The sequence below is a fragment of the Lactobacillus amylovorus DSM 20531 genome (genome assembly GCF_002706375.1).
GTDB classification, from domain to species: Bacteria; Bacillota; Bacilli; order Lactobacillales; family Lactobacillaceae; genus Lactobacillus; species Lactobacillus amylovorus.
Window position 1 is genome coordinate 1,441,790 of the sequence record NZ_CP017706.1, and the last position, 115,343, is coordinate 1,557,132.

The following is a 115,343-nucleotide window of genomic DNA, read 5'->3' on the forward strand; positions in this document are numbered from 1 at the left end:
TAGATCTTCTGCTTAATGCCATGCTCAATGCGATAAAAATAATCTTCAAAAATTATGTTAGAGTCTTCAATATCAAGGGAAAATTTAATAGAATTGTTGTAAGAGGACATAGTAATACCTTTGTTTATACATAGAATATTTGGTGGAACGGATTTTTATTGTAGCAGGGGGACTATGTCCTCTTTTTTATGCAATAAAAAACCTGTTAACAGCTTATCATACAGATAAGTCATCAACAGGAAAAATTATAGAGCCATTTTTTCGACTAAGACCTAAAAGTGAGACTCTTTTAGGTCTATATTATTTTGTTCAGTTTGAGATTATGAATAAGAACAGAATATTTCTGAAAGAATACGTGAGTATGCCTGATTTAATATACTAAAAAGCGTGTACAATTAAATTAAAAATAAGTAATAAGGAGTCTAAATTATGGAAGCAAAACCAGATTTTAGAGTTTTAAAGATACCGGATACTACAAATTATTGGTTTGTAAGAGCTAATTCACGCGGTGAATATTATCAAGATTATTACTTAAATGATTTTATTGCTACTGATTCTAATGGTATTAGTATTGAAAATATTGTTGATATACTTGTGACCAATAATAATATTACTGATCCATTATCGATAAAAAATCGTCTTAAGCAATATTTTAATGATCATGATTTAAAATTACTTAATAACAAACTAAACGAGAGAAAAGATTTGACTAAAGATGAAAAAGAAGAACTAAAAACAAAGGAGCTTCGTAAAAGTACTACTCGCTCAACGAGGGTAAATAAATTTGTAAATGAGATAAAATTAGGAGATTTTGTTTTTGTTCCTGCAGATTCTTCAACGAAATTCTTAGTTGGAATTATAATTTCTGATTGCTTAGATAATAATATTGAACATAAAACTAAAGCAAATAAGAATTATCATAAATGTAATTTTTCACTTATCAGAAAAGTAAAATGGATTAAAGAATTGACTTTTGAAGAAATGCCTGATGCATTATCTTGGATCAGATCAGCTCATCAAAGCATATTTGATATTTCCTCATATGCTGATTTGATTAATTCTTGTATTTCCTCTCTATATGAATATAAGGGCCAAATTTTTTACAGATTAAACGTCCATACTAATAAACAAATTCCTATGACTGATTGGTTAGATTATCAACTGCTTATAAATGATATTGTCGGTGATGGCTTAGACGATATATATCAAAAGATAAAGGTACAATCTCCCGGAAATATTAATCTTAGTACTTTGAAAGCACATTGGCGTTGTTTAGCATTGATACCCTTGATACTTTTTGGAAGTACAAAGATACAAATAGGTGATATAACAACGCAAATTCAAAATCCACTTGATTATTTCACTCCAGAAGGAAAGCGTAGTAAAAAATTAGATAATGATTTAAAGCAAGCAAATATAGACGCTAAAATAGCTGAAGCTAAAAAAACAGAAGCTGAGGCTGACAAAATAAAAGCTGAGACTAAGGCAATTGAACAAAGCAATAAAGCAAAAGAACGTAGTCGAGAAATTGAAGATAAGAAAAAAGAAGCAGCTAGATTAAAGGCAAAATCTGACTACTATAAAAATAAGGGACAGGAAAATAGCAAATTAATAGAAAAGCAATTTGGTAGTAAGACAGAACGAACCAAGATAAATAGCTTGCCACATATAGATGAAAAAAAGAAAAAATCTGTAATATCTAAGTTCGATATGGACGATAAAAACATTGGAATAGAGGTTAAATAAAAATAACTAAAGTGGCATGAACTGAGATCTTAAAATTTAATATTTAAAAATGTAGGGTTATAAAGGCTTGATTCCGATATTCTTTTGGAGTTAGACCCTTTTTACGTAAATTTAAGTGTTATAAGGCAGTTGGTCTGTGTTTTTAGAAGTTTATTAATAATGGATGGAAATTACACAGTACTGCTTTACCCATTAAACAAGTAATTGAAACTCCCAGATCTGATCAAAGTAAGGTAAATACTGTTTTTGTATTAAATATAGATTCCTTTAAGGAGTTTAAGAAGGAATTTGCTAAAGCGAATATCGCTGATTCATACTGGGAAGATCCCAATAATTCATCATTCATGAAGTATGCTAATGCATACGTAGCACAGCTCATTGCTCTTTATCAATTGGCTTTGGCCGAATATATCAAGGCTAATAAGGATACTCTTGATGAAATACAAGCGAAAATGAAAGATACGATATTACATAACGCTATTGTGTGGGGTAACACTTCGAATGGGGCGGTGGGGCAAGAAAAATTGAGCGGCGGTGATTGAAACTAAGAAAATAGAAGAGAAGATGAAGGAAGCATCCCTTGGAGGATGCTTTTTTGTTACTTTCATATTGCTGCTACATTTGTGCATATTGGTATAATTTAGATGTTGTGTTTCTAGAACTATTGATTGACTCAGATGTAGATGTATAAGGATAAATAATAAAATGGATAATTCTATGGTGAATTCAATTTGGAAAACTTTAAATACTAAATTAATTAAAATGAATTTTGCTAGTATAGTTTTTTCAATAGATATTATTCTTTGGCTTTTGAATATTAAATCATTAAAGTATTTAATCGATGGAAAAGCTTGGAGTGCTTTGTTAAAGCTAACACCAGAGATAATGATCAAGTTATATAGCTTACCTTTTTTGATAATCGCTTCTGTAATATGGTTAGTTCTAAAATATCTTTCTGAAGACAAAAATGCTGATAAGACTAAGGTAATAACGCCAGGACTAGTTTCTGTAGATGAAGGTCCAAAGATAATATTTAGAAATTACAATAAGGCTTATTTGTTTTTATATAGAAACGTTTGGACAGTCCTAATTTTTTTACTAATCATGGGTAATAATTTCAATGAACTTACTATAAATAGAAATATAATTACCGCTAGTCTAATCATATTAGTTATAAATATAAATAATCTAATTGATAATCTAAAAAAATATACATATGAAATGAAAGCTGATCCTTATCCTGTTAGCTTGGAAGAAGTTTCAGAAATGGGTGAAATAGATGGTACTGAAGTTTTCAAGACTTTAGCACAGAAAAAAGTAGGAGAAAAAGAATATAGAATTTTAAAAAATGTTTTTTATCATAGTAAATATTTTGGCAAGCCGAATGTAATTGAAAACAGATATTTTGTTGTACGTGTAGAACACTCACTAATAAATGTTGTTAATCGATCTAATAATTGGGACGAGATTAGGTTTAGCTATGAGCAATTAATTTCTGACAAAGGAAAATAAAAGTATATTTAAGGGCTGGTATAGTTTATAGGAATAATTAGTTAAAGGAAAATAATGATGAGTGATTATAAAAATATATTCGCCGATTGTAAAATCAAATTGAACACTTTAGAAAAATAAAAAGTCCATTTGGACCTGTTTGATAGAATGTTAATAATCACAAAAACATCTATTGGAGGTCACAAATGGACTCTTTACATTCTATCATGCCTAAGCACCAAAAGGGAAAGCATTTATCATTTGAGCAACGGGTTGTTATTCAAACCCGTATTAAAGACGGTTTCTCTCTTAGGGCTATTGCTCGTGAGCTTGATTGCTCTCCTTCTACTATCAGTTATGAGGTTAAACGTGGTACTGTTTTGCTTTATCATGGTAAGAAAAAACGCTATAAGGCACAACAAGGTGATAAAGCTTACCAAATACATCGTAAGAATTGCGGTCGTAAATCAGATTTCTTAAAGAAATTTGACTTTATCAAATACGTTAATAAGCATTTCTGCGAAGATGGCTGGTCTCTTGATGTATGTGCCAATCGCTGCTTAGCTTTAGGAGAATTTTCTCGTGATCAGGTAGTTTGCACTAGAACCTTGTACAACTATGTAGATCAATGCTTAATGGGTATGAGAAATTCTGATTTGCCAGAAAAGTTAAAGCGCAATACTAAAATACATCGCATTCGTAAAAATAAGAAAAAGCTTGGCCGAAGTATTGAAGAACGTCCCAAGGAGATCAATGATCGTAAGGAATTTGGCCACTGGGAATGCGATTTAGTCTTAGGACATAAAACTAAGGATGATCAAGTACTGCTAACTTTGTCTGAACGAATGAGCCGTGAATTTTTAATCTTGCGTATTCCTGATAAGACAGCCGCCAGTGTGATGACTGCTTTTCAGGCTCTGCGCAAACAGTATAGTGAACATTGGAATGACATCTTTAAGACAATTACAACTGATAATGGATCAGAGTTTGCGGATTTATCCAATCTGGAGACAGTTTCAAAAACCCTGGTTTACTATGCTCATCCATATACTTCTTGTGATAAAGGCACTGTTGAAAGACACAATGGCCTTATTCGCAGATTTATTCCCAAAGGTGATTACATCAATAACTATTCTCTTCAAGATATCATTAATATTGAAACCTGGTGCAATTCACTACCAAGAAAGATCTTGGCATATCATACTCCAGATGAAATCTTTGAGAAAGAATTAGATCATATCTATCAAGCAGTATAAATGTTCAATTTATTATTGCAATTTACGATAAAAATATATTGTTCTTTAATAAGAATAAGCGTTATTTAGAATTAACAGAAAAAGATGAGATAAAGGATTTTTTAAATACTCATATAGCAGAGTATGATTCAGAAATAGATTTGGACAAAACTAGTGTTGAAGACTTACGTAGAGTCTATTCTAATTTCGTTAAAAGCAATGTTACTAATTTTATACCAAATAGAATTGACAATATTGTACTATTTTTAGGTGCGGGAGCATCGGTTGTAAGTGGTAATCCTTCTTACGGAAAGACGATGAAAGATCTAAATAAAAAATGTTTCTCTGCAATAAAAGATAAGAGCTATTGGAAAGGCTGGGATGTAAAAAAGTTAGAAAATATATTACATTTACCACTAAAAGCAGCTCAGGATATTGATCTAGAGAAATTAATATCTTATATGAATTTATATATTAAGTTAAATTTTAAAGAAAAACCAAATCATAATTCTACGTTTTATAGAATTAAAGAGATAAGAGATCAAATTTATGAGACCATCAAAGTTAATGTTAGTTATAACTATGATAATACTAAGATGAATCATATAGCTGTGATTAATGATCTTAATGATAGACTATCACATGAATCCAAATTAAATATTATAACTACTAATTATGATTTAATGGTTGAAGAGGCTGCTGCACTAGATGGATATACAATCTTTGATGGATTTACTTTTGAACGTAATCCTATTTTTGATGCAGATATGTTTAATTGGAATTTAGTAAAATCAGTGCCTAACTTAAATACCAAAGAAAACATTTATAGAAAAAAAGTTATGAATTTGTTGAAAATACATGGCTCAATTGATTGGTTTAGAGGTGATGATCAAAAGATTCATAGAGGGATGGCTAGTGACAAAAAGCCGATAATGATTTTTCCAAGTTCTGATAAATATATGCAAAGTTACGAAGATCCATACTTTGAATTATTTACAGAATTTCAGTCTTTACTTAGACGTTCTAATACTTTATTAATTACTTCTGGTTTTAGTTTTTCAGATAATCACATTGCTCAAATGATAATGGATGCTCTTAGAAATAATGAGTCTCTAAGATGTTTGGTAACGGATTATGATATTGGAAAAATAAAGGATAGGGAGACATATTATAAAGAGAAAGAAAATGATAATTGGAAGAAATTGAGAGAAATGGCAAGTAATACTAAATCTATAGTCTTCTTAAAAGCAACAATGAATGATAAGGAACATGGATTAGATTATTATTTAGGGTAACAATATGAGTCTTATAGATAACTTTTTTCACAATAAATTGAACGATAAAGCTGAAGAAAAAAATAATTTTTATTTAGGTAAGGTTTCTTCTGTATATGGTTCAACTTTTACTTTTCAAACTGAGAATATGGATCTAATTAAGTACAGATTTAATGAGGAAAGTGTATTTATTCCAGGTACTATAAATTATTTTGTATTAGTTGAAAGTGACCAAGGAGTATTTATTGGACAAGTTTATAAATCAGAAATAAAAAATAATGGTTCTGTACATTCGGCGTTACTTAATGAGGCTGTTAATGATATATATCCACAAATTTATGTGAAAATTTTGGGAATATATAATAAGCAGAATTTTAAATTACCTGGATTAAAAAATGTAGATATTGAAGATAAGGTATATATAGCACCTAAACAAGCTACCAAGTTGTTGGTAAAATCTTTGGAATTAGTTAAAGAGGGTAATGGAAACGCTAGAAAAATAATAAAAAATTTTGCTAAAGTCAGACTTAATAATTCTTCAAGCAGTATGTTAAGTATGCAAGCTGATAATCTATTTGATCATCATTTAATGATTGTGGGGGCAACTAATTCTGGAAAATCTACCACGTCGTTGTCGATTTTAGATAGATTGCATTCAGAAAAAGGGAAGATATTGATTATAGATCCTACTGGTGAATATGAAGATTCCTTCGATAAAAATAAAGATAAATTTATTAAAGTTACGTTAGGCAAAGATGTTGCTTTTAATAGTGGAAGTATACATAACAATGAGTGGAAAATGATATTTAAACCTAATCATAATACTCAAGAAGCAACATTATTTGAAGCAATTAAAGAATTAAAATATCAAAGAAATCATACTGGAAAAGACGAATGCTTTGATCCACAAGGAAAAACGATAGAAGAAATAGCAAATATCTTAGATGATATTGATAGTGATAATGTGGATTTTGATGTTTCATTATTGTCAAAGCAGATAGTGAATAGTTCTGTGCAAATAGATAAGTATAAAAAGACGTATGTAAAAAATGGCTTTTCTCTAAGTAGCAATGAATGGTTAATAAAAAGGGTACGTAATGTTTTGAATAATACCAGTTTTAGTGACTTTTTTGATATAAATAAGAATAGGAAAAATATATTTGATGTAATTGATAAAAAGTTTATATCTAGCGATAAAAGCCTATATATAAATGCAAAGTCAGTAGATGTTGCTGATGATTTTGGAAAAATGATGATAAATATAATATGTGGTCATCTTTTGGATGTAGACAAAGATGATATAAAAAATAGACCGTTTGTTTTATTTATTGATGAAGTACATAGATATACTTTCAGTAGTGATGAAAATCAGGATAATTCAAGCTTAGTTAATATAGCTCGTGAGGGAAGAAAACTAGGTATTTTCTTATTTTTAACAACTCAAAGTCCTAAAGACGTTCCAGAAATATTGTTAAATCAAATAGGAACCTTAATAATTCATAGATTAACAGGTTACAAAGATATTGAGACAGTTAAAAATTACCTGAATTTTGATATGATTAATTATCTTCCTAATTTAAATAGAGGTGAAGCAATTATAACTAGTTTGAACTTACTACAAAATTTATATATTAAGTCGATTCCTTCAAATAGAATACAAAAAAACGATACTCCTATTTTGTAAATGAATTAAATAAAAAACATCCTTTTAGGGATGTCGCTTTTATAAATGAAAATGAATATATATTATCTTAGGATCAAAATGTAGAGAAGAAAAAATGCTATGTTATAATGACATTACAATATAGCATAAAATAAGCACAATATAAAAGAGAGACATACTGCCATATATCTCTCAATGTAGTGTAAAAAATGGAGTGCTGTTATTACTGAAAGCTTACTATCTTATTTTGTGATTGAGAGTAAGCTTTTATTTTTTTGACCTGAATAATTTCTTCAGTCGCTTTTTCAATTTGATTACTAACTCAATAAGGGCTGACAATGAACTGATTACCTTTTTCAATGCTCTGATGACCTGATTTAATTGATACAGCAGACAAGTTAAAGCTGCCATAACGATGATTAGCAAGTAAACTAATTCAAGCATCTGTGGAGGCTCCTTTCGTTGGATTTCTCTCATAAAAAGGTCCTTCTTTCTATTGAAAAAAGTACTCCATTTCTTTGCAGGAAAATATTTTAGCAAATGTATATTAAAAGTAAAAATTTAAGCTAATAATGTATCTTGTTATTTAAAATAGACCTTACTTTGAATTTAAATCCTTGATATTATGCAATTGATAGTAAATGTATTTATTATAGCAGCCTATTTCTATCTGAATATAGATTTAGTGTGTTATTTAAAAACGGCGCCTGTTTTAAGCTCATGACATATTTTTAATTCTCCGTACCAACTCAATCAGGTTTATACTAAAAAATGAGTAGTAATAAGGAGAAAAACATGAAGATCAAAAGAATTTTAGCTTTTTTGGCAGGGATGTTAATTGCTATTTCAGCAGTTTGGATAACTAATCAACCTGAGCAAGTAAGTGCATCTGTTTTTCAAAAGACCGCAGTGCCTAAGAAGTTCTGCGGCACTTGGTATAGATATTGGGGTAATGGAAAAGTTAAGCCATTCAAGATTACACGTACCGAAATCAATTTAGACGGCTGTGCTGACGGCAAGGGAGGAGTCTACAAATATACTAAACGGGCATATAATGCCAAAAGCGGTAGTTCGCACCTATTAATTAAGACTAAGGGCAATAGAATGTGGATATGTAGCCCACACGGCCAGACGTCAGCTGCGTATGTCACCGGCGACCGTAAAAAGCTCTATGTGGTTGTCGATACTTGGGTAGATACGTATTTTAAGAGCAAATCCGCAGCCAGAAAAAACTATAAAGCCGATAGAAGCATGAGCAGGAGAAATCAGCTTTCTAAGTTGGTGTGGGGTAATTAGTTGAGGAAGCTGCACCGCCTGTTAAACAATTGAGGCAACAACTCAGCTGTGACATAATATAAGCAATGGGAGAAAAGCTCCTTTATAAAATTTACGCGGGACAATGGTCTCTTGGCACTCATTTTTTGGATGAGTGTCTTTTTTGTTTGGGATGTATTTTATTTAAATTTATTTTCGAACATATATTCCCTTAATTAAAATTAGGGTAATACTTATATTATTAATTTTTAGATATAAATTGGATGTATGAATTGGATATTATAATTTAAGGATATGAGTAGAATCGATAAATTAAAAGTAAAAATAAATGATCCAACTAAGGATTTTACATTTGATGAAGCAAAAATATTAATGAATCATTTTAATTTCAAGTTGACAAATAAAGGACGAAGTAGTGGCTCTCGTGTGCAATTCAACGTGGCGATGTTAAAACTGATTTACACAAACCACACCCTCGAAATACTCTTAAAGCATATCAAATAAGAGACTTGAAAGAGGGGCTAAAGAAAGCAGAGATCAGATTATGAGTTTACTCGAATACAAAGGATATAGAGGGACAATTGAAACAGAAGACGATATTTTATTTGGTCATGTTTTAGGTTTGAAAAATACAATTATTTCTTATGAAGGAAATAATATTGAGAAATTAAAAGCTGACTTTAAAAATGGAATAGATGACTATTTAGAAAATTGTAGTATAAATGGTGAAAAGCCAGAAAAAGTAAATAATAAATTAGCTAAATCTGAATGGAATGATATTTTTTCTGTAGGTTCAGCGTAATATATTTTGATATATGATAATGTAGCTGTTCTTTCAAATAGATTGGAACACCAATTCTCAAATTATATTAGTATTAAGGGTATAGTTACTGACCCAAGTCAAATTAAAACTTTTAGATCAAAAATTGATATTATTGTTGCTGTGAATTCCAATTATATAGATCATAGTATAGGTGCAGTTAGTATTTCTCAATTTCTTTTACCTGATGATGTTCAGAAATTACATGTTGCCATAACTACTAAACAGCATCAAGTAAAAAAGGATAAATTTCAAGAACGCTTATTAACTTTTTTTGATAGTGATAATTTCGTCAGAAGTACTAATTTAAATGATATTAATCAAATATTTGACACTGTTTCATATAATTTTGAAAGGCAAGGTGTAGTACAATCTGATTTTAAGAAACGTTTGTATCAACGTGAGAAAATGTCGAGTACTGCCTTTGGTAGAATTGCAATTCCGCATTCATTGGATATGTCTGCTCAAAAAAGCAAGGGTTTTATCATTATTAATTCACATGGAATTAAGTGGAGTGATAATAATGAAGTGTATCTAGTAATTGCTTAGCAATTGATCCAAATAATAAGCAACTATTTAGGGAAGTGTTTGATGAGTTATCAGATGTTGTAACTGATATAAATAATGTTACAGAATTAATTAAGTGTAAAAACTATAGTGAATTTATTGTTAAGTTAGTAGAATTACTTTAATAGTTTATATAAGGTAAAACGTTGTTGGATATTAATAAAAAATAATGATTGCTTTTCTAATTAGAAAGCGGTATCATAACTGTAACAAGTGAAAATGAGTGAAATTGTTAGCCAATAATTGGTGCAGGCTCACTTATCCCTTTAAAGGGATGAGTGAGCCTTTTTGTATGAAAAAGGGAGGTATGAATATTGTGCGTATTAAACAGATTCTTAACAATGGTGCAATAGTCACTACTAAAAAGGATGGCGAAGAAGTTGTAGTTCTTGGAAAAGGAATAGCTTTTGCCAAAAAAGTTGGTGACGAAGTTGATAAAACGAAGATCTATAAGATATTCACCCCTTTTGATGATAATCAGCGTAACAACTTGTTAAAAACAATTCATGAAACAGATCCAATATTCTTTCAGATTTCGGAGAAAATCGTTGATCGATTAAAGAAAGAGGAAAATATTGATCTGGCAGATAGTGTGTATATTACATTAACTGATCACTTGGCAACAAGTGTAGAACGTGGAAAGAAGGGATTGTATCTCAGTAATAGCTTTCTCTGGGAAATACAAAATTACTATCCTAAAGAATATCAATATGGTTTATGGGCACTTCAACTGTTAAATAATCAATTCAAATTGCAGTTTCCTGAAGATGAAGCTGGTTTTATTGCGATTCATATTATTAGTGGTGAATTAGGAAATGATATTGATGATTTTAAGAAATCAATAGATTTTATCAAAGAGATTACTAAAATAGTTCGGTATTATTTCAAGATAGACATAGATTATCAATCAGCTGCTTATAACCGTTTTGCGCTGCATCTAAAATTCTTCTGGAAGTACATGATGTACAAGAAAGGAGAACGAGGCTTAGGTGATTTAAGCGATGAAATTTTAAAAGTAATAAAATCTAGTGATATTGATGCATATAAATGTTCATTAAAGATAAAACAGTTTATTGCTGAGAAATATAATTACGACTTGACTAATGAAGAAATAATGTATTTAGCGATCCATATTAATAAGATCACTTCTGATTTGAGGAGAAAATAATGAAATATGAAAAAATGAACCAGGAAATTCTGGAAGCAATAGGTGGAGAAGAAAACATCCAATCGGTTGTTCACTGTTCAACTAGATTAAGGTTTGTCTTAAAGGATGAAAGTAAAGCAGATGATAAAAAGGCTGAAGCAATTGATGGAGTTTTACAAGTTGTTAAGAAAGGTGGGCAATATCAATTAGTTATTGGTAATACTGTTGAAGATGTATATGATGATTTGATCAAGATGATTCATATCAATAATAACGATAGTGATAATAAGCCAAAAAAGAAGCAAAACTTATTTGACACTATCATTGGAGCTATTACTGGTTCTATTGCACCTGCAATTCCTTTGCTTGCCGGTGCCGGTATGGGCAAAGTTTTGCTCCTAATCTTAACTATTTGTCATGTTTTATCAGATAAGAGTCAAACATACCAATTACTGAATTTAATCTTTGATACTGGATATTACTTCATGCCAGCTTATGTTGGCTTTTCAGCTGCTAAGATTTTCAATACTGATAGAATGCTAGGTGCTTTTATTGGTTTAATGACGGTACATCCAAGTTGGGTACAAATTGTAACTGCCAATAAGCCCTTCCATTTTTTAGGATTGCCAGTTCCTTTAGTTCAATATTCATCTACTTTAATCACCGCGATTCTTTCTGTATGGATTATGTCTTATATTTACAGATTCGTTAGAAAAATCACACCTGGAATGGTTAAAGTCTTTATGGAACCGATGCTTACTATGTTGATCACGGGTCCATTAGTATTCTTGGTCATCGGGCCTATTTCAAATTGGATTTCGCAAGGTATTGGTTTTATTGCTATGTGGCTTTATCACAATGCAGGAGTTATTGCTATTCCACTCTTGGCAGCTTTGTATCCTTGGCTTGTTTCTATTGGTATTCACAAAGCTTTGTCACCAATCAGTATTCAATTAGTCGCTACTCAAGGTTTTGATCCAATTATTCGTGTTGTTGCTTTATGTTCAAACATGTCTCAAGCAGCTGCTTCACTTGCAGTTGGTTTGAAAACTAAGAATAAAAAACTAAAATCCTTGGCTCTTTCATCAAGTGCAACTGCATATCTTGGTGGTATTACTGAACCAGCCTTATTTGGTGTTAACTTGAGATTAAAGAAACCTATGTATGGTGCAATGATCGGTGGTGCAATTGCTGGTGTTGTTGCTAGTTTTATGAAATTAAAGGCATTCATTTATGTAACACCCGCTTTCTTAAGTTTGCCAATGTGGGTATCTAAGAGTGAAAACTTTGTTGTTCAAGCTATTATAGTTATTATTGTCGCAAGTATAGCTACTTTTATTGCAACTTGGATGATTGGATTTGATGATCCTGTAGATAAAAGTCAAATTAAAGAAGCCAAAAAGGAAGAAAAGAAGAAATTTGATAAAGATCATGAAAAACATGAGTTACATGCACCTGCTAAAGGTGATTTAGAAGATGTTTCTAAGGTTGATGATCCAACTTTTGCTAGTGGTGTCATGGGTAAAGGCATTGCAGTAATTCCAAGTGAAGGTAAAATTTTTGCACCAGATGACGGAGTTGTTACAGCAACGTTTGATACTCATCACGCTATTGGTTTGCATCTAAATAATGATGCTGATGTTTTGATCCACGTTGGTATTGATACAGTTGAAATGAAGGGTAAGGGTTTTAACCAATTAGTTAAAAAAGGCGATAAGGTTAAAGCTGGTCAAGAGTTACTTGACTTTAATATTGATGAAATTAAGAAGGCAGGTTATGATCCAACAGTTATTATGATCGTAACTAACCCTAAAGATTTCTTGGAAGTACTTACTGTATTAAAAGATAAAGATGATACTAAAAAAGTTACTAATCAAGATAATGTAATAATTTTAGCTTAGAGGTTGCTTAATATGACTGTATATAATGTTCCACATGATTTTTTATGGGGAGTTGCTACTTCAGCTAATCAGGTAGAAGGAGCATGGAATAAAGATGGCAAAGGAATGTCAATCGCTGATTGTGAGCGCTTTAATCCTTATCAAGATCTAAACGATTATCAAAAAGTGAATGACATGACAACTGCTGAGATAGAAAGTGCAATACAGGATAAAAGCAGTAAATCATGGGGTAAACGCCACGGTGTAGATTTTTATCATTATTATCAATCTGATCTGAAATTATTGGCAAAAACAGGAATTAATTCTATGAGAATATCAATTGCTTGGAGTCGAATTTTTCCAAATGGAGATGACATAAAGCCTAATCCAAAAGGCTTAGAATTTTATGATCATCTTTTTAATAAGATGAACGAGCTAGGTATTCAACCGGTTGTAACCCTTTCACATTATGAAATGCCTTTAAATTTAGTCCTTAATTATAATTCATGGTATGATCCTAAGATAATTGATTATTTTGATCGATTTTCAAAAGTGGTAATAGAACGCTACCATGATAAAGTGAAATATTGGATTCCAATTAATGAAATTGATAGTATCATTAGGCATCCTTATTCTTCAGCCGGATTGATAAAAGATCGTTTTCCAAATAAAGATTTTAAGGAAGTTATATACCAGTCAATGCATCATCAATTTGTTGCTGCTGCAAAAGTAACGAAATATATTCATGAAAATTATCCTGATCTTAAAGTTGGAAGCATGATCACAAGTACTATGGTATACCCATATAATAGTGACCCTCGTAATATGCTTAAAGCAACCCAGGTTATGAGACAAAGCTATAATTTTAGTGATGTACAATTACGTGGAAAATATCCTCAAGTGCTTTTAAAGCAAATGAAGGATATGGGAATCCATGTAAAAATGAGTAATGAGGACTTACAACTAATTAAAGATAATACCGCTGATTTTGTTGCTTTTTCTTATTATTCCTCAGTATGTACAGCATATGATACTGAAGGGTTAAAAATTACCAAAGCCAATAGAACTACTGGTGTTTATAATAAGTATCTTCCAACAAGTGAATGGGGTTGGCAAATTGATCCGATTGGATTACGCATTACTTTGATTAATTTGTATGATCGCTATCAAAAACCTGTTTTTATTGTTGAAAATGGCCTTGGCGCTAAAGATAAATTAACTCCCGATTTTAGAATTCATGATCAATATCGAATAGATTATCTACGTGCTCACATTAATGAAGTACTAAAATCTCTATCTGAAGATGGTATTGAATTAATGGGCTATATGATTTGGGGCGCAACTGATATGGTATCTGCATCAACTACCCAAATGTCTAAGAGATATGGCTTGATCTATGTTGATTTAGATGATGAAGGCAATGGTACTTATAAACGATATTTAAAAGATTCCTACTATTGGTATCAGAAATTGCTTTCGTTTAAAGATGAAATTCCAGTCAGTTATCTGACCAAATAACAAAATACTTCTTTCCCCTAAGAAGTGTTTATCAAAATAAAAGGACACATGATTTTAAACTGAACTGAGACCTAAAAATTAGACAGTTTAAAATACAGGATTAATAGCGGCTTGATTCCGATATTCTTTCAGAGTTAAGCTTTTTAATCCGCTCTTTATCCTTTCTTCGTTATAGTATTTGATATATTCTTCGATTGCTTGAGCTAAAGGAAAGAATAGTTCTATCTCGAATGCTGATATTGTAAAATTTCATCATTTAGAAGTTTTACAATAGGCATGAACCAAGTTGTAGTTAATCACTACAGCTTTTTATTTTAATAAAGTAGAAAAAGGCATCTCTAAAACAGGGATGCCTATTTTTATGTGTTAAACACATATTATTCACGGTATCTGATATGATAAAGGAAATGAAAACGTTAAAAAGGAGGCTAGATTATGCCATTAATTCAATACGGTCAAGATCTTTATGAAGAACTTGGCGACAATACTTCTACTGCCCAAGCTACGCCTTTTAGTAATTGGCAGTTGACGAAGTTTACTTTTAATAGTAAAAAGTATTATTTGTTTGTAGAAATCGATACCGGTTTGGTTGTTGTTACACAAAAGATCGATAAAAGCGAATTTGATGATGTGTTAATTGGGCTAAGTCATGCCTGGGATTACATTGTTCAAAATCAAAGAATAGATATTGCAAATGCTAATCTTGAGACTGAATTTACTTTTGCCCATAATGACTTGGTTAATAGTGAAGTGACGGCCAAGATACAAAATTACATTGAAGAGGGCTCACAGTTAAAGCAAAAATTGACTCTTTATCATGATGATGAATTAAACTATGCAGAAAAATTAACTGTGATGTCATTAATTTTGATGACTTTTTCTGATCCTTCAAATGATGTTGTTGAGAAAATTGCTGAAAAGGCTAATGAAGTTTTCCCAGTTAAAACTCAACGTCCGAAAAGCAATACCAAGTATTGGGATTTAAGAATGCAGTTTGAAGATCCCGACCACTGGAAACAATATGAATACCAGGATATATCTGACAACGCAAAAATAAGTAATGAAATTAAGCAAAATAATGAAAAGCTAGTTGATCAGTATTTTAAATATGCGCAGGTAGACTATCGTAGATATTTGATTGATCATAAGAGACAATTGCTGGATTTCGTCAATAGCTATTTGCTTAATAATGAACTTCGGTTTGTGAACAGTAATTTAGGGGATGTCGCTTATTATATCTGGTGGGGAGTTAACCGTGTATATCAAGTAGATGATAAAATTCCTAAGAAGAAAAAAGACTTGATGGTCGACCAGCTACTTGACATGTTTAGTGATTTCTATTTGTTTTTGAGTAGAGTAGGCCTAATCAGACAGGCAGATGCCAAAAAAATTAAGCAATTTTGTGAGGAACAGCATGAGTGGTATTTTTATTCTGAGCTAGAAAATGACGAATATTTTGGCGATGATATTGGCTTTGAAGAATTTGCTCATGATATTATGGATAATCCTGATAAGTTTCGTAAAATAGCTCAGGCTAAAGAAACTCCACCTGAAGTTGTGAAAATTATTACCGACATGTTAGATTTGGTTGATATGATGCCGAAAAGATCTATATGTTTAATGTGGATTGGGGTCACATGTATGATCTTTACAATCCTGAAACAGGCGTCCGGTATGAAAATCAACGGAATATTGACGCAATGAGTGAATGGGGACCGCGTGACTCTATTAATTCTGAGAAAGTAAAGGTTTCTGCTTTTAATGAGGGTGAAAAGCTGTTGCTATCATATGATTATGGAGATGGCTGGGAGTTTGAAGTTAATATCAAGAAAATTGATGACACTAAGGAACCACCTAAATATCCATATATTATTTCAGGTAAGGGCTTAGGAATCATTGATGATATTGGCGGTGTTTGGAGTTTGGAAGATTATTACAATACCCCGGAAGACGAGATGGATCCAGAGTTACTTGATTGGATAGGTGGAGAGAAGATAGATCTTGATAAATTTGATAAAGAAGAATTAAATGAAGGCTTACAGCATCCGCCATATTGGGAATAATACAAAAAATGCATCCCTAAATTAGATGGATGAACAGGATGCAGGAAAAAGAACAATTAGAAGAAATCAGTAAAATGATTAAATCTATTAAGCGAATAATAGAGCAAAATCAGTATATTCATATTCCTCCATTTGGACAATCAAAGCAATTGAATCTGAAGAGTAATAATTATGCTTTTTTCTTAGATCTTAATAGAAAAGGACATAAAAGACCAAAATGTACTTTTTAACTGAGAGAAAAGAGAAATAAAGAATTGCCTTTGGTTAGGATTGATATTATTGGTAGACCACATCAAAACCCAGATGGTGATTTTAAGTGGGCAAATCAGGTGGTAAAATGTCCGCATTTGCATAGAGCTGACTTTCCTAAATATGGTACTCACGTTGCTGTACCACTTTTAAAAGATAACGGTAACTTTAAGTTAAGTGAACAAGATTTAAATAATTTAATTTTGTGCTTAAAGAAAGCATTAAAATTCTTGAATGTAGAAGTAGCGTTGTTGTAGCCGCATTGTTGGCAGAGTCGGATCAATTCCGGCTCTTTTTTTTGCAATAAAAAAGCGAGGACTGCAAACATTGCAATCCTCGCCTTTAATATCCAGAACACAGATCAAGCGCCTGTCTATGCTAGAGGCTCCAGGCCTGATGGGTGTCTTGATATGTGGTATTTTTTATATTTCGATTGAAAGAATAATGGCCTTCTTCAAAATTCAATATCACAACAGCACCTCATTTCTACAAATCTGGGTTATGAATTTTTATCATAAAGTAAGCGCTTACCTTATTTACCCTTAATATATCATAAAATCGCCGAATTTTGTAGCATTTTAATTCTAGAAAGGGCAAAAAGAGTTAAAACATGTTACATTAGATATAGACAATATAGTAATTATTATTTTTAGAGGTAGAAATGATTAGACAAGCAAGAAAAACAGATTTTCCATTTGTATATCCTATTCTTAAGCAGATTTTTGACGAAATGCAGATGAAGTCGATCGAATCATTGCCAGAAGACCAATTCTATAGTTTGATGAAGCTCGGCTTTATTTCTGAAGACTATCGTTATTCTTACCGCCGTGTTTGGGTAGACGAAAGAGAGGGCAGAGTCGTTGGTATTCTCGACATGTATCCATACAAGGACCAAAAGATCATTGATGTTGTTTTGCGTCACAATTATGCTAAAACTGGCTTGCCAATTTCAACTGTGATTTTTGATGATCAAGAAGCTTGGCCACATGAGTGGTATATCGATTCCTTAGCTGTTCATCCCGACCACTGGGGTGAAGGAATCGCCAGCAGCTTGATGGATGAAGCTGAAAAGATTGCCAAGGATCATGGCTATAACATCATCAGTTTAAATGTGGATAAAGAAAATCCACGTGCACAAAAGCTCTATGTTCATAAAGGTTACGAAGTAGAGAAGTCAATGACCATTGGCGATCGTACTTACGACCACATGATCAAACATATTTAACGGCAAAAGGGATGCGAGAGGCATCCCTTTTTTTACGCATTTGATGGCAACATAAATCTTACTTCATTGTAGATATCCAATGCATTCTTCTTATGTCCATGAGCCAGCCAATCAGTAACGTGCGAGAACAGCACAGAAGTGAAGCCTTTGATGTGGTTATTTGAATAATCGCTGTTAAACAAGTGTGTTTGCATTTCTTTGAAAAAGGCGTTGCTGATGTCTTGGCAGATGTGACGGGATGCATTTTTTGATGCCAAATGATAAACATTAATGTAGAACAGGCGAGTGCGATCGATTTGTTTGAGATAAGCATAAATAATCTGTTCGGTGTCGTAGTCGCGGTAATCTAAAAAGTGCTGATGAATCTCATGTTGAATCGCATCAGAAAACAAGTCCGGCATGCTTGAGTATCTACTGTAGAAAACGCTACGCGTGATACCGAGTGCATCACAAAATTGCGTTACAGAATATGTCTTTAATAATGTAGTAGCTAATTCCTCTTTTAAAATTCTAATTGCTATATTTCTATTCATACATAATTCCCCTTTATATAATACTTAATTAAATTACACCTATCTCTAACTTTCTCACTCACTTCATGGTTATAAAATATATCAGGAGTGGAATAATATAGCAATAGTCTTTTTTTATAATAATTTGTTTATAGCTTGATGTAAGCATAATCCACGCGCTTAATGTGCTTACAGGTAATGCAAAAAATTTTTTGTAGAATAAAAAAACATAACTACTGTAAATGAACAATAATCATGCGTAATCGCTGAAAACGTTGATTTAACAACATTCTTACTCAAGAATGCTTTAGTACCGGGATTTGTAGCTATATAGTTAATCATTAATCTTATCTAATGGAAGATACAAAAAGGAGCAGGCTGTATGAAAATCGTGGGGCAAATTAAAACTATAACGTCAAATTAGTGGTTAAACTTCTTGTAGTTTTGGATGTAACGTTTTGCAACGCCCATCATGTGAACACTGATCTTGCTTGGGTCATCCTTCAAACCACTGAAGCTAACACCAAAGTACTTAGTCTTAGTATCGTAGTTCTTGGTACGGCAACCAAGCAAGTCGCCTGCGTGTTCCCATTCAGTGTATCTTGAAGAATCATTCATTTGGCTGTCTGAACCAGAGAAGCCACCGAAAAGCATTTGCTTAACGTTAAAGTAAATTTGGTTCTTCAAAGCTGACATGGTACGCATGTTAGCTTTGTCGATACCTGGAACATAGTGATCAGCATCCCAGCAAGATTTGTCGTGATTGTAGTATTGGTCAGCTACACGATCAGCAAAGTGTAAAGCACCAGTCTTGTAAGTCCAAGATTGCTTGCCTTACCAGTTTGGTTCCATTTAATAACGCCTTTTGAGATAACAAAACATATAGTTTTGCGTCAAAAATGCTGTTATTTTAAGATTTAAGCGCTAAAAAAAGCAATTCTATACGGCTAATAAATGATTTTATGTTTTTTTATCGAAAATCAGAATATTTAAATAGTTAATAGATATAACACAAATTATTTGAAATAAGTAAAATCAAAAAGCTAAGAAATACCGTTATATCGGCGATTTTTAGCACCTAATCCATATTAACTATATGAATACATAAATAAAAAATAGCAATAATTGCGTGCTCATAAAAAACACAATATATGGCTAAAAAGGGCATCTCAGGCTAAATCTAGCAATTAAAGCTATGTATAACTAACAAAATATCCAATACGTCAAATTAATCCTATACGTTATACAATATAGGCTCTATTTGAAATAACAGATTGGCTAAGTTTTTTCTCTTCTTTAATAATTTCTCTCGGTTAAAGTAACAGGATAGCTATTCCGTATATGGTATAAAAAATATTTCATGGGTCGAAACGAGTTCCAAGCCGCGAAACAAAGTCTGAAGGCAATGAAAACGAATACATTTTCAAAAAATGATGATATAAATATAACCGTAAGGTAAATGAAACGGAACAAAAGAAGAGATAAAAACTTATTCAAAGGAGAGAAATAAGATGAACGGTAAGAAATATTCAGTAGTTATTGCCGGTGGTGGTAGTACTTTTACACCAGGATTTGTCCTCGACTTAATCAAGAGCCAAGACAAGTTCCCAATGAGACAATTGAAGTTCTACGATAACGATGCAGAACGTCAAAAGAAGATTGGTGAAGCTGTTAAGATCATCATGAAGGAAAGAGCTCCACAAATTAAGTTCTCATACACCACTGATCCAAAGGAAGCTTTCACCGACGTTGACTTCGTAATGGGTTCAATTCGTGTTGGTAAATACCACATGAGAAGCTTGGATGAAAAGATCCCATTGAAATACGGCGTAAATGGTCAAGAAACTACCGGACCCGGAGGAATGGCTTACGGTCTTCGTTCAATTCCTGCCATCATTCAAATCATTGACTGGATGCAAGAATACTCACCAAATGCTTGGATGATCAACTACTCCAACACCATTGCGATCGTTGCTGAAGCTTGCCGTCGTCTTCGTCCAAACGCAAAAGTTATCAACATCTGTGACATGCCTATTGATGACATGGACAGAATGGCAGCTATCTGCGGTCTTAACAGCTGGCATGACATTGACTTCAACTACTACGGCTTGAACCACTTCGGCTGGTGGAAAGAAGTTAGAAACAAGAAGACCGGCGAAGACTTGATGCCTAAACTTAAGGAATACGTTAAGGACCATGGCTATTGGGTAGGCGGTGAATACGACAAGAATACTGAAGCTTCATGGGAAGCAACATTCAAGAAGGTCGCCGACGACTACAAGATGGATCCAGAAACCTTGCCAAACAATTACATGCAATACTACTACTTCCCACAATATGAAGTAGCAAACGCTGATCCAAAGCACACTCGTACCGATGAAATTCGTGAACACCGTCAAAAGATTGTCTTCGGTGAATGTGAACGTATCGTTAAGGCTGGTACCGCTAAGGACAACATTTGGGACATCTCAGGTTTGCACTCAGAATATATAGTTGATATTATTCACGCTATTGCTTTTAACACTCACGAAAAGTTCTTGGCTAACTGCCCTAATAATGGTGCCATTTCTAACATGGATCCAGATTCAATCGTTGAAGTTCCTGCATTATTCGGTGCTGATGGTATTCAACCTATGGCAACTGGTAAGGCCGGCCGCTTCCAAAGAGGTTTGATGATGGAACAACAAACTTGTGAAAAGTTGGTTGTTGATGCCTACGTTGAACATTCTTACCAAAAGATGCTTCAAGCCTTCGCTTTGAACAAAACTGTACCAGACGCTTCAGTTGCTAAGAAGATTTTAGATGACATGATTCCAGTTAACGCTCCATACTGGCCAGAATTGAAATAATCCAGTTAAACTGCACACCTTTAAAACAAAAAATGAAAGGATAACCGTCTATGTGGCGGCTATCCTTTTTGCGTCTAACATGATATTCTTTTGGTAAAGACAAAATATAGGAAAGAAAGGAAAAAAAGATGGATTTAGAAGCAGCAGTCATGAAGAACAAAGAAGCTTTTAACGAGACTGATAAGGCGATTGTGAGCTACTTGTTGCAGTATCCTGAAGCTGCCAGCAAGTTGAGTCTGATGGAACTTGCACAGAAGCTGTATGTTTCTAAGTCCGCTATTTTTCGTTTAAGTAAAAAGCTGGGGTTGAGTGGTTTTAGCGAGTTGAAGTTTGAATTGTCTGAATTAACGGCTAAAAAGGCGCAGCGCGAAAAGTATGCGCAAGGTTTGAATTTTGACGCTAATTTGCAAAAGATTCTGGAAGAGACCGTTAAGTATTTTAAGGGTTTGAATCTGACTGATTTGTTCAATGATTTGGATCGCGCTGAAACAATTTATATTTATTCAACCGGTTGGCAGCAGCAAATCATTGCGGAATATTTGGCCCATTCCTTTTTCTTGATTGGTAAAAAAGCGATTATTCTGCCGAGTGCGCGCGACGAAGTTTCGATGCTAGGGCGGTCGGTGAAAACCAACGACATGCTGTTTGTGATTTCGTTTGGCGGCTTTAACAAGACGATTCTGGAAGAGCTAAAGAAAATCGATGCGGTCAATAACCAATTGAAGCTGGTTTCTTTGACTAGTTGGCAGCCAGGAAAGATTGCCTCACTGAGTAATTACAGCTTTTTCTTTAAAACGACGCCATTTCAGTTTAGCAATCAGAATGCGGTCACGTTCAGCTCAGCCTATGTTTTGATCGATTTGTTGATGAATGAGTACGGCAAGCATTGCGGTTTGTAAAAAATAGAGGATATAGATTATGAAGAAATTATTATTGCTATCAACAGGGGGCACGATTGCTTCTGTAGCATCTAACGCTGGTTTGGTACCTAAGGAAACTGGCGAAGAGTTAATCAAGATGCTGGGTAAATTGCCTTATGACATTCACGTCGAGGATATCTTGCAGCTGGATTCATCCAACATTCAGCCGGAAGAATGGAAGTTTATCGCACAAAATATCTATAAATACCGCAATGATTATGATGGCATCGTCGTTTCACACGGTACGGATACGATGGCATATACCGCTTCAATGCTGTCTTTTATGTTGAAGAATATTAATATCCCGGTCGTTTTAACGGGGAGTCAGGTGCCAATTAACATCGTCTTAAGTGACGCCCACGACAATTTGCGTTTGGCCTTTGCGGCTGCCGCTACTTGTCCGCCTGATATTTATTTGGCCTTCCACAACAAGGTAATGTTGGGTTGTCGCTCAGTGAAGGTGCGGACAACCAACTTCGATGCCTTCGAAAGTGTGAATGTGCCACCTGTAGCCACTGTTTCTTCTGATGGTTTGGTCTTCAATACTGACGACCATTTTCAAAAGAAGCACGATGGCGAGCCGGTTTTGAATACCAAGATCAATTCACACGTTTCTTTGGTCAAATTGTTCCCTGGTTTTGATCCGAATTTACTGTTTGCGATGGTAGATAGCGGCTGTCGCGGGATCGTTATTGAGGCCTATGGTTTGGGCGGGATGAACTTTATTCGCCGCAATATGGTAGCCGCAATCGGTAAGTTAATCCGTCGCGGCATCCCCGTCATCGCCAGCAGCCAATGTTTATATGAACGTAGCGATTTAACCAAGTACGAAGTAGGACGTGAAGCCTTGCTTGAAGGTGCGATCAGCGCCTGCGATATGACGTCTGAGAGTGCGATCACTAAGTTGATGTGGGCTTTAGGCCAAGGCATGGATGTCCACGAAATCGATGATTTTTTCAATACTAATGTCGCTGGCGAAGTAACTCTTAAGTAAGTTTAAAAATTGTTACAATTTGGTTAAATGTAAGCGTACTCATTCCCGCGATGGCAAGCTCCGTGTATAATATAGAGGCAGAAGGAGCGTTTCCCGGATGAAGAGTAAAGTTTTAGAAAAAATATGGATTATTCTGGCAGCATTAGGTATTGGCGCTTCCCTTTTTGTCAATAATTCCAACAAGCTAATCGAGTCTAATACATCACACTTTTCCAACGCAATAATTAGTAAAAAGTAAATTAATTCAGTCACGCAAGTGGCTGTTTTTTTATATAATAAAGAAAAACATGAAATGGACGTGAATGAATTGGATAATTTTGAAGAAGTTAGAAACAATTTGCAAATGATTGAAGAAATGCTTAACCGCATGCCACTTGAACACGGTGGTGAGAATGATGTTTTTGCAGTGACTGCTAAGGATATGGACGATTTGCTCAGCAATGTAACCCCAGACATGAACGGCAAAGATGTTGTAGAAAAGGCTAAGCCAATTTTGCACACTTGCCACAAGGTTTTGGAATTGCGCAAGAAGGAAAATCGTTTGACTCCAGAACAAGAATCTTTGCTTGAAGACATCGAAAAGCTTGACTAAGAGTTTAATTGGAAAAAAATTATAAAACGGCCTGAAACAGGTACTGCGTGAGCTTCTGTGTTAAAATGTAAGTATAGAAATCGCTTACATTTAATACAAAAAAGAGGTAAAAATTATGGAACTTTTAATTGCAACTCATGAGGGCCTTGCTTCAGGCCTTGTTTCTGCACATGACATGCTGGTAGGCAAAAACGACCAAATTATGACAATTGAACTTAACGACAGCGGCATCAGAGACTTCCGCAGACGTTTTGCTGAATTGATGGACAGACATCAATCAGGTCAAGTTTTGATTTTGACTGATTTAAGAAATGGTACGCCACACTTGGTAGCTAAGGAATATGAAGAAGCTCACCCAGACAGCGTAAGAGTGGTTAGTGGTGCTAACTTGCCAATGGTTTTGGAATTAGGCCACAATTTAATTAGCGCTAATTTAGATGATGTCGCAAGAAGAGCCATCCAAGTTGGTCGCGGCGACATCGAAGTTGATAAAATGCAATTGGCATAAAGAAAAGACGGTATTTCTACCGTCTATTTTTTTGCAAAAAAGTGTTTGATTTTAGTGAAGATATTTTCTGGTTTTTGATTAGAATCATCAATGTTAGTAGGTTGAGTATTATTCTCCTTATTTTCTTGTTTAGTAGAAGAATAATATTTAGCCTTTTTTAGATTCTTATTTTGATGATGATTAGTCTTTTTCTTAGTACTTTTATGATCAGATAAGCGAATATGCTGGGTGGTTATGCTCTTTGATTTTCGATTGAAATAATGCTTTTCATCGGTCTGAGCTTCCATCGCAATATCAGGTCTGATGTAGTAAAGATCCCTACTTTCATAGCTGTTGATCAAGAAGACCAAAATATCATGCAGGTCGCAAATGCAGTGCCAGGCCTGCTTTTTATCAGGTTCTAACTTGCTATCATGAATGGCGGCGTTACCCATACGGCGGACTTCGTCGAATAAATCCATGATGCTAAGCGGATAATTAACCTCTGAGCGTAAGTAATGTGTATCGTTTCGCAAATTGCGGTATTCGCCATCGCGGATCGGATAATACTGGTTTAAATTTTCTAGCTTAAAAATCTTCTTCACGATCGTTTCAAGCAGCAGGCGTGCATTACTGATAACATCGCGATAGTCATCGAGCGCATATAACTTATAAATTTTTTCTGCAGCAGGATATTGTTCATTGAAGTACTTGCTGTCTTTTAAAAAATCAAAATTAATTTCCATTATGTTTCCCTTTGATTAATTCAAAAAAGATATTTGCTATTTTAGCTCAACTTGGTACCCTAGTAAAAAAAGGCATTTTCAAATAGGGTGTAAACATGAAAAAACATAAAAAACTTTGGGCAACAGGGATCATTATTGTCTTAATCGGTATTCTCGTTGCCGCTGGTAATTTTTATTATACAAAAGATCGGCAAATTAACCGTATTGTGACGAATTTACGCAATCCAAAAACTGGAATGGCAAAATACGTAACAGCTTCAACGCCAGATATGAACGTCACCGATAGCAGTTTAAAACCGCTCCAAAGCTATTTTAAAGAGCATAAGCAAGCTGCTAACCGTTTAGCTTATAACTTGCGTCACAACCGTGATAGCGGCGAAATTCAGTTGGTAGAATCCGGCAGATACTTCCTGCTCTTTCCAAAATACACGCTGCGTGTGCAAGTCTATCGTCCGCAGATTAAGACCAACCACGCTGGTTCAACTTTGATGATTAACCACAAAAATTATGGTCAAATGGAAGGTGGCAACCAGAACTACTACCAAGATTTAGGCATGGTTTTCCCAGGACGCTACCACATTTCAGTTAAATCAACGGTTAACGGCCGCAAGCTTGATGCCGATTCAATCGTCAATATTTGGTCCAACAAGACCGTCGATATGAATATCAAGACGGCTACGTTCCAAATCCGCAGCGTGCCTAACGGCGTTATCTACGTCAACGACCGTAAGGTAGGTAAGCTCAACAAGTACGGTAATTATACTTTTAAAGACTATCCAATTGCTAAGCGCATGGAAATCTACATCCAAAGCACCGTTAACGGCAAGAAGATTAAGTCCGAAACGGTTAGAGACTTGTCACAATCAATCAGCTCAGAATTTAGCGATAGTGAAGATGATGTGACCGACTACGACAATACCGCCGATACTTACCAAGGCAACAGCGAAAAAGACGTCTACCAAGATGAGGAAGGCGACTACATTGTCAATCCGATTTGGCCTGGTTTGATTCAGGCGGGGGATGCCGCTAGAATGCTCTACAACAACTTCAAGGAGCCAGACGCCGAAGCCTTTGAAAATGGTGAAGATAATGCCGACTACAAGAAGATTGCTAAGCAAGTTAAGGCTTGGAAGAAGAAAAAGAATCTTAAGAAGTACAGCGTGAAGGTGAAGGTAATCTCAGTCTTGCCAGGCGAACGCAATTACAGCAATGTGAACTATGAAGTAACCTTTATCAGAAAGTTTAAGGACAAGAGCAAAAAGAAAGAGAAGTTGTCATACCAGAACGCTATTTTCCATCGAGTCGATGGTCAACAAGAGATTCAAACTTTAGGAAAGTGCAGATTAATCAAAACAAAAACTAGCAATTAAAGCTTGATGTTATAGGCTTTTCCACTTGTTAAAAAGTGGGAAAGCTTTTTTTGTGCCAAAAACAGATTGACAAAATTGTAATATCATATTACTGTATTAATTGAATAATACAGTAAAACAAAAAGCAGAGAAATGAGGTTTTTAAAATGAATGAAATTCTTGTGGTGAACAATATCACCAAGACTTACGGGAAAAAAAGCGAAAAACAATACCAAGCTTTGAAAGGCATCAACTTCAAGGTCGCTTCAGGCGAATTCGTCGCAATCATGGGTGCTTCAGGCTCTGGTAAGACTACCTTGTTAAACATTCTTTCAACGCTTGATAAGCCAACTACCGGCCAAGTTTTTATCAACGGTAAAGACATCAGCAATTTAAATGCCAACCAAATGGCTGACTTCCGTAGTAAGGAAATTGGATTTATCTTCCAAGACTTCAACTTATTGGAAAATTTGACCAACCGTGAAAATATTGCGTTGCCACTCAGCTTGCGCGGTATTTCAACTAATCGCATTAATCCACTTGTGGATAAAATTGCAGCTAAGTTGGGGATTAAAGAAATTTTGGACAAATATCCAGCTGAAATTTCTGGTGGTCAAAAGCAGCGTGTTGCTTCAGCTCGCGCACTTGTTCACGAACCAGCCATGCTGTTAGCCGATGAACCAACCGGTGCGCTGGACTCTAAGAGTGCCCGTGAACTTTTAAATACAATGGAAAACTTAAACAAAAACGATGGCGTAACTACTTTGATGGTTACCCACGATCCATTTTCCGCCAGCTTTGCCAACCGCATTTTATTTATCAAAGACGGTAAGATCGGTGAGCAAATGGTAAAGGGTAACAAGAGCAGAACTGATTTCTACCATGAATTAATTGCTCACTTAGGAACCGAAGAATAGGAGGTGAGAAGCATGATTTGGAAGCTATCCTTAACTGGGATTAAAAGCCGGTTAAAAGACTACACGGTGCTGTTTTCAGGGCTAGTTGTAGCCAGCATGATTTTCTACATGTTCTTGTCTTTGGCCATTAATCCCGGTTTTATGAGTCACGACGTTAACGCACCGGGAAATTACTTAAGCTTTATTTTCGGCTTTGGTATTGTCCTGCTCGCAATTATCACATTTGTTTATCTGGTTTACGCCAATTCGTTTTTGCTGAGCATGCGTCAGCACGACTACGGCATGTTTATGATGCTGGGGGCAAAGAGTTCCAGGATCGGTTTATTGATCTTCTGTGAAACTTTGCTTACAGGAATTATTGCAGCCGTACTTGGTATTTTTATTGGGTTTGGCTTAACCGCACTTATTTCTAAATTATTAATTGCTAACCTTGGTCTTAAAATTACACACTTCCAAGTAATTTTGCCTAGTGCGATTATTTGGACCTTGATCTTCTTTGTTGCAATTTTCTTCCTTGCTGCTTTAAGAAACGCGCATAAACTCGTTAGAAGTAAAGTCATTGACTTGCTTCACGAAAGTCAAAAGCCAATTAAACTTAGCCGTAAAAATGGTTTAAGAGTTTTTGAGGCAATTTTAGGTATTGTACTTTTAGCAGCTGGTTACTACATCATGAGGATGCCAGCTAGCGCAATTTTCTTCATCATTCCAGCTGCTTTAATCACTATTGTTGCTGGTACCTACTTCACTTTCGACTCTCTCTTCACTCTCATTATTAATTTCCTACTTAAAAGAAAGAACTTCGCTTACCGCGGTATTCGTATTTTCACTCTAGGTCAATTAAAATTCAGAATTCGCGATTACACCCGTATTCTTTCAGTTATCTCACTACTTTTCGCATTAGCACTTGGTGCCATTACTGTTGGTCTTAACTTCAACTCTTTGAATGACCAAGCTGTAAAAAGCACATACTATGACGCCACAATCATTGAAAACAGTCCGGCTGTTCAAAAGAATGTGGATAAATTAGACATCAAAACCAGATCGACATATCACTATGTTGAAACTAAAAAAGACGTTTACTTCGATAAAAGTGAATTTGAAAAGACACCATTAAGAGACGTTAAGTTTAAACAAAACGGTAATAACTTCCCGATTTATAAACCAGTTACGCTTAAAACTAGCGAACTCACTATGAAAGACAGTTACGCTGGCAATGTTTTGAGAATTCAAACTAATACTTTAGGTAAGACAGTCAAATTAGTTTCATCCAATCAGTTAAAGAATATCCAAGGACAAAAGAAGTTTATTACTTTAATTACAGTAAAAAACTTTGTTAAGGATTACCCAACTTTGATGAAATTGGAGAAGGTGCAACTGGCATCTAATCCAGCCATGGCTCAAGCTTTGTCACAAACCAAACCATTCTCATACCAAATGATTTTGGGTTTTACCAGTGGTTTCGAATTCATGGGGTTCTTCCTGGGAATCGCATTCCTCACCATGCTCGCATCCACATTGATGTTCAAAGTTTTGAGCGGCGCCGCCAGCGACAAGATGCGCTACGAAATGCTTTATAAGATTGGTACTAGAAGAAAGGTGCTCAAGCAATCCATTAGACACGAAATTGGCGTGTTATTCCTTCTTCCTGGGATCCTCGGTGTGATCGACGTCTTGTTTGGACTCAGATTATTTACAGCACTTTTGCCACATCCATACATGGGCTTCTGGGTACCATTCTCAATCTTCATTGTTCTCTACTTCATCTACTATGCCGTTACAGTTAAACTGTATGAAAACCTTGTTTTGCAAAAATAGATAAAAATAAAGAAAGCAGTTTTCCAATTGGAAAGCTGCTTTCTTTTTGGCTATAAATGCATCTTGTTCCAGCTAGGGATCTTAATCTCGCCCTTGTCACTCATTGTCATAATGGTGATTGAAGCGTTTCTAGGACCCGGTACAAGAGGGATGTTATCACCGTAGCGGTACCACAAACTTCTAATAGTAAAGCCGTGTGTTACAAGCAAAATATTTTCGGCACCATCAAGTTGGCTGATCAACTTAAAACCTTTATCAAGACGTGCCCAATATTCTTCAGCGTTTTCTGCATCGTGGTATGGGTCGGCATCCTTAATCCAGTCCTTGATCGTATCGATACTTTCGTGGGCAAATAGTTCTTGTCTAGTTGCGTAGCCGTGGCTGCCACCGATCATGCGCCAGGCCATTTCAGAATCGAGTCCTTCGAAGTAGCCATAGAATTGTTCTCTAAAGAATGGGCTAGCAAGGTGTTGCAATTCATCCTTGTTGACGTTGTGCTTCATGATGATTTCACAGGTATCGCTAGCTCTCTTTAAGTCACTAGACAAAGCAATATCGAATGGGACGTCCTTTAAAGCTTCACCGGCCTTTTCAGCACCTTCAATGCCTGGTTCAGTTAATGGAGTATCGCACCAACCTTGCATCTTGTTGTAACGGTTAATATAAGTTTGACCATGTCGAACGACATAAATTCTCTTCATTTCTGTCTCCTTATAAAAATAAAAAACTCACCTTTTATTTTATTTAAAAAAGGTGAGCAGATAAAGCTAATTATTTTTCATGATAAATTTTTCTGACGTTCTGAATATCTTGTGGTTGAATCGTGTAGATCGAACCTTTAGGATACATGACTGACACGGAATTGGTGTGGTTTAAACCGATTGCGTGGCCCAATTCGTGTTCAGCCGTGTTGACGATGCGGTTGTTGCTGTAGCCGTACCACTCGTTTTGCAAGTAGTAGCGGTTCAAGTGTACGTCGGCTTTTAACAAATGACCCGTTGATGGGTTATAAGTCGTTGCCGTTTCACCGGCTGCATTGGTATCGCTGTCGTCAACCGTGCTGATCACGATCTGGGCGCGACTTTTATCATCAGTTTGGTGGAAAGTGAAAGCACCCGTTCTGTTCCAGGCGTTCATCGCATCGATTGCGGCCGAACGCAACTGGAGGTTGTTTTTAATATCAACATAGACATTGGCTTCAGGCTTTGGCCAAACACGAGTCTCAGAAGAATTATCATTTTCAGTTTTATCAGTATTGGTTTTTGTATTTGAATTAATGCCATTTTTGGGCGCTGTTGCCGTTCCCGTCGCGAGCAACTGGTTGATGCGATAGCTGAGTGTCGCTAAGGAATCATTGGTTGCTATTTGGAAGTCAGGATTATTTTTATAAGTCCAAACACCAAAGGCGAGAAGAGCAAGCAAGAAAATATTTCGAATAAATCTAAAAAATGTTCTCATACTTTATTTTCAACTCCAATGCTGAAATTATAATCTTTAGAACTTAAATTTTCACCGATTTTTACTTATATTTTGGTTACGAGCATGAAAACTATTATGAAAGCGCTATTTATGGTAGAATAGATAGCAAGTTTTTTATGGAAAAGGTGATTAAATGGCTACAGCCAAAACTGAAAATAATGAAAAAGAACTTGAACAAAAGCACCTTGATAACATCATGGAACAAATCAAGGAACGCGAAAAGTCCTTAAAGAAATCTATCAAATCAGCTGAAGGCGAAGCAAGAGAGCTTAATTCACACTTTTTTGACGATGTGAAATTGGACTACGATGGCTATTCCACTTCAATGGAAACCGCCTTGTCAATTCACCAACAGCAACAATTATTAAGTGAACGTGAACATGCCTGGCAACATTCAGCTAAGCAGCTCGACACGGTAGAACGCCTTGAGAAGCGGCCATACTTTGCACGTGTAGATTTCAAGGAAAACGGCGAAGAAAAGCCTGAAACCATCTATATTGGCTTAGGTTCCTTTGCAGATAAAGATGATCATTTCTTAATTTACGATTGGCGTGCACCTATTTCTTCAATTTATTATGATGGAAAACTAGGCAAGGTTACTTATAATTCGCCAGAAGGCGAAATCACCGTTGATATGACCAAGAAACGTCAATTCATGATTGAAGACGGCAAGATCATCAACATGTTTGACACCAACGAATCAATCGGCGACCAAATGCTTTTGTCTGTTTTATCTGAAAAATCCAGTACGCAGATGAAGTCGATTGTAACGACGATTCAACGTGAACAAAACAAGATCATTAGAAATACGAGTGCTGACTTGTTGTTTGTTCAAGGTGCAGCTGGTTCTGGTAAGACTAGTGCTATTTTGCAAAGAATTGCCTTTCTTTTGTACCGTTACCGTGGCAAACTGACTTCAAGCGACGTCATCATGTTTAGTCCAAACCAATTGTTTAACGACTACATCAAGAACGTTTTGCCTGAAATGGGTGAACAAAACATGGTTCAAATGACCTACTGGCAATTTGTGGCTCGTCGTTTGCCAGGGATGAACGTTGAGAGCTTGTTCAAGCAATTCGAAGATCAAACTGCCGATACCAACATCAGCAAGTTCAAGGATTCAGTTAACTTCTTTAACTTGCTTACCCGTTATGCCAAACGACTTAATAAGCGCGGCGTGATCTTTAAAAATATCTACTTCCGCGACAAGAAGAAGCCATACTTTGATAAAGACAAGATCAAAGAAATCTACTACTCATTCAATGAAAATTATAATTTGGCTAACCGTATCGATGCTACGCGTGAAGAATTGATCAAGATACTTAACCGCAAGATTACGCCTGAAACTAAGAAGGCTTGGGTAGCTCACACCATTGAAGGGATGAGCCAACAAGAATTGAACGACTTGTACGATCGTCCTGACCAAGAATTCGAATCTGAAGCTAAAGAAGAGGCCTTCTTGGGCAGAAAGATCGTTTTAGCCGCTTTAAAGGGCGTACACAAGCGTATTTTGCACAACCACTTCCTTAACATGCGTGCGCAATACCTGAGCTTTTTGCGTGCTGTGCCTAAGATGGTCGATTTAAGCAAGTGGGACATCGACGAAGACGAATGGATGAAGCACGTTGAAGAGGTAAAGAACAACTTCAAGAGTCATTATATTGCTATGAGCGACGTTTCCGCATACTTGTACCTCTACGACTTAGTTACTGGCCGCAGAACCGACTACGAGATGCGTTATGCCTTTATCGATGAAATTCAAGACTACACGCCATTCCAATTGGCTTACCTGAAGTACAACTTCCCACGGGCTAAGTTCACCATGTTGGGTGACTTGAACCAGGCTATTTTTACCAAGGACGAAAGCCGCAGCTTGCTTAAGCAGATTTCTGGTTTGTTTGATCCAGAAAAGACCGACGTAGTGCAGCTTACTAAGTCATACCGTTCAACTAAGGAATTGACCAACTTCACCAAGCAAATTTTGCGTCAAGGTGAGAAGATCGAAGCCTTTAACAGAAAGGGACCTAAGCCAGTTATCTGGGGCAGAAAGACTGACGAAGAAGCCGTCGCTGTTTTGAGCAATGTTTTGCGTGATAATGAAAAGCATAAGATGACAACTGCAGTCATCACCAAGGATTTAGCTAGTGCTAAATTTGTTCACAAGATGTTAGCTGACCGCGGTGAAAAGGCTACTTTAATTGCGACCGCTAACCAGCGTTTGGTTGATGGGACTTTGATTATTCCATCATACTTGGCTAAGGGGCTAGAATTCGACGCTGTCATCATGTGGGGCGCTTCAAAAGAAAACTACCACCGCGTCGATGAAACGCAATTGGTTTACACAATTACTTCACGTGCTATGTACAAGCTGGACATTATTTACACCGGTGAAAAGAGTCCATTACTCGATGCAGACAAGAGTACCTACGAAGAAAAATAATTGACAAATCAATTTTTGTCGTTTATTATCTTAATCAACATTAAAAACAACTTAGAACAGAAGCAGTAGTACCTATCGCAGTAATAGAGAGTTTCTGATGGTGGAAATGAAACATACGCTGGTATGAAGTCACATCTGCGAGTTGATTTTCTGAAACAAGTAGGAGAACCCGGGGTTAGCCCGTTACAGCTAAAGGTTGATTATCGAACTTATTGAGGCAGACTGCGTGAGCAGTTTGCAAACATGAGGTGGAACCGCGATTTCATTCGCCCTCGTAGCCAATTAGGCTATGGGGGCTTTTTCTTTTCGATCATCAACCTAGTGAGGCATTTTGCGTGAGCAAGTGCAAACATGAGGTGGAACCACGATACAGTCGTCCTCTTAGGCTAGTCCTAAGAGGGCTTTTTTTATTAGGAAAATGGGTGAGAGTATGTCGCTGAAATACATTACAGAAATATTGCCAGCTTTATTTAGTGGAGTGGGAATGACGTTAAGCATCTTCTTTTGGACTTTAATTTTGGCTACGCCGCTGGGAATTTTAGTTTCATTGGGAGAAATGAGCAAGATCAAGCCGCTGAAGTGGATCGTTAACTTTTATGTCTGGATCATGAGAGGGACGCCGTTGCTTTTACAATTAATTTTTGTCTTTTATGGTTTGCCAATCATTCATATTGTCTTTCCACGTTACCAAGCTGCCTTATTTGCCTTCGTCTTAAACTATGCTGCTTATTTTGCTGAAATTTTCCGGGGCGGTTTTCAATCGATTGATCAAGGTCAATTTGAGGCGGCACGAGTTTTGCGCTTGAATCGCTGGCAGACAATGACCAAGATCGTTATTCCCCAGGTGATCAAAATCGTGTTGCCATCAATCGGTAACGAAGTCATCAATTTGGTTAAGGATTCATCATTGGTTTACGTAATTGGTTTGGGCGACTTGCTTAGAGCAGGTAACGTTGCGATGGCAAGGGATGTAACCTTAGTGCCACTAGTACTAGTCGGCGTCATCTACTTGTTCTTGATCAGTATTTGCGCCTTTATTCTTAAGCGGCTTGAAAAGCACTTTTCTTATTACAAGTAGGGTCAGGTGAAAAAATGTTAGAAGTAAAGAACTTATGCAAGGAATTTAACAACCGTCCGATTTTGAAGGATATTTCTTTCACTTTAAAAGATGGCGAGATTATGACGATCGTGGGCCCATCTGGCGCCGGTAAAACCACTTTGCTTAGAATCATCGCGGGCCTTGAAACTAAGGATAGCGGCGAAATTTTAATCGATGGCAAGCCATATGATCCCGGCAATGTCGGCATCGTTTTTCAGGATTTCAACCTTTTCCCTAATTTAAACGTACTGCAAAACATTACGCTAGCACCAACGATGGTGCTTAAGGAATCCAAGGCTGAAGCGGAACAAAACGCCCAAACGCTGCTGGACCAATTGCAGATGAATGGTCGAGAAAAACAGTACCCGTACCAATTATCAGGTGGGCAAAAGCAGCGGGTGGCAATTGCTAGAGCTTTGGCCATGAATCCAAGAATTTTGTGCTACGACGAACCAACTTCCGCCCTTGATCCTAATTTGCGTAAAGAAGTGGAAAAGATGATCTTGGATTTGAAGAAATCAGGCTTAACGCAATTGATCATCACGCACGATTTGACCTTCGCTAAGAACGTGGCCGATCAGATGCTTAAGGTCCAGCCATTAAGTGAGGCGTAGCCTATGAAGAAAAGATGGATTTTCGTTTTATTAGCTACTTTAATGCTAGTGCTAACTGGTTGTGAAAGCGTGCAGGAACGCGCAAATACGCAAGACACTTGGAGTAAGATTGCACAGAAAAATCAGGTTGTGGTGGGTCTTGATGACAGTTTCGTGCCCATGGGTTTTGAGAAAAAGAATGGGCAGCTAACTGGTTATGACATTGATTTAGCTAAGGCTGTGTTTAAACAATATGGCGTCCACGCTAGTTTTCAAACGATCGACTGGTCGATGAACGTCACAGAATTGCGTAACGGCACAATCGACTTGTTATGGAACGGCTACAGTATTACGCCTGAACGTAAGAAAAAAGTGGCCTTTAGTCGACCATATTTGCGCAACAGACAGGTACTGGTCGTTAAGAAGGACAGCGGCATTAATTCGTTTAAGCAGATGAAAAAGTATGAATTAGGGATGCAAACCGGTTCAACTGCCGAGCAGTGGTATGAAACTAAGCAAAATGTTTTGCACGCAAAAAAGACCGTGCTCTATGACACGATCTCTAATTCGTTCTTAGATTTGAATGCCGGTCGGATTCAGGGTATTTTATTAGATGAAGTTTATGCCAACTACTACATTGCCCACATGACTAAGAGCAAGGACTACAAGGTGATTCAAAATGATAATGTGCCAAAGGATTTGTTTGCGGTCGGAATGCGTAAGGGTGACAAGACTTTGCGTAAAAAGGTCAATGCCGGCTTAGTTCGCTTGCAAAAAAATGGTACACTAGCTAAGTTGAATAAAAAGTGGTTTGGCAAGGAAAGCAATTATTTAGGTAGATAGCAATGAAGCAGATAAATGATTTTACCCTGAAAAAGATTGATGAAATGAGCGGCCGTGAGCTGTTTTGCACGGAAAGATTGCGTGAAGAAACGTTTGTGACCGAGCAAAAGATTACTTTGCCTGAACTTGATGACCAAGATTTGATCGCAATTCAAGCGTACCGTTTGAACGATGATCAAACGAATGCGCTGGCTACTTGCCGGATTTTTGAAGAAGATGGCAAGTGGATGTTGGGTCGCGTTGCGGTGTCAAAGGCGGCTAGAGGGATGCACCTCGGCAGCAAGATGGTTGAAGCGGTACAAGAATACTTACGCGAAAAGGGCGTAGCGGCGTTATACTGCCATGCCCAAATGCGGGTTGAACCGTTTTATGCCAAATTAGGCTATCAAGAAATCGGCGAGCCATTTGAAGAAGCTGGCATTCAGCACATCATGATGAAAAAGGACTTGAACTAATCGAGTTCTTTTTTAATTGTGGGCACAATCTGGTTAACCAGAAATCCGTTGCCTTTATCAGTTAAATGCTGGCCATCTGCTTGGTAATATGTCGATATGTGTTTGAGCTTTCTCATGGCCGGAAGAATATCCACAAATGGTGATTTGTGCTCAAAAGCAACTTTTTTGGCAATCGAGTTAAACAAATCGAGGCGCTCATCACCATAAAATTGATTGATTTCGCTATTTGTGGGATCGGGATAACAAAGTCCCACAACGACGCTTTTACCTACAGCATCAAGGATTTGACCTAGATTTCTTTCATAGTTTTCAGGACTAATGCCCCATGCCGTTGCGGCGTCGTTATTACCGTATTCAACAACAGTTAAATCTTTTTCTGCAGGAATCTGCACTAAATAATCAACGCCTTCGACGGTAGTTGCACCACTTTTAGAGATGTTTTCCACCTGTGCATAATTTTTAAGCTGTTTTTTAAACAAATTAGTTACAAGATTGGTGTCACAGCCGTCACGATAACCGTTGAAAATTGAATCGCCAAATAAAATTATTTTTTTCATAGTTTCAGCCTTTCCGTTATAATTAAGTAAGTTAGAGGAACAGGATATGAAGAATTATACAAGCTTTGAAAGAAATGAATGGGCAAAACTTGCGCCCAAAAATAAAGTAAACATCACTAAAGAAGAACTAGCTAACATTAAGTCTTTAGGCGACGTAGTTGATTTAACCGACGTCCACGAAATTTACACTAGTTTGATTAGCTACTTACACTTAGTTTACCAACAAAAAAAGAATGCACAAAAGGCTCAGATTGAATTTTTACATAAGGATTTTAAGCCGGCTCCATTTATTATCGGTATTTCTGGCTCCGTTGCGGTAGGAAAATCGACGACGGCTCGTTTATTGCAGTTACTTCTTAAAAGAACGTACCCGGACTTAAAAGTGCATTTGATGACCACTGATGGCTTTCTATATCCCAATGAGGAATTGAAACGTCGTGACCTCATGCCACGCAAGGGATTCCCTGAGAGTTACAACATGACGATGCTCAGCGATTTCTTGAGCGATGTGTTAAGCGGGAAAGAAGACATCGTGTATCCACTGTATTCACAGGAATTGAGCGACATTGTCCCTGGAAAATATGGTCATGTGAAGAATCCCGATGTTTTGATTATCGAAGGCATCAACACTTTGCAGCTGCCGGAAAGCGGCCAAGTCGTAACGAGCGACTTCTTCGATTTCTCTATTTACATCGACGCTGACGAAGATTTGATTGAAAAATGGTACATGCAACGCTTCAAGAAGGTCTTGAAATTAAACAAAGATAAGCCAAATAATTTCTACTATGAAATGGCTAACGGTCCGCTAGATGCTGCTTTAAAGCTAGCTGAAGAGACCTGGCAAATGGTCAACTTGGTCAACCTGCGTGAATATATTGCGCCAACAAAGGAACGAGCTAGTTTGATTTTGCATAAAACAAATGGACATTTAATCGATCGAATTTACCTAAGACATATTTAATTTGGTATACTGTAAATTATGAATACGATTTATTTATTATTAATTAAAAAATTTGCTTTGCCCCCAGCGTGTTAAAAAAGAGAAAAACGCAAAAATTAAAAAAACGAGATTGAAGAAAATTAAGGGAGAAAAAGTAAATGGTACAAGCAATTAATTTGAAAAAAGGCATGATTTTTAGTCAAGATGGCAAGTTGATCAAGGTTTTGAAGGCTAACCACCACAAGCCAGGTAAGGGTAACACCGTTATGCAAATGGACTTACGTGATGTTAAGAGTGGTGCCGTTGTTCATAAGACTATGCGTCCAACTGAAAAGGTAGACTTAGTTGAAGTAACTAAGAAGAACGCACAATACTTGTACAGCGAAGGCGACACTTACACCTTTATGGATACTGAAACTTACGACCAATACGAAGTTTCAGCTGATCAATTAGGTGACGACGTTAAGTTCTTGATTCCTAACACTGTCGTTGACATGGACTTCACTGATGACAACAAGATAATCGGTATTGAATTACCAGCAACTGTTGAATTGACTGTTAAGGAAACTCAACCAGGTATCAAGGGTGCCACTGTTGCAGGTGGTGGTAAGCCAGCTACTATGGAAACTGGTTTGGTTGTTCAAGTTCCTGACTTCATCAACGAAAGCGAAAAGCTTGTGATCGGTACTGAAAACGGTGATTACAAGTCACGTGCCAACAGCCAAGCAAGATAATTAAAAATTGCGAAAAAATAAGCATTACCTCAGGGTAATGCTTATTTTTCACATCACATGTTTAGTGACGGCATTAATTTTTACGACACGTTTTTGACTGTTTTCGACCAGATTGATCTTCCAAATAGCTTGATCATTGTCGTCTTTTAGTTCCCATGATAATGGCGTAGCACCAGGAACTTCGCGCAAGGCAATGGAAGTAGCTTCTTTACGAGAAATAGTTTTCTTTAAGTTCAGTGAAGATTCTTTATCATAGTTGTAGTCGAGTACCTGGGTTGATTGCCCGATGATTTGATTATTGGTAGCGTCGACTTGAATCATGCAGTCCTTGTAGTTATCGTAGCCGATAATGTTGTAGACATAGATGCCGTTGTCTGGCACTAAGGAAATGGATTTAATTTCGGCACTAGAATAAAGTGATTTGAATTTACGGATGGCGGCGGCTTGACTGGTTTGGATTGCAGGCAATTTATCGCTAGAATAGCTGACCTTTTGTGTCTTGTTTAAAAAGTCACCTACGCTAACAGTTACGTTGTTTGTTTTTGGCTCAAGTTGCGTCATGTAATTCTTTGCAATAAAGATACCTAAGCCTATACCAATGCCAATATTTAATATGGCCAAAAAGATTTTTTTCATTAGTCACCTACCTGTAAAAATATAGTTGTGTTTTAGTTTATACTTAATTATAAACTATATTTTAGATAGTGACATATTGTCAATAAATTATTATTGAATTTGTCTTATTTCTGTAATGTTACGAAAATCAAGGCAAGTAGAGCTGGTAACATTTGCACCAAGAAGATCTTTTTAGTTGCGGTAAAACCACCAAAAATTGCGACTACGACGATCAAAGTAAGCAATAATTGCCAAACAGTGAAAGCAATTGAAGCCTTAAAAACGAAGTAGACCAATATCAATAATAGGCCGAGCATCCCGTTGTAGATGCCCTGATTTGCCATAGAAATTCTGGCAGCAGGCTGCTTTACAAAATCAAGGTCCATGTCGAAAGCCTTAGCTTGCATTTCTGGTTTACCAAAAATTTCTAGAAAACAAATTCCGATATGTTCAATCCCTACGAGAAACGTTAATACAGTACCAATTATATTCATTTTTTCTCCTCCTTTTTTCGTTAATAATTGTACCTGAAAAAAGGATTTTGCAAAATAAAATGTTGACAGCTGTAAACTCTCAAGTTAAGATAGACTTATCAAAAGTAAGAAGGAGATGAATCACATGTTATTAGCACGTCAAATGCAATGTCAAAACTGCCAATGTTGTTGTATTAACAACATCTATTTGTCGTGCTCTAATGTGTGATCATCAAAGACTATTACTGAATAACTAGTTATCAAGTTGTGGTTCTTTTTGGGATGTATTCCGCGTTGGAGTACATCCCATTTTTTGTTGCAAAAGAAAGGAAAAATTATGTCGAAATTAAAGGGAGTTTTAGCAGGTATTGTCACAGTTTCAGTAGGATTGCTTCTTGCTGCTTGTGGCAATAACAATGCTTCGACAGCAGAAAAGAACACATTGAATTTAAGCACTACAGCACCACTGGACACCATTGACATCAGCAAGTCTACCGGTTTTGGTCAAACGGGCAATGTCTTTGAAAGCTTTTATCGTTTGGGCAAAAACGGTAAGCCTACTGCGGGTCTTGCTAAGAGCGGTAGTGTATCAAAAGATGGCAAAACTTGGACTTTTAAGTTGAGGGATGCCAAGTGGTCAAACGGTGATTCAATTACCGCGCAAGATTTTGTTTACTCATGGCGCAGAAGCTTGAATCCTAAGACCGCTTCACCATATTCATATCTTTTTAGCGGCGTAAAGAATGCGGATGCGGTTGCAAAAGGCAAGATGAAGCCAAGTGCAGTTGGTATTTCTGCACCAAATAAGCGAACTGTAGTCGTTAAGCTGAACAGACCGATCGCTTACTTCAAGGTTCTGATGGCTTACCCATTGTTTGGACCACAAAACGAAAAGGTCGTTAACAAGTACGGCAAGAAATATGCGACTAAGGCACAATACCAGGTTTACTCAGGTCCATTCAAGATTAAGGGCTGGAACGGTACCAATGATACTTGGTCCTTTGTTAAAAATAATGATTATTGGGATAAAAAGGTGGTTAAGTTAGACAAGATTAACTACCAAGTAGTGAAGTCTAACAACACCGGCTACCAGATGTACCAACAAGGCAAGCTGGATTTAACCCCACTTTCAAGCGAGCAAGTGAAGAATTTGAAGAGCAATAAGGACTTTACTCAATACCCATACTCATTGGTTAGATTCTTGCTTTATAACTTCAAGGACAAGAACGCAGTTAACCGTAAGGCTTTGAATAATAAAAATATTCGCTTGGCCTTGTCACTTTCAATTGACCGCGACATTGTGACTAAGAAGGTTTTAGGCAATGGCTCAACCTTGCCAACAGGTTTTGTCGCAACTGATTTAGCTAAGAATCCAACAAATGGCCAGGACTTTGCTAAGGAACAAGCGGTAAAGAATACCGTTGATTACAATCCTGCTTTGGCTAAGAAGTACTGGAAACAAGGCTTGAAAGAAATCGGTGAAAGCAGCTTAACCTTTAACATTTTGGCTTCAAACGATGAGTCTGATAGTGATCAATTAACGCAATACTTGCAATCACAATGGACCAAGGAATTACGTGGCATCAAGGTTAATATTACAAATGTGCCAGAAAAATCTTCGGATAGTCGTGCACAAGAAGGTAACTTCGATATTTACTTGTCACACTGGGGCGGTGACTTCAACGATCCAATGACCTTCATGCAAATTACGATGACTGGCACTTCATACAACTATGGTAAGTGGTCAGATGCTAACTACGATAACTTGGTCAGAAAAGCTGGCAATCAGGATGCTAACGATCCTGCAACGCGCTGGAACGATTTGGTTTCTGCCGCTAAGATCGTGAACAAGAACCAAGCAATTACGCCAATTTACCAACAAACTACGGCATATTTGCAAAAGCCACGCGTTCATGGTTTGATTCATAATACTGCTGGTACGCAATGGTCATACAAGTATGCTTATGTGAAGTAGAAAATAAAGCCATGATTGTAATGATCGTGGTTTTTATTTTTAATAAAATTATTGTTGCATTTGCAGCAATAATCAATATAATAATTTTAGGTGAAAAACATGAAAGAAGGTATTTTAAGACAAATTAGCACGATTGCGCGGGCACTCGATTCAATTGCTAACATTGAATTCAAAGAGATGCAGCTGAATCGCGGTCAGTATTTATATTTGGTTAGAATCAAAGAAAATCCTGGTATTATCTCTGATCATTTGGCAGGGATGCTCAATGTAGATCGCACGACGACGGCACGGAGTATTAAAAAGCTAGAAGATAATGGCTTGATCGAAAGAAAAAATGATCAACAAAATAAGAAGATTAAGCACCTGTTTGTAACTAAAAAAGGTGACGAATTAGCTGAAAAAATTGAAAAAGAAAATACTTATTCAAATGAGCTAGTTCTAACCGGTTTGAATGAGAAACAAAGACAAGAATTGGCCAAACTTTTGCAACAAGTAGAAGATAATGCGAGTGAGAATTGGCACTTTGTTAAAAATGGCGGGAAGAGGGAGTATTAATGGATTACACAATTAGACCAGTCACCACTGACGACGTAGCAGAATTACAAAAGATTTCACGTGAAACATTTAAAGCAACTTTTGATCCTTTTACGGCTCCAGATGACATGGCACACTTTTTGGACGAAGATTATGCGACCGATGTCTTGATTAGCGAGATTGAAAATCCAAATAGCCGTTTCTTCTTTTTACTGGTGGGAGATAAAATCGCTGGCTATTTGAAAGTCAATGTGGGGGATGCACAAAAAGAGCATCTGAAGGAAAATGCTCTTGAATTGCAAAGAATTTATTTGCGTTCTAACTTCCAGCATAAGGGACTAGGCAACGTCTTGTTTGATTATGCGGAAAAGATTGCTAGAGATGAAAAGAAGGACTACATGTGGCTTGGCGTGTATGAAAAGAACATCAACGCGCAGCACTTTTACAAGCGTCATGGTTTTAAACAGGTAGGTCAACACGTCTTCCAAGTTGGTGATGATCTGCAAATTGACTGGCTTTTACTTAAAAAATTGTAAACAAAAAAATGGTGAGGAGAATTTCTCTTCACCATTTTTGTTTGCATTTAGTTATTAATCATCGTGTTCAGTTTCAAGAATTTTCTTACTGTGAGCGTCAATCTTCACCTCAGTAGATTGGTGACCATTGACTACTTCAACTTCCCAGTAAGTCTTACCGTGTTCTTGGTCCAGCTTCCATTCTTGGCTAGTGCCTTTAGCATGTTCTTCTGCGATTACGCTAGCTTCATCGCGGCTGACAATGCCGTCAAGGTTCAAAGCTTCATTGCGGTCATCGTGATCTAAGCGCTCTGAGTGAACGCTGCTGGCATGACCAGTTTCTGCGTTGATTTCGGCAGAGTATTCATGGGTACTATCGAAGCCTTCGATTTCGTAAACGTATTGCTTGCCTTCAAGAGATAAATCGATGCTCTTAATTTGCTTGCCAGAAAATTGGCTATGGAATTTATCAATGGCTTCTTGTTGGCTTAATTTGATCTTGCTAATTTCGGTCTTAACACTGTTAGTAGTCTCTGTGGAGGAATCGCTTGTTTGACTACTTTGACTGTTGTCGCTGCTTTTAGCTGCAGTAGACTTGTGTGATGTGGTTTGGCTAGTTTGAGCAGTGCTGTTATCCTGCTTTGAACAAGCCACGGTTCCAGTTAATAATGTTGCACCTAATAAAATTACACTAGTTAATTTAGTGAGTTTCATATCTTATACCTCTTTCAAAAATTAGTCGCGTTCTACGCTGATTACTTTTTTAGTTAAAGCGTTGATCTTTACTTCGCTCTTTTTGCCGCTCTTTGAGACAGTTACTTCCCAAACAGTTCTTGAACCGTCACGGTCTAAGCTCCATTCGATAGCCTTGCTGTCAGGAACTTTCTTTTGAGCAATCTTAGTGGCAGTTGAGCGTGAAATTACTTTTGACAAGTTGATTGCCTTCTTGTTGCGTTTTTTTCAGCTTCTGAATGAGCGGAAATCATTTTACCAGTCGAAGCGTTAATCCTCATGTCGTATTCTCTGGTTGAAGTAAAACCTTCAATTTCGTAAACGTAGCGACCATTTTCTTTTTCTAAGTTGATGGAGTCAATCTTAGCACTTGGATATTTGGCTCTGAATTTCTTAACTGCTGTACTTTGTGAAACCTTAATTTTGCTGGAAGCTGCTTGAACAGTAGTAGATTCCGTATTTTGGTTAACAGTAGTGATAGCTGCAGTGCCTAAGCCGATTAAAGCTGCACCTGCGATGGCGAATTTCTTTAAGTTGATAGTCTTCATAATAGTTCCCCTTTGGTTTTCTTAATTCCTAATTGCTTGACTTGATATATTTATCTTACTAAGAAAGGACGTTAGAAAAACCAAAATTAGATGGAGTTTAAATGAAGATTTCTTCATTTTTCTTTGGGCAGATAAACGGAAAAGATCGTCCCTTGAGGAGTGTTGTCCTCCACCGTGATTTGGCCGTGATACTTGTCGACTTCGGCTTTGACGATGGCCAAGCCTAGGCCAGAACCACCGACTTTGCTGGAGTGCGACTTATCTTCGCGGTAAAAACGTTCGAAGATCTTTTCACGGTTTTCCTGGGAAATGCCAATACCGTGGTCTGCGACTTGGAAGAGTAATTTGTCAGCTTGTTTTTTCAAAACGACGTTAATTTCGCTATCTGCAGGTGAATATTTAGCCGCATTTTCTACCAAGTTGTGGGCGATATTGCGAAAATCGGTTGGCTTGATCGGGAAGAGCAGTTGTTCAGGTAAGTTAGAAATAATTTTTTGCGGATAAACAGTCTGCACTTCATTTGCTACATCAGAAACAATTTTAACCAAATCAATTGGCGTTACGTTGTCATTATTCTGATCGATTCTACCCAAAGTAAGCAGCTCGTTAACCATCAACTGCATCTTCTTCGATTCTGAATCAATATAGTCTAATGAAGTAGAAATAATCTCTGGGTTGCTTTGCCCGCGACGTTTGATCAAATTAACGTGGCCGCGAATGGCCGCAATTGGCGTCTTTAATTCGTGTGAAGCATCGCTGACGAATTGTTGCTCGCGCTTTAACGCATTATTTTGAAAACTCAGCAGATTGTTAAATGACTGCGCCAGGTTCCTGATTTCAAGTGGATTATCAGGAATAGTGACCTTTCTCTCAGGCGTTTTATTCTTGCGAATATCCTGGATTTCCGCGTTCATCGTTTGAATCGGCCTGCTCCATTTATGAGCAAAACGGCGAATGAGCAGGATGCTGATCAAGATAGCTACTAGGTTGATGCCTAGCATCGTAAGTAGAAGCCAGGTGACTAGATTGAAGAGTTCGTCGACATTTAAGGCAACGTGAATGCGATAGCCATGGTGTCCTTCACGTGCTAAAAAATAGATATGCTTGTGTGAAACAACAAAGTTTTGATAATGGCGTTTATGGTTAATATCCTTAAAAGTCTCGTGTGCATCTTCAGAATAATAGGTTCGGCCCTGCGGCGTAGTTAAAATAATTGCATCGTCGTCTTGTTTTGCTAAATAGGCATCAAGTAGTGCCGACCAGTCGTATTGCGGTTCCAGATTTTCTTCTACGGCGCTAATAACCTGTTCACTCTGGCTTTTGGCATTGTAATAAATGTAGCCAGAAGAAATAACTAAAAAGGCGATATTGACGAGAACCAAAATAGCCACGAATAGACTGACGAATAATTTGGTTAATTGGCTAGTGGTAGTTTTAGCTTTATTTTGCATGTTAATCGTCTTCTCTTAAACAATAGCCGAGGCCGCGCACCGTTTTGATGAGCTTCTTATATGGTTCGCCCAACTTGTTGCGGATGGTTCTAATGTAGACATCAACCGTGTTGGTTTGGCCCACGAAGTCATAGCCCCAGACGACGTCGAGCAGTTCATCACGGCTTTTTACTTTTTCGGGATCCTGCATCAGTTCGGTCATTAAGGCGAATTCTTTTGGTGTTAAATAAATCTTTTCGTCATTGCAGTAGAATTCGTGCTTTACCAAGTCGATTTTTAATGGGCCAAAAGTAAAGGTGGAAGTAGGGGCTGCATTTTGTTCTTGGGTCTTTTTTAAGCGACGCAAAATAACCCGAATTCTGGCAAAAAGTTCCTCAATTTCAAAAGGTTTGATAATGTAGTCATCTAAGCCTTGATCAAGAGCAGAACTAATGTCAGAAGCGGAATTTTTCGCCGTTAACATAATGATTGGCACATCGCTTTGTTTGCGGATTCTACGCAATACAGTGATGCCGTCATAAACTGGCAGCATCCAATCAAGCAGGATTAAGGTAGGATCTTCTTTTTGAAAAAGCTCGAGTGCCTCCTTACCATCTTGTGCCCAAATTACCTGGTAGCCTTCAAATCCCAGCTCTGTTTTCACAAAGCTAGCCACTGCTTCTTCATCTTCAACTAGCAGAATTTTGACATCTTTTTCATCCATATCATTTACCTCTAGAAAAAAACGGCTGGAAAATTCCAACCGTTTTGTTAATTAATTTTGACCTTTGAAGGTGCCGTTTTCTACTTCACGAATGAAGTCAGCCAAGTGTTTGTAGTAAACTGCAGGATTATCAACCATGTGGTGGTGTCCACCATCTGGAGTAGTAACTAAACGTGAGTTAGGAATTTCCTTTTGCATAATCTTAGCAGTTGAAATAGGCATAGTTTCGTTTTCACCAAAAGTAAGCAAAGTTGGAACATTGATCTTGTGTAATTGATCTCTGAAGTGCCAGTCCTTTAACTTACCGGTGATAACAAACTCATTATCACCTTGGAAGGCGTTGTAAACAGCAGAACCACCAAGGTCCTTTAGATGGTAAAGCTTAGAAGGTTGCTTACGATCAACAAAGTTAATGTTCAAGATTTGAACGTCATCTTGGTAACGCTTGTTGTCGTAATCATTGTTCCTTTCACATTCATGCATAAAGTCAATTTCAGTCTGTGGTAGAACTTCTTGTCTTCTTCTATTAACTGAAGCAACGTATTCATCGATTTCATCAACCATGGATGAAATGATCGCACCCTTTAAGTGCTGACCATATTTAACGGCGTATTCTTGAACTAATAACCCACCCCAACTTTGACCGATTAAGTAAATATTATCTAAACCAAGCTTTTCACGCACTTCATCAACTTCATCTAAGAAGTATTCATAAGTTAAATACTTTTTAGCGATTTCAGGATCAGAATAGTCAGGTTGATCTGAATAAAGAGAACCCAATTGATCGTACATGGTAACTTGAACGTTAAGACCTTGCTTCTTCAATTGTTCAGCAGTGTCTTCCCAGTATTCGTGGTTGCCGCCAGGACCACCGTGAAGAGCTAATAAGTGAATGTCGCCTTCACCTTGAGTATTAGTCCATAAGTGGTAACCGTTGTCTAAAGTGATAATTTTAGTACCAGTTTTCATAGAATTTCCTTTCAGTCTTTATTAAAAATAGAATGTATTACATTAATTATCGTATCAGATTGAGAAAAAGACAAGTATGCGAGTATAATGAATGGTTCAAGTATATAAAAAAGGAGAGTTTATGAGTCTTAAATATGCTAAAAAAAGCCAATTAATCTGTTTTACGATCTTGGCAGCAATTAAAGCCTGCAACATCGTCTTTGTAGCTTATATGATTCAAGTCATGTTGAACGTTGCTTCTTCTGGCTCTCATGACTACATGCACTTAATTAGATTGGCTTTATTAACTGCATTAGGTCAATTGTGCTTTATGGCCAGCAACTTTGTTTACGAAACGGTTAAGATGGGAATTATTCGTGACGTAAACATGACATTAAAAAAGGCCAATCTTCGGTATCTAGTTGATCAAGGCGATCCGGATATAAAAAGCGGTTTGTCGCTGATGACTAATGATTTAAAACAAATTGAAACTAATCGTGTGACCGCTCAACTAGATATGATTTTCCAGGGGTTGTCATTTATTGGTGCCATTAGCTTTGCTTTTTATAGTTCTTGGCAAATGACTTTAGTATTTGTAATAGCAACGATTGCACCTGCTGTAGTGCAGATGATCACTAGTCCAATTATTACTAAAAAGTCAAAGATTTGGGCAAAAACTAATGCTAATTATACGCAGCATGTTTCAGATTCATTAAATGGTGCTCAGGCTACCAAGCTTTATAACGTGCGAACAAATATTGTAACGCGTGCGTCAAATGCTGCCCAGCAAATGGAAAACGCGTTAAGAAATATGACTTTGACGCAGGCATGGGCACTAGAATTAATTTATTCTGCAGCTGAGCTTTTCTGTTTCATCATTCCATGTACCGTAGGTGGGATCTTGATGATGCAAGGCAACTTAAAAGTAGGTACTTTGGTAATGATGGTTGATTTGGCAATGAATTTTATCACGCCAGTTGTTACATTGTTTAACGAATTTAACCAAGTTAAGTCAACCGTACCGATGTGGGAAAAGACTCAAGAAGCTTTGAAACATGTGATGAAAGATGACAAGCAAAAGATCGATCATTTTGAAGGAATGAAAATTGATGATTTGTCTTATGTAACAAGTTCTGATCATAAGCGAATTTTTGATGGAGTTAATATAGAAGTTAAACCTGGTGAAAAAGTATTGCTTATGGCGCCAAGTGGCTGGGGGAAAACAACGTTGTTGCGCCTTCTTTTGGGATCAAAAAGACCTAAAGATGGGAAGATTTTGCTTAATGGCAAAGATGTAACTGGTAATTGGGATGCAGCGCATAATTATTTCTCCTATGTTAATCAAAAGCCGTTCATGTTTGACGATACGTTGTGTTTTAACATTACGCTTGGCCGAAAGGTGAGCGATGAAAAGCTGAAGCAAGTAATCCATGAAGCTGGACTTGATGATTTGGTTAAGAGCCAAGGCCTAGATAAGCAAGTGGGTGAAAATGGTAGTGAATTGTCTGGTGGGCAGATTCAAAGAGTAGAAATTGCTCGTGCTTTATTATCGGGCAGACCAATCTTGTTGGCTGATGAAGCAACGAGTGCGCTTGATCCTAAATTGTCACTAGATATTCATAAAACATTACTTGAGAATCCTAATGTTGCGGTAATAGAAGTAGCCCACAAAATCTCACCTGAGGAAAAAGCAATGTTTGATGTGATTATTCATTTGGATAAGCATACCGTTGAAACAAAGATGTAGTGAAATTAACAGGAAAAGTACTACTTTGTAAGTGGTACTTTTAAAAAATAAAATATATAAAATTTTATATAATAGAGTTTGAAGAATTATTGCTAAATTTATATCAATCCAATTTAATTGAAATCGTTTACAAATTATAATTAGAATTAAGAAGATTCTTTATTAGTAGGAGGAAAAAATTATGGCAGAACCTAAATGGCTTAAGGATATGAATCCTGATGAATACTTAAAAGAAGATTTTTAAGCTAAGGGTAAATCTAAATATACAGTTGAAGGAATCGATAAAAATGATCCTGAATGGCTGGATAAGGCAGCTAAGAAGGTCCATGCTGCAGAAGGTGACGATTATGTGAAGCTGGATGCGGGGTTACTTACTGTTAACCAACTTAATTGGATGCTTAGAAATACAATTGGGGAAATGACTTTTGTTGACGATAATAATGAATTTCTATGGTACAATCGTCCAACTGATCCAAATTATAAGATGCTTGCTAAACGTACACCAGATCAAGTCGGTGATACTATGAAGGCAATTCACCCTGATGTGCGTGATGTTATTCCTAATGCTAAAAAAGTAGTTCATGCTTTACGTACTAAGCAAGATGGACATGATGATGTCTATATGCCTGTTCCAACTGGTAATTTGAAGAAACTTGTTTTGCACTACTATAAGCGTGTTGAAGATGATAATGGAGATTACGCAGGTATTTACGAATGGGTTCAAGATTTGTATCCACTCGTTAAGTATTTCTGTGAAACTACTGGTCAAAAGTTGGTAGTAGATGATGATACCACAACTGGTGCAACTTATCGTAGAAATTCAGATCCTGATGCTGTAAGTGGTGTTTCAACTAAGGCTGAAAAGGTAGAAAAAACTAAAAAAAAACAGAAGAACCAGATACTACAACAGGTGCTTCACAACATTAATATTTATCAATAGAAAAACTCATCAATTGACTCAATTTTAGAATCATTGATGAGTTTTTTGTTAATTAATAGGATTGATTTCTTTACTGCAATCATTATTTCTTCAGTAGTGTTATCGCTAGTGATGTCGTGCTGTGGATATGCAAAGTAAGGAACTATTTGATGATTTTCAGGAATATTTGAATCGATAATTTCTTTTAATCTTTTGTTGCTAATAAATATTGCAGCATTAGCTGGTGCAGAATAATATGCACCAACTTTATTACCATAGGGATCGTAATAATTAATCTCTAAACAGTTAGCTGAATTAATATTTTTAGTAATAGAAGAATTTTGTTCGCTTTTTAGCATATTAAAGCCTCCGCTTTATTAATGCGGTTACATTTAAATCTATAGTAACAGTAATTTTTAGTTAATTTTTCTTGTTGATGAATGAACCTAATGCCGTGATTGTTGCAGCAATACTTGCTAAAACAATGCCTGTAGTAATGAGGTTAGTCTTATCTTCACCGGTTTCTGGAAGTCCAACTTCTTTTGAGGTTTCAGTTACATTTTCATTTTCTACTTCTGCTTTCGGTTTAGTTGTTTTTTCACTAGATTTCTCGGTTACAGCAGTAGAAGTTACTTCTTTTTGATTTTTTTCGATTACATTTTTAGGAAGTGGAGCAATAGCTTCTTCTGTTGATTCTTCTCCAGCTGGTGTTTCATTTTCATCTGTACCATCTAGATCCAATACATCTTCATTTAATGGAGGAGTAAAATCTTCTGTATTGTCAGGAGTTTCCTCTGGTTTAGGTTGTGGAGCAGGAGTATCTGGAGTTGGATTTTCAGGCTCAGGTTCAGGTTTAGGATCAGGCTTTTCAGGTTCTTCAATTTCTACGAATGGTGGTGTTAAGTCCCAACGGTGTGTTTCACCACTAACAGTAACTTTGTTACCAATAATATTACCGTCAATGTTAACAGCATTTGTAATATGAGCGTTGGTTGCTAGAACACTTCCCAAATGGTAGTCTCCAGCAAAATGTAATTTATTAACATCTGTACCGAAGTTCCAGAGCAATTTATTAAATTGATTTGGAGTTTCAGAAGAACCGCCAATATTATTACCATCAGCATATTCCAGTACAAGGTGAGTTTGAACTGTTAAATCTCCACCTTGAATATTAATTACATTTAAAATAATCATTGGAGCTTCAGCACCAGCAGGAATACCTTTGATCGTAATATTACGTTTGTCGCCTGAAAGGTGTGCGGCATCAATTGTTACATAAATAGGTTCCTTACTGTCGCCAGCATTCTTTATAGCCTCAGAAACATCGATCCAACTATTGTTGAGATCATTAAAATCGGCTTTAACTCCTTCAATCTGTGCTTGACTATCCCAGTTATCTGACTTTTGACTTAATTTATCTAGTTCGCCTTGAATATCAATTTTTTGATCGGCTTGAACAATGTGGTTATAAGGAATATCTACTTTTCTCCAGTCAGGTTTTTCTGCAGTTCCATAGTTAACTTCAATTGCTCCATCATTTTCAAATGAACGGTATTCAATGTCTGGTCCAAAGATGACTACTTTGTTGTCACCATCGATTTTGTTAAGTCCATTGAGATTGCCAACATAGTGGATATCACCGTTGGTTAAATTATTGGTTGCATTTGAATTGGTACCAAAATTTGTACCAGAAAGTTTATCTGCAGCAATATTACCTGCAATATGACCATTTTGGGTCACTTCATTACCGAAAATATGGAAGATACCAGCGATACCTAAAGGATGTTTATCTGCCAAATCTTTAATATGATCTGCCAATTCTTCCTTGGTCATTTCATTGATATTTGGTTTATCTTTTTTATTTGTACCTTCTTTAGAAGTATTAATATTATTATTTTGAGATACATTTTCTTCAGATTTTGAATTTATATCTTCAACTGGAGTAGTACTTTCAGCTTCTTCTGTTTGAATTGGTTGCTCAGTATTAACAGATGTTTCTGGATCTGTTTTTTCTTGAGTAGATACATCTGTATCAGTTTGCACAGTAGTTGTAGTACTATCATCAGTATTTTCAGAGTAATTAGCTGAAACTTCAGTATTATCAGTAGTTAAAGTGTCTGCTGTATTATTTTCTACAGGAACACTTTCTTCTACTACTGAAGTTGTATCACTTATTACTTCATTTGAAGTTGTATCATCAGTCATTTCATTTTGAATTGCTTCAGAGGCTGCTGAGACAATTGGCGCACTAGGACCAGCTAGTATGCCGAAACTTAATAACACTGCAACAGCACCCTTAGCCAATTTGCGAATAGCAAATTGCGTTTTCTTTGTCTTGAACATTTTTGGTACCTCCGTAACACATAATTAATATATTCTTTTTCCTTTCTTGGATACATTATATGACATAATGTCACTTGCAAAAATAAAAATGAAAGCGCTTTTAAAAACTTAACAAATAAAAAATTATGGTACTAACGTAAATCAAAAAAATGTCAATACTTGTATTTAATTTTGAGTCCACTATACTAGATAACGATGCTTTTTAAATAAAAGAGCGGATAAGGCACAATATATAGTATATTGTGAACCTAAAATAAAAAGGGAGTAGTTTGTATATATGGAAAGACATGAGAATTATTTTGTTTGGCTGTTTAATCAATTAAAGGGGTGGCCAGTACAAAACTATTGTTTATGGTTTTTCGCATTTGGTTTTCAATTAGCGTTACTTATTCAAGCAAAGGTTACTAGCGTAACTTTGATCACTTTCATTGGTACTCTTTTGGGTACGCTTTGTGTATTGGCAATTAATGCCACTAAGGCAATTAATGGATGGTTAGGATTGATCTCAGCAGCATGTTTCATCTATGCTGGTTGGTCAGCCAAGAATTATCTTTCTATTTTTGAACAAATTGCTTATATCGCAACTTTGGATTTGCCAGTTATCTTGTCAGTAAGATCATGGAATGATGATACTAAGAACCACTTGAGAAAGTTTGGTGGTAGAGAATGGGTCATCGCCATCGTTGGTACATTGGCCGTTTACTTGGTATCAGGCTTCTTAATTGGTAAGTTCACTAATGACCCACGTCCTTGGGTTGACGCTATCAGTTTTGCTATTTCACTTACTGCTGGTATCATGTGCTTCATGCGTTACAACAACCAATACTTCTGGTGGACTGCAAGTGGTATTTTCCAATTGATTCTTTGGGGTATCACTTATGCGCAAGGGGATGCCAACTTGGCAATGGCGATTAACTCATTGATTTACGTCATTAACGATGTTTTGGCATTTACTGTTTCACCATGGTTCAACATGGGCCGTCGTAAATCTGGACTTAAGGAAATTAGAAACTAGTAATCAGCTAAGAATCAATTCAATATAAAAAGGAAACGTTATCGAATTTCGGTGGCGTTTTTTTCGTACATAAGTGTTTTCTGAAAATCTTTAAGAAATTTAAAAAGAGACGATGTGTCACTATTCATGAAAATGGTTTCATGATAATGTATAAGTATCAAAAGTATAATTAATTTGATACGTATACATAATAGGAGGCCATGAAAATGACATCTAAGAAAAATTTTAAAAAGAAGATGAAGAGATATCACAAGAATCACGAAGATCATAAGGAAATGAGCCCTAGAGCTAAGAAGGCTGCGGCTGGTGCGGCTTCTGCACTTTTGGGTGTTGGAATTATGACAGGCGCAAACACTCATGTTGTTAAGGCTTCAGGATATCGTGAAGATGAGATTGCTGAAGTAGAAAGCGCAAATGTTCTTAGTTCTGAAAAGACTAAGGTAAGAATTAGCGTGCAACCAAGAACTAATAGTACTGAAGATCAAAATGGTGAAGTGATTTCAGATGAAAGTACTGAAACTTCAAATGATGTAGTAACAGATACATCAACTGAAACTGCATCTACCAATTCTGAATCTGTAGCAACTAATGACACAACTGTTGATACAACTTCAACTGAAGGCACAAGTCAGCTCGAAACTCAAAGTACTGAGACGACTACTGAGCAAGTATCAACAACTGGTAATACTTCAAATGAGGAAATTCCTAAGGAAGAGACTAAAACTCCAACTTATGATGATGCTAAAAATGATGTTGAAAACATCAACAATACAAATAATGGCAAGTTAGATGAGGCTATTGAAAATGCCAAAGGCGAAGGCGTAGAAGTTGATGTTGCAAATGGAGAAGACATCACAACCAATGTTAGTGGTATTAAGGATGCTGAAGGAAAACTTGAGGAACATATTCAAAAGCAACTTGATAAGATTAATAAAGCTTTAGAACAATATAGGACTGAACTTAAAAAATACAATAAGGAATCTGTAGAATATAAGAAAAAATTGGCTGAATATAACCAAAAGAAAGCAGACTATATTGAAGAACTAAAAAAATATGGGCTTTGGGATGAAAATGACGTTGATATTGATAAAGTATCGCAAGATTTAATTTTGGATCCAAATGAAAGTTCAAAAGTTACTGTAGTGTATAAAGGCGATAATGTAACAGTAGGAACTGGTAATAAAACTATAGGAACTAATCCGGATACTCAAGTAGTACTAGATCAATTTTATAAAATTAATAAAGAAACACTTGGTGAATTTCTTAGACTTGAATATACAGGTTTTCAAAATTCAAAATATGGCAATGTTGATATTGAAAAAATTTTAGTTTCATTTAGTGGTTGGAAGCCAAACTATGAAAGAGATAAATATGATCCATCAGGTATTTATTTCAACAATAAATTAACGGATGGTTTCTGGTATGTTCATAGTGATGGTGTAACCGTAGATATTACTTTGTACGATAAAGAAGGTAATCCGATTGATTTGAAGGATGGCACCGCATATATTACGGCAGGCTCTTTGAACAGTGAGGGTACAGGTAGTAAGTACATTGAAAAAGCCGAAATTATTAATGACAAAGAACATAATGAGTATGGCGGAAGCGGTCTTGCTTTACCTGAATCTACGGTAAAAGTACATGAGGGTGCCGGAATTTATGGTGGCGATGTTCTTTATTCAGAGAAGAACAATGAAGTGTTGGTAATCTATGGAGACGTTAACGATAAGACCATAAGAAAACAAACTCAAGCAGCAATAAATGCTTGGGGAGACACTGAAACTAATAGAGCCATTATTAATAAGTATATTAATTGGGATAACTCTAACGATAATAAAAAAGCAATCTTTGGTGCCGGCTTATTCAAAGTTCACGGTAAGAAAATTAAGATTAGATTCAGTACAGGTATAGGTGCAGCTTGGGCAACTTATTCAACTTCTATTCCTAAAATGACTTTGGATGCAGTGCATCCAGGTAAGGCCCCTGAAAGACCAACGTTAAAAATCGAAGTTGAAAAGAAGCAAATAGTATTAAATAAAAATTCTAGTGTACATATTCACTACGTTGATGTATATAATGATATTCAAAATGGTGTAACAAGTGGCTTTGATCATGTAAGTCTAGGACATGGTACTGAGTTGGGTGAGCATGTTCAACATATTGAATATTTGGCTATTGGTGATGAATACCAAAACACATTGTGGGATTGGGCGAGTGCTGGTTATGTTTTGGCTGAAATGTATGTACCTGAAGCTTTGAAGGGTACTATTAAGGATGACCCACAACACCACTATGTTTACTTGACTCATAACACTGAGACAGAGCATCGTCATATGGATGTTAACCAAGTAATTCACTACAATTATGAAGACGGTACTACTGCTCACGAAGATTATAATGAAACATTGCACTTTGTTCAAACAGGTACTAAAGATTTAGTAACTGGAGAGATTACTTGGGACGGTGAATGGACAAAGACACAGACATTTGTAACAGTTGTAAGTCCTGTAATTGAGGGCTACACAGCTGATCATCTAGAAGTAGGTCCATACTACATTACAGTAACCAATGACAACTATGGAAATAATCTGGATGAAGAAGATACTGTGGTCTACAGACCAAATACTACAACTCCAGACCCAGACCCAACACCTACTCCTGATCCAGAACCTGAACCAACTCCAGATCCTCTTCCAGAAGAAGATGAATACCCACACCAACCTGAATTCGATGAAGAAGATGAAATTTTAACACCACATGCTTCTACAGAACCAGGTAAGGAAAACAAGGGTACAGGTACGGCTAAGGTAGCTCCAGTCAAAGCTGCAACGGTTTCTGATGAAGCTAAAACTCCAGAAACAGTTTCAACCACAGAGGGCATTTCAGACGAATCAACCGAAGTAGCTGAAAAGAGTCAAAATGAAGAGACTTTACCTGAAACAGGTGATAAGAAGGCTGAAGCTGCAGGAGTTCTTGGAGCATTGGCAGCCACAATGGGTATCACAGGCTTGGGCGCTTCAAGAAGACGTAAGGCTAGCGCAAAAGTTAACAGAAAAGATAAGAAGAACGGTAAGTAGATTTGAAAAGTAGTGCGAAAGCACTGCTTTTTTTGCGTATGTTAGAATGGACCAAATTAGAAAGGAGTCTTAATCAGAATACGGATCGGGCCATTTTCTAAATTCTGATGTTAGTCGCCTTCATCCTGAAATTCAGCCGCGACCACAACAGCTGGATTCGTGGCATTATTGACGGCAAGCCCGTTCAAGTGATCAAAAATGGCAAAGTCTTAGTCGGCAACTGTATGAAGGCAGGAATTTCCGCTAATGAATTGATGTTTAAACTCAGAAGCCGCGGAATTTATTCTGTTGAAAAAGTGAAGAACTGTATTTTTGAACAAAACGGGCAATTAACTATTATTGAAAATGATGAGGCTAATATCCGTTTTCCAATTATTAGCGATGGGCAGTCCAACGTCGATGTGCTGGAGTTGATTCACAAAGACGAGTCTTGGCTCGAGCATGAAGTAGAAAAAGCAGGTTATAATAATGTTAATGATGTCTTTTTAGGCGAATACATTGATGGAAAACTGCATTTTACAGGTTATACAAAATAATTAGGAAAAGAGAATCATAATGACAGATTTAACTAAGGTAAAAGAATGGCTGAAAGATGCTGATGCCGTGATCGTCACTGCTGGTAATGGCATGGCTAAAGAGGAAGGCCTCGACATTTTAAGCGAGGAAAACTTTGATGATGAATATGGCAAGGTTGCTGACAAGTACGATGTGCATACAATCGGGGATGCCCTCGACAAGAAGTTTGACACTTGGGATGAACAATGGGCTTTCTGGAGTCAACTGGTCAACGAATATTCGCTTGAATATGAGCCAAGTGAAACTATGTTGGCTTTAAAGGAGCTGCTCAAAGATAAGCAATACTTCATCGCTACTAGCACTTTCGGTCACTTCTTTGAAAATGCTGGTTTTAACGAAAAACGCATCTTCAATGCCTTCGGTGACTGGACCAGAATGCAATGTTCTAGCGGCGTGAACCATGGTCAAAAGGATGATCGTGAAGTCGTTAAGAAGTATTTAGAAGGAAAAGGTGAAGTGCCAAAGTGTGAGGATTGTAATTCTCCAATGGAATTGCACATGCCACTTAACGCCAATTTCTTCCCAGACACCGATGCCAATACGCGCTTCCGTTGGTTCTTAACCGGTAACGAAGACAAGAAGGTCGTTGTCTTAGAACTCGGCGTTGATGAAACCAGTCCACAACTGCTTGATCCAATGGTTAAGCTAGTTGAACAGTTCCCTAATTGGCATTACGTTGCTGCAGATTTAGCCGATAATGATTTACCAGACGATATTCAAAAGAGATCAGCTGGTTTTGCCACAGATTCACACGATATGATGATGAAATTAACTAAATAGGTGAGAAATGAGTATTTACGTAAAAAACGGGATTCTGCATGTTCCCGGTGCCCAAGATAAGTTGCGGCAAAAAGGGCAAGAAATACCTGACTTTTTGTCTAATTACACCATGCTGGATATTGAAACGACTGGCCTGAGTCCATACAGAGACCGCATTACAGAACTTGGTGCAGTGAAGGTCAGAAACGGCCAAATCGTTGACCAATATACTAATTTGATCAAGTTCCCTAAGAACAATAAGGTGCCTGCTTTTATTACCAAATTGAATGGCATTACTGAAGAACAAATCGTTAATGAGGGGATTCCTGCTGAACAAGCGATTAAGGAATTCCGTGAGTTCATCGATGACGACATTATCATTGGTTATAACGTCAACTTTGATCTGAACTTTTTATATGATTTAAGTCAAAAGTACAAGTTGCCAATCTTAAATAATGATTACGTCGATGTGTTACGCTTAGCCAGAGCGTACTATCCACGCGAACGCCACAATCGTTTGATTGACTGCATGCAGCGTGCTGGTATCGCGCAAGTAGAGGAGCACCACGGTTTAGCCGACTCGCTTGATACGATCAAGGTCTATAACGACTTTAGTGCGCACTTCACCGATGATTTGCTTGAAGCGACACGTAACAAGATCAAGAACGTTGATTTAACTGGCGACGATGTCGATTACATTGATCTCGGTTTTAGAAATCCGGTCCAAAATAAAAACATCGTTTTATCAGGTCACATTCATATGGATGAACAAGACGCCGACAAGATGATTGGCAACATGGGTGGTAAGGTCGAAGATAAGGTTAACCCAATGACCAATTATCTGATTATGGGTGACCATGATTTCTTTAGAAAAGACAACGAAGATTTGAATACGGCACGTGATTTGATTAAAGATGGTGCCAAGATTAAGCGTTTGTCAGAAAGCTTCTTTTTAGGGATGCTTGATGACTGGGCACGAAGTTAGAGGATTTTTATGGCAAGAAGAAGACGACGCAGAAAACAGAGTACTGTTTTTTCATCGATTATTGTAATTATCGCTATTGCCTGGGGAGTATTTACTAAAGCTGGCAGCGATCCTAATGGTAGCCAATTTATTAAAAATGTAACTGGCAATAGCAATGACCAAGTAACCAATACTATCAAGAGTGCTTCAAAAAGCAATAAGGTCTATGGCGGGCTATCGCAAAGCGATTATAAAAAGCTAGCTGATTTGAATTTCAAGAGTGGCTCTAGGGCATATACCGAAGTGAACCATAATCGTTCGACCTTAGTTAAAAGCTCTTGGAAGATCAACCGAGTAATTTATTCAAACCTTGATTCGCTGAATAGAACTTCACGTTCCAATACTGCCTTTTTGGAGCGGCGCAACGTGGCTAATGATAGTTTGCGTGTGCGGCAGTTCGTAGAACCGACTGGTTGGCATTACAACCACAGAAACGGCACGCAGATTTATAACCGTGGTCACCTGATCGCTTATTCGGTTTCCGCTGGTATCGACCAAAGCGGTAACTACGATCCAAGCAACCAATCCGGGGACCAGAACAACCCTAAGAACCTGTTTACCCAATCGGCTTTTTCTAACCAACGAATTCAAACCATTTTTGAAGCTAAAGTTAGAAAAGCTCTGAGAGAAAATAAACGCGTGATTTATCAAGCCACTGCTGTATTCAGAGGCAATGAACTAATGGCGCGCGGAGTTAACCTGCAGGCCGTTTCAACTGATGGCACGCTGGACTTCAATGTTTATCTGTATAATATTCAACCTGGCTATCAATTTAACTATAATAATGGTAGAGCTAAAGTTGATCGCCAAATGCAGGTCAATGAAGAGTAAAATGTAGATATAAATTTTTAAAAGGGAGTACATATTAATGAAAAAAGATAACTGTACCGCAATGCTTGTCGGTAAAGATGCTTCAATCGATGGCTCAACTATGATCGCTCGTGACGAAGACGGTTACGGCGGCATTAACGAAAAGCTGTTTGTCGTAAACAAGGCTCGCCACTACGATGAAGATTATGTTTCAAAATACAACGGCTTCAAGATGCACCTTGAAGGTGATGGCTGCAAGTGGACTGCTGCTCCAACTGCTGATGATTCAGAAGGTCGTTGGGACGAACAAGGTATCAACGAATATAACGTCGCTATGTCAGCTACCGAAACTGAAGCAACCAACGCTCGCTGCCTAGGTCACGACCCACTCGTTGAAGACGGTATTAACGAAGATTCAATGGTTTACATCACTTTGCCATTCGTTAAGACTGCACGTGAAGGTGTTAAGCGTTTAGGTCGTTTGATTGAAAAATATGGTACTGGTGAAAGCAACGGTATCGCATTTTCAGACAACAAGGAAGTTTGGTACCTTGAAACTGGCGCTGGTCACCAATGGGTAGCTGCTCGTGTTCCTGACGATTCATACGCAATTTGTCCTAACATTATGGTTATCCAAAACGTTGACTTTAATGATCCAGACAACTTTATGTACAGCAAAGGCCTCCAAGAATTCGTTGAAAAGAACCACTTGAACAATAGTACCGATGGTAGTTTCAACTTCCGTGATATCTTTGGTACTAAGGATGAAGCTGATGCTTTCTACAACACCCCAAGAACTTGGTACGGTCAAAAGTTGTTTAACCCAAGTATTGAACAAGATCCAACTAGCCAAGAAATGCCATTTACTCGCGTTCCTGAAAAGAAGATTGGCGTTGAAGACGTGCAAAGATTTTTGACTAGTCACTACAACGGCACCCCATATGATCCAATGGATACTTTCTCATCCGGCACTGAAAAAGAACAAAAGATGTTCCGTTCAATCGCATTAGACAGAAACCAAGAATCAAGCATCTTGCAAATCAGAAACGATGTTCCAACTAAGATGGCTGCTATTCAATGGATCAACATGGGCTTTTACGCATACTCACCATACGTTCCTTTCTATACCAACATCGAAGATACGCCACTTAACTACAAGGTTGCTGAGCACATGGTTGATCCAGACAGCAGTGCTTACTGGCTTTACAAGACTTTGCAAGTAATCGTTGAACCACGTTACCACCAATACATTTATGAAGTAAATGCTTACCGTGACGATTGCCAAAGCTACGGTATCGGTCGTATCGATGCCATTGATGAAAAAGCCAAGGAGCTTGACGGTACTGAATTAATCAAGTATTTGACTAACGCCAACGATGTTACTGCCGGCGTAATTACCAAGAAGACCAAGGAATTAATGAGCAAATTGGTAAGACAAGCTTTGAACAGTTCTAAGTACCAATTTGAACGCGGCGACAATTTATAAAAAAATAAATAATTTAGAAAAAATAGGTCATGAAAATTAATTTCATGACCTATTTTTTGGGTACGTACCACAATATTTAGCAAACCCGAACAAAAAAGCAAAATACAACTATGCAAAGGCTTGAATACAAATAAAACGCGAATACTGAGAGAGGTTTATTTCACCAACACTGAGAAACCACGAATTTTTTTACTGAATTATTTGTTTTTTGTGTCTTTTTAGCTTAAAATTAATAGATAAATTTATAAACTTAAATCAATATATAGTGGTGTGTGAAACTTATGAATGATGATAAATTTGTTGAAGTAAAGAACCTTAAAAAGGTTTACGACAATGGTCACGAAGCAATCAAGGACGTTAGCTTCTCAGTTAAGAAAGGCGACCTTGTTTGTTTACTTGGACCTTCAGGTTGTGGTAAGACAACCATTTTGAACATGCTTGCTGGTTTACTTAACCCAACCAGTGGCGATATTCTTTTTGATGGCAAGTCTGTCGTTAACGTAGCACCTAAAGATCGTCAAATTGGCTACGTTTTCCAGAACTATGCTTTATACCCACACATGACAGTCCTTCAAAATGTTATGTTTCCTTTAACTGTGGGCAAGCAAAAAATGCCTAAAGATAAGGCTAAGGAGATTGCGGAAAAGTACATGGAAACAACTCAAATCACCGAACTTGCCGACCAAAAGCCAGGTAACTTGTCAGGTGGTCAACAACAGCGTGTCGCAATCGCTCGTGCCTTGGTGCAACAACCTAAGATCTTGCTCATGGACGAACCTTTGAGTAACCTTGATGCACGTCTTCGTTTGAAGATTCGTGAAGAAATCCGTAACTTGGTTAAAAAAGTGGGCATCACTACTTTATTCGTTACCCACGACCAAGAAGAAGCTTTATCCATTGGTGATAAAATCATCCTCTTCAACAATGGTGTGATCCAACAAGACGATATGGGTCAAAACTTCTATCTTGAACCAAATAACTACTTCGTTGCTAACTTCGTTGGTAACCCTGTAATTGATAATTTCAAAGTTACTGTTAAAGACGCCAAGATTACCGGCTCGGACTTTGAAATCAACGTAGATGACTTAGAACAAAGTCGTTTCAAACATGATTTAACTGATGGCGAATACACATTATCTGTTCGCCCTGAAAATATTTTGCCAGCTGATAGTGGTCACGTTTCAGCTAAGATCGACGATGTTGAATTAATCGGCCGTGAATGTATTTTAAAATTTACTCATGATGGCGTTCAAGCTCGTTCACTTGTTGATCTTGAAACCCCAATTAAGAGGGGAAGCACCGTTAACTTAAAGATGCGCCTAGATCGCGTATTCCTCTTTACTAAGGAAGGAGAGCGTGTCTACTAATGAAGAGCAATCAAAAGAAAGCTTGGCTCTTTTTAGCGCCAACAATTATCTTTGTTACTTTCTTTAGTATTTACCCAATTTTACGGGCATTTGTGATGAGTTTCCAAAGCGGTCCATTAATCAATTTGAACTGGACTGGCTTTAGCAACTATCAATACATCTTTAGTGATCCCGAATTTTGGCGCGCAATTAGAAACACCATTCTTTATGCGCTAATTTCGGTGCCTGTAGCATTAGCTATTTCAATCATGCTCGCATGGTTTATTTTCAGTAAGGTAAAGCACAAGTCATTCTTTGAAACGACTTTCTTTATGCCTTACGTTACTTCAACCATTGCGATTGGTATCGTGTTCCGTTACATCTTTAATGGTGAATACGGGATGCTTAACTTCCTATTAAGAGCACTTCATTTGCCAGCTCCTAACTGGATTGATGATCCATCAATGTCACTGACAACCATCATTATCTTTGGTGTTTGGACATCACTTGCCTTTAACATCGTTATCTTGATGGGTGCTCTTCGTAACATTGATCCAAACTACTACACTATTGCCGATATGTACGGCGCAACCGGTACTGAAAAGTTCTGGCGTATTACTATGCCACAACTTGTACCAACGATCGCCTTCTTATTGACGATGAACATTATTGCGGCATTCAAGATTTATACTTCCGTATATGCATTGTTCAACGGACAAGCAGGTGTCGGAAACTCAGCTACAACGGCAGTGTTCTACATTTATAACAAATTTCAAATTGTAGGTACGCCAGGTGTAGCGATGGCTGCAACGGTAATTTTATTCCTCATCATTATGTTCGTAACCTTCTTACAACGTAAGATGATGAAAAAGATTGGGGGACGGTAAAAAATGAAGAAGATTCGTTGGGGTGCTTTGGTTGCTTACATCGTTTTAGCAATCTTTGCGATTATTACTGTCTTTCCATTCGTTTACATGATTTTGGGCGGACTAATGAGTTTTAGAGAAACGACAACGATTCCGCCAACATTAATTCCTAAGCACTTTGAATGGTCAAACTATGCTAAGGTCTTTGCCCAAGCACCATTTGCTCGTTACTTCTTAAACACCTTTATTACGGCTAGTGTAACGACTATCGTAAGTTTGTTTAACGCACTTCTTGGTGCTTTTGCCATGGTTAACTTGAAGTTCAAGGGTAAGGGCGTTGTACAAGTCGTTCTTTTGTCACTCTTGATGGTGCCAGGTGAAGCAATCATCTTCACTAACTACAACACCATTGCCAGAATGGGCTTACTTAACACCTACATCGGTTTGGTATTACCATTCTTGACTTCAATTTTCTACATGTACTACTTACAAAGCTACTTCGGCTCAATCTCACAAACCATCTACAAGGCTGCGATGATTGACGGGGCTAGCGACTGGGAATACATCTGGAGAATTTTGGTACCAATGTCTAAAGGTGGTTTGTTCACTGTGGCGCTTTTGAGCTTCATTTCAGGTTGGAATTCATTCCTATGGCCATTATTGGTAACCAATGAAGACAGCATGAGACTGTTGAACAACGGTTTAACTTCATTTGCCTCAGATGCAGGTAGTGAAACGCAATTGCAATTAGCAGCTGCTACATTAACCGTTTTGCCAATCTTGATCTTATACTTCATCTTTAGAAAGCAAATTATTCGAGGAGTAGTACGTAATGACCTTAAAGGATAAAACAACCGTTACCTTTTATAACGGTTTAACCACAATTGGTGGACCAATGATCGAAGTGGCTTATAACAAGTCACACGTTCTGTTTGACTTAGGCGAAGTATATCGTCCTGAGTTAAAGCTGCCAGATGAAAGTTACCAAACTTTGATTAAAAATCAGTTGATTGGGGATGTGCCTAATTTTTACGATCCAAAAATTACGGGCAAGCCAATCGATACTGAACGCTGGGAACACTCTGCAGCTTACATTTCACACTTACACTTGGACCACAGCAAGGTCCTAAACTTGCTTGCACCTGAAATCCCACTTTATGCAGGTCCAATTACTGCTCATTTACTTCCTGCTTTGAATGAAAATGGTGACTTTCTTTTACCAGCCGCTGGACACGAGAAGAACTACACTCGTCCAATCATTGCGGCTGAGTATAAGAAGCCGATCAAGGTGGGAGATATTACCCTGGAAATATACCCTAGTGACCACGATGCTTACGGTGCAACCGGCTTACTAGTTAAGACACCGGACAAGCAAATCGCCTACACTGGTGATATTCGTTTGCATGGCTACCACCCAGATTGGGTTCGTGCCTTCATGCAAGCGGCCAAAGGTAGCGATATGTTGATCATTGAGGGTACTGGCGTTTCTTGGCCAGAAGAAAAGCACGATGAAAACAGCGAAGAATTCACTGGTCCTAAGAACGAAGTGGAGTTAACTGAAGAAATCATGCGCTTGCAAAACGCCAACCCTGATCGCCAAATCACCTTTAACACTTACCCAACTAACGTGGAGCGTTTGCTTAGAATTATTTCTGATTCTCCACGTAAGGTGGTTTTGCATGCTAAGCGTGCGCATTTGATTAAGGACAGTCTTAACGAAGATTATCCATATTACTACTTGCCAGAAGACAAGAAGTATTCTGATTTGAATCCAGAGTTTGAAGTCAGCTACGACGAGCTTTTGGCGGATAATCATAAATACTTATGGCAAACTGTAAGCGATTATGATAAGCTTCAAGTGGGCGGCCTTTACATCCACTCAAATGCCGAGCCATTGGGTGACTTTGACCCTGCCTACAAGCCATTTGTAGAGCAATTCGCTAAAAATAAAATTGAGTTCATTGCATTGCGTTGCTCAGGCCACGCCGATGAAAAAGAACTCAAAGAAATAATTGGTGGGATTCAGCCAGTTATTTTGGTACCGGTGCACACATTGCATCCGGAGCTGGAAGAGAATCCATTTGGAGAACGTATTTTACCTAAACGTGGTCAAACAGCCACGCTTTAGTAAAATTAAAGATTATTGTTGTTTAGTTTTATTTTTTTAGGAGGATTTATCCAAATGAAGTTTAGTAAGAAACTTGCTATGGCTGCCGTTGCTGCTTTAGCCTTAGTAGGAACTGCTGCTTGTTCAAATGGCGGTAGCAACACTTCATCAAGTTCATCAGAAAAGATTCCATCAAAGATTACTAAGAAGACTACAGTTGTCTTTTGGAACGCTATGCTTGGTGTACAAGGTTCTACTTTGAAGCAATTGACTAACGAATTCGAAAAGAAGAACCCTAAGATTAACGTTAAGTTGGAAAACCAAGGTGCTTACGATGATTTGCAAGCTAAGATCAACTCAACTTTGCAATCACCAAACAACTTGCCAACTATTACCCAAGCATATCCAGGCTGGCTTTGGAATGCTGCACAAAACAAGATGCTTGTAAACATAACTCCATACATCAACAACAAGAATGTTGGTTGGGGTAGCGCTAAGGCATCTGGTATTAGAACCGAACTTCTTGACGGTGCTAAGATCAAGGGTACCCAATATGGTATTCCATTTAACAAGTCAATCGAAACTTTGACTTACAACGCTGACATGTTCAAGAAGTATGGCATTAAGAAAGTTCCAACCACTATGGAAGAACTTAAGCAAGTGTCAGAAACTATTTACAAGAAGAGTAACCACAAGGTTGTAGGTGCTGGTTTTGACTCACTTTCGAACTACTACACTCTTGGCTTAAAGAACGAAGGCATTAACTTCTCAGACAAGGTTAACTTCAGTGGTGCTGCTTCAAAGAAAGTTATTAACTACTACGCAGATGGTATCAAGAAGGGTTACTTCAGAGTGGCTGGTTCAGAACACTACCTTTCAGGTCCATTTGCTAACGAAAAGGTTGCTATGTTCATCGGTACTTCAGCAGGTGAAGGTTTCGTTAAGCAAGGTGTAGGCAACAAGTTCACTTACGACGTTGCTCCACGTCCTGGCAAGTACACTATGCAACAAGGTACTGACATTTACATGTTCAACCACGCAACTGCTGATCAAAAGGCAGCCGCATTTAAGTACATTAAGTTCTTGGTATCTAAGTCAAGTCAACTTAAGTGGGCTAATGCTACTGGTTACATTCCAGTTAACGAAAGCGTTGTAACTTCAAGCGAATACAAGAACAACAAGAGCACCAAGCTTCCTGCTAAACTTGAAGACTCAATGAAGCACTTGTACAGTGTTCCTGTTTCAAAGAACTCAAACGCTGCATACCAACAATTGAACAGCATTATGCAAAACATTTTGTCCGCAGCACAAAAGGGTCAAAATGTTAACAGCCAAATTAACGCTGGTAAGCAAAAGTTTGATGCTGCTTGGAAGCAATAAAACTAAATAGCAATTAATGTTAAAAGCAGACCGTGGTGGGTCTGCTTTTTTTATGGAAAAATGGTAACATTTATAGGTAAATAAAAATGCAGAGGTGAGCCAGTTGATAAGACAACAAAATTTCCCGGTGGAAACAAAATATAAATGGTACGACATCAACAATTTAAGCGAGGAAGACAGCGATAAGTTGCAAAGTGAGTTCAATTTTACGCCGGATATTATTTCATATATTTCCGACCGTCATGAACGTCCTCACTACGACTATGACTTGCATACCAAGAGTCACTTGCTAGTTTATGATGTACCAATCTGGCCCACCAATACGATTAAGCACTTCATTTCCCACCCAATTACATTCTTGGTTGTCGGTGAAAATGTCTTCACTTTCCATACCGAATCAACCAGTTATGTTTTTGACGAATTCAACGACGAACATATGCGGGAAAGATTATCTGAAGCAAAGGATGTAACAGAACTGTTGATGCTGTTCTTCCTTTACTCTTCACAATATTTCCAGCGTGCCGTTACGCAGCTTGATGTTGAGCGTAACAGCTTGGATCAAAGATTGTCTGATGACATTAACAACAAGGATTTGGTCGAGCTTTCTAATATTGAAAAAAGTTTGGTTTATTTGTCCAGTTCTATTCAAACTGATCTGATCATGTTGCACAGCTTGGACCACAGTAAATTGAACTTCACTAAAGAAGCTAAAGAACGACTCGATGACGTGTTAATTGAATCAAGCCAGTCAGCAGAAATGGTTAGGATTTCACAACAAGTTACGAAGACTTTGTCAGCAACATCCAACAACATGATGAACAATAACCTGAACGACACGATGCGGTTCTTAACTGTGTGGTCATTGGTTTTGACGATTCCAACTATTTTGACTGGGTTCTATGGGATGAACGTTTCTTTGCCAATCTTGAAAAACTCGTTTGACTGGATTTTGATTATCCTGTTGATGGTGGTTTTGATGATCTGGCTAGTAATTCTGATGAAGCGACACCATTTCTTCTAAGATTGAGGCAAATAAATGAAACATAAAGTATTAATAGGTGCAATTATTACGACCTTGGTGGCATTTCTTTTGTACACGACTAACTTAAAACGCGTGGATAACGCCAAATTAAAGGTTGTGGGACCAACAACCAGCAAGGTTAATAAGAAGAAAAAAGCCAAGGAACCAAAGGTCAAGACGCTGAAGGAACCTAAGGTTAACTCAATTGAATATACCAACCACGTTAAGGCTAAAAGCGGTAGCAACAAGAAGCTGGTTAAGATCATTAAGAAGACGATGGGCGTTGATGACAGCTACCAAGTTGCTGTCCAAGATTTGACCAATTCTAGCCGTTATGCCGTGGTCGCTAATACGCAAAAAGCACATGATGCTAAAAAGGCGATGAAGCTGTTCTTGCTTATTGCGCTATATGAACAAGAACAAAACGGTAAGATTAATTCTAGAACCGCGATTAAGATTAAGAAGTCAGACAAGACCAAGGGCGATAAGATGTTCCAGGTTAATATGGCTTATGGCATTGCTTACTTGCGTGAAGGGATGCTTAAAGGAAATAAGACTGCATCAAACGCTTTGCTTAGAAAAGTTGGCGTAAATAATGTTGACTCTGTAGCTAAGAGAATGGGTGCAACGCAAACGTCGATCGCCAAGAACTTTAACGGTGATTCATATGGTAAGACGACTGCTAACGATTTGACTAAGACGATGGTCGGTCTTTACCAAGGTAGAGTGCTTAACCGGCAACATGCTAGTCGTGTGCTTAGCACAATTGCTAGCTCACGTCCTTTGCCAAGCATGGTGAACGGCATCAGTGGCGGCGTTTATGCGATCGGTGATGATGATTTTGCGACAGCAATCGTCCAAGGCAACGGTCATGCTTACAGCATGTCTGTTTGGGGCAGCAATAATAAGAACTTTAATAAGCTAGGCAAACAAGTTAATAATTGGTTTAGTAAAAGAAAATAAATAGGCATAAATAATAAGGCGAAACGCCTTATTATTTTTTACATTATTTACACTATGTAGATTGTATTCTTCACTTTGTAGTGATATATTATTATTATGCTAGGAGAAGGAGGGATGAGAATGGCACAAAAAAGAAATCTTGATCTGGACAAGATCATCGATCAGGCAACTGAGCTGATTTGTGAGAAGGGCTTAGATAAGATGACGATGCCAGCTTTGGCTAAGTCATTAGATATTCGTTCGCAATCACTTTATCACTATGTTTCAGGCCGAAAGCAGTTATTATCCTTAATTGGTGCAAGACAAGTGAAGATCTTACGGCACAAGTTAATGGATGATTTGATCGGGATCTCCGGTAAGGAGGCCTTGCTTAAGTTTGCGGACACGGTGCGTGACTTTTTGTTGAGTGATCGGGCTTTGTCCAGTATTGTGTATCATTTGAACGAATATCCCAAGGATGCTGAGATTAGTCAGGAGATTTTTAATCTGATAAAATTAGGTGAAAAGCTTAATTTTAGAAAAGAGAGTGTCATTTCATTCCATGCTTTAATTGGTGCTGTATTGGGTTATGTGTTTTTAGACAATTCATCTTCTTTTGTTGATGAAACTAAGGATGAATCTAATCGTAATTATCACGAAATGATTCTGCGTCTCGTAGAACCAGAGCCTGATTTACAAAAACTAGGGAGGAAATAGGAAAGTGCAGAAATTTCTGAAAAATCATGTTTTTTCTTTAATTGCATGGGTTTTGATATTGATTATTTCCGTTGTTGCTTTGCCTAATATCACTGAGCTAACTAACGCTCATTCAGATATTACATTGCCAAGCAATGTTGAAAGCAACGTCGCACAATCAATTGAAAACAACTGGGGTGCAAAGAAGAAAAACACCTATGCGATAGCACTTGTTTTTAACAAGGAACATGGCAAGCTGACAGATGCTGATAAACAAGCTATCAACAATACGCTCGATAAGTTTACTAATGATAAAAGCAAGTACGGAATTAAGGACACGCTGCTTCCTGATTCCAATATTGCTACTAGAAAGAAGCTTCAATCAAAGGACGGTACGACTTGGGTAGCACAATTCAACGTATCTAAGAAGGGCCGTACGGTTGAACAAGTTTATAACCAAATGAATAGGGATGTTAAGACGCAAGGCCTTCGCACTTACGTAACTGGTGCCGACGTTTTGCAACATGACTTCTCTGCTTCAATTCAGGAAGGAATTAAGAAGACTGAAGCAATCACTATTGTCTTCATCTTTATTGTCTTAATCATTGTATTTAGATCACCAATTGTGCCATTAATTTCATTATTGACTGTTGGTGTATCATTCCTTACTTCCTTCTCAATTGTTACGAACTTAGTAGAACATGCTAATTTCCCATTCTCAAACTTTACTCAGGTGTTCATGGTTATCGTGCTATTTGGTATCGGTACCGACTACAACATCCTGCTGTATGACAAGTTTAAAGAGGATCTGGGGAAAGGGATGGACAAGTACAAGGCGATGCACGATGCACTTCGTAACGCTGGTAAGACCATCCTTTACTCAGGTTCATCTATCTTAATCGGTTTTACAGCTTTAAGTTTGGCTAAATTCTCTATTTACAGATCAGCTGTTGGTGTTGCCGTTGGTGTTGCCGTACTTTTGGTAGTACTTTTAACACTCAACCCATTCTTTATGGCTGTTCTTGGTAAGAAGATGTTCTGGCCAGTTAAGAAGTTCACTGGCGAAAGTGATGATAAGCTTTGGCATGGAATTTCAGCTTCAACTTTGAAACAACCAATTATTTACTTGGTTGTTTTAGCTGTTGTTACTGTTCCATTCATGTTGATGTACTCAGGTCACTTGAATTACGACGATACTGATGAAATTGCTGATTCAGTTCCATCAAAGCAAGGTTTGTTGGTAGTTCAAAAGCACTTCTCAAAGGGTATGGCTGAGCCATCATACTTGTACATCCAAAGTAAACATAGATTAGATAACGAAGAAAACTTGAAGTTGATTGATCAATTGACCAGACAACTTCAACAATCAAAAGACGTTTCATTTGCAACATCTGTAACCCAACCTTACGGTCAACCAATTGATATGCTTTACGTAAATAATCAATTGAACACTGTTAACGATGGGGTAGATCAAGCTCGTTCCGGTTTAGGTAAGTTAAGCAAAGGTGCTAATAAAGTAGCAAACGGTGCTAACAGATTAAGAGACGGTGCTGATCAACTTCAAGATGGTACGGGTCGTCTTCAAAGTGGTGCCCAACAATTAGTTGGTGGTACTAGTCGTTTGCAAAGCGGTGCCCAACAATTGCAAAGTGGTGCCGTTCGTTTACAAAACGGTTCAAATCAATTAGTTAGTGGTGCTACTCGTCTTGAAACTGGTGCAGGTCGTTTGGCTAGTGGTACTCACGCACTTCAAAGTGGTGCAAGCAGCTTACAAAGCGGTGCTAACAAGTTGCAAAATGGTGCCAACAGTTTGCAAGCTGGTACCAAGACTTTGCAAAATGGTACCCAACAAATGGCCAACCAATTGCAACAATTGAGTTCACAACTTTCAAATCAATTAAGTGGTTCAAACAAGCAACAACTTGCTGCATTGCAAACCGCTTTGCCACAAATTAACAGTGGTATTCAACAATTGAATCAAGCTGTTAGTGGATTGGATACTGCTAAATTGACTGAACAATTGAATGCTTTATCTAAACAAATTGATGCTATGGCTGGTCAACAAGGACAACAAAATTCTGATCCGGCAGCTGCAATGAAGCAAAAAATTGTAAATGCAATTCAAAGTAGCCAAGACTTTAAAGATGAAAGTGATAAACAAGCTGCAATGAAGGCTATAGCAGGTGCAATGCCTAGTGAATCTACAAATGGTGCTTCAAGCTCAGTAGCTTCAAATATTGCAGGTCTTAAGTCGCAATTAGGTTCATTGCAATCATCACTTCAACAATTATCAACTCTTCAAGCTCAAGTAGCTAAGTTAGCTCAAGCTTCAAACCAAGCACTTCCGGGTGCCGCAACTGCTTTGAACCAATTAAGCTCAGGCTTAAGTCAAGTTCAATCAGCTGCTAGTGCAGGTGTTGCCGGTGCAAACAAGCTTAACTCAGGTGCTGCTGCTCTTAACAGTGGTGCAGGTCGCTTGAGTACTGGTCTTGGCAGTCTTGCAAGTGGTGCAGGTCGTCTTAACGCTGGAGTTGGCCAACTTAACAGTGGTGCAGGTCAACTTCAATCAGGCTTAGGTACTCTTGCCAACGGTGCAGGTACTCTTAACACTGGTCTTGGTACTCTTGCTAATGGTGCAGGTCAACTTAACTCAGGTGTTGGTCAATTAGCAAGCCAAGCTCCAGCTCTTATCTCAGGTATCGGTCAACTTAACAGTGGTGCCGGCCAACTCAGCATGGGTGCTGGCAAGTTAGCTGCTAAGGCTCCAGAACTTACTACAGGTATCGATACTGTAAACAGTGGTTTGGGTCAAGGTGAAGCTTACCTTAGAGGCTTAGGTTTATCTGCTGCCGCAGATACCTTCTACATTCCAAAGGAATTCTTGAAGAATGAAATGTTCAAGAAGTCAATGGATGTATACCTCAGCCCTGACAAGAAGTCAGCTCAAATTATCGTTGTCTTCAACTCAAACCCAAGTGCAACTGAAGCTACTGACGAATCACAAGAATTGAGCGCAATGGCTAAGAAGACCTTCCAAGGTACTCCATTGAAGAATGCTAAGGTTGCCATGGGTGGTCAAAGTTCAAAGATCAAGGATACTAAGTCAGTTGCTAGTGGCGACTTCATCAGAACTGCCGCAATCATGTTAATTGGTATCGGTATTGCTTTGATGTTCGTAACTCGTTCACTTCTTCAACCTGTTTACATTCTTGGTACTTTGCTTATTGCTTACCTCTGCTCACTTTCAATCAACCAATGGATTGTTAAGGCAGTTCTTGGCAGAAGCATGCTTACTTGGAATACACCATTCTTCAGCTTTATCATGTTGATTGCCTTAGGTGTTGACTACAGTATCTTCCTCATGACTCGTTACAACGAGCTTAAAGAAGAGGGCTTTACTACTCCAAGCTCAAGAATCTTGAAGGCATGTGCCATCATTGGTACGGTTGTTATCTCAGCCGCAATCATCTTGGGTGGTACTTTCGCAGCCCTCATTCCATCAGGCATTCCAACCTTGATCGAAGTTGCCTTGACTGTGGACGTTGGTTTGTTAATCTTGGTATTCATTTTGCCAATTACCTTATCAGCTGCAGTTAAGTTAACTTATGAAGGTATTGATTTCGGTAAGTACTTTAAGAGAAATAGAACTAACAATAATTAGTTAAAAAGATAAAGAGCAGTCCTATGATGTCGTAGGACCGCTCTTTTTTTGCTCTCGTCTTTTTCTACTCTAAGTCAAGTATTATCAACGATTTTAGGTAATTTTATTTTGAAATAAGAGCCTAATTTGAATGGAGCCTCCGGAGAATCAAGTCAAATATCTGACTTTAGGGCATGAAAAATACAGCCTGCCTTCTGTAATTTCAAAAAAGAGGCTGTTATAATATCTATTGGATCAATTTTTATGACAAAAGTCTTTGGTTATGTTTGGCTACGTCATAGCTATATAATTGATCATTCTTAATTAAAGCGAAGATCGTCCGTAATAATTTATGGATCGATGCGATAGCGGCCTTCTTGTGACTTGCAGTCTCAGAAGACCGTTTTCGTTTCTCGTAATAATCCGCAATATGGCAAGGGTTGCCTGCTTTCTTGGCCGATTGAATTTGGTTGATTGCCAAGTATAGCACCTTTCTGCCGATAGCTGTCCCACGCTTTGAAATTGACAGGTGGGCCGTGAGGTTGCCAGATTCATAAACTTGAGGGTCAACGCCAACGAAGGCATTTAATTGGTTAGGGTTTTTAAAGCGTTTGATATCTCCGAGCTCACTAATAATTCTCAAGGCAGTGTTTTCGCCGATGCCTGGAATGCTTGTGAGGATCTCCAGATCCCGCTTAGGAGCCAGCTTAGCCATCTCCTGTAAAGCAGTCTGGCACTCTTCTTCAGCGCTTAGGATGTTGTTAATAGCTATTTTGAGGCCATGAACATAAGCACTGTCTTTTTTGACAGCTGGGCATGCGACTTTAGCTAAACGAATAAGCTTTTGCATTATATCGTTAGCACGTTTCTTACCAATACCAGATAAGCTCTTTAAGAAGTCGATGATATCGGCTTCTTTTGTTTCTAATACGATATCAGGGTGCGGGAATCTGAGAACAATACTCCAGTAGTTTTTTCCTTTTGGAGTAGCCATTAGGTGCTCAATCTCTGGGAAAGTGAGCTGAATGGCTTTGTGCAGTCTATTCTTGTTGGTTATCAGATCGTGCGAAGCCTGCTCGTAGATGCGGTTGTTGGCCATCAATTCTTGATATTCTTCGCTTTGAACATAGGCCAGCCGTTGCGGGTGCTCAGATTGCAGCTTGGCGAGATACATTGCATCAAGCTTATCGGTCTTGTTCTGGTGCAGGTCATCCTTTGTCTTTCTTTTGGCTTCCAGTGGGTTCATCATGACATAGCGTAATTCGTGCATGTTCAAAAACGCCTGGAGTCTTCTGGAGTAGACGCCAGTTGCTTCAAAGATAATTTGCGGGTTGGTAACCTGTTTAAGGTCATCTAGCAGCTGATTGAAGCCTACCATATCGTTGGAGATGGCATAGTCATTAACTTTTTGGCCATTGACCATAATGCATACGTTAGACTTCCGGCTGCTAACATCAATACCGAAAACAGTTTTCAATAAATCCATAAGAATAAACCTCCGCTTTACTTGGAGATGAGCTACCTTCACCCAATTCAATCAGATCTAATTTTCTCAACCGGACTTTAACAGCCAACATACTTAGACGAGATTCTAAATTGAATGGTGAAGCTGCCAGTTTTGCTTACGACATCATGTGTCCAAAAGACGCACGGCATTGGCTTCATCTCCACTTTACATAGTAAAAGAAAAAGTGTTGAACGACTACTCCGTCGAGTAATCATCCAACACTAGATTAGTATGTTTTGCTTGTATAAGCATGGTATAATAATACAAAAAAGAAGGGACTTTTGAATATGACTACATGCCCAAACTGCGGACACGAGATTAGTGATACAGATGACATCTGTCCAAACTGCGGCTTTAACCTGAAAAAGTATCGTGATGACTTTTTCACGGATCAACACAAGCAGGCTAAGTATGAACAACCCGATGAAGGAAAGAAGATAGCTAGCCGTGCCGCATACCGCGAAGAATTTTATCCAGAAAAGCAAAATTCCACTGTACAAAGAATGATTGCCTGGGTTAGACAGAATGCAACCATCGTCTTTTTGCTTGGCGTCTTTTTACTGATTCTGATGAGTTTTTCTAGAGCAGCTGGTTGGATTTGCTTCCTAGCTTTGATGGTCTGGCTCTTCATCGTCTGCGATCGGAAAGATAAAGTTGAGCAATATACTGCTGATAAGCGATTAACGGAAAAGATTAATCAGGTAGGTTCGAATATATTTAACCGCGTTGATGAACGTGAAGATAAGGTGAGAACACGCAGTAAGGAATTTGCGGAGAAGCACCCTAAGGTAGAAAGCCAAGTTAGAGAGATTAAAAAGCAACGCAGTCACCGTTACAGCTATGTTCAACTATCTGTAATCTTGACGGCTTTGATCAGTTTGATCGTTTTATTCACCGACTCTGGTGCTTCCGTTTCGGCTGTAAGTTATACACAAAAGATGTCCATTTCGAATGTGATCTTTAGTTTGGCTGGTCGACTTTTATCAACCAATTCACTTCAAGCGCTTATTTTGTACATTGTATGGCTACTTCTGTTGTTGTTCCCAATCTTCATCATTTACAACGTTTTGAAGAATACGAAAAGTAGTCAGATTTTGGCATTTATTTTGTCACTAATTGAAACGATCTTCTTGATTTACATCGTTTATATGATGTCTAGTTCAGTCCATGCATCAAATGGTGTTTTGGCACAGATTACTAGTCAGTTGATTTCATATGCTGTTTCAATTGGAACTTCTGCATACTTCTTATTGTTGGCCAGTGTTTTAACCACAGGTCTTTCAGGATTCAACATTTTTAAGCACAAAGATAATCAATAATACTTTTTGAAGCACAGTTTGACACACGTCAGGCTGTGTTTTTGTTTTGCAATAAAAAAGCACCTAAAAACTACGGTGCTCTTTTTTAAGACTTTGATATCTTATTTATCGAACCATTACATAGATTTTAGGGATGTTACAATAGCAAATTGCCAGATTTTAAAAAAATAAAATTATTTCAATTTTTTAAAATGACACTAAAAAAACTTTGAATATAAAAATAGCTGAAACCTCTACAGGAATAGCACTTTTTGCAAAATATGCGTTATTTTAACGTCTACAAAGCCCTCTACACCGCATATACTGACAATTGTTAGGACTAATAGGGAGGATAGGAAGATGTTATCCAAAAATAATTTCAAAGAAAGATTAAGAAAAATGGAGCCTCGTAAAGAGCGCTTCTCAATTCGTAAGTTTTCTGTAGGGCAGCATCCGTTTTAATTGGCTTTTTCTTTATGGGAATGGATCAAGGCCAAACTGTTAGAGCTGCTGATACTACACAAAATGATGTGAATGTAGAGCAATCAAGTTCAACTCAGAAAGAGGATGCTAATAAATATCAACCGGAATATGGTGAAAAGACTGTTACTCAAGGTTCTAGTGTAGATGATCCAGCAACTTGGTCAACTGCAGATGGTAACCAAGGTAACCCAGTGGACCATGGTAGCAGTGCAAAATTTAAGTCGATGACTGGCACACCTGAATGGGCAACTGGTGCCACTGATGGTACGATTACTTTAGCACCAACTACCTCTGTTGAAGCAGGTACTTATGTCATCCCAGTACTAGTAACTTATGGAGATGGTACTTCAGAAAAGGCTTATGCTCCTGTAACCATTACTGGTGTTAAGCACGATGACGACAATAATATCTGGGTTTATGGTCAAAATACTCAGAGTTCATTCAGAATAGGTACGTTTGACACTCACAAGACTAATGATGGTAGTGCCAACGCTATGGAGATTGTTGCAGCACCAAAGCTTGATCTGATTAAGTTTACAAATCAAGCTTATAATAAGGACACTCATCAATATAAAGATGTTTCATCAGTCACATACACTTTAAATCCTGATAAGACACAGTATGTTGCAACCTTAGTAACTATCAATGGTCAAACTTTCACTGGTAATGCCATAACACGTGATCTACTTTGTCAAGTTAAGAGTAGTGCAGTATTATCCTTTGATGTTGATCAAGTACAAACTTCTTGGATGCCGGCTTCAGATCAATGGGCACAAGGCAAGGATCGTCGTGCCAACACTGATGCTTCTAACTTTGCTTCTGGTACTGGTACATCACTTGCTAACTCACAATATGGTGATCCTAACGGTGATCAACGCTCTAAATCACCAGAACAATTAGCTGGTAACTCACGTGCACGTGCAAATATTAACTTGAGTGGTGATGCTGCTGGCTGACGATCAACTTAACCGAATTAGTTCGCAATAGTTTGCTTTGATAGTGGTTATTGTTGATCGGGCTCAGCGAATTGAGCAGCGCAATATCGATTTCACCATTTTTCAATTTGGCACTCAAATCATTAGAACCTGCCTCAGTAATTTCAATATTGTGGTTCAAGTTTTCTTGATCAAGTTCAGTCAATATTTTGGCTAAATAAACTTTACCTACAATCGGCGACACCCCCCACGCAACTGTGGATAATTTGCCTCAGCTACCTCATTTTTCGTCATTTCAAATAGATTCAAGATTTCACTGCTGCGGTCGTAGAGAATCTTCCTCGCGGCGTTTTCTGAGTAATTAGTGTAGTTCTGAACTCTTTAGATAATCGCTTAACAGCCGCTGAAATAGAAGGCTGGCTCAACTTGAAGAATTCTGCTGTTTTAGTATAGCTGTGCGTTGCAACTAATTTTTGATAATATTCTAGATCCTTGATGTTCATTTTTATCCCTCGTTTTACTTAGTATAGTTAAATACGCGTGGTGCTAGTTAAATCGTTCTAGACAATAAGCCAAATTATAAGCTAAAATTGCAATTTCCAACCGGCTTTGAAAGCCTATCAGACTACGTGCTCGATTGTTCTCGGCATTGTAATAGGTCAGAAGCGAAAAGTCGCTTTCAATTGTTCTGCGAATAGCCATCAATTGATGATCATTGTGCTTTTTAGCTCCTGTCATATTTTTACGATATGGTGTCCAAAGTTCATAACCCATTTGTTTTAGCTGTTGATGCAGTTCTTTGCCTAAATAGCCTTCGTCGCCAAGAAGATAGTAATTAGATGGATGGGTATTTTCTATCAGTTCAACTGTCTCCCTGGCATCATGAACTGATGCCTTTGTTACGACATAATCAAGAATGTAACCGTCATCGCTAACAATAGCATGAACTTTGAAACCATAGAAGTAAATTTTCTTGGTGGCCTTATAACCAATGTTGGCATAACCGCGAAAAATTTTAGCACGATAGTTGCGAATTGGTTGGCAAACAGGTACCGGAAAGCTGTCAATGATCAAGAACTGTCCATTCAGGTCAACCTTTTTATTCATTTCTTGCCGTATCTGATAAATCAATTGCAATAGCTGACGTGAACGCCGATTAAAACGTGAGTGTGATAAACAATTGAAACATTCACAGAATCTTCTTTGTGATTCAATTCCTGTCTTAGCTTGCCAGATAAGTAAAGCCAAAATCAGACTGTCCGTAGTTTTAATTTGATCAATATTTCGCCGATGAGTAAACTCAGCCGGTGCATACAAACGATACCAGTGCCGACAAATTATCACTAAATCTTTAAAACTAACTTGTAAATGGTGGCTAAAACGCTTAAGCTTAAGGCAGTTCAATCAGATCAGACTCTTTTCTTTTTGATACTACAACTTGAGTCTAGTCCGATTGGACTTTTTTATTAACTAAAACGATTTAACTAGCACCACGCGTAGTTAAATTTTCTCCTTTTATAAAAATAACTTATAAAAAATATTTTTATCTGTGGAAAAACAGTGAATTTGTTGCCCTTAATCATTAATTTTATTAATCAAAAGGCCGTTCACAAAATTGTCTGCTGTGAAAACTAGCGTTTTAATTAAGATAGTTAGTAGACAAATGAAGGGAAAAACAATGGGCATCATCTTTAATTGATTCGGAATTATTCAAAGATCAATACAGTACAAAAGAAATGCGCGCCGTATTTAGCGAACGCGCTCAAATTCAAAGTTGGCTCGATTGCTGGGTAGCTTTAGCCAAGGCCGAAGCAAAGAACGGCGTTATCCCAGAAAGTGCCGCTGAAGAAATCGCACAAAAAGCACACGCCGAAGACATCGATATGGATTATGTGCGTGAAGGTTTTAAAAAGACTTCGCATCCCCTAATGCCACAGATTCGTGCTTTTACCAAGCTTTGCTCACCCGAAGCCGGCGGCTACATTCACTGGGGCACCACCGCGCAAGACATCACCGACACAGGGATGATTTTGCAATTAAGAAATGCCCAAGACATTTTAGAAAAACAATTAGAGCACTTATTAAATCAAGTTTTAGACAAAGCCGAAAAATACAAGGCTCTGCCAGAGGCTGGTAGAACGCATGCTCAGCACGCCGTCCCAATTACTTTGGGTTATAAGTTTGCCATTTGGGCAGACGAACTGGGTCGCGATCTCGAAAGACTGCAACATGATCGCAAGACTTACTTTGCTGGCAACTTCGGTGGGGCAGCCGGAACCTTGGCTTCTCTTTTTGATAAAGGCATTGCCGTTAGAAATGATTTTTGTAAAAATCTCGGTTTAGCTATTCCAACGATTACCTGGCACGTTTCAAGAGATCGCTTGGCTAACTTCTCCAGCGATATTGCGATTGCTGCAAGCACGATTGGCAAGATGGCTAACGAAATCATTAACCTGCAAAGAACCGAAATCGAAGAGGTCGAAGAAGGATTTCAAATGGGCAAGGTTGGTTCCAGCACGATGCCACAGAAGCGGAATCCAATGATCTGCGAAAACATCTATGCTAATGTCCGTTTGGTTAAAAATAATGCCAACTTAGGCCTTGAAGCAATGGTGCAAGAGCACGAACGCGACATGTCCTTCTGGCAAACTGAATGGATGTACTTGTCAGAAATGTGCTTAGTCTTTAGTGCCGCCATTAAAATGATGAGCCAAGTAATGGATCAAATGATCGTTCATGAAGATAACATCAAACGCAATTTGAACATGACGCATGGACTGATCGTTTCAGAACGCGTGATGCTCGATCTTGGCCGTTACATCGGTCGACAAAACGCCCACGAAGTCATTTACGAGGATGCGCAAAAAGCGTTTAACGACGGCATTGATTTTCTTGATGTGCTTTTAGCTGACGAGCGAGTAACCAAGGATGTCGATAAGGCTACTTTAAGAGAAATGCTTGATCCAGCCCGTTATGTTGGTTCATGCGTGCAAATGGTCGACGACATAGTAAAGAAATGGCGCAAGTAAAAAAGATTGGCTTTTAGCCAATCTTTTTCTTTTTACACAGTTAAAGTAATTAACTATTGATTATTTTTAGTAACGTCGATAACTAAGTGTTCGTTAACAAATGCCATCATACCAAGTTCGCTTAATTCACGACCATAGCCTGACTTCTTCACACCACCAAATGGCAATTCACCAGAAGTGATCCAGCGACCGTTGATGACCGTCATTCCAGTTTCGATTTGAGCGGCAACCTTTTGTGCACGTTCGATATCGCTGCTGATTACTGATGAACCCAAGCCATAGCTTGAATCGTTTGCCAATTGAATAGCGGCATCGTCATCGTTAACCACGAAGACTTCGGCAACAGGGCCAAACAATTCTTCATCGAAGATTGGGTTGTCCTTGTCAATATTGGTCAAAACGATTGGTCTAAAGAAGGCACCCTTAGAGTCAATTTCTGGGTATTGGTAGAAGACCTTAGCACCTGCGTCAGTGGCTTTCTTTACTTGAGCTTCAAGCTTTTCCTTAGCTCTTTCGGAGTTCATTGGTGGCAAAGTGGTGTCGTCTTCAAGTGGATCACCAGCCTTCAAGCTTGAGAAGACGTTCTTCAATTCGTGCAATACTTCGTCGTAACGGGACTTTTCAACGATGATGCGCTTAGATGAAGTACATACTTGACCATCGTTATAAGTTCTAGCATCCCCTAAAACGTTACGGAGTAGTTGTGGATCTGCGTCATCCAAAACGATAAAGGCGTCGTTACCACCAAGCTCCATCGTTGACTTCTTCAAGTTTTTACCAGCAGCTTCAGCAACAGCAGAACCGCCACGTTCAGAACCAGTTAATGCAACGCCTTGGATGCGTGGATCGGCAATAATATCGCCTAATTGATCGTAGCTTGGGTAAAGGTTGATTAAACTGCCTTCAGGAGCACCAGCACGCTTGATGATCTTAGCGGTGAGTGCGGCAGAACCTGGAACGTTATGAGCATGTTTAAGCAAAACTGGGTTACCCACGATGAAGTTAGGTGCAAAGACACGGATAACTTGGTAAAGTGGGAAGTTCCATGGTTCACAAGCCATGATGACACCAGTTGATTGCTTCAAGTAGTAGGCGTTACCTAAGCCGGTATTTAATGGGGTAGGCTTAAGCATTACTGGACCATTTTTAGCATAGTAATCACAGATTGAAGCACATAATTCAACTTCTTCTCTTGATTCGCGTAAAAGTTTACCCATTTCAAGGGTCATCATTTTAGCTAATTCATCTTCATGTTCACGCAAAGCATCGGCAACATCGTGTAAAATTTTTGCACGACTTTCAGGCGTTTCATGACGCCACTTTTTATAAAGTGCATGGGCTAAGTTGATGGAATCTTCGATTTGCTTAGCAGTTGGATTATCATAACTAGCAAATTCTTCATTGGTATATGGATTGATTGACTGATATCTAGACAAAGTGTTTCCTCCATTCATAAGTTTTTATTCTTCTATAAGTCACGTAATTTATTATAAAGCGTTTGCAAATAAAACACACCGATTTGTACTTTTAGTTAGTAAAAATGCATGATAAACTTTTTATATGTAATTAATGAATTGAAAATCATGGAGGATTTTTATGACTAAGCAAGTTTCCACCGCAACTATTTATTTGGGTACGCCTTTTTACAATGACGACCAACGCACACGTGTTAAGAAGGCAATGGCATTACTCGAAAAGAACCCAACTGTTGTGAGAGTTCATTTTCCATTTGACCAAAACTTCGTTGATCCAGAAGAAAAGAATCCAGAAATCGGCGGCATCCGCAGCATGACTTGGCGTCTTGCAACATACAACAACGATATCACCGGTTTGGTTAACGCAAGCTGCGGCGTCTTTTTATACGACATGGACAACATTGATGATGGTAGTGCCTTTGAAATCGGCTTTATGCGTGCACTCCACAAGCCAGTAATTTTGGTACCATTCACTAATGATCCAAATAAAGAAAAAGAAATGAACTTGATGCTGGCACAAGGTGTAACGACAATCATTGACGGTAACACTGATTTTGAAAAATTAGCTACTTATGATTTCAACACCACACCTGCTAATCCAGTTGTTGGTTACAAGATCATCTAACAAAAATACCCGGGGAATAATTCCTCGGGTATTTCTTTATGCATTCAATTGTTTAAGTAGTTTCCGCGCCTTTTCTAGCGTGATCCGGTTTCTGTTGATTCTTGCAAAAGCACAGGCGTCATGCAGGTGCTGACTCGTGATCTCCTTTTTCTTAGCCTGTTCCATATCGTTTATGCCTTGGCGCAAAAGGATGCGGGCCATATAGAAGATGGCGTGTTGCTCGATCCCAATCTTGTAGCCGTAGCGAAGCAAGGAATTCGATTCTTTGTACATCTTGCGTTCGCCGTAGAATTCACCGGCATCGCATAAGATAGCCAAGATGTGCATCGTGATTAAAACATTGGTAATATCAACGTCCATAATGCTTTTCAGGATCTGATCGTAGTAGTGCTGTGCCTTTTCGGTTTCGCCTTGCTTAGCGTAGATTTGACTACAGCCGTTTAAAGCGAGCAGACGATAAATGTCGTTTTTCGGCAAATTATCCGTTGTCAAAATGTTGTTGAAGTAAAATAGTGCACTCATTTGGTTACGGTCGCTTTTCAGTGCATATTGACCGCGCAAAAAGTGGTAGTGTACTTTATCTTCATCCTGCTTAAGATTTTGCGGATTAATCTGCGATAAAATGTTCAAAATCTTGGCGTAGTCGAAATTGATAAATGAAAAATCAGCTTCAAATAGCAAGCGTGCGACTTTCTTTTCATCGCTACTGGTCATAATATCGCCAACTTCGATGTTTAACCGATCGCAGAGCTGCTTCAAAATTTTAAAAGACGGTACCTGACCATTATTTTCGAATTTACTTAAAGTAGATTGCGTACAAATACCATGACAGAGGTCGGTTTGTGAAAGCTTTTGGTCTTTACGAATTTGTACGAATTTTTCTATATTGATTATAATTATTTTTGTCTCTTAATTGTTTGGAATAAAAAGTCGAGTGATTCATCGATGTAGTCGTTGCCGTAGTCCATTGCATGACCATGTCCTGGAATGACGAGTAGTTGCACACCGTGATTTTGTTTAGCTAAAAAGTTGACGAAGTCGAGAACTGAATCAAGTGGGGTCAGTTCGTCTGCTGAATTGATCATCATTACTTTGTCTAATTTGCTTAGGTCGTATGATTTTGCATCAAGCTTAGCTAAAACCTTTGGGTCTTCAGTGTCGGTATAAGTCAAAGTAAAGTACTTGTAGAAGGACTGTCTGATTTGCTCAGGATCAGTAATGCCCAAGTCTTTTGCGGCTGCTGGGGATGCCTTAACGTCTTGGTGTTCTTTGATCCAGTTTGAATACTCAACTGGTGCAGACCAAGTTACCGTTGGAAAACCATATTTGCCGGCAACGTATAACGCCATTGTTCCGCCAACGCTGGCCCCGATTTGCACGATATTCTTGAGATCGTCTTGATCAGTGTAATCAGATTTTAAAAGCCATTCGACAAAATGCAATACATCTTCATGTGCAGCTGGAAAATGTGCTGCAGGAGCAAGGCTGTATTCAGGAATGAAAGTCATAAAACCGGCATTAGCTAAATCAACGCCGACGCTCTTAACGCTTTCCTTGTTGCCACGGAACCAGCCACCACCATGCCAAAAGATTAAGATTTTGGTCTTAGAAGTTGTATTATTTGGGTAGTAAACATCGGCCCCTAATTTCTTATTTGTGTCGTAGATAACATTATTTTTTATTACAACCATGAAATGCATTCCTTTCTTAGATCTTTCATCGCTTATTATATATTAACTATACGCGTGGTGCTAGTTAAATCGTTTTAGTTAACAAAAAAAGTCCAATCTTGTTAGACTCGACTTGTAAACATATTAATAGAAAAGAGTCTGACTAGATTGAACTACCCTAAGCTTAAGCGTTTTTCTCATCATTTACAAGTTAGTTTTAGTCGTTTAAATATAATTTGTCGCTGTTTGTACAAACTTTATGCCCCAGATGCATTAAAGCAAAGACGGAATATCAATCGATGTAAAATATCTGACAGTTCTATTCTGGCCTTGCTTATTTGGCAGGCTTCATTGGGCGTTGAATCTCAAAGAAGATTTTGTGAAAAGCTTGTTAATTTATCTCACTCTCGCTTTAATCGCAGAGCACGCATGCTTTTGCCATTGATCTATTTAATTCGACATGGCCTTAATGAGGAAGTAGATCTGTCAGGCGACATTTTGATTATTGATAGCTTTCCTGTGCCAGTCTGTCAGCCAATTCGCAATCGTCGAGCAAAGATCTTTCGCGGCTATGCCGATATTGGCTATAAGGCAACCAAAAAAATCTATTATTATGGTTTTAAGGTTCACGCTATTGTTAGCGACGACGGCTACTTGCTAGATTATATCGTAACCAAGGCCTCAGTTCATGATGCTAAGGAAACAGTAGAACTGATTACTAACGCTCATCCTGACAATCGTTACCTTTTGGGCGATGAAGGATATTTGGGCAAAAACCTGCATCAACGCTTAGAGCAAATGGGCTATACGCTTTGGACACCATATCGTAAAAACATGAAGAATGCTCAAAAGCACAATAAGCACTATTTAATGGCACTCAGAAGGACCATCGAGAGTGATTTTTCGCTTTTGTCTTACTACAACGCTGAAAATAATCGAGCTAGAAGTTTAGCAGGTTTTCAAGAGAGACTCGAAGTTGCCATTTTAGCTTATAATATGGCATATTGTCTAGAACGATTTAACTAGCACCACGCGTATTAACTATAGGAACAGAAGAAATTAATAAGAATATTTTTAGTTTTTCTATAATAAGGTGAAAAATCGGTTAAATAGTGTTATTTTTGATAAAATTGACGTACTAGTCCTATGAGGGAAGGCGAAAAAATGCAACATTTATCAGCTAAAGCAAGTCGCAAACTAATTAACATTGCTACAGTGGTTTGTGGAATAATCATTATTTTGCTAGTGATCTATTGGTATCGGCTAGGCATTTTTACTGATCAAGCAAAAATGCGGGCTTATTTAGCTAATAAACAAATTGTTGGTCCGATCATTTTTGTACTGATTCAAATAGTACAGGTAGTTGTACCGATTATCCCCGGGGGCGTTTCGCTGCTGGGCGGTGTAGTATTTTTCGGGCCGATTGCCGGTTTTATCTATAATTATGTCGGCATCTGCATTGGTTCGATTATCAATTTTTTCTTAGCCAGATATTACGGGCGACCATTTATTCTGCATATTGTGTCTGAAGAAACGCTAGACAAATATATGAAATGGACGAAGAATCAGAATAAATTCAACTGGTTTTTTGCACTGTGTATCTTGGCTCCGGCAGCACCCGATGATGTGCTTTGTTTACTTGCCGGTTTGACCAAGATGAAGTTCTCTACGTATTTCTGGATTATTATTTTGTGTAAACCTTGGACGATTGCAGCTTATAGTTTTGGTTTGCAATACGGTGCAAGATGGCTGTTGAAGTTGATGGGTCACTGATGCTTGAATCAAAGAGAATTTATTTAAGACGATTTGAAGAAAAAGATGCGCCGCTTTTACTAAAGTGGGGTCAGAATACGCGTTATCACGATATGGCCGGTTTTGAGCGGATGGAAAATATGGACCAAGCGGTAAAGAGCGTGCACCAATATATGGCACGCCCCGAAAGCTATGTCGTCTGCTTGCGAGGCAGCGATGAAGGAATTGGCCTGATCGAATTGTACGAACGCGGCATGGATGAGCAAAGTGGCTTATTAAAGACAAAAGAAATCGGTTTTTTGCTGGACCAAGCCTTTGAAGGCCACGGTTATATGACTGAAGCTGTTCGTTTGATTTTGACCTATGCTTTTAAAAAGAAGAGACAGACTGAAGTATGGGCTGGCACTTTTGCCGATAATGAAAAGTCGCAAAAACTGTTGCAGAGATTAGGTTTTCACTACGTTTATACCGTCGATTACAGCCAAGTTAGTGCACTTTTTTCTTTTAAAGAAAAATATTATTTGCTCAAAAAAGAAGAATGGCTTAAAATAGACGCAAACACGAAATCCTAAGACTGCTTCAGAGAGTTCACGGTTGGTGCGAGTGAATGAATAGTCGTTTCCAGATTTCAGTAATGTGGGCAATTAATAGTTGCACGGTTTGGCGTCGTTATTCGCCTGTTAAAGAGGTGCAGTCTATTTTAGACTGAAGATGGGTGGTACCGCGAAACCGTGTAAGAGCCGATTCGTCCCAAAGATAGGGATGATCGGCTCTTTTTTATGAATGGAGGTTTTATATGCTTGATATTAAAGTGATTCGTGAGAATCTTGATTGGTCAAAGAAGAAGCTTGCTACACGTGGCATTAAGCCAGAAGAATTGGACGAATTAGTTGAAATCGACACTAAGCGTCGTAAGGATTTGACTAAGAGTGAACAATTAAAGGCTAAGCGTAACGATGTTTCAAAGCAAATTGCTGAAAAGAAGCGTAACAAGGAAGACGCTAGCGATGCCATAGCTGCTATGCGTGAAGTAGGTAAGGAAATCAAGAACTTAGATAAAGAAGTTGATGAATTAACTGAAAAGCAAAACTACATTTTGCTTAGATTGCCTAACTTCCCAGCAGACTCAGACCCAGTTGGACCAGACGACAGCTACAACGAAGAAGTTCGTAAGTGGGAAGAACCAACTAAGTTTGACTTTAAGCCCAAGGCTCACTGGGACATCGGTACTAATTTGGGTATTTTGGACTGGGACCGTGCTGCTAAGGTTTCAGGTGCACGTTTTGTTTACTACATTGGTGCAGGTGCACTTTTGGAACGTGCCGTATTCAACTTCTTCCTTGATGAAAACACCAAGGATGGCTACACCGAAGTTATCCCACCTTACTTGGTAAACGATGCTTCAATGCAAGGTACTGGTCAATTCCCTAAGTTCCACGAAGACGTTTATACTATCGTTGATAACGACGATCCAGATAAGCCACGTGACTTAACTTTGATTCCAACTGCCGAAGTTCCTTTGGTAAACTACTTCAGAAATGAAATTATCCACGGTGACAAGCTCCCAATTAACGTAACTGCTTTATCACCAGCATTCAGAAGTGAAGCAGGTTCAGCTGGTCGTGATACTCGTGGTTTAATTAGAATGCACGAATTCCGTAAGGTTGAAATGGTTAAGGTATGTAAGCCAGACGAATCATGGGATGAACTTGAAAAGTTGACCCACAACGCAGAACACTTATTGCAAAAGTTAGGCTTGCCATACCACGTAGTTGCTTTGTCAACTGGGGATGCAAGTTTCACTAGTGCTAAGACTTACGACCTTGAAGTTTGGATGCCTGCACAAGACAAGTACCGTGAAATTTCAAGTTGTTCAAACTGTACTGACTTCCAAGCACGTCGTGCACAAATTCGTTACCGTGACGAAGACGGCAAGCTTCACTTGGCTCACACTTTGAACGGTTCAGGTTTGGCAGTTGGTCGTTGTGTAGCCGCAATTTTGGAAAACTACCAAAACGAAGACGGTTCAGTAACTGTTCCAGATGTACTTGTTCCATACATGAACGGTATGAAGAAGATCACTAAGGAATCAAGTTTAATCTAATTAAATAGATTTAATAAGAAGACATTCGCTGTAAAAAGCGGGTGTCTTTTTTCTACTCTAAGTCAAGTATTATCAACGATTTTAGGTAATTTTATTTTGAAATAAGAGCCTAATTTGAATGGAGCCTCCGGAGAATCAAGTCAAATATCTGACTTTAGGGCATGAAAAATACAGCCTGCCTTCTGTAATTTCAAAAAAGAGGCTGTTATAATATCTATTGGATCAATTTTTATGACAAAAGTCTTTGGTTATGTTTGGCTACGTCATAGCTATATAATTGATCATTCTTAATTAAAGCGAAGATCGTCCGTAATAATTTATGGATCGATGCGATAGCGGCCTTCTTGTGACTTGCAGTCTCAGAAGACCGTTTTCGTTTCTCGTAATAATCCGCAATATGGCAAGGGTTGCCTGCTTTCTTGGCCGATTGAATTTGGTTGATTGCCAAGTACAGCACCTTTCTGCCGATAGCTGTCCCACGCTTTGAAATTGACAGGTGGGCCGTGAGGTTGCCAGATTCATAAACTTGAGGGTCAACGCCAACGAAGGCATTTAATTGGTTAGGGTTTTTAAAGCGTCTGATATCTCCGAGCTCACTAATAATTCTCAAGGCAGTGTTTTCGCCGATGCCTGGAATGCTTGTGAGGATCTCCAGATCCCGCTTAGGAGCCAGCTTAGCCATCTCCTGTAAAGCAGTCTGGCACTCTTCTTCAGCGCTTAGGATGTTGTTAATAGCTATTTTGAGGCCATGAACATAAGCACTGTCTTTTTTGACAGCTGGGCATGCGACTTTAGCTAAACGAATAAGCTTTTGCATTATATCGTTAGCACGTTTCTTACCAATACCAGATAAGCTCTTTAAGAAGTCGATGATATCGGCTTCTTTTGTTTCTAATACGATATCAGGGTGCGGGAATCTGAGAACAATACTCCAGTAGTTTTTTCCTCTTGGAGTAGCCATCACGTGTTCGATCTCTGGGAAAGTAAGCTGAATGGCTTTGTGCAGTCTATTCTTGTTGGTTATCAGATCGTGCGAAGCCTGCTCGTAGATGCGGTTGTTGGCCATCAATTCTTGATATTCTTCGCTTTGAACATAGGCCAGCCGTTGCGGGTGCTCAGATTGCAGCTTGGCGAGATACATTGCATCAAGCTTATCGGTCTTGTTCTGGTGCAGGTCATCCTTTGTCTTTCTTTTGGCTTCCAGTGGGTTCATCATGACATAGCGTAATTCGTGCATGTTCAAAAACGCCTGGAGTCTTCTGGAGTAGACGCCAGTTGCTTCAAAGATAATTTGCGGGTTGGTAACCTGTTTAAGGTCATCTAGCAGCTGATTGAAGCCTACCATATCGTTGGAGATGGCATAGTCATTAACTTTTTGGCCATTGACCATAATGCATACGTTAGACTTCCGGCTGCTAACATCAATACCGAAAACAGTTTTCAATAAATCCATAAGAATAAACCTCCGCTTTACTTGGAGATGAGCTACCTTCACCCAATTCAATCAGATCTAATTTTCTCAACCGGACTTTAACAGCCAACATACTTAGACGAGATTCTAAATTGAATGGTGAAGCTGCCAGTTTTGCTTACGACATCATGTGTCCAAAAGACGCACGGCATTGGCTTCATCTCCACTTTACATAGTAAAAGAAAAAGTGTTGAACGACTACTCCGTCGAGTAATCATCCAACACTAGATTAGTATGTTTTGCTTTTTGATAAATAAAAAAGTTTTTAAAAAATTTTTGACGAAAAATAAGTGGATTTTAAGCAAATTTCGAACGATTAGTTGCGTTAAACTTTTAGTGTTAAGAAAATGATTGTCGATTGAGGGATGCAATTTTATAAGTGGTTACAACTAAACCACGTGTTTCATAAGTGAAGCGAACGAAGGGGCAAACTTGCAAAAAGAGCAGAAATAGGGTAACTTAATAAAGTCGTTTCGAGAGAAGCGGCACAGCTTGAATAAGAAGCCTGAGCAAAGGAAAAATCGATAAAATGAAAAAAGTACTTGCAAAGGGGAGAAGAAGCTGGTAATATATTTAAATGTCGTCAGGCAAGAGATGAATAACTCGAGCGGATGACGAAAAACAAATTCAAAAAAGTTCTTGACAAGGGCTTGAGGGTTTGATAAAATATAAAAGCCGTCTGGTTGAACCGGACGGAGGTAGTACTTTGAAAACTGAACAAAGTTTCGCTAAAAGTGTGCGGGTGTAAAAACCCAAACAAAAAGCGAAGTCAATTCGCAAGCAATAAATTTGAGACAAAGATCTTAAATAATCGAAATGAAGTCATTTCAAACTTTTTAAAATGAGAGTTTGATCCTGGCTCAGGACGAACGCTGGCGGCGTGCCTAATACATGCAAGTCGAGCGAGCGGAACCAACAGATTTACTTCGGTAATGACGTTGGGAAAGCGAGCGGCGGATGGGTGAGTAACACGTGGGGAACCTGCCCCTAAGTCTGGGATACCATTTGGAAACAGGTGCTAATACCGGATAATAAAGCAGATCGCATGATCAGCTTTTGAAAGGCGGCGTAAGCTGTCGCTAAGGGATGGCCCCGCGGTGCATTAGCTAGTTGGTAAGGTAACGGCTTACCAAGGCGACGATGCATAGCCGAGTTGAGAGACTGATCGGCCACATTGGGACTGAGACACGGCCCAAACTCCTACGGGAGGCAGCAGTAGGGAATCTTCCACAATGGACGCAAGTCTGATGGAGCAACGCCGCGTGAGTGAAGAAGGTTTTCGGATCGTAAAGCTCTGTTGTTGGTGAAGAAGGATAGAGGTAGTAACTGGCCTTTATTTGACGGTAATCAACCAGAAAGTCACGGCTAACTACGTGCCAGCAGCCGCGGTAATACGTAGGTGGCAAGCGTTGTCCGGATTTATTGGGCGTAAAGCGAGCGCAGGCGGAAAAATAAGTCTAATGTGAAAGCCCTCGGCTTAACCGAGGAACTGCATCGGAAACTGTTTTTCTTGAGTGCAGAAGAGGAGAGTGGAACTCCATGTGTAGCGGTGGAATGCGTAGATATATGGAAGAACACCAGTGGCGAAGGCGGCTCTCTGGTCTGCAACTGACGCTGAGGCTCGAAAGCATGGGTAGCGAACAGGATTAGATACCCTGGTAGTCCATGCCGTAAACGATGAGTGCTAAGTGTTGGGAGGTTTCCGCCTCTCAGTGCTGCAGCTAACGCATTAAGCACTCCGCCTGGGGAGTACGACCGCAAGGTTGAAACTCAAAGGAATTGACGGGGGCCCGCACAAGCGGTGGAGCATGTGGTTTAATTCGAAGCAACGCGAAGAACCTTACCAGGTCTTGACATCTAGTGCAATCTGTAGAGATATGGAGTTCCCTTCGGGGACGCTAAGACAGGTGGTGCATGGCTGTCGTCAGCTCGTGTCGTGAGATGTTGGGTTAAGTCCCGCAACGAGCGCAACCCTTGTTATTAGTTGCCAGCATTAAGTTGGGCACTCTAATGAGACTGCCGGTGACAAACCGGAGGAAGGTGGGGATGACGTCAAGTCATCATGCCCCTTATGACCTGGGCTACACACGTGCTACAATGGGCAGTACAACGAGAAGCAAGCCTGCGAAGGCAAGCGAATCTCTGAAAGCTGTTCTCAGTTCGGACTGCAGTCTGCAACTCGACTGCACGAAGCTGGAATCGCTAGTAATCGCGGATCAGCACGCCGCGGTGAATACGTTCCCGGGCCTTGTACACACCGCCCGTCACACCATGGGAGTCTGCAATGCCCAAAGCCGGTGGCCTAACCTTCGGGAAGGAGCCGTCTAAGGCAGGGCAGATGACTGGGGTGAAGTCGTAACAAGGTAGCCGTAGGAGAACCTGCGGCTGGATCACCTCCTTTCTAAGGAAGCGAAGGATATGGAGAGTAGAAATACTAAGAGAAGTATCCAGAGCAAGCGGAAGCACACTGAGAAACTTTGTTTAGTTTTGAGGGTAGTACCTCAAAGAGTTAGTACATTGAAAACTGAATATAATCCAAGCAAAAAACCGAGACAATCAAAGAGAACAGATTGTAGAGCGACCGAGAAGAGAATTCTTGAGTAAGGTCAAGTAGAAAAGGGCGCACGGTGAATGCCTAGGCACTAAAAGCCGATGAAGGACGTGACGAACTACGAAAAGCTTCGGGGAGCGGTAAGTACGCTAAGATCCGGAGATGTCCGAATGGGGGAACCCAATGCAGCGATGCATTATTGAATGATGAATAGATAGTCATTCAAAGGAATACGCAGTGAACTGAAACATCTAAGTAGCTGCAGGAAGAGAAAGAAAAATCGATTTCCTTAGTAGCGGCGAGCGAAGAGGAAAGAGCCCAAACCAAGTGATTTATCATTTGGGGTTGTAGGACTGCGACGTGGCAGCGTAAGTGATAGCAGAATTATCTGGGAAGGTAAGCCAGAGAGGGTGAGAGCCCCGTAAGCGAAATTGCAAGCGCGCCTAGCAGAATCCTGAGTAGGCCGGGACACGAGGAATCCCGGTTGAAACCGCGAGGACCATCTCGCAAGGCTAAATACTAATTAGTGACCGATAGTGAACCAGTACCGTGAGGGAAAGGTGAAAAGAACCCCGGAAGGGGAGTGAAAGAGAACCTGAAACCGTGTGTCTACAAGTAGTCAAAGCACATTAAAGTGCAATGGCGTGCCTTTTGTAGAATGAACCGGCGAGTTACGTTAACTAGCGAGGTTAAGTCAGAAAAGACGGAGCCGGAGCGAAAGCGAGTCTGAATAGGGCGAGAAGTTAGTTGACGTAGACCCGAAACCAAGTGACCTACCCATGACCAGGCTGAAGGTGTGGTAAAACGCACTGGAGGGCCGAACCCACGTAAGTTAAAAATTGCGGGGATGAGTTGTGGGTAGCGGTGAAATTCCAAACGAACTTGGAGATAGCTGGTTCTCTCCGAAATAGCTTTAGGGCTAGCCTCGTGGAGAGGATAATGGAGGTAGAGCTCTGTTTGGACTAGGGGCCCGTCAGGGGTTACTGAATCCAGATAAACTGCGAATTCCATATATCCATACACGGGAGTCAGACTGCGAGTGATAAGATCCGTAGTCGAAAGGGAAACAGCCCAGATCACCAGTTAAGGTCCCCAAATCTATGCTAAGTGGAAAAGGATGTGGAGTTGCGTAGACAACTAGGACGTTGGCTCAGAAGCAGCCATCATTCAAAGAGTGCGTAATAGCTCACTAGTCGAGTGGCGCTGCGCCGAAAATTTACCGGGGCTAAGCATAGTACCGAAACTGTGGATGTGTTTTAAAGAGCACGTGGTAGGAGAGCGTTCTAAGTGCGGCGAAGGCTAATCGAGAGGATAGTTGGAGCGCTTAGAAGTGAGAATGCCGGTATGAGTAGCGAAAGATAGGTGAGAATCCTATCCGCCGAAAGACTAAGGTTTCCTGGGGCAGGCTCGTCCGCCCAGGGTAAGTCGGGACCTAAGGCAAGGCCGAGAGGCGTAGTCGATGGATAACAGGTAGAGATTCCTGTACTGTGTTCAATCGTTATGAGCAATGGAGGGACGCAGGAGGCGAAACACGCATCGAGCTGGATCGATGTTCAAGCAGCGAGTGCGGTTAAGAGTCAAATGCTTCTAACCAGCAACATGAGCTGTGATGAGTAGCGAAGTAAAAGTAGCGAAGGTGATGTAGTCACACTGCCAAGAAAAGCTTCTAGCCAGAGAGAACATACCCGTACCGCAAACCGACACAGGTAGTCGAGTGGAGAACACTAAGGTGAGCGAGAGAACTCTCGTTAAGGAACTCGGCAAAATGACCCCGTAACTTCGGAAGAAGGGGTGCTGGCCATGAGAGTGGTTAGCCGCAGTGAATAGGCCCAAACAACTGTTTATCAAAAACACAGGTCTCTGCAAAATCGTAAGATGACGTATAGAGGCTGACACCTGCCCGGTGCTGGAAGGTTAAGAGGAGAGCTTAGCGCAAGCGAAGGTTTGAATTGAAGCCCCAGTAAACGGCGGCCGTAACTATAACGGTCCTAAGGTAGCGAAATTCCTTGTCGGGTAAGTTCCGACCTGCACGAAAGGTGTAATGATTTGGGCACTGTCTCAACTAGAGACTCGGTGAAATTATAATACCCGTGAAGATGCGGGTTACCCGCGACAGGACGGAAAGACCCCATGGAGCTTCACTGTAGCTTGATATTGAGTATCTTTTAAACATGTACAGGATAGGTAGGAGCCAAGGAATGCAGGACGCTAGTCTTGCAGGAGGCAATGTTGGGATACTACCCTTGTTTGAAGGATGCTCTAACCTCGACCTGTAAGCCAGGCCAGGGACAGTGTCAGGTGGGCAGTTTGACTGGGGCGGTCGCCTCCTAAAGTGTAACGGAGGCGCCCAAAGGTTCCCTCAGAATGGTTGGAAATCATTCGCAGAGTGTAAAGGTATAAGGGAGCTTGACTGTGAGAGAGACAACTCGAGCAGGGACGAAAGTCGGGCTTAGTGATCTGGTGGTACCGTATGGAAGGGCCATCACTCAACGGATAAAAGCTACCCTGGGGATAACAGGCTTATCTCCCCCAAGAGTTCACATCGACGGGGAGGTTTGGCACCTCGATGTCGGCTCGTCGCATCCTGGGGCTGAAGTCGGTCCCAAGGGTTGGGCTGTTCGCCCATTAAAGCGGCACGCGAGCTGGGTTCAGAACGTCGTGAGACAGTTCGGTCCCTATCCGTCGTGGGCGTAGGAAATTTGAGAGGAGCTGTCCTTAGTACGAGAGGACCGGGATGGACGCACCGCTGGTGTACCAGTTGTTCCGCCAGGAGCATCGCTGGGTAGCTATGTGCGGAAGGGATAAGCGCTGAAAGCATCTAAGTGCGAAGCCCCCCTCAAGATGAGATTTCCTTTGCGTAAGCAGTAAGACACCTCAGAGACGATGAGGTAGATAGGCTGGGAGTGGAAGTTCTGTGAAGAATGGAGCGGACCAGTACTAATCAGTCGAGGACTTGACCAAAGCGAAGCGATCTGAAAAGTTTTTTTGCGAAAGATTATGTTTAGTTTTGAGCGTAGTAGCTCAAAAGAGTACGGTGGCGAAAGCAAGAAGGATACACCTGTTCCCATGCCGAACACAGAAGTTAAGCTTCTTAACGCCGAAAGTAGTTGGTGGGCAACTGCCTGCGAGGAAAGGAAGCTGCCGTGCTCTTTTTTAATATTCCGGCTTAGCTCAGTTGGTAGAGCGCTTGACTGTTAATCAAGATGTCGTCAGTTCGAGTCTGACAGCCGGAGCACGGAAGAAGGAGGCCGCCGGGCCTCTTTTTTATGCTCTCATTTTGATCTTTAAACTTTTTTAGTATAAATTTCGTAACATGAATATGTTAGATAATAAACAAGCAATCATTTTAATAGGTAAAAATGATGAAAAAAATAACCGTTTAGATGGCCTCTAAATGGTCTTTTTTTCATTAGACCAATTTAGATAAAAGCCTGGGATACAAAGATTTTACTGAAGTGTGAAACAAACCATCAACTTATGAAATTATTTTCAAAAAAACACTTTGTTAAAGTCTTAATTTATTGTATAATAAAAGCGGATTCATTTTTGATCTAGAGGAGGAAATTACATGGTAGGAATTGTTTTAGCCAGCCATGGTGGCTTCGCTGATGGTATTGCACAATCTGCGCAAATGCTTTTCGGCGAACAAAATAATTTTGCTCATGTTATCTTAAAGCCTGATGAAGGCCCAGATGACATTCGTGGCAAGATGGAAAAAGCAATTGCTTCATTCGATAGCCAAGATGAAGTTTTGTTCTTGGTCGACCTATGGGGCGGTACTCCATTTAACCAAGCTAACGGACTTGTTGAAAAGCATGACAAGTGGGCAATTGTTGCTGGTATGAATTTACCAATGGTTGTTCAAGCATTAACTGAACGTATGATGGATGCTAATGCTACTGCACGTCAAATCGCTACAAAGGTAGTTGAACCTGCTAAGGATGGTATCAAGACTAAGCCATCTGACTTAATGCCAAAGACCGCTGCTCCTGCAGCAGCCGCTGACAAGGGTTCAGCTAAGGGCGGTAAGAAGTCAATTCCAGAAGGTACTGTAATTGGTGACGGTCACATTAAGTACGTTTTGGCAAGAATCGACTCACGTTTACTTCACGGTCAGGTTGCTACTGGTTGGATTCCAGCAATGAAGCCAGATCGAGTAATTGTTGTTTCAGACAGTGTTGCTAAGGATGACTTGCGTAAGAGTATGATTCGTGAAGCTGCACCTGCAGGTGTTAAAGCTCACACTGTTCCACTTAAGAAGATGGAAGAAATCGCAAAGGATCCAAGATTTGGTAACACACACGCACTTCTTTTGTTTGAAAATCCAGAAGATGTTTTGAGAGCTATCAAGGGCGGTATTAATCTTAAGGAAATCAACGTTGGTTCAATGTCATACAAGGAAGGCGACGTTAACGCCAACAACGTATTGTCAATGAACCAAGAAGACGTTGATACTTTCCGTGAACTTGAAAAGATGGGCGTTAAGTTTGATGTTAGAAAGGTTCCTTCAGATGCTCCAGGTAACATGGATTCTATCTTGAAGAAGGCTCAAACCTTACTTGACGAACAAAAGAAATAATTAATTAGGAGTAAATAAATGAACGCTATACAAATGATTTTGGTAGTGGTTGTTGCCTTTCTTGCAGGTATGGAAGGTATCTTGGATGAATGGCAATTCCACCAACCATTAGTTGCATGTACTTTGATCGGTTTAGTTACCGGTCACCTGGACTTAGGTGTTATTTTGGGTGGTCAATTACAAATGATCGCCTTAGGTTGGGCAAACATTGGTGCCGCTGTTGCACCAGATGCCGCTTTGGCTTCAATAGCTTCAGCTATTATCTTGGTTGAAGGTGGTCAAGGTACTGCTGGTATCGGTACTGCTACTGGTATCGCTATTCCTTTGGCTGTTGCTGGTTTGTTCTTAACTATGATCGTACGTACTATCTCAACTGCTATCGTTCACATCATGGACGCACAAGCTAAGAAGGGTAACTGGCGTATGATTAACGTATGGCAATGGATTGCTGTATGTTTGCAAGGTTTGAGAATCGCTATCCCAGCCGCATTGCTTTTGGCTATTCCAGCAAGCACTGTTAGAGGTTGGCTTGCAATGATGCCTCAATGGTTATCAGATGGTATGACCATCGGTGGTGGTATGGTTGTTGCTGTAGGTTACGCTATGGTTATCAACATGATGGCAAGTAGAGAAGTATGGCCATTCTTCGCAATTGGTTTCGCTTTAGCTGCTATCAAGGACTTAACTTTGATCGCCCTTGGTGCTATCGGTCTTTCAATGGCTTTGATGTACTTAGCTCTTGAAGCTAAGGGTGGCAACGGCTCAGGTTCAAACAACTCTGGCGATGCCGATACCGGCGATCCACTCGGCGATATCATTGATGATTATTAAAATGAACGCATAGAGGAGGATTTAAATAATGGCTGATAAAAAAATTAAATTAACCAAACGTGACCGTTTTAACGTTATGTGGCACTCACAATTCCTTCAAGGTTCATGGAACTACGAAAGAATGCAGAACGGTGGTTACGCATACTCAATGATTCCTGCATTGAGAAAGTTATACCCAGACAAGAAAGATTTGTCTGCTGCTTTACAAAGACACTTGGTATTCTTTAACACTCACCCATACTTAGCTTCACCTGTACTTGGTGTTACCTTGGCTTTGGAAGAAGATAAAGCTAACGGTGCTCCTGTTACTGACGACGCTATCCAAGGTGTTAAGGTTGGTATGATGGGACCTTTGGCCGGTGTTGGTGACCCTGTATTCTGGTACACTGTTCGTCCAATTGTTGGTGCCTTAGGTGCATCAATGGCCATTTCAGGTAACGTCATGGGACCTATCTTGTTCTTCGTTATCTGGAACGTAATCAGACTTGCCTTCTTATGGTACACACAAGAATTTGGTTACAACGCTGGTTCAGCTATCACTAACGACATGTCAGGTGGTATGCTTCAAAAAGTTACCCGTGGTGCTTCAATGATGGGTATGTTCGTTTTGGGTGCCTTGATTGAACGTTGGGTAAACATCAAATTTACTCCAATCGTTTCACAAACCCCTATCCAAAAGGGTGGTTACATCGAATGGGACAAGCTTCCATCAGGTGCTAAAGGTATTCAAGAAGCTCTTATGCAATGGAACATGGGTAATGGTAAAGCTTTGACCAATACCAAGGTTACTACTTTGCAAAACAACTTGGATTCATTGATCCCAGGTTTAGCTGGTCTTCTTTTGACATTCTTCTGTATGTGGTTGTTGAAGAAGAAGGTTTCACCAATCTGGATTATCATCGGTATCTTTGTTGTCGGTGTTCTCTTCCACGTATGGGGCATTCTTTAATAAATGGCTAAATCAATTAACACAAGAGTCGATCTGACCGTTGATGGTACCTGGTTTAGAGGTATTGCATCTTATGGAAAAATTATGATCGGCGATAAAGCTTTTGAATTTTATAACGAGAGAAATGTTGAAGACTATGTTCAAATTCCATGGAAAGAAGTAACTTATGTAGTTGCGGACGTTCATTTCAATGGACGTTATATTCCACGTTTTGAAATTAGAACTAAATCTAATGGTAAGTTTATCTTTGCTGCGCGTGATCCTAAGAAGGTATTGCGTGCAATCAGAAAATACGTACCAGCTGACCATATGCGTAAAGCTTTAAGCATGTGGCAACAACTTAAGCAACGTTTTACTCGTAAGAAGAAATAAAGCAAAACAAAAATCCCAAGGTCAAATGGCCTTGGGATTTTTTTAGTCATCAGCAATTGAAGCTTGCAGTCTGTTTAAGAATAATTCAGCGACGGGCGATAAGTTGGTCTCATGTTTCCAGATAACGGTGATTGGCTCACTTAAAGCTGGAGCTATCGGCCTAAATGTTAAACCGGATTTGCTAGAAGTATTAGCAATTTTATCTAGTGTTAACATCACAGCCGCATTGTTTTTAACTAGTAAAGTTCCGTTAAAGCTTAAGTTGACCGTTCCGATGAAATTAACGTCGTCTTTGTAATTGCCAAACCAATTATCGAAATAGTGCATCGTGTCAGCTTGTTGAGAATTAAGTACAGTTCGGCCAACCAGATCCGCTGGTGTAATTACTTTCTTTTCAGCTAAAGGATCATCCATGGTCATTAATACGCCCCATACGTCTCGTTCTGGCAGCTGAATGGAAGCATAGTTGGAAAGGTTAACGTCAACCAATGATAGCCGCAAAATCAACTGTGCCGATGTTTAATTTCTTCTCAGCAAATTCATAATCACCACTTAAAATATGAATTTTAACTGTCGGGTAGTCTTGGATAATGTTGCTGACGAAATTCATCAGTCTTTGCATACCAACACTTTCGCCGGCAGCAATAGTTAAATCACCACTGATTACAGCTGATGATTGCAGGTTGCTCTTAGTTTTGGCAGTTAAAGCTAAAATTTCTTTTGCTTGCTCTAATAAATATTGTCCTGAAGGTGTCAGAGTTAAATGGCGTGGTTGGCGGTTGAATAACCTGACCCCTAATTCGTCTTCCAAATCCGCAATTTGGCGTGATAAAGCAGGCTGAGAAACTAATAATTTCTGTGCCGCTTTCGTCATGTTTAACTCTTGTGCTGTGGCAACGAAATAATTTAAAACTCTTAATTCCATATTTTCACCATAAATAAAAGTTATTATACGTGATACTTAATAATTTTTTTACATTACTTACTTTACCTTTTAAACTAAAAATGAGCAAGAAAAGGAGTAGCAGATTATGAAGACCCAAGACAAAGAACTTATTCAAGAAATTGTCGAACAAAATCAGCGCTTTTTGCAGAACTTGAACACGCAGCGTCATTATGAATGTGAAGCGCGGCAATTAATCAGTGAAATCACAGGACAAAAAATCCCTAAGAGTACAGAAATTAGATTGCCATTTTACACGGATTACGGCCACAACATCAAAATAGGTGAGTGTGTTTTTATCAACTCGAATGTGATGATGGTTGACTTAGGCGGAATTACCATTGAGGACGATGTTTTAATTGGACCGGGTGCATATCTTCTTTCCGTTAACCACGGTTTAAAACCTAAACAAAGAAAAGAGTTTGAATTAAAGCCAGTACTTATTAAGAAAAATGCCTGGATTGGTGCTAGAGCTACTATTTGTCCAGGCGTAATTGTGGGTGAAAATGCTGTAATAGCTGCTGGAGCAGTGGTTACTAAGGATGTGCCGAAAAACACAGTAGTTGCTGGCGTACCTGCAAAAATTATCAAAAAAATAGACAAATAAAAAAACGCAACATTATCGCGTATTTTTTTAAGCTTCTTTTTTGTCACTCCAGAGTTTGGAGATTAAGTACAAGATGAGGAAGGTAACGATAGCTGAAATCATTGGGATGCGGTAGCTTGGCAAGATTAAAAGTAAGATGATCATTAAAACAAAGAATAATAAAATCAAATAATCAACATAAGGAAAGCCAGGCATCTTAAAATCGCTTAGTTCATTTTCGGGTGTTTTTCTTCTGTAAGCAATGTGAGTTAAAACCATTAAGCACCAAATGATTAAGAACATACTTGTTGAAGTAGATGAAATAAAGTTAAAGGCTTGATCGCCGATAATCAAGGTAATCAGTGGTGCGCAGGCCATAAATAATGCTGACAAAATTAAAGCATTTTGTGGCAACTGCCGTCTGGATAGGTGACCAAAAGTTTGATTCCACTTGCCTTTGCCGTGGAAAGTAACGGAGAACAAAAGTCGTCCCGCACTGTATAAAAAACTATTGGTAGATGACACCGCCGCAGAAATTACAACGAAGTTAATGATTAAACTCGCATTTCTAATTCCCGTAGCTCCAAGTGCTTGAACAAATGGACTGGAGTTAGTTGCTACTTTTGACCAAGGAATTACTAACAAAATTCCTAAAATTGCCATGACATAGAATAAAATAATTCGAACTGGCAATTGGTTGACCGCACGCTTTAAAGTAGTTTCTGGATTTTGTGCTTCCGCAGCAGTTAAACCGATCAATTCAACACCGATAAAACTGAAGATAACCATTTGGAAGCCTTGCCAGAATCCTTTTGTGCCTCTTGCAAAGAATCCGCCGTGATCTTCTAAGTTTACAAAGGCAACCGGTCCAAATGAGGTCTTGCCACCTGTGACCAGCAAGTAAATAATCAATAAAACGAAAACCACGATCGTGACGATTTTGATAATAGCAAAACTAAATTCAAGGTTACCGAAAACTCGTGCCGAGATTAAATTGATGATTAATAAAACGGCGATTGTGATGATTCCGGGAATCCAGGGTTTCAGTGTTGGAAACCAATATTTGAAATAGATTCCTAAGGCGGTTGTTTCTGCCATGCCTAACGTAATCCAACTTATCCAGTACAAGTACCCAGTAATAAAGCCGATGTTCTTACCAAGATATTGTTCAATAAAATCAATGTAGGTGTGTTTGTGCAAGTCGGACATGATCAGCTCGCCTAGCGCCCGCATCAATAAAAAGAGAAAAACCCCAACAATGATGTAGATTAAAATGACACTAGGGCCAGCGCGGTGAATACTATCACCAACACCTAGGAAAAGTCCGGTTCCGATTGTCCCGCCTAAAGCAATCAGCTGTATGTGTGCGTTGCTTAGGGTTCGCTTATAATCGGAATCGGTTTGCGATTTTTTATCATTCATATAAGTCCCCCATGTTTTCAGTTTTTTCATATATACTTAATATTTTATCATTGTAGCGAAACTGCACCAGATAAAGTAGACAATTTTTAGAAAATATAAAAAACTGATGCTTTTTAATAAGTTTGTTAATTCACAAACAAATAATATAACAAGCGCTTTCATTTAAGTTATAGCTGAAACTTAGGGCCATTAAATACCTTGCTCACTAGAAAATGTATGGATTTCATGCATTTACTTTTAAAGTTATTGTGCTATAGTTGAAATTGTAAATTAGTTCACAAGAATTAGTAGATCTTAGAGGTAAGAAAATATGGCTAAGACACAACAAAAAGAGACTCTTACAGAGGAACAAAAGAAAAAGCAAATCTACGACATGGTAGACAATTTAGTAAAGAAATCACATGTCGCTTTAGATGAAATGGCCAACTTCACACAAGAACAAGTTGATAAGATCTGTGAAGCAGTTGCTACTGCAGGTGAACAAAATGCTTACCCATTAGCAAAGATGGCTGTTGAAGAAACCAAGCGTGGTGTGGTAGAAGACAAGACTACCAAGAACATGTACGCTAGTGAAAACATTTGGAACAGTTTACGTCACGAAAAAACTGTTGGTGTTATTGACGAAGATAAAGAATTAGGTTTAACCAAAATTGCTGAGCCTAAGGGTGTTATCGCTGGTGTTACTCCAGTAACTAACCCAACTTCAACTGTTATCTTCAAAGCTATGCTTGCTTTAAAGACAAGAAACACTATCATCTTCGGTTTCCACCCACAAGCTCAAAAGAGTTGTGTAGAAACTGGTAAGATTATTCAAGCTGCTGCTGTTGCTGCAGGTGCTCCAAAAGACGCAATTCAATGGATTGAAGAACCAAGTTTGGATGCAACCACTGATTTGATGAACAATCCAGGTGTTCAAACTATTTTGGCAACTGGTGGTCCTGGCATGGTTAAGGCTGCTTACTCATCAGGTAAACCTGCTATCGGTGTTGGTCCTGGTAACGGTCCATCTTACATTGAAAAGTCAGCTAACATCGACCGTGCTGTTTATGACATCGTTTTATCAAAGACGTTCGACAATGGTATGGTTTGTGCTTCAGAAAACTCAGTTGTTGTAGACGACGAGATTTACGACAAGGTTGTTGATGAATTCAAGAAGTGGAACTGCTATTTCTTAAACAAAGAAGAAATTAAGAAGTTCGAAGAACACTTCATCGACCCAAGACGTGGTACTGTTGCAGGTCCTGTAGCTGGTAAATCAGCTTACGAAATTGCTAAGCTTTGTGGTGTTGATGTACCAAAGAACACCAAGGTAATCGTTGCTGAATACAACGGTGTTGGTAGAAAGTTCCCACTTTCAGCTGAAAAGCTTTCACCAGTATTTACTTTGTACCGTGCTAAGAACCATGACGATGCCTTCAGAATTTGTTCTGAACTTCTTGATTACGGTGGTCGTGGTCACACCGCTGGTCTTCACTCAAGCGACAAGAAGATCATTGATGAATTTGCAATGAAGATGGATGCTTGCCGTATCTTGGTTAACTCACCAGCTGCCCTCGGTGGTATCGGTGACCTTTACAACAACATGTTGCCATCACTTACTTTAGGTACTGGTTCTTATGGTGCCAACACCTTCTCACACAACATTGGTGCTAAGGACTTGCTTAATATCAAAACAGTTGCTATGCGTCGCGACAACATGCAATGGGTAAAGGTTCCTTCTAAGACCTACTTCGAACACAACGCAGCTAACTACTTACGTCACATGCCAAACGTAAATCGTTTCTTCATCGTTACTGATGAAGGTGTTGCTGATCAAGGCTTTGCTGATGAAATTACTGACATCATTTCAAAGCGCCGTGGCCAAAAGGAATACGAAGTATTCAAGGCTGTAACTCTTGATCCTAACACTGACGTGATTAAAGACGGTGTTCACAGAATGAACATCTTCAAGCCAGACGTTGTGATTGCTATCGGTGGTGGTTCAGTAATGGACGCTGCTAAGGCAATGCGTTTGTTCTATGAAAACCCAGAAATGAGTTTTGAGGAAGCTTACCAAAAGTTTTTGGACATCAGAAAAAGAGTAGTTCGCTTCCCAAAGATTAACGGCGTTCAACTTGTATGTATCCCAACTACTTCAGGTACTGGTTCAGAAGTTTCACCAATTGCTATCATTAGCGATGCTAAGACTGGTATTAAGCACACTTTATGTGATTATGCTTTAACTCCAGATGTTTCAATTGTTGACGATCAATTTGTTCAAGAAATGCCTAAGCGTTTAATTGCTTGGTCAGGTTTTGAAGCATTGGGTCACGCAATTGAAAGTTATGTTTCAACAATGGCTACTGACTTTACTCGTGGTTGGTCACTTGAAGCTATTAAAATCATTTTTGCCAACTTAAAGAACTCTTACGATGGTAATCTTGCTGCTCGTAAGCAAATGCACGATGCCGCTACTATTGCAGGTATGGCTTACTCAAACGCATTCCTTGGTTTGGAACACTCAATTGCTCACACTGTAGGTTCAACCTTTGATATTCCAAGTGGTGTAAGTGATGCTATTGCTTTACCACAAGTTATCCGCTTCAATTCTAAGCGTCCAGAAAAGCTTGCTATGTGGCCTCATTACTCTGTTTACCGTGCTGATACAGATTATGCAGATATTGCTAAGGCCATTGGCTTGACTGGTTCAAGCAAGGAAGAATTGATTGAAGGATTAGTTCAAAAGATTATCGATTTGGCTCAATCAGTTGGTATTAAGATGGCTTATAAGGACTATGGCGTTGACAAGGCTGAATTCGACAAGAAAGTTGACGAATTAGCTGTTGAAGCATACGGTGATCAAAACACTGTAACTAATCCATCAGCTCCACTTATTAGTGAAATTGCTCAATTGATGAGAGACAGCTATGAGGGTAAAAATACTTCAATCAATAAGTAAATAAAATATTATTAAAGAATGGCTATCGGTTGAGAAACTGATAGCTATTTTTTGTACAAAAAGTTAAGTTATGTATTATACCAATTTCGATGATTTGTACTTGACCGCTTTGCTAAAAAAGAATATTATTGCTACTGTAACAATGAATTTAAACTGGTCCACTATAAGAATATTGAACTAGACCAAAAGGAGAAAAAGTCTATGTGCGGAATTGTCGGAGTTGTAGGTAAGCCTGCAAGAAATATTATTTTAAATGGATTAACTAACTTGGAATACCGTGGATATGATTCAGCTGGTATCTACTTAAATGATTTGCAGGGTCATGAATATTTAACTAAGGCTGTTGGCCGTATTTCTAACTTAAAAGAAAAGTTAACTCCAGATGAACAAGGTTTAGTAGGAATTGGTCATACGCGTTGGGCAACCCATGGTAAGCCAACCGTTGACAACGCTCATCCTCATTTTGATGAAGCTAAGCGCTTTTACTTAGTTCACAACGGTGTGATTGAAAATTACGCTGAATTAAAGGAAAAGTACTTACAAGGGGTTAAATTCCATTCAGATACTGATACTGAAGTTGTAGTTCAATTAGTTGGTAAGATTGCTCGTGACAAGAATTTGGATGGTTTTTCTGCATTTAAGGAAGCTTTGAAGCTTGTAAAAGGCTCATATGCATTTTTACTTGTAGATAATACTGAACCAGATCACGTCTTTATTGCTAAGAACAAGTCTCCAATGATGTTAGGGATTGGTGATGGTTTTAACATTATTGCTTCAGATGCTATCTCAGTGTTTGACCAAACTAAGACTTTCGTTGACTTACAAGATGGCGATGTAGGTGACATCACTAAGGATTCTTACACTATTGAAACTATTGATGGCAAGAAAGTTGATCGTGAACCTCATGTCTTAGATATTGATCCTAATGCAGCTTCAAAAGGTACTTACGAATTCTACATGCTTAAGGAAATCGATGAACAACCTGGTGTTATGCGTCATTTATCTCAAAACTACTTGGATAATGATGGTCAACCTAAGGTAGATTCTAAGATTATTGATGCTATTTCTAAGGCAGATCGTCTTTACATCTTTGCTGCAGGAACTAGTTATCATGCAGGTCTTGTTGGAAAGATTATCTTTGAACACTACACTGGCATCCCAACTGAAGTAGGTCTTGCTTCTGAAGCTGGTTATCACTTCCCAATGATGAGCAAGCATCCATTCTTTATTTTCTTGACTCAATCAGGTGAAACTGCAGATTCACGTGTTGTTTTGAAAGAAACTAATAAACGTGGCATTCCAAGTTTGACTATGACTAACGTAGCTGGTTCAACTCTTTCTCGTGAAGCAACTTATACCATGCTTTTAGGTGCCGGTCCTGAAATTGCTGTTGCTTCAACTAAGGCTTACACTGCTCAAGTTGCTTTACAAGCTGTTCTTGCTAAAGCATTAGGTGAAAGATTAGGCAATAAAGAAGCTAAAAACTGGGATTTACGTAAAGACTTGGCGATGGCTGCAGAAGGCATCCAACAATTAGTAGATGGCAAAGAAAAACTTAAGAAGCTTGCAGACAAGTACTTAGTCAAGTCAAGAAATGCCTTTTACATTGGTCGTGGCATGGATTATGCAGTTGCACTTGAAGCTGCTTTGAAGTTAAAAGAAGTATCTTATATTCAAACTGAAGGTTTTGCAGCGGCAGAACTTAAGCACGGTACAATTTCATTAATTGAAAAAGGTACCCCAGTCGTTGCTTTGATTAATGACCCAGTTACTGCAGATCTTACTCGTGGTAACATTCAAGAAGTTGTATCTCGTGGTGCAAGTGTTATTAAGATTGTGGGTAAAGATTTTGCAGAAGATGGCGATGATATTGTCTTACCAGAAATCAATTACTACATGTCAGCTTTATTGACAGTTGTACCGGCACAACTTTTAGCTTATTATGCTTCTAAAGATAAAGGATTAGATGTTGATAAGCCACGTAACTTAGCTAAGAGTGTTACTGTTGAATAAAAAACAAGATTGAAAGAAATATCCTCAGAGTCAATTGATTCTGAGGATATTTTTAATGATTATTTGTTAAATAATGAGCAAATAAGGTGCATTATTTTAAATATTTAAAATATATAAATCGCCGATTGTAAAATCAAATTGAACACTTTAGAAAAATAAAAAGTCCATTTGGACCTGTTTGATAGAATGTTAATAATCACAAAAACATCTATTGGAGGTCACAAATGGACTCTTTACATTCTATCATGCCTAAGCACCAAAAGGGAAAGCATTTATCATTTGAGCAACGGGTTGTTATTCAAACCCGTATTAAAGACGGTTTCTCTCTTAGGGCTATTGCTCGTGAGCTTGATTGCTCTCCTTCTACTATCAGTTATGAGGTTAAACGTGGTACTGTTTTGCTTTATCATGGTAAGAAAAAACGCTATAAGGCACAACAAGGTGATAAAGCTTACCAAATACATCGTAAGAATTGCGGTCGTAAATCAGATTTCTTAAAGAAATTTGACTTTATCAAATACGTTAATAAGCATTTCTGCGAAGATGGCTGGTCTCTTGATGTATGTGCCAATCGCTGCTTAGCTTTAGGAGAATTTTCTCGTGATCAGGTAGTTTGCACTAGAACCTTGTACAACTATGTAGATCAATGCTTAATGGGTATGAGAAATTCTGATTTGCCAGAAAAGTTAAAGCGCAATACTAAAATACATCGCATTCGTAAAAATAAGAAAAAGCTTGGCCGAAGTATTGAAGAACGTCCCAAGGAGATCAATGATCGTAAGGAATTTGGCCACTGGGAATGCGATTTAGTCTTAGGACATAAAACTAAGGATGATCAAGTACTGCTAACTTTGTCTGAACGAATGAGCCGTGAATTTTTAATCTTGCGTATTCCTGATAAGACAGCCGCCAGTGTGATGACTGCTTTTCAGGCTCTGCGCAAACAGTATAGTGAACATTGGAATGACATCTTTAAGACAATTACAACTGATAATGGATCAGAGTTTGCGGATTTATCCAATCTGGAGACAGTTTCAAAAACCCTGGTTTACTATGCTCATCCATATACTTCTTGTGATAAAGGCACTGTTGAAAGACACAATGGCCTTATTCGCAGATTTATTCCCAAAGGTGATTACATCAATAACTATTCTCTTCAAGATATCATTAATATTGAAACCTGGTGCAATTCACTACCAAGAAAGATCTTGGCATATCATACTCCAGATGAAATCTTTGAGAAAGAATTAGATCATATCTATCAAGCAGTATAAATGTTCAATTTATTATTGCAATTTACGAAAATATATAAATTAGGGTTTTTGCTATTGAAAGATTCTTTTTAAGAAACTATTTGATCAAGCAACAATTTTTAAGATATATTGATAAATCAATACTTGTAGCTAATAAAATTATTTTTATAAAAACATTTTAATTATAAAATTAAAGAGCTATACTAATAAATGAAAATTCACTTGTGAAAAATATAACTAAATGAATCGGGGGATTTAGTTTATGAAAAAGGTTTTGGCAGTAAATTCAGGGAGTTCTTCATTTAAGTTCAAATTATTTTCATTTCCAGATGAAAAAGTGATTGCTAAGGGGATGGGCGATCGAATTGGACTAGAAGATTCTACCTTTTCCATTGCTTTAGTTGATGGTACAAAGTATACTAAGAAAATTGCCATTCCTGATCAAGAAGCTGCAGTTAGCATATTAATTAAGGATTTGCAGAAATATCACGTTTTAAAGAGTTTGAATGAGATTGTGGGGGTAGGCCATCGAGTAGTTAATGGTGGCGAATATTTCAAAGATTCAACTGTAATTGATAAAAATAAGTTGCAAAAGATACTTGATTTGTCAGATTTTGCCCCATTGCATAATCCACCAGAAGCACGAGGAATTGAAGCATTTATGCATGTTTTGCCTAAAGTGCCACAAGTTGCTGTTTTTGATACTTCTTTTCATGAGATGCTTGATCCTGTACATTATTTGTATTCTATTCCTTATGAATATTATGAAAAATATCGTGCCCGTAAATATGGTGCTCACGGTACATCTGTTCATTATGTAACTTTAGAAGCTGCTAAGATGATGCATAAGGATCTTAGGGAGTCTAAGCTGATTATTTGTCACCTAGGAAATGGTGCTTCAATAACTGCTGTGAAGAATGGTAAGTCCTATGACACTTCAATGGGATTTAGTCCATTGTCAGGTATTACGATGGGAACTCGTTCAGGAGATGTTGATCCTTCACTATTGCAGCACTTAATGCATAAAACCGGTATGTCAATGGATGAAATGATTGATGTTTTAAACCAGAAGTCGGGTTTGCTAGGTATCTCAGGTATTTCATCAGATATGCGTGATTTGAAATATAATAAGAACCCGCGCGCAATTCTTGCTCGCAAGATTTTCTTAAATAGAATAGTTCGGTATATTGGCTCATTTATTGCTGAAATGGGTGGCGTAGATGCTATTGTACTCACTGCTGGCGTTAGTGAAGGCGATGTGGGCATGCGTAAAGCAATTATGGATTCCTTCAAGTACATGGGCGTAGATCCGGATTATGAAGCAAATAAGACTAATGGTCAAAAAGTTATCACTAAACCTGATTCGAAGATTCAAGTAATGATAATTCCAACTAATGAAGAATTGATGATTGCTCGAGATGTCGTGAGATTAACTAATTGTGCTACGTTAGCATAAGCAAAAGTTATTTCTAAGGATAGTAAATTGATATTTTCCTTTTCTAAATGGCTGTATTTAAATGAATGGTGAAGATAGCCGTTTTAGAAAGGAAAAGTAATATGTCAATTAAAAAAGATGCACAGAACGCACATGCAAACTTACTAGAAAAAACTGATCCTGAAGCTTTAGAAAGGATTAATTATTTTACCTTTGATGAAGTACAAGCAGATGTAGATTTACCTGATCGTACCAAGATGTTGTCCACGTTAGCTTATCTTTTAGGGATGCAAGGCATCGAAGAATATAAAGTGATGCTTTCGGTAGCCCTTGATAATGGAATAAATCCAGTTGAAGTCAAGGAAGTATTATATCAAGCTGTAGACTATTTGGGTTTAGGTAGAGTTTTGCCCTTCTTCAAGGCAACGAACGATATCCTGCTTAGTCGTGGCGTAAAACTCCCACTTGAAGGTCAGGCCACAACTACTATGGACAATCGTCTTGAAAAGGGCGAAGAGACCCAAATTCGCTTATTTGGACCACAAATGAAAGACTTTGCTAAGAAGGGTACTATCAACAAGTGGTTAGTAGATAACTGCTTTGGCGATTACTACACTAGAAAAGGCTTAAGTGACAATGACCGTGAAATGGTAACCTTCTGCTACATTGCTGCACAAGGCGGCTGTGAACCGCAACTTTTAGCACATGCTCAAGCTAATATTAAATTGGGTAATGATAAAGAGTTCTTAATGAAAGTGATTGAACAAAACGTTCCATTCATTGGTTACCCAAGAAGTTTGAACGCTGTAACCATTGTTAACAAGGCCGATGAAGCGGTTAATGGTAAAGATTAAAAAATAATAAGAATGAGGCGTTTTATTTAACACTTGCACCTGATGGCACTACAATATAATTGTAATCAGATCTGATGAAACTATAATGTAATGGTTATCAGGAAGGAAGCTTTTATTATGGCAGATGCATTAGAAATTGAACAAACCGCTATGATTGATCGTGAAATGGACCAAGTTTTTGATTGGGCAAAGGGTAACCACATGCCTATTCGTGACGCTATCTGGGACCACGAAATGGAAGCAAATGGCCACGACACGATGAAGACTGAAGCAGCTGTTGAATGGATCCTTAAAGCCAGCGATGACGAAGTTAAGGATTACTGCGAAAAGAACTTAAAGAAGTAACTTAAAACATTCTATTTAATTAAATAATTTCGTCTGCACATAAGGTGACCAAGTCTAGAGGATTTGGTCATTTTTTTGATCCTAATTTCTTGACCTTCATTAATAAATATTTAATAATTGTTTTAATTATTAAAGGTTGGGTGACAAAAATGATTATGGAACATTCGGCAGGTGCAGTTATTTATCGAAGAGCTGTTAGCGGAGAGCTAGAATATTTAATTGTACAGAGCGTAGTAAATCATAACTGGGGTTTCCCTAAAGGACACTTAGAAGGCGAGGAGACAGTCCAAGAAGCAGCTAAACGTGAAGTTGCGGAAGAGGTAGGGCTAAAGCCAGAATTTGATTTCAATTTTATGCGTAAGAAGAAATATTCATTAACAGAAAAGAAAACTAAAACTGTTACATATTATCTGGCCAAGTACGTTGCAGGACAAAAGGTAGCTAAGCAAAAAGAAGAGATCTTAGCAGACAAGTGGGTTACTTTTAAAGAAGCTAAAAAGTATCTAACAGAACATGGCAAGATGGACGTACTAAGAGCCGCGCGGGATTACATTAAGCAATAAAAAATACGAGAGCATTAAGCTCTCGTATTTTCGTCATTAAGAAATCTTATTTAATTATATGAAACATTTCCTAATTAGCTCAATTCTTTGATGATAGCTTCCAAAGTCTTCTTAGCCTCATCTTGGATTGGAGTTTCTGGGTGTTCTTCATCGTACTTGTTGAGCCAGTTCAAACGATCTTGCATTCTCTTGGCCAAGGTCTTTTGGTATTCTGGGTCTTCAAGGTGAACTTCGTAACCGTCAATTGGTAAGTAGCTTACACCCTTGAAGTTACCGAATGGCTTGAAGTCGCTGTCCTTAATGTTGCCGTTAGCCAAGTCTTCGATTAACTTCTTAGTAACTTCCTTTGGAATATCCTTGCCCATGAATGCGTCAGTGTTCAAGCTGTAGCAACTAGCGCCACGCTTAGTGAACAATTCCTTGAAGTCTGTGTAGTCGCCTGATACAGGGTATGCACGGAATGGGTCTGCGAATGGTTCGATAACCAAAGTATTCATATCGAAGCCCTTTGGCAAGTTTTCAGCAGAAGTTCTCTTGGTTGCTAAAGTACAACCCATAGTAGTTGCCAATACTGGGTCATCGATCTTGATGATTGGAGGTAATGAACCGTCCTTCATGATCCAGAACAAAGCAGTAATTGGTGACTTTTCAAAGTCTACACGGTGAGGACTAGTGTAACGGGTCTTGATAACACGACCGTTGTTGTTACGTAAGTCTTCAGTAACGATAACCTTCTTGCCGTTTTCGTCAAGAGTTACATCACAGTTCATAATAGTGGTGTAATACTTAGTTTCGTGGTGACCTGCTGGGTAGTCGTGAGTCTTGTCGAAGTATGAAGGTTCAAGAGCTACTGATGAACCATCTTCACGTGAAATGATGAATGCGTCGTCGTGCAATACAGTGATGTCGTATTTGCCATCGTACATTTCGTGAGTCAAAGTTGACTTACCTGAACCTGACAAGCCGTAGAATGCGAAGGTCTTGTCGTCTTTGTCGTTGAAGTGGAATGACTTTTCACCACCGTGACATGCAGTGTAGCCGTGACGGTGAGCAATAGCCCAAGCTAAAGTCAAGGTACCCTTCTTAAGTTCACCGAAGTAACGAAGGTTAAATACAGCGGCACAGTTATGAGGAGCGTCAAATACACCTAAACCCTTAGGATAATCTTCATCTTGAACATTTGGATCGAAGTAGAAGTAGATGTCTGGTTCGTTGTAGAACTTGGACTTTGCGTACATCTTTTCAGCTTCTTCGTCAAAGAAGTGGAAGTTCAAAATGTATGAAAGTAAGTTGAAGGCTTGGTCTTCTGGCATCATGATGTGGGCCTTAACAGTGAATGATGGGTCAAGACCTACCAAAACAGTAGCCTTTAAGTACTTTTGATCGTGACCTTTGTAAATGTCTTCACGTAAATTACCGTTTAAGGCTTCTGCATCTTCGTTAGGATTGTCAACAAAGTGACGTGCACTGGCAGTTCTACCTAAGATCTTACCATGGTTGTAAACCAATTGGGTTGCGCCGTAAGGTAAGCCTAATTCCTTGGTGTGAAGAATTGGTAAGTCAGTAACGATAACGCCTGATTGCTTCTTAGCTAAATTGTAAGCTTCAGCAACACTGGTTACTTCGTGTACGTTGTTGCCATAAAATGCACTCTCGATTGTTGCACGAGTGCGGCTAAACATAGGATTTGCTTTTCTAAGTTCATCTTGAGAATAACGTTCTTTTGTACTCATATTAAGATTTTTCCTCTCTAGGAAGCTTATTAAAACGCTTTCATTAACTTACGTCACCTATGATAACATAAAAGTTTGTTAATAACCACACAAATGTCAAAATATCGATTTTATGAAAAACAGAAACTTATACTTATGCCCGAGTTTACTAGGAGACCGTGCGTTTAAAAAATGTTATAATTAGAACACATGTACGCAAGAAAGGAAGGTAAAATGGATTCGAATCAGCTGTTTAAATACGTCTATGCAAAATATGGCCTTAAGTTTGAACCGATTATTCCAGGTTCGGCTGAGACTTATGTGCTCATGTCGCCAGTAGATAGCGGCTATTTTGCCATGCTTTCGCGTATCAAGATCAACGGAGAAATAAGAGCTGTCCTTGACTTAAAATGTGGTGACTTTGCAGGCACCATCCGCGATTTACCAGGTTTTACTGATCCAGTTAGAATCAAAGACGCAGCTTGGGTAGGTGCTGTTTTAGGAAACAATGATAGTTCAGTCAAAAAGGCGCTCGATTATGCCTTTAAGCTAGCGATGAACGGCAAGCAGGTTAACGTCGCGCAGGACCAATATTTCTATATTCCGCCTGATGATGTGGAAGAAAAGTACAAGGCCGAGCCAATTAAGCCACGCAAGAATTTGCAAAAGCAGGCCGATCCAGATATTCCGGATAAAATTAGACAGATGCTCAAACTGTATGATTACAGTCTTTTGCCGCAAAAAGGTAGAGCCAAGAATTTTTATGTGCAAGCACGTTTTATGGCGGACTATGAGGATAATTATGCAGAATATTTTGCCTTTAAAAGCTTTTATCCGACTTACCACGACATGAATATCGGTCAGTTGCGCAGTTATTTTACTTGGCGGAGTAAATTGCGCAAGGGCAATTATCAGAAGACGAGTACGTCGTATGCGTTTGTATATCTTTATGAATTACTGAACAATGTCGGCGTGAATCCACAAGAAGGCTATGACAAGTTGCTTGATTTTAAGCACAACTATGTGGAAAAGTATGATTTGGCGATGGAACCTTATCTGAATGATTGGCTAAAAGACTATGTTTTGTACTACCAATTAGGACAAGATGAGATCGATAATTGTTTTGCCCAAGAAATTAAAGAAGACCATGACTATCTGATTTTGCGTCATCCCGAAGATTATTCGACTGAGAAATTAGCCGCTGTTTTTGCAAATAGATCATCGTATTGGAACACTTCCAAGGTGATTAAGCAGAATCAGGCTAAATTTACCGAGCTTTTAAAATGCGTGTGGCAGGAATTGCTAGATGCTAAAAAGTTTGGCATTGCTTATTACAGCGCCTTTGTGGCTAAGCCGCAGGTTAAGCAGCAAGATGTGTTTTTAGGCAGCGTTTTTTATAATCGGGAAAAGAAAATTCCCACCCAAATGGTTGATGCCGCAAGAAAATATGTCTTTATGAATGGCACTTGGCAAATTCATTTTGATGAGCCGGTGAAAAGGCAGAAGACCAATTTAAATACTTTTTTGCATGAATTGGACCGCATTGCCCGTGAGAAGTTAAAGCTGGGGCGTCCAATCAAGCCACGTTTTATCGATCAAGCGGTGTTAAAGGCGATTGACGCTGGCATTGCTGTTTATCAAGAACAACAAGAAAAAGCCAAGATTGATCAGATTAAGATTGATTTCTCTGACTTGGATAAAATTCGTGCTAATGCTTCGGTAACACGCGATAGCCTGTTAACCGATGAAGAAAAAGAATTAGAGCAGGAAGAACAAAAGCAAGTAGAGCAGAAAAAAGAGATTGAGAAACCAGCAGAAGTTAAGACAGATAATGAATATGGTCTCGATAAAAATGAGATGTTCTTGTTTATTTCTTTACTTAAAAATCAGCCGTGGCAAGATTACGTTAAGAAAAATCATTTGATGATATCGATTCTGGCTGATAGCATCAACGAAAAGCTGTTTGACGAAATTGGCGATAATGTCATCGAATTTGATGAAGATAACCAACCACAAATTATTGAAGATTATAAAGAAGATTTAGAAGATATGTTTTTGAAGGGATGAAAATATGCCACAAAAAAGAAGAGTACCTAAGAGAATTGCCCAAATCGTATTGAATTCGCTCAAAGGTGGGGTAGTGCCACGAATTGGTTTGCCTTATATCACAGTTGGCCGTAAAGCAGAAATTGAAGCATTGCTGCACGATGTCGACGTCATTCAAGAAGGCGGTGCTAGTTTCCGCTTCATCGTTGGACGTTATGGTTCCGGTAAAAGTTTTTTACTGCAAACCATCCGCAACTACGTCATGGACAAAAACTTTGTGGTCGTTGACGGCGACCTTTCGCCAGAAAGACGTTTGCAAGGTTCAAAAGGCCAAGGGCTAGCCACTTATCGTGAATTAATTCAAAATCTTTCTACCAAAACCAGACCTGAAGGCGGCGCCTTAACTTTAATTCTGGATCGCTGGATCAATTCGGTGCAGACACAGGTTGTTAGCGAAGGAATTGCCAGTGATGATCCCAAGTTTGAAGCAGCAGTGGATCAGAAGATTTATGGCGTAATTTCATCATTGAACGAACTGGTTCACGGTTTTGATTTTGCCAAGCTGTTGAATATGTACTATCACGCTTACATGAGTGGTGACGACGAAACTAAGGCCAAGGTCGTTAAGTGGTTTAGAGGTGAATACAGTCACAAGACCGAAGCCAAAAAATATTTGGGTGTTGATATTATCATTTCCGATAGCGATTGGTATGAGTACTTGAAGTTATTTGCGACCTTCTTTAGACAAGCTGGTTATGCTGGCCTGATGATCATGATTGACGAATTAGTGAATATCTACAAAATTCCTAACGCCATTAGTCGTCAGTACAACTATGAAAAGATTTTGACCATGTACAACGATACTTTGCAGGGTAAGGCC

98 protein-coding genes, 1 tRNA gene, 3 rRNA genes, 7 pseudogenes and 1 other annotated feature (2 of these 110 running past the window's edge) are annotated in these 115,343 nt (G+C 38.6%); of the genes and pseudogenes, 81 read left to right on the forward strand and 28 right to left on the reverse strand.

Translation table 11 applies throughout. From position 1 onward, the window contains the following. Positions 1-110: pseudogene (locus LA20531_RS12010) on the reverse strand (ISL3 family transposase) (its annotated part extends 58 nt beyond the left edge of the window); the annotation flags it as partial. Positions 111-429: 319 nt separating this feature from the next. Between LA20531_RS12010 and LA20531_RS07480 the strand changes: the two are divergent. From LA20531_RS07480 to LA20531_RS07550, 13 genes are all read left to right on the forward strand, one after another. After that, the gene (locus LA20531_RS07480) at positions 430-1,746 is read left to right on the forward strand and encodes a hypothetical protein (RefSeq protein WP_056940251.1); all 1,317 of its coding nucleotides are present in this window, start codon (positions 430-432) and stop codon (positions 1,744-1,746) included. A gap of 344 nt (positions 1,747-2,090) precedes the next feature. Beyond that, positions 2,091-2,288, forward strand: a complete 198-nt coding sequence (locus LA20531_RS07485) for a hypothetical protein (RefSeq protein ID WP_056940250.1) — start codon at positions 2,091-2,093, stop codon at positions 2,286-2,288. A 163-nt stretch (positions 2,289-2,451) separates the two neighbouring features. Continuing rightward, complete coding sequence (locus LA20531_RS07490; RefSeq protein ID WP_056940249.1) at positions 2,452-3,258, forward strand: hypothetical protein; 807 nt, start codon at positions 2,452-2,454, stop codon at positions 3,256-3,258. A gap of 185 nt (positions 3,259-3,443) precedes the next feature. Further along, complete coding sequence (locus tag LA20531_RS07500; protein WP_099202220.1) at positions 3,444-4,493, forward strand: IS30 family transposase; 1,050 nt, start codon at positions 3,444-3,446, stop codon at positions 4,491-4,493. A gap of 38 nt (positions 4,494-4,531) precedes the next feature. After that, on the forward strand, positions 4,532-5,767 hold the full coding sequence (locus LA20531_RS07505) for an SIR2 family protein (protein ID WP_056939861.1): 1,236 nt from the start codon (positions 4,532-4,534) through the stop codon (positions 5,765-5,767). 37 nt (positions 5,768-5,804) lie between these two features. After that, positions 5,805-7,430 (forward strand): ATP-binding protein, encoded by a 1,626-nt coding sequence (locus LA20531_RS07510; protein WP_168170604.1) that lies wholly within the window; start codon positions 5,805-5,807, stop codon positions 7,428-7,430. Between the two features lie 774 nt (positions 7,431-8,204). Next, on the forward strand, positions 8,205-8,705 hold the full coding sequence (locus tag LA20531_RS07520) for a hypothetical protein (protein ID WP_056939858.1): 501 nt from the start codon (positions 8,205-8,207) through the stop codon (positions 8,703-8,705). A gap of 273 nt (positions 8,706-8,978) precedes the next feature. Beyond that, the gene (locus LA20531_RS11260) at positions 8,979-9,188 is read left to right on the forward strand and encodes a hypothetical protein (protein WP_201779572.1); all 210 of its coding nucleotides are present in this window, start codon (positions 8,979-8,981) and stop codon (positions 9,186-9,188) included. Between the two features lie 40 nt (positions 9,189-9,228). Further along, entirely contained in the window at positions 9,229-9,486 is a 258-nt protein-coding gene (locus tag LA20531_RS07530; RefSeq protein ID WP_056939857.1) for a hypothetical protein, read from the forward strand. A gap of 42 nt (positions 9,487-9,528) precedes the next feature. Beyond that, positions 9,529-10,053 carry a PTS sugar transporter subunit IIA gene (locus LA20531_RS07535; RefSeq protein WP_162252724.1) on the forward strand — a complete coding sequence of 175 codons (525 nt, stop codon included), beginning with the start codon at positions 9,529-9,531 and terminating at the stop codon, positions 10,051-10,053. 310 nt (positions 10,054-10,363) lie between these two features. Then, positions 10,364-11,239, forward strand: coding sequence for a PRD domain-containing protein (locus tag LA20531_RS07540; RefSeq protein ID WP_418287802.1), 876 nt, complete (start codon positions 10,364-10,366; stop codon positions 11,237-11,239). Next, positions 11,239-13,119, forward strand: coding sequence for a PTS beta-glucoside transporter subunit IIBCA (locus tag LA20531_RS07545; protein ID WP_056939855.1), 1,881 nt, complete (start codon positions 11,239-11,241; stop codon positions 13,117-13,119). The genes LA20531_RS07540 and LA20531_RS07545 overlap by 1 nt, the downstream gene beginning before the upstream one ends. A gap of 12 nt (positions 13,120-13,131) precedes the next feature. Then, positions 13,132-14,616 carry a glycoside hydrolase family 1 protein gene (locus LA20531_RS07550; protein ID WP_056939854.1) on the forward strand — a complete coding sequence of 495 codons (1,485 nt, stop codon included), beginning with the start codon at positions 13,132-13,134 and terminating at the stop codon, positions 14,614-14,616. An 87-nt stretch (positions 14,617-14,703) separates the two neighbouring features. On the opposite strand, the pseudogene LA20531_RS12015 reads toward LA20531_RS07550, so the two are convergent. Further along, positions 14,704-14,823, reverse strand: a pseudogene (locus LA20531_RS12015) (IS3 family transposase); the annotation flags it as partial. Positions 14,824-15,051: 228 nt separating this feature from the next. Between LA20531_RS12015 and LA20531_RS07560 the strand changes: the two are divergent. The 5 genes from LA20531_RS07560 to LA20531_RS07575 all read left to right on the forward strand — a co-directional run bounded on the left by LA20531_RS07560 (position 15,052) and on the right by LA20531_RS07575 (position 18,153). Further along, positions 15,052-16,320, forward strand: a complete 1,269-nt coding sequence (locus LA20531_RS07560) for a hypothetical protein (protein WP_056939853.1) — start codon at positions 15,052-15,054, stop codon at positions 16,318-16,320. Further along, positions 16,254-16,679, forward strand: a complete 426-nt coding sequence (locus tag LA20531_RS07565) for an IS1096 element passenger TnpR family protein (protein WP_157771645.1) — start codon at positions 16,254-16,256, stop codon at positions 16,677-16,679. The genes LA20531_RS07560 and LA20531_RS07565 overlap by 67 nt, the downstream gene beginning before the upstream one ends. 38 nt (positions 16,680-16,717) lie before the next feature. Then, positions 16,718-16,909: a DUF6978 family protein gene (locus LA20531_RS11635; RefSeq protein ID WP_236704145.1), complete on the forward strand. Its 192-nt coding sequence runs from the start codon at positions 16,718-16,720 to the stop codon at positions 16,907-16,909. Continuing rightward, complete coding sequence (locus LA20531_RS11640) at positions 16,910-17,185, forward strand: DUF6978 family protein (protein ID WP_375711701.1); 276 nt, start codon at positions 16,910-16,912, stop codon at positions 17,183-17,185. 404 nt (positions 17,186-17,589) lie between these two features. Then, entirely contained in the window at positions 17,590-18,153 is a 564-nt protein-coding gene (locus LA20531_RS07575) for a GNAT family N-acetyltransferase (RefSeq protein ID WP_013438575.1), read from the forward strand. Positions 18,154-18,185: 32 nt separating this feature from the next. On the opposite strand, the gene LA20531_RS07580 is transcribed toward LA20531_RS07575, so the two are convergent. Both LA20531_RS07580 and LA20531_RS07585 read right to left on the reverse strand, forming a co-directional pair. After that, on the reverse strand, positions 18,186-18,686 hold the full coding sequence (locus LA20531_RS07580) for a hypothetical protein (protein WP_046433849.1): 501 nt from the start codon (positions 18,684-18,686) through the stop codon (positions 18,186-18,188). A gap of 399 nt (positions 18,687-19,085) precedes the next feature. Then, positions 19,086-19,499 (reverse strand): annotated as a pseudogene (locus tag LA20531_RS07585) (SEC10/PgrA surface exclusion domain-containing protein); the annotation flags it as partial. A 677-nt stretch (positions 19,500-20,176) separates the two neighbouring features. Here LA20531_RS07585 and LA20531_RS07590 point away from each other — a divergent pair. From LA20531_RS07590 to LA20531_RS07615, 5 genes are all read left to right on the forward strand, one after another. Next, positions 20,177-21,514 carry a family 4 glycosyl hydrolase gene (locus LA20531_RS07590; RefSeq protein WP_013438573.1) on the forward strand — a complete coding sequence of 446 codons (1,338 nt, stop codon included), beginning with the start codon at positions 20,177-20,179 and terminating at the stop codon, positions 21,512-21,514. 128 nt (positions 21,515-21,642) lie between these two features. Beyond that, positions 21,643-22,413 carry a MurR/RpiR family transcriptional regulator gene (locus LA20531_RS07595; protein WP_013438572.1) on the forward strand — a complete coding sequence of 257 codons (771 nt, stop codon included), beginning with the start codon at positions 21,643-21,645 and terminating at the stop codon, positions 22,411-22,413. 19 nt (positions 22,414-22,432) lie between these two features. Next, positions 22,433-23,428: an asparaginase gene (locus LA20531_RS07600; protein WP_046433853.1), complete on the forward strand. Its 996-nt coding sequence runs from the start codon at positions 22,433-22,435 to the stop codon at positions 23,426-23,428. A gap of 292 nt (positions 23,429-23,720) precedes the next feature. Next, the gene (locus LA20531_RS07610) at positions 23,721-24,020 is read left to right on the forward strand and encodes a hypothetical protein (RefSeq protein ID WP_013438569.1); all 300 of its coding nucleotides are present in this window, start codon (positions 23,721-23,723) and stop codon (positions 24,018-24,020) included. 115 nt (positions 24,021-24,135) lie between these two features. After that, a complete protein-coding gene (locus tag LA20531_RS07615) occupies positions 24,136-24,528 on the forward strand; it encodes a PTS sugar transporter subunit IIA (RefSeq protein WP_013438568.1) in 393 nt (130 codons plus the stop codon). 23 nt (positions 24,529-24,551) lie between these two features. Here LA20531_RS07615 and LA20531_RS07620 read toward each other — a convergent pair whose 3' ends face one another. Then, complete coding sequence (locus LA20531_RS07620; RefSeq protein ID WP_056939851.1) at positions 24,552-25,253, reverse strand: hypothetical protein; 702 nt, start codon at positions 25,251-25,253, stop codon at positions 24,552-24,554. Between the two features lie 95 nt (positions 25,254-25,348). Between LA20531_RS07620 and LA20531_RS07625 the strand changes: the two genes are divergently transcribed. From LA20531_RS07625 to LA20531_RS07635, 3 genes are all read left to right on the forward strand, one after another. Further along, positions 25,349-26,623, forward strand: coding sequence for a TcaA 3rd/4th domain-containing protein (locus LA20531_RS07625; RefSeq protein ID WP_056939850.1), 1,275 nt, complete (start codon positions 25,349-25,351; stop codon positions 26,621-26,623). A 146-nt stretch (positions 26,624-26,769) separates the two neighbouring features. Continuing rightward, positions 26,770-27,519 (forward strand): ABC transporter ATP-binding protein, encoded by a 750-nt coding sequence (locus LA20531_RS07630; protein WP_056939849.1) that lies wholly within the window; start codon positions 26,770-26,772, stop codon positions 27,517-27,519. Between the two features lie 12 nt (positions 27,520-27,531). Next, positions 27,532-29,334: an FtsX-like permease family protein gene (locus tag LA20531_RS07635; protein ID WP_056939848.1), complete on the forward strand. Its 1,803-nt coding sequence runs from the start codon at positions 27,532-27,534 to the stop codon at positions 29,332-29,334. Between the two features lie 50 nt (positions 29,335-29,384). On the opposite strand, the gene LA20531_RS07640 is transcribed toward LA20531_RS07635, so the two are convergent. After that, positions 29,385-30,035: a histidine phosphatase family protein gene (locus tag LA20531_RS07640; protein WP_056939847.1), complete on the reverse strand. Its 651-nt coding sequence runs from the start codon at positions 30,033-30,035 to the stop codon at positions 29,385-29,387. 70 nt (positions 30,036-30,105) lie between these two features. Continuing rightward, on the reverse strand, positions 30,106-30,792 hold the full coding sequence (locus LA20531_RS07645) for a M57 family metalloprotease (RefSeq protein ID WP_056939846.1): 687 nt from the start codon (positions 30,790-30,792) through the stop codon (positions 30,106-30,108). Positions 30,793-30,946: 154 nt separating this feature from the next. On the opposite strand from LA20531_RS07645, the gene helD reads away from it, so the two are divergent. The 5 genes from helD (at position 30,947) to LA20531_RS07670 (ending at position 36,243) form a co-directional block, all read left to right on the forward strand. Then, positions 30,947-33,253, forward strand: a complete 2,307-nt coding sequence (helD, locus tag LA20531_RS07650; protein WP_056939845.1) for an RNA polymerase recycling motor HelD — start codon at positions 30,947-30,949, stop codon at positions 33,251-33,253. 43 nt (positions 33,254-33,296) lie between these two features. Further along, positions 33,297-33,530: a binding site (T-box leader), on the forward strand. 153 nt (positions 33,531-33,683) lie between these two features. Then, positions 33,684-34,331 (forward strand): amino acid ABC transporter permease, encoded by a 648-nt coding sequence (locus tag LA20531_RS07655; protein ID WP_056939863.1) that lies wholly within the window; start codon positions 33,684-33,686, stop codon positions 34,329-34,331. Between the two features lie 14 nt (positions 34,332-34,345). Further along, entirely contained in the window at positions 34,346-34,966 is a 621-nt protein-coding gene (locus LA20531_RS07660) for an amino acid ABC transporter ATP-binding protein (RefSeq protein ID WP_056939844.1), read from the forward strand. 3 nt (positions 34,967-34,969) lie between these two features. Continuing rightward, positions 34,970-35,788, forward strand: a complete 819-nt coding sequence (locus tag LA20531_RS07665; protein WP_056939843.1) for an amino acid ABC transporter substrate-binding protein — start codon at positions 34,970-34,972, stop codon at positions 35,786-35,788. Between the two features lie 2 nt (positions 35,789-35,790). Then, entirely contained in the window at positions 35,791-36,243 is a 453-nt protein-coding gene (locus tag LA20531_RS07670; RefSeq protein WP_013438557.1) for a GNAT family N-acetyltransferase, read from the forward strand. Here LA20531_RS07670 and LA20531_RS07675 read toward each other — a convergent pair. Next, a complete protein-coding gene (locus LA20531_RS07675; protein WP_013438556.1) occupies positions 36,240-36,800 on the reverse strand; it encodes an SGNH/GDSL hydrolase family protein in 561 nt (186 codons plus the stop codon). The two genes, LA20531_RS07670 and LA20531_RS07675, sit on opposite strands and share 4 nt — an antisense overlap. Before the next feature lie 46 nt (positions 36,801-36,846). Here LA20531_RS07675 and coaA point away from each other — a divergent pair, with 46 nt between their 5' ends. Both coaA and efp read left to right on the forward strand, forming a co-directional pair. Further along, positions 36,847-37,761, forward strand: a complete 915-nt coding sequence (gene coaA / locus LA20531_RS07680) for a type I pantothenate kinase (RefSeq protein WP_056939842.1) — start codon at positions 36,847-36,849, stop codon at positions 37,759-37,761. A 137-nt stretch (positions 37,762-37,898) separates the two neighbouring features. Further along, positions 37,899-38,474: an elongation factor P gene (efp, locus tag LA20531_RS07685; protein WP_056939841.1), complete on the forward strand. Its 576-nt coding sequence runs from the start codon at positions 37,899-37,901 to the stop codon at positions 38,472-38,474. Positions 38,475-38,522: 48 nt separating this feature from the next. On the opposite strand, the gene LA20531_RS07690 is transcribed toward efp, so the two are convergent. Both LA20531_RS07690 and LA20531_RS07695 read right to left on the reverse strand, forming a co-directional pair. Next, entirely contained in the window at positions 38,523-39,110 is a 588-nt protein-coding gene (locus LA20531_RS07690) for a PepSY domain-containing protein (RefSeq protein ID WP_056939840.1), read from the reverse strand. Positions 39,111-39,214: 104 nt separating this feature from the next. Continuing rightward, positions 39,215-39,583: a DUF1304 domain-containing protein gene (locus LA20531_RS07695; protein ID WP_056939839.1), complete on the reverse strand. Its 369-nt coding sequence runs from the start codon at positions 39,581-39,583 to the stop codon at positions 39,215-39,217. A gap of 316 nt (positions 39,584-39,899) precedes the next feature. Between LA20531_RS07695 and LA20531_RS07700 the strand changes: the two genes are divergently transcribed. The 3 genes from LA20531_RS07700 to LA20531_RS07710 all read left to right on the forward strand — a co-directional run bounded on the left by LA20531_RS07700 (position 39,900) and on the right by LA20531_RS07710 (position 42,607). Continuing rightward, positions 39,900-41,537, forward strand: a complete 1,638-nt coding sequence (locus LA20531_RS07700; RefSeq protein WP_056939838.1) for a peptide ABC transporter substrate-binding protein — start codon at positions 39,900-39,902, stop codon at positions 41,535-41,537. A 99-nt stretch (positions 41,538-41,636) separates the two neighbouring features. Continuing rightward, entirely contained in the window at positions 41,637-42,092 is a 456-nt protein-coding gene (locus tag LA20531_RS07705) for a MarR family winged helix-turn-helix transcriptional regulator (RefSeq protein WP_052543180.1), read from the forward strand. Then, complete coding sequence (locus LA20531_RS07710) at positions 42,092-42,607, forward strand: GNAT family N-acetyltransferase (RefSeq protein ID WP_056939837.1); 516 nt, start codon at positions 42,092-42,094, stop codon at positions 42,605-42,607. The genes LA20531_RS07705 and LA20531_RS07710 overlap by 1 nt, the downstream gene beginning before the upstream one ends. Positions 42,608-42,661: 54 nt before the next feature. Here LA20531_RS07710 and LA20531_RS07715 read toward each other — a convergent pair whose 3' ends face one another. The 5 genes and pseudogenes from LA20531_RS07715 to LA20531_RS07735 all read right to left on the reverse strand — a co-directional run bounded on the left by LA20531_RS07715 (position 42,662) and on the right by LA20531_RS07735 (position 46,989). Beyond that, positions 42,662-43,300: a PepSY domain-containing protein gene (locus LA20531_RS07715; protein ID WP_056939836.1), complete on the reverse strand. Its 639-nt coding sequence runs from the start codon at positions 43,298-43,300 to the stop codon at positions 42,662-42,664. 21 nt (positions 43,301-43,321) lie between these two features. Next, a pseudogene (locus LA20531_RS07720) lies at positions 43,322-43,866 on the reverse strand (PepSY domain-containing protein). A gap of 113 nt (positions 43,867-43,979) precedes the next feature. Beyond that, a complete protein-coding gene (locus LA20531_RS07725; RefSeq protein WP_056939835.1) occupies positions 43,980-45,317 on the reverse strand; it encodes a sensor histidine kinase in 1,338 nt (445 codons plus the stop codon). 1 nt (position 45,318) lies between these two features. Continuing rightward, complete coding sequence (locus tag LA20531_RS07730; protein ID WP_056939834.1) at positions 45,319-46,020, reverse strand: response regulator transcription factor; 702 nt, start codon at positions 46,018-46,020, stop codon at positions 45,319-45,321. A gap of 51 nt (positions 46,021-46,071) precedes the next feature. After that, entirely contained in the window at positions 46,072-46,989 is a 918-nt protein-coding gene (locus tag LA20531_RS07735) for a prolyl aminopeptidase (RefSeq protein ID WP_056939833.1), read from the reverse strand. 121 nt (positions 46,990-47,110) lie between these two features. Between LA20531_RS07735 and LA20531_RS07740 the strand changes: the two genes are divergently transcribed. Then, positions 47,111-48,715 carry an ATP-binding cassette domain-containing protein gene (locus LA20531_RS07740; RefSeq protein ID WP_056939832.1) on the forward strand — a complete coding sequence of 535 codons (1,605 nt, stop codon included), beginning with the start codon at positions 47,111-47,113 and terminating at the stop codon, positions 48,713-48,715. Between the two features lie 181 nt (positions 48,716-48,896). Then, a pseudogene (locus tag LA20531_RS07745) lies at positions 48,897-49,642 on the forward strand (PAS domain-containing protein). Positions 49,643-49,648: 6 nt separating this feature from the next. Here the strand turns inward: LA20531_RS07745 and LA20531_RS07750 are convergent. Together LA20531_RS07750 and LA20531_RS07755 are read right to left on the reverse strand one after the other, a co-directional pair. After that, a complete protein-coding gene (locus LA20531_RS07750; RefSeq protein WP_056939831.1) occupies positions 49,649-49,993 on the reverse strand; it encodes a hypothetical protein in 345 nt (114 codons plus the stop codon). A gap of 61 nt (positions 49,994-50,054) precedes the next feature. After that, the gene (locus tag LA20531_RS07755; RefSeq protein ID WP_082589008.1) at positions 50,055-51,977 is read right to left on the reverse strand and encodes a cell surface protein; all 1,923 of its coding nucleotides are present in this window, start codon (positions 51,975-51,977) and stop codon (positions 50,055-50,057) included. A gap of 277 nt (positions 51,978-52,254) precedes the next feature. Between LA20531_RS07755 and pnuC the strand changes: the two genes are divergently transcribed. From pnuC to LA20531_RS07835, 16 genes and pseudogenes are all read left to right on the forward strand, one after another. After that, positions 52,255-52,992: a nicotinamide riboside transporter PnuC gene (gene pnuC, locus LA20531_RS07760; RefSeq protein ID WP_013438538.1), complete on the forward strand. Its 738-nt coding sequence runs from the start codon at positions 52,255-52,257 to the stop codon at positions 52,990-52,992. A 206-nt stretch (positions 52,993-53,198) separates the two neighbouring features. Continuing rightward, on the forward strand, positions 53,199-56,069 hold the full coding sequence (locus tag LA20531_RS07765) for a mucin-binding protein (protein WP_056939830.1): 2,871 nt from the start codon (positions 53,199-53,201) through the stop codon (positions 56,067-56,069). Positions 56,070-56,179: 110 nt separating this feature from the next. Then, positions 56,180-56,605: pseudogene (locus LA20531_RS07770) on the forward strand (DUF421 domain-containing protein); the annotation flags it as partial. A gap of 19 nt (positions 56,606-56,624) precedes the next feature. Next, on the forward strand, positions 56,625-57,425 hold the full coding sequence (locus LA20531_RS07775) for an SIR2 family NAD-dependent protein deacylase (RefSeq protein ID WP_013438534.1): 801 nt from the start codon (positions 56,625-56,627) through the stop codon (positions 57,423-57,425). 7 nt (positions 57,426-57,432) lie between these two features. After that, positions 57,433-58,389: an exonuclease domain-containing protein gene (locus tag LA20531_RS07780; RefSeq protein ID WP_013438533.1), complete on the forward strand. Its 957-nt coding sequence runs from the start codon at positions 57,433-57,435 to the stop codon at positions 58,387-58,389. A 9-nt stretch (positions 58,390-58,398) separates the two neighbouring features. Continuing rightward, entirely contained in the window at positions 58,399-59,259 is an 861-nt protein-coding gene (locus tag LA20531_RS07785; RefSeq protein ID WP_013438532.1) for a DNA/RNA non-specific endonuclease, read from the forward strand. Between the two features lie 37 nt (positions 59,260-59,296). Beyond that, the gene (locus LA20531_RS07790) at positions 59,297-60,724 is read left to right on the forward strand and encodes a C69 family dipeptidase (RefSeq protein ID WP_014566113.1); all 1,428 of its coding nucleotides are present in this window, start codon (positions 59,297-59,299) and stop codon (positions 60,722-60,724) included. A 281-nt stretch (positions 60,725-61,005) separates the two neighbouring features. Continuing rightward, positions 61,006-62,091, forward strand: a complete 1,086-nt coding sequence (locus tag LA20531_RS07795) for an ABC transporter ATP-binding protein (protein ID WP_056939829.1) — start codon at positions 61,006-61,008, stop codon at positions 62,089-62,091. Then, positions 62,091-62,957: a carbohydrate ABC transporter permease gene (locus tag LA20531_RS07800; RefSeq protein ID WP_013438529.1), complete on the forward strand. Its 867-nt coding sequence runs from the start codon at positions 62,091-62,093 to the stop codon at positions 62,955-62,957. Before LA20531_RS07795 ends, LA20531_RS07800 begins: the two co-directional genes overlap by 1 nt. Positions 62,958-62,960: 3 nt before the next feature. Beyond that, entirely contained in the window at positions 62,961-63,785 is an 825-nt protein-coding gene (locus tag LA20531_RS07805; protein WP_013438528.1) for a carbohydrate ABC transporter permease, read from the forward strand. After that, the gene (locus LA20531_RS07810; protein WP_056939828.1) at positions 63,769-65,064 is read left to right on the forward strand and encodes an MBL fold metallo-hydrolase; all 1,296 of its coding nucleotides are present in this window, start codon (positions 63,769-63,771) and stop codon (positions 65,062-65,064) included. The genes LA20531_RS07805 and LA20531_RS07810 overlap by 17 nt, the downstream gene beginning before the upstream one ends. Before the next feature lie 54 nt (positions 65,065-65,118). After that, positions 65,119-66,423 carry an extracellular solute-binding protein gene (locus LA20531_RS07815; protein ID WP_056939827.1) on the forward strand — a complete coding sequence of 435 codons (1,305 nt, stop codon included), beginning with the start codon at positions 65,119-65,121 and terminating at the stop codon, positions 66,421-66,423. A 103-nt stretch (positions 66,424-66,526) separates the two neighbouring features. Further along, positions 66,527-67,444 (forward strand): magnesium transporter CorA family protein, encoded by a 918-nt coding sequence (locus LA20531_RS07820; RefSeq protein WP_056939826.1) that lies wholly within the window; start codon positions 66,527-66,529, stop codon positions 67,442-67,444. Positions 67,445-67,459: 15 nt separating this feature from the next. Continuing rightward, on the forward strand, positions 67,460-68,407 hold the full coding sequence (locus LA20531_RS07825; RefSeq protein ID WP_056939825.1) for a serine hydrolase: 948 nt from the start codon (positions 67,460-67,462) through the stop codon (positions 68,405-68,407). A 120-nt stretch (positions 68,408-68,527) separates the two neighbouring features. Beyond that, positions 68,528-69,103, forward strand: coding sequence for a TetR/AcrR family transcriptional regulator (locus tag LA20531_RS07830; RefSeq protein WP_056939824.1), 576 nt, complete (start codon positions 68,528-68,530; stop codon positions 69,101-69,103). Positions 69,104-69,107: 4 nt separating this feature from the next. Further along, entirely contained in the window at positions 69,108-72,743 is a 3,636-nt protein-coding gene (locus LA20531_RS07835) for an MMPL family transporter (RefSeq protein ID WP_056939823.1), read from the forward strand. A gap of 241 nt (positions 72,744-72,984) precedes the next feature. Here the strand turns inward: LA20531_RS07835 and LA20531_RS07840 are convergent, their stop codons facing one another. Continuing rightward, a complete protein-coding gene (locus LA20531_RS07840; RefSeq protein WP_099202329.1) occupies positions 72,985-74,208 on the reverse strand; it encodes an IS110 family RNA-guided transposase in 1,224 nt (407 codons plus the stop codon). Positions 74,209-74,516: 308 nt separating this feature from the next. Here LA20531_RS07840 and LA20531_RS07845 point away from each other — a divergent pair, with 308 nt between their 5' ends. From LA20531_RS07845 to LA20531_RS07850, 3 genes are all read left to right on the forward strand, one after another. Then, a complete protein-coding gene (locus LA20531_RS07845; RefSeq protein ID WP_056940748.1) occupies positions 74,517-75,548 on the forward strand; it encodes a zinc ribbon domain-containing protein in 1,032 nt (343 codons plus the stop codon). A gap of 378 nt (positions 75,549-75,926) precedes the next feature. After that, positions 75,927-75,989, forward strand: a complete 63-nt coding sequence (locus LA20531_RS11650; RefSeq protein WP_236704205.1) for a YSIRK-type signal peptide-containing protein — start codon at positions 75,927-75,929, stop codon at positions 75,987-75,989. Positions 75,990-76,003: 14 nt separating this feature from the next. Further along, positions 76,004-76,966, forward strand: coding sequence for a Rib/alpha-like domain-containing protein (locus tag LA20531_RS07850; protein ID WP_236704204.1), 963 nt, complete (start codon positions 76,004-76,006; stop codon positions 76,964-76,966). Here LA20531_RS07850 and LA20531_RS07855 read toward each other — a convergent pair. The 3 genes from LA20531_RS07855 to LA20531_RS07865 all read right to left on the reverse strand — a co-directional run bounded on the left by LA20531_RS07855 (position 76,938) and on the right by LA20531_RS07865 (position 78,349). Then, complete coding sequence (locus LA20531_RS07855; RefSeq protein WP_013642373.1) at positions 76,938-77,189, reverse strand: LysR substrate-binding domain-containing protein; 252 nt, start codon at positions 77,187-77,189, stop codon at positions 76,938-76,940. The genes LA20531_RS07850 and LA20531_RS07855 overlap by 29 nt on opposite strands. Before the next feature lie 61 nt (positions 77,190-77,250). Further along, on the reverse strand, positions 77,251-77,448 hold the full coding sequence (locus LA20531_RS07860) for a helix-turn-helix domain-containing protein (protein ID WP_056940749.1): 198 nt from the start codon (positions 77,446-77,448) through the stop codon (positions 77,251-77,253). 43 nt (positions 77,449-77,491) lie between these two features. Next, the gene (locus LA20531_RS07865; protein WP_005727342.1) at positions 77,492-78,349 is read right to left on the reverse strand and encodes an IS982 family transposase; all 858 of its coding nucleotides are present in this window, start codon (positions 78,347-78,349) and stop codon (positions 77,492-77,494) included. A gap of 290 nt (positions 78,350-78,639) precedes the next feature. On the opposite strand from LA20531_RS07865, the gene purB reads away from it, so the two are divergent. After that, on the forward strand, positions 78,640-79,974 hold the full coding sequence (gene purB, locus LA20531_RS07870; RefSeq protein ID WP_260191482.1) for an adenylosuccinate lyase: 1,335 nt from the start codon (positions 78,640-78,642) through the stop codon (positions 79,972-79,974). A gap of 53 nt (positions 79,975-80,027) precedes the next feature. On the opposite strand, the gene LA20531_RS07875 is transcribed toward purB, so the two are convergent. Next, positions 80,028-81,410, reverse strand: coding sequence for an NAD-dependent succinate-semialdehyde dehydrogenase (locus LA20531_RS07875; RefSeq protein WP_056940695.1), 1,383 nt, complete (start codon positions 81,408-81,410; stop codon positions 80,028-80,030). Positions 81,411-81,570: 160 nt separating this feature from the next. On the opposite strand from LA20531_RS07875, the gene LA20531_RS07880 reads away from it, so the two are divergent. Continuing rightward, a complete protein-coding gene (locus LA20531_RS07880) occupies positions 81,571-82,074 on the forward strand; it encodes a nucleoside 2-deoxyribosyltransferase (protein WP_056940696.1) in 504 nt (167 codons plus the stop codon). Between the two features lie 36 nt (positions 82,075-82,110). Here LA20531_RS07880 and LA20531_RS07885 read toward each other — a convergent pair whose 3' ends face one another. Continuing rightward, positions 82,111-82,968, reverse strand: coding sequence for a helix-turn-helix domain-containing protein (locus LA20531_RS07885; protein WP_056940697.1), 858 nt, complete (start codon positions 82,966-82,968; stop codon positions 82,111-82,113). A 2-nt stretch (positions 82,969-82,970) separates the two neighbouring features. Next, on the reverse strand, positions 82,971-83,765 hold the full coding sequence (locus tag LA20531_RS07890; RefSeq protein WP_056940698.1) for an alpha/beta hydrolase family protein: 795 nt from the start codon (positions 83,763-83,765) through the stop codon (positions 82,971-82,973). A 147-nt stretch (positions 83,766-83,912) separates the two neighbouring features. Here LA20531_RS07890 and LA20531_RS07895 point away from each other — a divergent pair, with 147 nt between their 5' ends. From LA20531_RS07895 to serS, 4 genes are all read left to right on the forward strand, one after another. Further along, positions 83,913-84,770, forward strand: a complete 858-nt coding sequence (locus tag LA20531_RS07895) for an IS982 family transposase (protein WP_014566907.1) — start codon at positions 83,913-83,915, stop codon at positions 84,768-84,770. 138 nt (positions 84,771-84,908) lie between these two features. Continuing rightward, positions 84,909-85,517, forward strand: a complete 609-nt coding sequence (locus LA20531_RS07900) for a TVP38/TMEM64 family protein (protein WP_056940746.1) — start codon at positions 84,909-84,911, stop codon at positions 85,515-85,517. Next, positions 85,517-86,068, forward strand: coding sequence for a GNAT family N-acetyltransferase (locus tag LA20531_RS07905; protein ID WP_056940745.1), 552 nt, complete (start codon positions 85,517-85,519; stop codon positions 86,066-86,068). The genes LA20531_RS07900 and LA20531_RS07905 overlap by 1 nt, the downstream gene beginning before the upstream one ends. A gap of 224 nt (positions 86,069-86,292) precedes the next feature. After that, positions 86,293-87,600, forward strand: a complete 1,308-nt coding sequence (gene serS / locus LA20531_RS07910) for a serine--tRNA ligase (protein ID WP_056940744.1) — start codon at positions 86,293-86,295, stop codon at positions 87,598-87,600. A 229-nt stretch (positions 87,601-87,829) separates the two neighbouring features. On the opposite strand, the gene LA20531_RS07915 is transcribed toward serS, so the two are convergent. Continuing rightward, the gene (locus LA20531_RS07915; protein ID WP_069168716.1) at positions 87,830-89,053 is read right to left on the reverse strand and encodes an IS110 family RNA-guided transposase; all 1,224 of its coding nucleotides are present in this window, start codon (positions 89,051-89,053) and stop codon (positions 87,830-87,832) included. Between the two features lie 855 nt (positions 89,054-89,908). Here LA20531_RS07915 and LA20531_RS07920 point away from each other — a divergent pair. The 8 genes from LA20531_RS07920 to LA20531_RS07960 all read left to right on the forward strand — a co-directional run bounded on the left by LA20531_RS07920 (position 89,909) and on the right by LA20531_RS07960 (position 98,353). Then, positions 89,909-91,472: ribosomal RNA gene (locus LA20531_RS07920) — 16S ribosomal RNA — on the forward strand. Between the two features lie 203 nt (positions 91,473-91,675). Further along, positions 91,676-94,583 (forward strand): 23S ribosomal RNA (locus LA20531_RS07930). Between the two features lie 69 nt (positions 94,584-94,652). Beyond that, positions 94,653-94,769, forward strand: a 5S ribosomal RNA gene (gene rrf / locus LA20531_RS07935). Together the 16S, 23S and 5S rRNA genes with 1 tRNA gene alongside form the textbook arrangement of a ribosomal RNA operon. A 13-nt stretch (positions 94,770-94,782) precedes the next feature. Continuing rightward, positions 94,783-94,855 (forward strand) — tRNA-Asn (locus LA20531_RS07940). Between the two features lie 335 nt (positions 94,856-95,190). Continuing rightward, on the forward strand, positions 95,191-96,201 hold the full coding sequence (locus tag LA20531_RS07945) for a mannose/fructose/sorbose PTS transporter subunit IIA (protein WP_056940591.1): 1,011 nt from the start codon (positions 95,191-95,193) through the stop codon (positions 96,199-96,201). An 18-nt stretch (positions 96,202-96,219) separates the two neighbouring features. Further along, on the forward strand, positions 96,220-97,032 hold the full coding sequence (locus LA20531_RS07950; RefSeq protein ID WP_056940592.1) for a PTS mannose/fructose/sorbose transporter subunit IIC: 813 nt from the start codon (positions 96,220-96,222) through the stop codon (positions 97,030-97,032). Between the two features lie 28 nt (positions 97,033-97,060). Then, entirely contained in the window at positions 97,061-97,981 is a 921-nt protein-coding gene (locus LA20531_RS07955) for a PTS system mannose/fructose/sorbose family transporter subunit IID (RefSeq protein ID WP_056940593.1), read from the forward strand. A 3-nt stretch (positions 97,982-97,984) separates the two neighbouring features. Beyond that, on the forward strand, positions 97,985-98,353 hold the full coding sequence (locus tag LA20531_RS07960; RefSeq protein WP_056940594.1) for a DUF956 family protein: 369 nt from the start codon (positions 97,985-97,987) through the stop codon (positions 98,351-98,353). Positions 98,354-98,395: 42 nt separating this feature from the next. Here LA20531_RS07960 and LA20531_RS07965 read toward each other — a convergent pair. Next, positions 98,396-99,278 (reverse strand): annotated as a pseudogene (locus LA20531_RS07965) (LysR family transcriptional regulator). A 106-nt stretch (positions 99,279-99,384) separates the two neighbouring features. Here LA20531_RS07965 and LA20531_RS07970 point away from each other — a divergent pair. After that, positions 99,385-99,903 (forward strand): DapH/DapD/GlmU-related protein, encoded by a 519-nt coding sequence (locus tag LA20531_RS07970; protein ID WP_056940595.1) that lies wholly within the window; start codon positions 99,385-99,387, stop codon positions 99,901-99,903. A gap of 27 nt (positions 99,904-99,930) precedes the next feature. On the opposite strand, the gene LA20531_RS07975 is transcribed toward LA20531_RS07970, so the two are convergent. Further along, positions 99,931-101,304: an amino acid permease gene (locus tag LA20531_RS07975; RefSeq protein ID WP_056940596.1), complete on the reverse strand. Its 1,374-nt coding sequence runs from the start codon at positions 101,302-101,304 to the stop codon at positions 99,931-99,933. A 310-nt stretch (positions 101,305-101,614) separates the two neighbouring features. On the opposite strand from LA20531_RS07975, the gene adhE reads away from it, so the two are divergent. From adhE to LA20531_RS08010, 7 genes are all read left to right on the forward strand, one after another. After that, a complete protein-coding gene (adhE, locus tag LA20531_RS07980; RefSeq protein ID WP_056940597.1) occupies positions 101,615-104,242 on the forward strand; it encodes a bifunctional acetaldehyde-CoA/alcohol dehydrogenase in 2,628 nt (875 codons plus the stop codon). A gap of 201 nt (positions 104,243-104,443) precedes the next feature. After that, positions 104,444-106,255, forward strand: a complete 1,812-nt coding sequence (gene glmS, locus LA20531_RS07985) for a glutamine--fructose-6-phosphate transaminase (isomerizing) (protein WP_056940598.1) — start codon at positions 104,444-104,446, stop codon at positions 106,253-106,255. A 224-nt stretch (positions 106,256-106,479) separates the two neighbouring features. Then, positions 106,480-107,529 (forward strand): IS30 family transposase, encoded by a 1,050-nt coding sequence (locus LA20531_RS07990; protein WP_099202220.1) that lies wholly within the window; start codon positions 106,480-106,482, stop codon positions 107,527-107,529. A 241-nt stretch (positions 107,530-107,770) separates the two neighbouring features. Further along, complete coding sequence (locus LA20531_RS07995) at positions 107,771-108,964, forward strand: acetate/propionate family kinase (protein ID WP_056940489.1); 1,194 nt, start codon at positions 107,771-107,773, stop codon at positions 108,962-108,964. Between the two features lie 101 nt (positions 108,965-109,065). After that, positions 109,066-109,797 (forward strand): carboxymuconolactone decarboxylase family protein, encoded by a 732-nt coding sequence (locus LA20531_RS08000; RefSeq protein WP_056940490.1) that lies wholly within the window; start codon positions 109,066-109,068, stop codon positions 109,795-109,797. A gap of 117 nt (positions 109,798-109,914) precedes the next feature. Further along, the gene (locus tag LA20531_RS08005) at positions 109,915-110,142 is read left to right on the forward strand and encodes a P8 family protein (protein ID WP_013437290.1); all 228 of its coding nucleotides are present in this window, start codon (positions 109,915-109,917) and stop codon (positions 110,140-110,142) included. Between the two features lie 149 nt (positions 110,143-110,291). Beyond that, on the forward strand, positions 110,292-110,705 hold the full coding sequence (locus LA20531_RS08010) for a bis(5'-nucleosyl)-tetraphosphatase (protein WP_056940496.1): 414 nt from the start codon (positions 110,292-110,294) through the stop codon (positions 110,703-110,705). A gap of 74 nt (positions 110,706-110,779) precedes the next feature. Here LA20531_RS08010 and LA20531_RS08015 read toward each other — a convergent pair whose 3' ends face one another. Next, positions 110,780-112,438 carry a phosphoenolpyruvate carboxykinase (ATP) gene (locus tag LA20531_RS08015; RefSeq protein ID WP_022087460.1) on the reverse strand — a complete coding sequence of 553 codons (1,659 nt, stop codon included), beginning with the start codon at positions 112,436-112,438 and terminating at the stop codon, positions 110,780-110,782. 213 nt (positions 112,439-112,651) lie between these two features. On the opposite strand from LA20531_RS08015, the gene LA20531_RS08020 reads away from it, so the two are divergent. Further along, positions 112,652-114,484 carry a TerB N- and C- terminal domain-containing protein gene (locus LA20531_RS08020; protein ID WP_056940497.1) on the forward strand — a complete coding sequence of 611 codons (1,833 nt, stop codon included), beginning with the start codon at positions 112,652-112,654 and terminating at the stop codon, positions 114,482-114,484. Positions 114,485-114,488: 4 nt separating this feature from the next. Beyond that, positions 114,489-115,343 carry the 5' portion of an ATP-binding protein gene (locus tag LA20531_RS08025; protein ID WP_056940491.1) on the forward strand. 471 nt of this gene lie beyond the right edge of the window, so the window shows 855 of its 1,326 coding nt (coding positions 1-855); its start codon is at positions 114,489-114,491; the stop codon falls past the right edge of the window.

Coding starts and splice junctions, on each gene's coding strand:
- LA20531_RS07615 (WP_013438568.1), top strand. CDS start 24,136: ATGGAACTTTTAATTGCAACTCATGAGGGCCTTGCTTCAGGCCTTGTT.
- efp (WP_056939841.1), top strand. CDS start 37,899: ATGGTACAAGCAATTAATTTGAAAAAAGGCATGATTTTTAGTCAAGAT.
- LA20531_RS07655 (WP_056939863.1), top strand. CDS start 33,684: ATGTCGCTGAAATACATTACAGAAATATTGCCAGCTTTATTTAGTGGA.
- LA20531_RS07810 (WP_056939828.1), top strand. CDS start 63,769: ATGACCTTAAAGGATAAAACAACCGTTACCTTTTATAACGGTTTAACC.
- LA20531_RS07815 (WP_056939827.1), top strand. CDS start 65,119: ATGAAGTTTAGTAAGAAACTTGCTATGGCTGCCGTTGCTGCTTTAGCC.
- LA20531_RS07625 (WP_056939850.1), top strand. CDS start 25,349: ATGAAAAAACATAAAAAACTTTGGGCAACAGGGATCATTATTGTCTTA.
- LA20531_RS07690 (WP_056939840.1), bottom strand. CDS start 39,110: ATGAAAAAAATCTTTTTGGCCATATTAAATATTGGCATTGGTATAGGC.
- LA20531_RS07640 (WP_056939847.1), bottom strand. CDS start 30,035: ATGAAGAGAATTTATGTCGTTCGACATGGTCAAACTTATATTAACCGT.
- coaA (WP_056939842.1), top strand. CDS start 36,847: ATGAAGAATTATACAAGCTTTGAAAGAAATGAATGGGCAAAACTTGCG.
- LA20531_RS07990 (WP_099202220.1), top strand. CDS start 106,480: ATGGACTCTTTACATTCTATCATGCCTAAGCACCAAAAGGGAAAGCAT.
- LA20531_RS11260 (WP_201779572.1), top strand. CDS start 8,979: ATGAGTAGAATCGATAAATTAAAAGTAAAAATAAATGATCCAACTAAG.
- LA20531_RS07750 (WP_056939831.1), bottom strand. CDS start 49,993: ATGCTAAAAAGCGAACAAAATTCTTCTATTACTAAAAATATTAATTCA.
- LA20531_RS07830 (WP_056939824.1), top strand. CDS start 68,528: ATGGCACAAAAAAGAAATCTTGATCTGGACAAGATCATCGATCAGGCA.
- glmS (WP_056940598.1), top strand. CDS start 104,444: ATGTGCGGAATTGTCGGAGTTGTAGGTAAGCCTGCAAGAAATATTATT.
- LA20531_RS07795 (WP_056939829.1), top strand. CDS start 61,006: ATGAATGATGATAAATTTGTTGAAGTAAAGAACCTTAAAAAGGTTTAC.
- LA20531_RS07610 (WP_013438569.1), top strand. CDS start 23,721: ATGGACGTGAATGAATTGGATAATTTTGAAGAAGTTAGAAACAATTTG.
- LA20531_RS08005 (WP_013437290.1), top strand. CDS start 109,915: ATGGCAGATGCATTAGAAATTGAACAAACCGCTATGATTGATCGTGAA.
- pnuC (WP_013438538.1), top strand. CDS start 52,255: ATGGAAAGACATGAGAATTATTTTGTTTGGCTGTTTAATCAATTAAAG.
- LA20531_RS07620 (WP_056939851.1), bottom strand. CDS start 25,253: ATGGAAATTAATTTTGATTTTTTAAAAGACAGCAAGTACTTCAATGAA.
- LA20531_RS07540 (WP_418287802.1), top strand. CDS start 10,364: ATGAAAAAGGGAGGTATGAATATTGTGCGTATTAAACAGATTCTTAAC.
- LA20531_RS07755 (WP_082589008.1), bottom strand. CDS start 51,977: ATGTTCAAGACAAAGAAAACGCAATTTGCTATTCGCAAATTGGCTAAG.
- LA20531_RS08010 (WP_056940496.1), top strand. CDS start 110,292: ATGATTATGGAACATTCGGCAGGTGCAGTTATTTATCGAAGAGCTGTT.
- LA20531_RS07880 (WP_056940696.1), top strand. CDS start 81,571: ATGACTAAGCAAGTTTCCACCGCAACTATTTATTTGGGTACGCCTTTT.
- LA20531_RS07950 (WP_056940592.1), top strand. CDS start 96,220: ATGAACGCTATACAAATGATTTTGGTAGTGGTTGTTGCCTTTCTTGCA.
- LA20531_RS07575 (WP_013438575.1), top strand. CDS start 17,590: ATGATTAGACAAGCAAGAAAAACAGATTTTCCATTTGTATATCCTATT.
- LA20531_RS07955 (WP_056940593.1), top strand. CDS start 97,061: ATGGCTGATAAAAAAATTAAATTAACCAAACGTGACCGTTTTAACGTT.
- adhE (WP_056940597.1), top strand. CDS start 101,615: ATGGCTAAGACACAACAAAAAGAGACTCTTACAGAGGAACAAAAGAAA.
- serS (WP_056940744.1), top strand. CDS start 86,293: ATGCTTGATATTAAAGTGATTCGTGAGAATCTTGATTGGTCAAAGAAG.
- LA20531_RS07970 (WP_056940595.1), top strand. CDS start 99,385: ATGAAGACCCAAGACAAAGAACTTATTCAAGAAATTGTCGAACAAAAT.
- LA20531_RS07735 (WP_056939833.1), bottom strand. CDS start 46,989: ATGAAAACTGGTACTAAAATTATCACTTTAGACAACGGTTACCACTTA.
- LA20531_RS07545 (WP_056939855.1), top strand. CDS start 11,239: ATGAAATATGAAAAAATGAACCAGGAAATTCTGGAAGCAATAGGTGGA.
- LA20531_RS07705 (WP_052543180.1), top strand. CDS start 41,637: ATGAAAGAAGGTATTTTAAGACAAATTAGCACGATTGCGCGGGCACTC.
- LA20531_RS07785 (WP_013438532.1), top strand. CDS start 58,399: ATGGCAAGAAGAAGACGACGCAGAAAACAGAGTACTGTTTTTTCATCG.
- LA20531_RS07675 (WP_013438556.1), bottom strand. CDS start 36,800: ATGAAAAAAATAATTTTATTTGGCGATTCAATTTTCAACGGTTATCGT.
- LA20531_RS07740 (WP_056939832.1), top strand. CDS start 47,111: ATGAGTCTTAAATATGCTAAAAAAAGCCAATTAATCTGTTTTACGATC.
- LA20531_RS07635 (WP_056939848.1), top strand. CDS start 27,532: ATGATTTGGAAGCTATCCTTAACTGGGATTAAAAGCCGGTTAAAAGAC.
- LA20531_RS07730 (WP_056939834.1), bottom strand. CDS start 46,020: ATGGATGAAAAAGATGTCAAAATTCTGCTAGTTGAAGATGAAGAAGCA.
- LA20531_RS07665 (WP_056939843.1), top strand. CDS start 34,970: ATGAAGAAAAGATGGATTTTCGTTTTATTAGCTACTTTAATGCTAGTG.
- LA20531_RS07565 (WP_157771645.1), top strand. CDS start 16,254: ATGTATGATCTTTACAATCCTGAAACAGGCGTCCGGTATGAAAATCAA.
- LA20531_RS07890 (WP_056940698.1), bottom strand. CDS start 83,765: ATGGTTGTAATAAAAAATAATGTTATCTACGACACAAATAAGAAATTA.
- helD (WP_056939845.1), top strand. CDS start 30,947: ATGGCTACAGCCAAAACTGAAAATAATGAAAAAGAACTTGAACAAAAG.
- LA20531_RS07780 (WP_013438533.1), top strand. CDS start 57,433: ATGAGTATTTACGTAAAAAACGGGATTCTGCATGTTCCCGGTGCCCAA.
- LA20531_RS07560 (WP_056939853.1), top strand. CDS start 15,052: ATGCCATTAATTCAATACGGTCAAGATCTTTATGAAGAACTTGGCGAC.
- LA20531_RS07490 (WP_056940249.1), top strand. CDS start 2,452: ATGGATAATTCTATGGTGAATTCAATTTGGAAAACTTTAAATACTAAA.
- LA20531_RS07500 (WP_099202220.1), top strand. CDS start 3,444: ATGGACTCTTTACATTCTATCATGCCTAAGCACCAAAAGGGAAAGCAT.
- LA20531_RS07520 (WP_056939858.1), top strand. CDS start 8,205: ATGAAGATCAAAAGAATTTTAGCTTTTTTGGCAGGGATGTTAATTGCT.
- LA20531_RS07945 (WP_056940591.1), top strand. CDS start 95,191: ATGGTAGGAATTGTTTTAGCCAGCCATGGTGGCTTCGCTGATGGTATT.
- LA20531_RS07600 (WP_046433853.1), top strand. CDS start 22,433: ATGAAGAAATTATTATTGCTATCAACAGGGGGCACGATTGCTTCTGTA.
- LA20531_RS07580 (WP_046433849.1), bottom strand. CDS start 18,686: ATGAATAGAAATATAGCAATTAGAATTTTAAAAGAGGAATTAGCTACT.
- LA20531_RS07850 (WP_236704204.1), top strand. CDS start 76,004: ATGGGAATGGATCAAGGCCAAACTGTTAGAGCTGCTGATACTACACAA.
- LA20531_RS07670 (WP_013438557.1), top strand. CDS start 35,791: ATGAAGCAGATAAATGATTTTACCCTGAAAAAGATTGATGAAATGAGC.
- LA20531_RS07630 (WP_056939849.1), top strand. CDS start 26,770: ATGAATGAAATTCTTGTGGTGAACAATATCACCAAGACTTACGGGAAA.
- LA20531_RS08015 (WP_022087460.1), bottom strand. CDS start 112,438: ATGAGTACAAAAGAACGTTATTCTCAAGATGAACTTAGAAAAGCAAAT.
- LA20531_RS07995 (WP_056940489.1), top strand. CDS start 107,771: ATGAAAAAGGTTTTGGCAGTAAATTCAGGGAGTTCTTCATTTAAGTTC.
- LA20531_RS07905 (WP_056940745.1), top strand. CDS start 85,517: ATGCTTGAATCAAAGAGAATTTATTTAAGACGATTTGAAGAAAAAGAT.
- LA20531_RS07710 (WP_056939837.1), top strand. CDS start 42,092: ATGGATTACACAATTAGACCAGTCACCACTGACGACGTAGCAGAATTA.
- LA20531_RS07765 (WP_056939830.1), top strand. CDS start 53,199: ATGACATCTAAGAAAAATTTTAAAAAGAAGATGAAGAGATATCACAAG.
- LA20531_RS11635 (WP_236704145.1), top strand. CDS start 16,718: ATGCAGGAAAAAGAACAATTAGAAGAAATCAGTAAAATGATTAAATCT.
- LA20531_RS07775 (WP_013438534.1), top strand. CDS start 56,625: ATGACAGATTTAACTAAGGTAAAAGAATGGCTGAAAGATGCTGATGCC.
- LA20531_RS07645 (WP_056939846.1), bottom strand. CDS start 30,792: ATGAGAACATTTTTTAGATTTATTCGAAATATTTTCTTGCTTGCTCTT.
- LA20531_RS07860 (WP_056940749.1), bottom strand. CDS start 77,448: ATGAACATCAAGGATCTAGAATATTATCAAAAATTAGTTGCAACGCAC.
- LA20531_RS07485 (WP_056940250.1), top strand. CDS start 2,091: ATGAAGTATGCTAATGCATACGTAGCACAGCTCATTGCTCTTTATCAA.
- LA20531_RS07530 (WP_056939857.1), top strand. CDS start 9,229: ATGAGTTTACTCGAATACAAAGGATATAGAGGGACAATTGAAACAGAA.
- LA20531_RS07845 (WP_056940748.1), top strand. CDS start 74,517: ATGACTACATGCCCAAACTGCGGACACGAGATTAGTGATACAGATGAC.
- LA20531_RS07550 (WP_056939854.1), top strand. CDS start 13,132: ATGACTGTATATAATGTTCCACATGATTTTTTATGGGGAGTTGCTACT.
- LA20531_RS07700 (WP_056939838.1), top strand. CDS start 39,900: ATGTCGAAATTAAAGGGAGTTTTAGCAGGTATTGTCACAGTTTCAGTA.
- LA20531_RS07790 (WP_014566113.1), top strand. CDS start 59,297: ATGAAAAAAGATAACTGTACCGCAATGCTTGTCGGTAAAGATGCTTCA.
- LA20531_RS08000 (WP_056940490.1), top strand. CDS start 109,066: ATGTCAATTAAAAAAGATGCACAGAACGCACATGCAAACTTACTAGAA.
- LA20531_RS07480 (WP_056940251.1), top strand. CDS start 430: ATGGAAGCAAAACCAGATTTTAGAGTTTTAAAGATACCGGATACTACA.
- LA20531_RS07590 (WP_013438573.1), top strand. CDS start 20,177: ATGAACGGTAAGAAATATTCAGTAGTTATTGCCGGTGGTGGTAGTACT.
- LA20531_RS07725 (WP_056939835.1), bottom strand. CDS start 45,317: ATGCAAAATAAAGCTAAAACTACCACTAGCCAATTAACCAAATTATTC.
- LA20531_RS07660 (WP_056939844.1), top strand. CDS start 34,346: ATGTTAGAAGTAAAGAACTTATGCAAGGAATTTAACAACCGTCCGATT.
- LA20531_RS07805 (WP_013438528.1), top strand. CDS start 62,961: ATGAAGAAGATTCGTTGGGGTGCTTTGGTTGCTTACATCGTTTTAGCA.
- LA20531_RS07915 (WP_069168716.1), bottom strand. CDS start 89,053: ATGGATTTATTGAAAACTGTTTTCGGTATTGATGTTAGCAGCCGGAAG.
- LA20531_RS07900 (WP_056940746.1), top strand. CDS start 84,909: ATGCAACATTTATCAGCTAAAGCAAGTCGCAAACTAATTAACATTGCT.
- LA20531_RS07975 (WP_056940596.1), bottom strand. CDS start 101,304: ATGAATGATAAAAAATCGCAAACCGATTCCGATTATAAGCGAACCCTA.
- LA20531_RS07800 (WP_013438529.1), top strand. CDS start 62,091: ATGAAGAGCAATCAAAAGAAAGCTTGGCTCTTTTTAGCGCCAACAATT.
- LA20531_RS07715 (WP_056939836.1), bottom strand. CDS start 43,300: ATGAAACTCACTAAATTAACTAGTGTAATTTTATTAGGTGCAACATTA.
- LA20531_RS07595 (WP_013438572.1), top strand. CDS start 21,643: ATGGATTTAGAAGCAGCAGTCATGAAGAACAAAGAAGCTTTTAACGAG.
- LA20531_RS07695 (WP_056939839.1), bottom strand. CDS start 39,583: ATGAATATAATTGGTACTGTATTAACGTTTCTCGTAGGGATTGAACAT.
- LA20531_RS07840 (WP_099202329.1), bottom strand. CDS start 74,208: ATGGATTTATTGAAAACTGTTTTCGGTATTGATGTTAGCAGCCGGAAG.
- LA20531_RS07825 (WP_056939825.1), top strand. CDS start 67,460: ATGAAACATAAAGTATTAATAGGTGCAATTATTACGACCTTGGTGGCA.
- LA20531_RS07960 (WP_056940594.1), top strand. CDS start 97,985: ATGGCTAAATCAATTAACACAAGAGTCGATCTGACCGTTGATGGTACC.
- LA20531_RS08020 (WP_056940497.1), top strand. CDS start 112,652: ATGGATTCGAATCAGCTGTTTAAATACGTCTATGCAAAATATGGCCTT.